Here is a 107920-nt window from a genome sequence, read left to right as displayed (position 1 = left end):
GCGTTGATGGCGGCCAGCATCTGGGCTGGCAAACGCCTGATGTAGTGGGCCTTGAATAGGTATTGCCCCTGCAAGTTTTGCACCGCTCTCGATCCTGTTACAGGTTCGTTACAAAAATGTCTTTTTTTTCATATACTTGTAAAACGAGAATAAAAATATCTTTTATAATCAATGTTTTGAAATTGTGCCTATTTATTGTGCAACGCCGTGAAAACACAAGGATTCAAGGAAAAATCACGGTGCAGGGAAAGTTGTCCGCACAGTTATCCACAAGAATCGTGGATTTGTTTTCTCTTGATCTGAGGCGCGCAAGATTGCAGCCATGGTCAGAGAATCGTATCTGTCTCTCATGACCGCCGACAGCGCCCCTCAATCCCAGCCTCAGCCGACCGGCTATGCCTGCATCCAGAAATACGTGAAGACGCTGGACAGTTCGCCGGGCGTCTATCGGATGCTGGATGCGGACAGCCGGGTTCTGTATGTCGGCAAGGCGCGCAACCTGCGGGCGCGGGTGTCGAACTACACCCGCCCGGGACATTCCGGCCGGATCGAGCGGATGATTGCCTCGACCGCGTCGATGATGTTCCTGACCACCCGGACCGAGACCGAGGCGCTGCTGCTGGAACAGAACCTGATCAAGCAGCTCAAGCCCAAGTACAACGTCCTGCTGCGCGACGACAAAAGCTTTCCCAACATTCTGGTGGCCAAGGATCACCCGTTTCCGCAGATCAAGAAGCATCGCGGGGCCAAGAAGGAAAAGGGCGCCTATTTCGGCCCCTTCGCCAGCGCGGGCGCGGTGAACCGCACGCTGAACCAATTGCAGAAGGCCTTTCTGCTCCGGAACTGCTCGGATTCGATGTTCGACAGTCGCACCCGGCCCTGCCTGCTCTACCAGATCAAGCGCTGCTCGGGGCCGTGCGTGGGCATGGTTTCGCAGGCCGACTATGCCGAAAGCGTGCGTGACGCCGAGCGGTTCCTGTCCGGCCGCTCGACCCGGATCCAGGAGGAACTGGCCGCGCAGATGCAGGAGGCCTCGGACGCGATGGAGTTCGAGCGCGCCGCCGCCCTGCGCGACCGGATACGCGCGCTCACGCAGGTGCAGACGGCGCAGGGCATCAACCCGCGCGGAGTGGCCGAGGCGGATGTGATCGGCCTCTATATGGACAGCGGCCAGGCCTGCGTTCAGGTGTTCTTCATCCGCGCCAACCAGAACTGGGGCAACCGCGATTTCTATCCGCGCGTCGGTCCCGACGTCTCGCCGGCCGAGGTGATGGAGGCCTTTCTGGGCCAGTTCTACGACAACAAGGAGCCGCCGCGCCAACTGATCCTGTCGGACGGGATCGAAAACGCGGACCTGATGCAGCAGGCCCTGTCCGAAAAGGCCGGCCGCAAGGTCGAGATATTGGTGCCGCAGCGGGGCGAAAAGCTGGAACTCGTCTCGGGCGCGCTGCGCAACGCGCGCGAGGCGCTGGCCCGCCGCATGTCGGAAAGCGCGACGCAGGCCAAGCTGCTGCGCGGTCTGGCCGAGGCCTTCGATCTGGACGCGCCGCCGAACCGGATCGAGGTCTACGACAACTCGCATATCCAGGGCACCAACGCGGTGGGCGCGATGATCGTGGCCGGTCCCGAGGGGTTCATGAAGAACGCCTATCGCAAATTCAACATTCGCGGCGACGACCTGACGCCGGGCGACGACTTCGGCATGATGAAAGAGGTGCTGACCCGCCGCTTCACCCGCCTGTTGAAAGAGGACCCCGACCGCGACAAGGGCCTGTGGCCCGATCTGTTGCTGATCGATGGGGGTGCAGGGCAGGTGAGTGCCGTGCACGAGATCATGCAGGCGCACGGGGTCGAGGACATCCCCATGGTCGGTGTCGCCAAGGGCGTCGATCGCGACCACGGCAAGGAAGAGTTCCACCGCATCGGCCAGCGCCCCTTTGCCCTGAAACGCAACGACCCGGTTCTGTATTTCATTCAGCGGCTACGGGACGAGGCGCACCGCTTTGCCATCGGCACCCACCGCGCCAAACGGGCCAAGGCGATAGGCGCGACGCCGCTCGATGAAATCCCGGGCGTGGGCGCGGCCCGCAAACGTGCCCTGCTGGCGCATTTCGGCAGCGCCAAGGCGGTCAGCCGCGCCAATCTGGCTGACCTGAAGGCGGTGGACGGGATCTCGGCCGGTCTGGCGCAGAAGGTCTATGATTTCTTTCACGAAAAGGGCTGAGGCCGCCGGCGCCCGCGCCACAGAATGTAAAGCCCCGAGGCCACGATCAGCGCGCTGCCCAGCCACATGGTCTGGTCCAGATGCTCGTCGAATATCAGCACGCCCAGCCCGATACCGAACAGAAGGCGGGTATAGCGAAACGGGGTCACGGCCGACACTTCGCCCGTCCGCATGGCCAGCATCAGCGAAGCATAGGCCACCGCCCCCATCACCACGGCTCCGGTCAGATGCAGGGCGGTTTGGGCGTCCACGGGCACTGCGGCGGTGCCTTCGAAAGCCCGGTACAGACCGCCGGCGACGACAATTGACAGAAAGCCGTAAAACCCAAGAACGGTGGTGCCCAGCGTGGCAGGGGCCGCGCGGCTGGCCAGATCGCGGCCGGCAAAGCCCAGCATTCCCAGCACCGCAAGAATGGACAGGGCCGAGAAACTGTCTCCGGTTGGCTGGATGATGATCACCACTCCGATCAGTCCGACCAGAATGGCGCTCCAGCGCCGCCAGCCGACGGTTTCCCCGAAGAACAGCGCGGCACCCGCCACCACGACCAGCGGCGTGGCCTGCAGGATCACGGTGGCCGAGGACAGCGGCGTCAGGGCGATGGCCAACACATAGAACAGGCGCCCGAAGACTTCGAACAGCACCCGGATCTTCATCGGCTTGGAGAGGACATCGGGGTGTAGCAACCGCCGCCCCTGTAGCAACGCGACCCCGGCGAAAATCAACGCCCCGCCCAGTCCGAACAGCACCAGAACCTGCCAGATGGGCAGCACTTTGGCCGCACTTTTCAACAGCGCGTCCTCCAGGGCGAACCCGGCCATGGCCGCGATCATCCAGGCGCTGCCGATCAGGTTTGCGCGCGCATCGGTTCTGATATGTGAGGTCAAGGGGCGGATCTTTCCTGGCTGGCGATACCCACGCAACCTGACCCGTTCTTCGCGCCGCGCCAAGGGGGAAACGGTCATCGATCCACTGCCTGCGACGGTCTGACCTGCCGTGGTCCAAACACCTGTGTTCTTGGCAGTTTTTTGTCGTGCCGTCTTTTCTGTTCCCGGCCATGGTTGTAGGGTCCAGCGCATGAAGTGGAACCTGCCGAATATTCTGACTTTGCTGCGCCTACTGGCCGCGCCCGGCCTGGCGGTGATGTTTCTGTATTTCACGCGGCCCTATGCCGATTGGTTCGCGCTGATCCTGTTCCTGTCGGCGGCCATAACCGACTGGTTCGACGGCTATCTGGCGCGCGCTTGGAAGCAGGAAACCAAGATGGGCGCGATGCTGGACCCGATTGCCGACAAGGCGATGGTGGTGATCGCACTGATGATCCTGGTCGGCTATTCGACCGAGCACTGGACGCCCTGGCTGGTGCTACCCGCCACCGTGATCCTGTTCCGCGAGGTCTTCGTCTCGGGCCTGCGCGAGTATCTGGGCGACGTGGCCGGAACGCTCAAGGTCACCAAGCTGGCCAAATGGAAGACGACCGCGCAGATGGTGGCGATCGCCGTGCTGTTTTCGCAAGGCATATTCGAGCACTATTTCGTCATGTCCACCTTCGGCATGGATGCCGCGCTGATCGACCAGATCCTGTCGGGTCAGGTCGAGGACATCTCGGGCCTGCAATGGAAGCTGGATGGCATGTTCTGGTCGGGCCGCATCGGGTTGTGGTTGCTGTGGATCGCGGCGACGCTGACGTTGATCACCGGCTACGACTACCTACGTAAAGCCATGCCCCATCTGAAGGAGGGCTGACGCATGGATGTCTTGTATTTCGCTTGGGTCCGCGAGCGGATCGGCGTGCCGAAGGAAAAGGTCGAAACCACCGCGGCCACGGTCTCCGATCTGGTGGCTGAACTCAGCGCCCGTGAAGACCGCTATGCCGCGGCCTTTGCAGACGTCTCCGCCCTGCGGGTCGCGCTGGATCAGGAACTGTCGGATTTCGACGCGCCGCTGGCCGGCGTCCGCGAAGTGGCCTTTTTCCCGCCCATGACCGGCGGGTAGGGTGATGCGGATTTCCGTCCAGCAAGAGCCGTTTGATCTGGGGGCCGAGGCCAATGCCTTTGCCGCGGGTGACACGGCCAATGGCGCTATCGTCACCTTTACCGGCGTCGTGCGCGATCTGGCCCAGACCGATCTGGCCTGCATGGAGATCGAGCATTATCCCGGCATGACCGAACGCGCCATCGCCAAGATCGCCGAGGAAGCCAAAAACCGGTGGTCGCTGGGCGATGTGCTGGTGATCCATCGCCATGGGCGGCTGGCCCCGGGTGACCGGATCATGATGGTTGCAACGGCAGCCCCGCACCGCAAGGATGCGTTCGAGGCTGCCGAATACCTGATGGACTACTTAAAATCCCGCGCCCCGTTTTGGAAAAAGGAAATCACCGCGTCCGGGGCCGATTGGGTTGCCGCCAAGGACGAGGACGAGGACGCGCTGTCGCGCTGGTAAGCCTCAATCGGCGTTGTTGATCCGGCCGCGCAATTCCTCGGCTTCCTGGCGGGCGGCGCGCAGCCCGTCCATAGCCGCGGCCAGCTCGGCCTCGGTCTGGGTTAGCTGGTTGGTCAGCTCGGCCTCACGCTGCTGCAGATAGGTGATCGCCTGATCGCGGGTTTCCTCGGCTTCGTGCAACTCCTGGCTCATGCGGTCCAGATCGGCCACGTCGGATTGGCGCACGCGCGACAGGCGGTGCACCAGCCAGTTGGCGAACCAGCCCATGCAGAAGGCGGCGAACAGGATGACGGCGGTGGCGATGATGAATTCGGTTCTGTTCAACTTACTGGTCCCCTGCATCCGTTTCGGATGCTTCTTCTTCTGTTGGCGCAGGTTCGGTTGCGCTTGTCTGGGTCTCCAACGCTTCCAGACCGGTTTCCTGATTGGCGACCGGCTCGGGCCGGATCAGGCGGAATTCGATGCGCCGGTTTTTCTCGCGCCCGTCTTCGGTGTCATTGTCTGCAATCGGCTGCGTCTCACCATATCCTGCGGCCGAGTAGCTTTTGGTCGGCACCCGACGGGCGCGCAATTCGTTCAGGATAGACTGGGCGCGTGACTGGCTCAGCTGCTGGTTCATCTCTTCACGGCCCTGGCTGTCGGTATGACCCTGGATTTCGATCCGGATCGGTCCGCATTCGCGCAGGATTTCGGCAATCTGGTTAAGACTGTCGCGGGATCCAGACGAGACCGTAGCCGACCCGGGCTCGAACGTGATTTTGCGGGTTTCCTGAACCTCGGCGATGCGACTTTCACACTGCTCGGGGTCTGGCAGCGCGTCTTCGGGTTCGGGCGGGGGCTGATAGGTGATCGACAGGTCAAAGTCTTGCGCATCGCCCAACTTGTCGGACAGCAGGCCCGCGATCTGTGCCTTGGCGTCCTCATCGTTGCTGACGCCAGTCAACTCGACCTTGTCAGGCGTTACGGTCAGCACGCCGTTGTTCAGCCAGGACAGGGATTCCAGCCCCGCCAGAACGCGCACGGGCCAGTCCTGCGGCATCTGGTCGACCACGCGGGCGGCACTGTGAACCTGATCGGATCCGAAGGCAGCCCGGGCATAGCTGTCGATCATGTCGCGCTGTAAATCATCGCCCAGACGGCCGCGCAGTTGTACCAGACCTTCCGGGCTGCGGGTGGCGGTGAATTCCACAGGTCCGGCCTGTTCGTTGTTTTCGGGTTCAGGCAGAACCGCGTGCAGGGCAAACACTTCGGGCAGGGCGTTTTCCAACTCGCCCACGACCTTGTCGAAGGTGGCCGGGCTGGTGTTCGGTTCAGCAATCAGCGTGATGTCGGCATCCGACATCGTGACCGATCCTCGCCCGATCTCGGACAGAGCCCGGATACTCAGTTCAGCGGCCTGCGCCCATCGGGGCGATGGCACACCCAGGCCGATTGTGCAGGTATAGGGCCCTGACAGCCCGGCATCCTGCGCGGCGGCAACAATGGTGTCGCGCGCCTTTTCATCCTGTGCCGAACAGGCGTCGAACTGTCCGCCATCCTCCGAAATCAGATAGCGCAGGGTGAACGGAGTGATCACCGGGCGCGGTGCCGAAATCGCCAGACCGATGCGCAAGCTGGGCGGCGCAGCGCGTGTCAGTTCCTGTTCCAGCCGTTCTTTTTCCTGCTGGCTGTCGGCGATGGCAGTGATCTTGACCAGATCGGGGCTGGCGGAAACCTTGGCTCGCGGCAGCTTGGACAGGGCAAGAATGGCATAGGAAATCGCGTCGTCCCAGCCTTTGGGTTTCTTGTAGTCTGCGGTCTCCAGCAGGTCCGACACCCGCGCCTTCGGGTCCAGCTTCTGCAGCCGGTCCATCAGTGCGTCGCGATCCACGCTGGCCGGAACCAACCCGATCACGGATATGCCGCTGTCGTTCCGGAGAATTTCAGCCGAGAATTTGGGCGGAGTCAGGTCAGCCGTCGGGGCAATGTCCATCTCGTCGATCACCCGAGAGGTGTCGACCTGTGTACCGGCCGCGGTCAGCGCATTGAATCGCGTGGCCTCGTCCGGGGCAGTACCGGTCAGTACAACGCGCAGCCCATCCGCCTGCACTTCGGCCCACTCGTGGCCCTGCATGCTCAGTGCATTTCGAACGGCAGTTTCCGAGGTTTCTTCGATCTTGGTCACCGCGAATCCGGCGGCCAACAGACAGACCCCCGCCGACACGACAAAGATCAGGGCTGATGTCAGGAAATACGGCAAGCGCATGAGCGGTTTCTTATCTCCTCGGGCCATTGGGCGGGACTCTTACAGACACCGGTACCGAGGTGCAATCAGAGGAGCAATGCGACGCAAAGGAAGATGAGCGGAATAAGGCCGGTGTCCCGGTTGGCGCGAAACAGCTGCAGCAGTTTCGCATTGTCTTCGATGTCCAGTCCGCGCAGTTGCCACGCCATGTGCCACCCCATTGCCCAAGGTCCACCGATGGCCACGACCAGCGCCAGCACGCTGGAATTGGGCAGCGCGGCCTCGACGATGGCCAGCCCCATCAGCGCCACGGTCGCGACAAGGAAATACTTCAGCCATTTCGCGGTGTCGGTCCCAAACAGACGCGCGGTGGACTTGATGCCGATCAGCTCGTCATCATCGGCGTCCTGGTGGGCATAGATCGTGTCGTAGAACAGCGTCCAGGCGATGCCCGACAGGTACAGCAGGATCGCGGGCCATTCGACCGTGCCGCGATGCGCCGCCCAGGCCAGCAGTGCGCCCCAGTTGAAGGCCAGCCCCAGAAACACCTGCGGCCACCAGGTGAAGCGCTTGGCATAGGGGTAGATCGTCACCGGCAGCAGTGACAGGACGCCCATCGCGATGGCCGCCTGGTTGAAGGTCAGCAGGATCGCCAGCGCCAGAAGGCACTGGATGCCCATCCAGATCACCGCCTGCCGCACGCTGACCTGACCTGAGGGGATGGGCCGGGAGCGCGTGCGGGCGACCTGCGCGTCGAACTTGCGGTCGGTGATGTCATTCCAGGTGCAACCAGCGCCACGCATCAGAAAGGCCCCGGCCGCGCACCCCACGGCAATCCACAGATCGCCCCACCGCGGCTGACCGTCCTGAAGGATCGCCAGCGCCAGGCCCCACCAGCACGGGATCAACAGCAGCCACGTCCCGATCGGCCGGTCCGCGCGCGACAGCCGCAGATAGGGGCGGGCAAAGGCCGGGGCGCGGGTATCGACCCAGTTGCCGGTTACGGCGTCGGCGACCTGACCGTCTGGTGTTGGGGCATTGCCTTGCATATGTAGGGTCTCATGAGTGCGAAGATCAGGCTGTATGTAGATCACCCTTTGGGTGCGGGGCAATCGGTTCCTTTGACGCGCGAGCAGGCCCATTACCTGTTCGGCGTCATGCGTCTGGCCGTGGGCGGGCAGGTGGCCCTGTTCAACGGCCGCGATGGCGAGTGGCTGGCGCAGGTGGCCGAGGCGGGCAAACGGGGCGGCGCTCTGAGCTGTCTTGAACAGACCCGGCCACTGCAACTGCCGCCGGACCTGTGGCTGCTGTTTGCCCCGATCAAGAAAGCGCGGACCGATTTCATCGTCGAAAAGGCGGCCGAGATGGGGGCCGCGAAGATCATGCCGGTGCAGACCGCCTTCACCAATTCCGAACGCATCCGCCAGGACCGGCTGCAGGCCCATGCGGTCGAGGCGGCCGAGCAATGTGGCGGCACCTTCGTGCCCGAGGTCTGCAACCTGCAACGGCTGGACAAGCTGTTGGACAACTGGCCGGACGGCCGCCAGCTGATGTTCTGCGACGAGGTCGAGGCCGGGTCGGCCCTGCGCCTGGCCGCGCAGGACAAGGGCCGACCGTGGGCCATCCTGATCGGCCCCGAGGGCGGGTTCTCCGATGCCGAGCGCCAGCGGCTGAAGGATCTGCCTTTCACGCATGTGGTCAGCCTAGGGCCGCGCATCCTGCGAGCCGATACGGCGGCGGTGGCCGCGATGACCCTGTGGCAACAGGCGCTGGGGGATTGGTCCTGATGCGGCGGCTGGCGCGGCAACAGGACATTCCGGCGATCGAACGGTTTCTTCTGGATCATGTGCAAAGCTCGATGTTCGCGCTGGCCAACCTGCGAGACTTTGGCCTGAACGCACCCGCGCCGCGCGCGATGAGCATGTGGATGCTGGGCGACCCGCTGCGCGGCGTGTTCGGCATCACCAACGAAGGCATGATCCTGCCGCAATGCCCGGATCTGCCCGAGGCCGACCTGACCGCGGCAGCTGACCTGATCCGGGGCCGCACGGTCATGGGGCTGGCGGGCGAAGCTTCGCAAGCCCGCCGGTTTCTACAACAGGCCGGATGGCAGGACCGCGCCGCGCATCTGGACCGGGACGAACCGTCCTTTGCGCTGGATCTGCGCGACCTGATCGTTCCGCCAACGGAAAACGCACGGCTGGTGCCGCTGTCGGATGGCGACCGAAGCCTGTTGATCCGCTGGCGCGAGGCCTATCATCTGGAATCTTTGGGCACCGACCCGGGCATGGCCCGCAAGGCCGCGCAGAAGGACATCGACGGATATATTCAGCGCGACTCGCACCGGCTGCTGATGGTCGACGGCCAGCCCGTCAGCATGACAGGCTTCAATGCCACGCTGCCCGAGATCGTCCAGATCGGCGGCGTGTTCACCCCGCCCGCGCTGCGCGGTCGGGGCTATGCCCGCACCGCCGTCGCCCTGCATCTGGCCGAGGCGCGGGCCGCCGGCGTTCGCAAGGCCGTTCTGTTTGCGGCTTCAAACGCCGCCGTGCGTGCTTATGTTGCTATTGGGTTTGCCCCTGCCGGGACCTTTTCACTGGTCCTGTTCAGCGATCAGATGGAGGCCGCGTCATGAGTTTCATCCGTCCCGAAGCCAAACTGGCCCTGTGGCGCTGGCGCGAGGTGCTGGCCGCCGGGTTCGTTCTGATCCTTGGCCTCAGCTGGATCGGCGGGCCGGGCGGGTTTCTGGGCTGGCTAGGCTGGGTACTTGTGGTGGTCTCGATCGCGCTGGCCGTGATCGGGGTACAGCGGGCCCGCTTTCGGCTGGGCGCGGGCGGGCCGGGCGTGGTATCTGTGGATGAAGGGCAGATCGCCTATCTGGGGCCGCTGGAAGGCGGCATCGTCGCCACCCGCGAAATCGAGAGCCTGACGCTGGACCCCACCGCCAGCCCCGCGCATTGGGTGCTGCAGCAGCCCGGCCAGCCGCCGCTTCACATTCCCGTGAATGCCGAGGGGGCCGAGGCGCTGTTCGACGTGTTCTCGGCCCTGCCGGGGCTGCGGACCGAGCGGATGCTGTCGGAACTCAAGGGCGGGGCGTCGCATCCGGTGGTGATCTGGGAACGCCACCCCTCGCGCCCGGCGCACATCCGGTTGAACTGACCGTGCATTGACACCGGGGGAGATTGCGACCACCACTGACCCCCACGACTCGACACATCAGGATCGGAGCACGGTTCATGTCCATTCCTCAGTCCGGCGGCGGGCCGATCGAACGCCACGAACAACTGGCCGAATACCTGGCCGATGGCTGCAAACCCAAAAGCGAATGGCGCATCGGGACCGAGCACGAGAAATTCGGCTACTGCAAGGACACGCTGAAACCGCTGCCCTATGAGGGCGAACGCTCGATCCTAGCGGTGCTGCAGGGGCTGCGCGACGGGCATGGCTGGACCCCCGTGGAAGAGGCGGGCAAGCTGATCGGGCTGGAAAAGGACGGAGCAAACGTCTCGCTGGAACCGGGGGGGCAGCTGGAGCTGTCGGGCGCGCCACTGGAGACCATCCACGAGACCTGCGACGAAGTGAACGCGCATCTGCGCGACGTGAAGGACATCGCCGACAAGATCGGCGTAGGCTTCATCGGGCTGGGCGCCGCACCGATCTGGAAGCATGAGGATATGCCGCTGATGCCCAAGGGCCGGTATGTCCTGATGAACGACTACATGGAAAAGGTCGGCGACATGGGCCGCGCCATGATGCGCCGGACCTGCACGGTTCAGGTCAACATCGATTTCGGGTCCGAGGCGGACATGGTGCAGAAGCTACGCGTGGCGCTGGCCCTGCAGCCGGTGGCGACCGCGCTGTTTGCCAACTCGCCCTTCTTCGAGGGCAAGCCCAACGGCCACAAAAGCTGGCGCAGCTACATCTGGCGGCATCTGGATGACGCGCGCACCGGCATGCTGCCCTTCGTGTTCGAGGACGGCTTCGGGTTCGAGCGCTACGTGGAATATGCCTTGGATGTGCCGATGTATTTCGTCTATCGCGACGGCAAATATATCGATGCGCTGGGCATGTCGTTCCGCGATTTCCTGCAGGGAAAGCTGCCCGCGCTGCCGGGCGAGACGCCGACGCTTTCGGATTGGGCCGATCACCTGACCACCGCCTTCCCCGAGGCGCGGATCAAGAAATTCATGGAAATGCGCGGGGCTGACGGCGGCCCGTGGCGCCGCCTGTGCGCGCTGCCCGCTTTCTGGGTGGGGCTGACCTATGACCAGTCCGCGCTGGATGCCGCATGGGATCTGGTCAAGGGCTGGGACGCCGAAACCCGCGAGGGGCTGCGCGTCGCCGCGGCCCAAGACGGGCTGCAGGCGCAGGTCGGCGGCATCAACATGCACGATCTGGCGCGCGAGGTGGTGGCCATCGCTGACTCCGGCCTGAAGGCCCGGGCGCGGCCGGGTGCCGGCGGGCTCGTCCCGGACGAGACCCATTTCCTGAACGCGCTGAAGGAAAGCATCCAGTCCGGCAAGGTGCCGGCCGACGAACTGCTCGAGGATTACCACGGCGACTGGCAGGGCGATCTGACGCGGATCTACCCCGAATACAGCTACTGACCGCGACCTGTTGCAATTAGGGGCCTGTTAGCCACATTCCCGGACCGCGCCTTGTTCGGCGGCGGCGTTTGCGCGATACATTCGGGTCAGGTTGTCCGGTCGTGGTGCTTTCATGGCGCGTATCAGTGAGTTGCATTATTCCAATGCCTATGCCGCGAATTTGGGCGTGTCCGAATTCCTGGAGGTGTCCCTTCGCCCGGACGAAGACCCGGCGGATTTCACCGTGTCTTTCTATCAGGCGAACGGGCAGGTCGGGATCGAGATCCCGCTGAACGATCCTTCCGTTCAGGTCACCGTGGACCCCGACAATAACGAGATCGTCTATGTCATCTCGGCCGATGATTTCCCGATCTTCCTGACCGATCCGGATGGCGGCGGGTCCAACAACTACGAAGCCTATGCGCTGACCAACAACGCCACCAGCGAAGTGGTCGACTTCTACGACATCGGTGGCGGCACGCAGAACATCGTCGCGGTCGATGGGTTGGCGGCCGGGGAAACCTCGGTCAACCTGCCGGTGCTGGTCGGGCCGAACCAGACCACGACGACCCTGCAATTCAACCAGCCCGATCCCGGCACGCTGACATATGGCCCCTTGTCGCCCGGGGATACCGGGGCCGCGTGTTTCACGGCAGGAACCTTGGTGGATACCCCCGAGGGGCCGCGCCGGATCGAGACGTTGCAGCCCGGCGACACTGTCCTGACCGTCGATGACGGCCCTTGCCGGGTGCGCTGGATCGGCGGCCGCACGGTGCGCGGCGTGGGCCGGTTTGCGCCGGTGCGCATCCGCGCGGGTGTTCTGGGCGCCACGGCAGACATTCTGGTCTCGCCCCAGCACCGCATTCTTGTCAGCGGCTGGCAAGCCCAGCTTCTGTTCGGCGAGGATGAGGTTCTCGTTCCGGCCAAGTCGCTGGTCAACGGCGACACCGTCACCGTGCAGCCCTGCGACATCGTTCGTTATGTCCATCTGTTCTTCGACCGGCACCAGCTGGTCACCACTTCGGGTCTTGTGTCCGAGAGCTTCTTTCCGGGGCAGGAGGCGCTCTCGGGGCTGGAACAGGAGGCCGCGCGCGAGCTGTTTGCGCTGTTCCCCGACCTGCGGACCCATCCGCAGGGCTATGGCCCCACGATCCGCCCGGTCCGGTGTGATCGACAGGCAGCGGTTCTGCGCGCGACCTGATCGCGCGGCCCGGCCCTCTTGCTTTCGCGCGCTGCTGTGATAGCAGGACAGCAACAGAATTCAGGGGACCGTCATGGACGATCTTAAGGCAAAATACCTGGGTCAGATCGCTGACGCAGGCGACGAAAGCACGCTGGAAGCGATCCGCGTGGCCGCGGTGGGCAAAAAGGGCGAAGTGGCGCTGAAGATGCGCGAACTGGGCAAGATGACGCCCGAGGAACGCCAGGTCGCCGGCCCCGCGCTGAACGCGCTGAAGGACGAGATCAATTCGGCGCTGGCCGCCAAGAAGGCCGCATTGGCCGATGCCGCGCTGGATGAACGTCTGCGGACCGAGTGGCTGGACGTGACCCTGCCCGCGCGCCTGCGCCGCCAGGGCTCGATCCACCCGGTCAGCCAGGCGACCGAGGAACTGACCGCGATCTTTGCCGAGCTGGGCTTTTCCGTCGCCGAAGGCCCCCGGATCGAGACCGACTGGTACAATTTCGACGCGCTGAACATCCCAGGTCACCACCCCGCGCGGGCCGAGATGGACACGTTCTACATGCACCGCGCGCCGGGCGACAATCGCCCGCCGCATGTGCTGCGCACCCATACCTCGCCGGTTCAGATCCGCTCGATGGAGAAGCAGGGCGCGCCGATCCGCGTGATCTGCCCGGGCGGCGTCTATCGCGCCGATTATGACCAGACCCACACGCCGATGTTCCACCAGGTCGAGGGCCTTGCCATCGACAAGGGTATCTCGATGGCGAACCTGAAATGGGTTCTGGAGGAATTCGTCAAAGCGTTCTTCGAGGTCGACGACGTCGAACTGCGCTTCCGCGCCTCGCATTTCCCGTTCACGGAACCCTCGGCCGAGGTCGATATCCGCTGTTCCTGGGAAGGCGGCCAGCTGAAGATCGGCGAGGGCGATGACTGGATGGAGATTCTGGGCAGCGGCATGGTCCACCCCAAGGTGATCGCCGCCGGCGGGATCGACCCCGAGGTTTATCAGGGCTTTGCCTTCGGCATCGGCATCGACCGTCTGGCGATGCTGAAATACGGCATCCCCGATCTTCGGGCGTTCTTTGATTCCGACCTGCGCTGGCTGCGGCACTACGGCTTTGCTGCACTGGATATGCCCAACCTGCATGGTGGCTTGTCACGATGAAATAGCGTGGGGCTTGCCCTGCTGCCCAAGAGAATTCGGCGGGTAAGCCCGCCTTACCGGACAGGAAAACAGAAATGAAATTCACCCTCTCCTGGCTGAAAGACCACCTGGACACCGACGCCTCGGTTGATGAGATCGTCGAGGCGCTGACCGATCTCGGGCTCGAGGTCGAAGAGGTCGCCAACCCGGCCGACAAGCTCAAGGATTTTACCTTGGGCTATGTGAAACATGCCGAGAAACACCACGATGCCGACAAGCTGCGCGTCTGCAAGGTGGACACCGACGAGGGCGAGTTGCAGATCATCTGCGGCGCCCCCAACGCGCGCGAGGGCATCACCGTCGTGGTCTGCAAGCCGGGCATGTATATCCCCGGTCTGGATCTGACGATCAGCGTCGGCAAGATCCGCGGCGTCGAAAGCTTTGGCATGATGGCGTCCGAGCGCGAGCTGGAACTGTCGGACGAGCATGACGGCATCATCGAGCTGCCCTCGGGCGAGGTGGGCCAGCGGTTCGTCGACTGGCTGGCCGAGAATGACCCCGCCAAGATCGACCCGGTGATCGAGATCGCCATCACCCCCAACCGTCCCGATGCGCTGGGCGTTGCAGGGATCGCGCGCGATCTGGCGGCGCGGGGTCTGGGCACGCTGAAGCAGCGTGACTATGCCCCGGTGCCGGGGGATTTCGAAAGCCCGATCAAGGTGACGATCGACGACGACACGCTGGATGGCTGTCCGCATTTCACCGGCCGCCTGATCCGCGGCGTCAAGAACGGCCCCAGCCCGCAATGGCTGCAGGATCAGCTGAAGGCAATCGGTCTGCGTCCGATTTCGGCCTTGGTGGACATCACCAACTACATGACCTTCGACAGCAATCGCCCGCTGCACGTCTTTGACGCCGACAAGGTCAAGGGCAACCTGCGGGTGCACCGCGCCAAAGGCGGCGAGAAGCTGGTGGCGCTGGATGAAAAGGAATACACGCTGCAGCCCGGCATGATGGTGATTTCCGACGACAACGGCCCGGAATCCATCGCCGGCATCATGGGCGGGCAAGAGACCGGCTGTACCGAGGACACGGTGAACGTGTTCCTGGAAAGCGCCTTCTGGGACCACGTTCAGATCGCGCTGGCGGGCCGCGCGCTCAAGATCAACTCGGACGCGCGGTACCGGTTCGAGCGCGGGGTCGATCCGGCATACACGCTGGAAGGGCTGGAGCACGCGACCCAGATGATCCTGGATATCTGCGGCGGCGAGGTTTCGAAGGTGGTCGAGGCCGGCAAAGCGCCGGACCATTCGCGCGCCTATCGGTTGGATGCGGCGCGGGTGCAGTCGCTGGTGGGCATGGACATCCCCGAAAGCGAGCAGCGCCAGACCCTGACCCGGCTGGGCTTCCGGCTGGAAGGCGACATGGCCCATGTGCCCAGCTGGCGCCCCGACATCCAAGGCGAGGCCGACTTGGTCGAAGAGGTCGCCCGCATCGCTTCGCTGACCAAGCTGCAGGGCAAGCCGCTGCCGCGCGTCACGGATGGTATTCCCAAGCCGGTCATGACTCCGGCCCAGCGGCGTCAGTCGATGGCGCGGCGCACCTGCGCGGCGCTGGGGTACAATGAATGCGTCAGCTATACCTTCATCGATCGGGCCTCGGCCGCGCTGTTCGGTGGCGGCGATGACGCGACGATGCTGGAAAACCCGATCTCGTCCGAGATGAGCCACATGCGCCCCGACCTGCTGCCCGGCCTGTTGCAGGCCGCGGCGCGCAACCAGGCGCGCGGCTTTGCCGATCTGGCCCTGTTCGAGGTCGGCCCGGTCTTTCATGACGGGGAACCCGGCGAGCAACGCACCCAGATCGCAGGCCTTCTGGTCGGACGGACCGGACCCAAGGATGTGCATGGCACCACCCGCGCGGTCGACGTGTTTGACGCCAAGGCCGATGCCGAGGCTGTGCTGACCGCCATCGGGGCCCCGGCCAAGGTGCAGATCCTGCGCGACGGCGATGCCTGGTGGCATCCCGGCCGTCACGGCAAGATCTGCCTGGGCCCCAAAAAGGTGCTGGGCGTGTTCGGTGAACTGCATCCGCGCGTGCTGCAGCAGTTGGACATCAAGGGCCCGGCCGTGGCCTTCACCATCTGGCCGGACGAGGTGCCGCTGCCGCGCAAATCCGGCACCACCCGCTCGGCGCTGGAGCTGCGCGACCTGCAGGCGGTCGAGCGTGACTTTGCCTTTGTCGTCGATGCCGATGTCGAGGCGCTGACGCTGGTAAATGCCGCCGCCGGGGCCGACAAGGCGCTGATCGAAGAGGTGCGTGTATTCGATGAATTCATCGGCGGCAGCCTGGGTGAGGGCAAGAAATCTCTGGCCATCACCGTGCGTCTGCAGCCGACCGACAGCACGCTGAAGGAAAAAGACATCGAGGCGGTGGCGGAAAAGATCATCGCCAAGGTCACCAAGGCCACCGGCGGCGTTCTGCGCGGCTGAGGTGGCTTGAACCCGAAGTGGCACGCGCGCCCATGGCGCGCGTGTTTCATTTTGCGAAGAAATCCGCCAGCAGGTCAAAGACCAGCCGGATGCGGCGGCTGGTATGCAGCTCGCGATGGGTGGTCAGCCAGATCGGGAACCGCAGCGGCTCCATGTCGGGAAGGACGCGCTCCATACCGGGTGTGGCATCGCCCACCGGCTCGGACATGGGCGCGATGCCAAAGCCCTGCCGCGCAAACTCCCACGCGACGATGCCGCTTTGTGACCCCAACCGGAAGTTTTCTTCGGTCAGATGCAGGCCGATCGGTTCGAAATAGGCGATCATCTGCGCGGTGTCGCCGAAACTGATGAACTCGTGCCGGGGCAGGTCCGACAGGGACTTGGGGCGTCCAGCGCGGTTCAGGTAGGCGGTGGCGGCATAGAAATGCCCCTCAGCCTCCTGCACCAGTTTTGCGATCAGGTCGGGCTGATCGGGGCGGACATGGCGGATGGCGATATCCGCCTCGCGCCGCATCAGATCGCGAATGTCGTTCGCGGCGATCACATCGATCCGCAGTTTCGGAGCCTGCGCGCGGATCTCGCGCAGCAGTTCCGGCAGGATATAGGCCGACATCACGTCGCTTGCGGTGATCCGCACCTGCCCCTCGATCGATTGCGCCTGACCGGACGCGGCCAACGCAATGCGATCTGCAGCTGCGCCCATCTCTCTCGTGTGCTCCAACAACTCGATTCCGGCGGTGGTGATCTGAAGCGATCGGCCGACCCGTTCGAACAGCATCACGCCCAGGTCGGATTCAAGCGCGGCGATCTGGCGGCTGAGGGTCGGTTGCGTCTGGTCCAATCGCCGCGCCGCCGCCGAAAGTGAGCCGGTCTCGGCTGTCGCCAGAAAGGCGCGGATATGGTTCCAGTCGAATTTGCGCGGATCATCCATGCATGAATGTATAAGGATTCTGCGAATTTCGGCAATTCACCTTTGAAACGCGTATCACTACCTTGCGCTCAAAGGAGAGCCGACATGACTGCCACAGCCAAATTCTGGGACGGAATCGCCGAGAAATACGCGAAATCCCCGATCCGCGACATGGAGTCCTACGAGCACACGTTGCAACGCACGGTGTCCTATTTGAAGCCGACCGATCAGGTGCTGGAACTGGGCTGCGGAACCGGGCGCACCGCGCTGCGGCTGTCCGGCCATGCGGATACGATCACGGCGAGCGATGTCTCTCCGGGCATGTTGGGCGTGGGCCGCAGGTTGGCGCAAGAGGAGCAGATCGAAAACGTTGTCTTTGTTGAGGCCGACGCGACCCGCCCCCCGAATTGGGCCTATGATGTGGTGATGGCGTTCAATCTGCTGCACCTGATCCGGGATCTGGAGGCGACGCTGTCCGGGGTTCATGATGTGTTGAAACCCGGCGGTCTGTTCATTTCAAAAACGCCCTGTCTTGCCCAGGGTGGATTGGGGTTCAAGTTCGGCTTGCTGAAGCTGCTCTTGCCGGTCATGCAGCTTTTGGGCAAAGCGCCATTCGTCAGCCAGTTCGACATCAAGACGCTGGAAACCACCATTGAAAAGGCCGGATTCGAGATCATCGAAAGCGGGAATTTTCCGGCAAAACCGCCCTCGCGCTATCTGGTGGCTCGCAAGCTGTAACGCCAGCGCTGCATCAACAGGCAACTTCCGCATTGGGCTTTGCGGGTTTGGACAGTAAACAGGGCCGGAAGCAAAATGCGGAGGTTGCAATGGGATTGAATGTCTACCTGTCGGGCGAGATCCACACGGATTGGCGCGAGCAGATCATCGAAGGTGCGCAAGGGCTGGACGTCACTTTCAACAGCCCAGTGACCGATCATGCGGCCAGCGACGATTGCGGTGTCGCCATTCTGGGGGCCGAGCCGAACAAGTACTGGCACGACCACAAAGGCGCGATGGTCAACGCCATTCGCACCCGCAAGGGGATCGCCGATGCCGATGTCGTCGTGGTGCGGTTCGGGGACAAGTACAAGCAGTGGAACGCGGCCTTTGACGCGGGCTATGCTGCGGCCCTGGGCAAGTCGATCATCGTGGTGCACGGCCCCGAGCATCAACATGCGCTTAAAGAGGTCGATGCCGCCGCGCTGGCGGTGGCCGAGGAGCCCCGTCAGGTGGTCGAGATTCTACGCTATGTACTGACCGGGAAACTGCCCGGTTGATGGCACGGAATGCCGACGCCGCTTGCAAGGCGGCGACGGCGTGATCCCTTACCCGCGCGGAGGCGTGACCAGACCCTTTTGAACCGCGGGTCGGTCCAGGAACCGGTTCAGATAGGCGATGGTGTTGCGATGATCGTCCCAGCCGACCAACTCTTTGGCGCCGTAGAAATCAAGGCCGCGCAGCCACGGGGCCAAAGCGATATCGGCAATTGAGTACTCACCGGCGATCCAGTCCTGCCCGTGCAACTGGGTCTCGACGACATTCAGCAGCCGTTTGGCCTCGTTGATATACCGCTCGCGCGGGCGCGGGTCTTCGATCGCGCTGCCGGCGAACTTGTGGAAGTAACCCAATTGCCCGAACATCGGGCCCACGCCGCCCATCTGAAACATCAGCCATTGCGTGATCCGATACTTGTCGGCCGTGTTCTGGCCGAGGAACTTGCCGGTTTTCTCGGCCAGGTACAGCAGGATCGCACCACTTTCGAACAGCGCCAAGGTCTGTCCGTCCGGGCCGTCAGGATCGATGATCGCCGGAATCTTGTTGTTTGGGTTCAGCGACAGAAACTCGGGGCTTTTGACGTCGGCGTCTGACAGGGTGACCCTGTGCGCCTCGTAAGGCAGGCCTGTTTCTTCGAGCATGATGGACACCTTCACGCCGTTCGGAGTCGGGAAGGAATAGAGTTGGATCCGCTCCGGCGAATGCGGGGGCCATTTGGTCATGATCGGGAAGGTGGCGGTGTCCAGCATGGCAAGCTCCTTGTTCGGGTACTATTGCAAGTTAGGCATTCGGGGGCGGATTGTTAGATGGCGGTCTGTGCAACCCCGGGCAGCGACTGTTTGCTGAAGCACAGCGGGGAAATCCGGGACATTTCAAACCTAGACCTGTGCGGTTTTATCGCCCAATGTTGCGGAAACCCCGCGCAAAAGTCGCGGGTTTGTTGCTGTTGGAAAGGAGACGCCCGTGGATGAGGTCGTGACGCAGGTTGGGGCATTTGCCCCATTGATCATGAGCGCGGTCAAAGCCCTGATCGTTCTTGTTGTCGGCTGGATAGCCGCTGGCATGATCGCAGGGATCGTTCGCCGCCGAATTAATTCGACCCCGCAAATCGATCCGACTTTGGGGAATTTCGTTGCCAGCACCGTCAAATGGGTGATCCTGGCCATTGTCCTGGTTGCTGTGCTTGGCATCTTCGGGATCGAAGCGACGAGTATCGTTGCCATTCTGGGTGCCGCTTCGCTGGCCATCGGCCTTGCGCTGCAGGGCACGCTCAGCGATCTAGCTGCAGGTGTGATGCTCGTGGTCTTCCGGCCATACAAGCTGGGTCAATTCGTGGATATCGGTGGGACAGCTGGCACGGTGAAGGACCTGAACCTGTTCACGACCGAACTGGTCACGCCCGACAATGTGCAGATCATCGTTCCCAACGGTCAGGCCTGGGGGTCGATCATCACCAACTACTCGGCCCACGACACCCGGCGTGTCGATCTGGTGTTCGGGATCGACTATGGCGACAGTGCGGATGCGGCCATGAAGATTATTCTGGATGTGGCCAAGGCGGACAAGCGCATACACTCGGACCCCGAGCCCTGGGTGCGTGTGACCAACTTGGGAGACAGCTCGGTAGACCTGACCGCGCGGTTGTGGTGCGCGGCCGCCGACTATTGGGACGTCAAGTTTGATCTGACCAAGGCCGTCAAGGAGGCCTTTGACACCAAGGGCATTTCGATCCCCTACCCGCACTCGGTGGAAATCCACAAAGAGGGCTGAATGCTCCCGCCCGTCCGTCGGGCATTGGAAATGCCCTTCTCCGGTTGGGCCAAGCGCCGCGCAGATGCGCGGCGCTGTTGCATTTCGATCAGGCCTTGACGACCATTGCGGGCGAAACTACGTCGATCCCCAGTGCCTTGCCTACGGCATAGTAGGTCAACTGGCCGGCGTGCACGTTGAGGCCCGCCAGAAGGTGGGGATCGTCCTGACACGCCTGCTTCCAGCCCTTGTCGGCCAGCGCCAGCATGAAAGGCATCGTTGCGTTCCCCAGCGCGATGGTCGAGGTCCGTGCCACCGCGCCCGGCATATTGGCCACGCAGTAGTGCATGATGCCATCGACCTCATAGATCGGATCGGCGTGCGTCGTTGCCTTGGAGGTTTCGAAACAGCCGCCCTGGTCGATGGCTACGTCGACAAGCACAGCGCCCGGCTTCATGGTCGACAATTGCTCGCGGGTGATCAGTTTCGGGGCGGCCGCGCCCGGGATCAGAACGGCCCCGATCACCATATCAGCCGACTGGATCAGCTCAGCCGTAGCACCGGCGGTCGAGTACTGGTTCTTGAACCGGCCACCGAAGACGTCGTCCAGATAGCGAAGGCGCGGCAGCGAACGGTCCAGAACGGTCACATCAGCGCCCATGCCAGCCGCCACCTGAGCCGCATGCGTGCCAACGACGCCGCCACCGATCACGACAACCTTTGCCGGGCCCACACCAGGGACGCCGCCCATCAGAACGCCGCGCCCGCCATTGGCCTTTTGCAGGGTCCACGAACCGACTTGCGGGGCCAGACGCCCCGCGACTTCGGACATCGGGGCAAGCAGCGGCAGACCACCGTTGGAATCCGTCACCGTTTCATAGGCGATCGCCGTGCAGCCCGAGGCCAGCAGATCGTGGGTTTGCTCCGGGTCGGGCGCCAGGTGCAGGTAGGTGAACAGCAGCTGGCCTTCACGCAGCATCTTGCGCTCGACCGCTTGCGGTTCCTTGACCTTGACGATCATGTCGGCGGTCGCGAACACCTCTTCCGCGGTGTCCACAATGCGCGCGCCTGCGGCGACATAGGCGTCGTTGTCAAAGCCTGAACCCAACCCGGCGCCGGTTTCGATGATGACCTCGTGACCACGGGCAACCGCTTCCTGCGCGGCGTTCGGGGTCATGCCGACGCGGAATTCCTGCGGTTTGATTTCCTTTGGGCATCCGATTTTCATGGGGCTCTCCATTCATAAACTGCACAAATTATGTGCAGAAAGCCGCGCAATTTCTGTGAAACTCGGTGCGCAACTGCGCTAATATGTGGGAAATTTTTCGATAAAATGAGAAAATCTTGCAACGGATGTGCGTGAATGTCACTTGATGCGACTGACCGAAAGATTCTGGCGGCCCTTCAGCGCAAGGGGCGTATGTCGAACGCGGAACTGTCCGAACAGGTCAACCTGTCGCCGTCGGCCTGCCATCGCCGGGTACAGCGGCTTGAGGCGGAAGGCTATATCCGGGACTATGTCGCGCTGTTGAATGCGCGCAAACTGGGGGTGCCGACAACCGTATTCGTCGAGATCACCTTGCAGGGTCAGGCCGAAGAGGTGCTGGAGGCATTCGAGCGGGCGGTCCGGCGTATTCCGGACGTTCTGGAATGCCACCTGATGGCCGGGTCGGCCGATTATGTCCTGAAGGTGGTTGCCGAAAACACCGAGGATTTTGCGCGCATCCACCGCCAGTATCTGTCGCGCCTGCCCGGAGTTGCGCAAATGCAAAGCTCGTTCGCCCTGCGGACCGTTTTCAAGACGACCGCACTGCCGGTCTGATCCTGGTGCGGCAGTCTTGCCGATGCGGTTGTATCTGCCGTTGAGCCGGTTCAATATTGGCCTTCGGGGCGGGAAACAGGTCGTCATGACATTGGCCGGTACACGTACCCGATATGGTCCGAGACTGTTGAGAGATAAGGAGCAGGCCCTTGGCTGAAGAATATGAGAACACAGTCGACGATTGGCTGGAAGCCGAGTTGCAGGACACACTGGACGAGGATTTTGAGATTGAGTTCAGTGAACCCATGCTGTCGATGGAGGTCCGCAAGATCTATCGCGAACAGCATCCTGAAATGCTGGATCGCAAGGTCTATTTCCGCAACCTGTTGCGCCTGCAGGCCGAGCTGATCAAGGTTCAGGACTGGGTGCAGCATACCGGCGCCAAGGTTTGCATCCTGTTCGAAGGGCGCGACAGCGCTGGAAAGGGCGGGGTAATCAAGCGGATCACCCAGCGGCTGGACCCGCGGGTTGCACGCGTCGTCGCTTTGCCTGCCCCCAGCCGGCGCGAGCAGAGCCAGTGGTATTTTCAACGCTATGTGCCGCATTTGCCGGCGGCGGGTGAGATCGTTCTGTTCGACCGGTCGTGGTACAACCGGGCGGGCGTCGAACGGGTGATGGGCTTCGCCACCGAGGCCCAGGTCGAGCAGTTCTTTCAGGACGTTCCCGAATTCGAGCGCATGTTGGTTCGGTCGGGAATCATTTTGCTGAAATACTGGTTCTCGATCACGGACGAAGAACAACAGCTGCGCTTTCTGATGCGAATCCATGATCCGATGAAGCAGTGGAAACTGTCACCGATGGACCTGGAATCGCGCATCCGCTGGGAAGACTATACCAAGGCCAAGGAAGACATGCTGTTCCGAACCAACATTCCCGAGGCCCCCTGGTACATTGTCGAAGGCAACGACAAAAAGCGGGAAAGGTTGAACTGCATGGAGCACATTCTGACCAAGATTCCGTACGAAGAGGTGCCCCACGAAAAGGTCACTTTGCCGGATCGGAAATACAATCCCGAGTATGAACGGCGGGTTCTGCCGGACGAATTGTACGTGCCCAAGATCTACTGAAACGACAAACCCCCGGGCGATGCCACGGGGGTCGTCAAATAGTGTCATCCAAAGCTGGACGAGGAAGATCTTAGAGCAGACCTTCGCGCTGGGCTTTCTTGCGTGCCAGTTTACGGGCACGGCGGATCGCTTCAGCTTTCTCGCGCGCTTTTTTCTCGGACGGTTTCTCGAAATGTTGCTTCAGCTTCATTTCACGGAACACGCCTTCGCGCTGCAGCTTTTTCTTCAGGGCACGAAGCGCCTGATCGACATTGTTGTCGCGAACACTAACCTGCATGTGGTTGTCACCACCTTTCTAGATAGAGTTGCAAGGAAATTGCAGGAGTTGGCCGTATAGCAAAGCGGACCTAACTTGTCTAGTACTGGGCCCAACAGTCGGAGGACCGCCATGACCGTGACCTATGAAGATGCAAAACAGCAATTGCTGGACGCAATTCTGACCCATGTTCCTTTTGACGGTTGGTCCGAAGAAAGCTTTCGCGCGGCCATTGCAGACTGCGATCTGGACGAAGGTCTGGCCCGGGTCATCTGCCCGCGGGGCCCTGTGGATCTGGCGCTCGCGTTTCACGCCCGCGGGGACGCCGAGATGCTTGAACGGCTGAAGTCCGAGGACCTGAGCGATCTGAAGTTCCGCGACAGGATTGCCGCCGCAGTGCGCTTCCGCCTGCAGGCTGTCCCCGACAGGGAGGCGGTGCGCCGAGGCGTGACTTTGTTTTCATTGCCGTCATATGCAGCAGATGGGGCCAAGGCGGTCTGGGGCACCTGTGACCTGATCTGGGATGCGCTGGGCGACACTTCGGATGATGTCAACTGGTACACCAAACGCGCGACACTGTCGGGTGTGTATTCCTCGACCCTGTTGTTCTGGTTGGGCGATGACAGCCCGGACCACCAGCGGACATGGGAATTCCTGGATCGCCGCATTGCGGATGTGATGCAGTTCGAGAAGCTCAAGGCGCAGGTGAACAACAATCCGCTGTTCAAACCGTTCCTTGCGGTTCCCAACTGGCTGGCAAGTCAGGTCCGGGCGCCAGTCAAGATGCGGGCCGATCTGCCGGGTCTTCTGAACCCGCGCAAGTAACCGCCTCTTGTTGCTGGGCCTTTCCCGATTCGCCTGATACCCATTGCGCAAAGGAGTTTTGCCAATGCCCCAGATGATGCGCGCGATTGAGATCACCACGCCCGGAGGTCCGGACGTTCTCAAGTTGACGGAACGCCCCATGCCCGAGCCGGGTCACGGTCAGGTTGTCTTGAAAGTGGCCTATGCCGGCGTTAACCGCCCGGACGCTCTGCAGCGGGCTGGGGCCTATGATCCGCCGCCGGGGGCCAGCGACCTGCCGGGACTCGAGGCTTCGGGCGAGGTGGTGGCCATCGGGTCCGGCGTCTCGGGGGTGGCACTGGGGGATCAGGTCTGTGCGTTGTTGCCTGGCGGCGGGTATGCCGAATACGTGGCGACACCGGCGGCACACTGCCTGCCTGTGCCCTCGGGCCTGAGCCTGAAACAGGCCGCCTGCCTGCCCGAAACCTTCTTTACTGTCTGGTCCAACGTGTTCACTCGTGGTGGGCTGAAGGCTGGCGAACGGTTCCTTGTACATGGGGGATCGAGCGGGATCGGTACCACGGCCATTCAACTGGCCAACGCTTTCGGAGCCCGGGTCTTCGTGACGGCCGGTTCGGATGAGAAATGCCAGGCCTGTCTGGACCTGGGGGCCGAGAGGGCGATCAACTACAAGACCGAGGATTTTGTTGCTGCCATGCGGGCCGAAGGTGGGGCGGATCTGATTCTCGACATGGTCGGCGGCGACTACATCCCCCGCAACGTCAAGGCGCTGGCCGAGGACGGCAGGCTGGTTCAGATCGCGTTTCTGCAAGGACCCGTCGTCGAGTTGAACTTTGCGCTGATGATGGTCAAACGCCTGACCCTGACCGGCAGCACGCTGCGGCCACAGAGCGATCTGGCCAAAGCACGCATTGCGCAGGATCTGCATGAGGCGGTCTGGCCGCTGCTCGAGGCTGGAAAAGTCGCCCCGGTCATGGATAGCGAATTTGATCTGGCCGATGCCGCCGCTGCACATGCCCGCATGGAAAGTTCCGGCCACATTGGCAAGATCGTCTTGAAAGTATCAGGCTAGGCACGTCGGCGCGGGGGTTGCCCCGCGCTTTGCTCAGGCGATGGCGCGTCTATACAGGTGCCATGTCGCGTGCCCCAAGACAGGCATCACCACGATCAGGCCCAAAAGCAGCGGGATCGCGCCAAGAACCAGCAGCGCGGCGACGATGAGGCCCCAGGTCAGGATCACGGTCGGATTGTGCCGCAGGACCCGGACCGAGGTGACCACGGCCACAGGCAGGCCGACCTTGCGGTCAAGAAGCAACGGGAAGCTGACAACGCTGACGGCCAAGGCCACCAGAGCAAACAGGAATCCAACCGCCGATCCGACGATGATCATGGTCCAGCCGGGGCCGGTGGTCAGAGCCTGTGTCAGAAATTGGCCCAGCGTCTCTGGCGGCTGCGGACCCAGTGTTTCGACATAGATGCCGTGTGCCACCATCAGCCAGACCAGCAACAGCATGACAAGGTAAAAGGCCAGTGCCAGTATGGCGCCGAACGAGGGCGATCGGAAAACACCCAACGCGTCCAGCCAGTGAACCTCGTGCCCCTGTTCCCGCCTGCGGCTGATCTCATACAAGCCCAAAGCAGCCACCGGACCGATCAGCGCAAACCCGGCCACCAGAGGAGCCAGAAGCGGCACCATGTTGGCTTGCATGGCGAATCCGAACATCAAAAGCCCCGCGATCGGGTAGATCAGAACGATGAAAATGGCATCGGCCCGTATCGCCAGAAAGTCTTGGTATCCGGCGCGCAGGCACTCTCGCAAGTCTTGCAGCGTCAGCGTTTTTACCGTCGGCAGATGCTGGGTGTCAGCGCTGCCGATACCCGTTACGTTTTCAGCGATGTGATCGCTGGTCGCGCCGAGTTGTTGCGCGGTCCAACTGATCGGGTTTCCGATTGTCTTTGCCATTGTCATCCCTTTCCTTGGCACAGGTGCGCCGCAGGATGCATCCGGCGAAAAGTTGCCCGTGGCCGGATGACCCGGCAACGCCTGACCCTAGTGTACCACAGTTTTTTCCAATCCTGGTTCACCCTTGTGAGATCGCCCGATTGCCCTGCGGCGCCGAAGTGATAGCTTGGATCCAGGCAAAAGGAGGTCAGCATGCAGAAAACGGCGCGTACCGTTGTCATTCACGAAACCGGCGGCCCCGAGGTGCTGAAGATCGAGGATAGACCGTTGGGTGACCCGGGACCGGGCGAAGTTCGGATCCGCCATCACGCCTGCGGTCTGAATTTTATTGATGTCTACCAGCGGACCGGTCTGTATCCGATGGAACTGCCGCACGCGCTGGGAATGGAAGCTGCTGGGGTGATCGAGGCAGTCGGTGAGGGCGTGACCCATCTGAAACCGGGCCAGCGGGCGGCCTATGCCGCGGTGCCGGCCGGTGCTTATTGCGAAGCGCGGGTGATGCCCGCGTCACAGGTGTGCCCTTTGCCTGGCGGCATCTCATTCGAGACCGCGGCGGCCATGATGCTCAAGGGCTTGACGGTTGAATACTTGTTTCACCGCACCACGCCGCTGAAACGTGGTGATACGGTTCTGTTCCATGCCGCCGCCGGGGGTGTCGGCCTGATCGCGTGCCAGTGGGCCAAATCCGAAGGCATCAAGCTGATCGGTACGGCCGGGACCGATGACAAGTGCCGTCTGGCCCAGTTCAACGGCGCCACACACTGCATCAACTACCGGACCGAGGATTTTGCGTCCCGCGTGGCCGAGATTACCGGCGGCAAAGGGGTCGATGCGGTCATGGACTCTGTCGGTGCCGATACGTTCGAAGGGTCGCTGGACTGCCTCAAGCCATTGGGGATGATGATTTCCTTCGGCAACGCGTCTGGACCCGTGCCACCATTCAACATAGGCATTCTTGGGCAGAAAGGGTCGTTGAAAATCACCCGGCCGACGCTGTTCACCCATATTGCGGACCATTCCGTATGTCAGGCCATGGCCCGGCGGTTGTTCGGCAAGGTGGCCGGCGCCGAGGTCAAGATTCACATCGATCAACGCTTTGAACTGGATCAGGTCGCTGAGGCGCACCGCGCACTGGAGGCGCGGCAGACAACCGGAAGCACAATCCTGGTGCCATGAAAAAGGCCCGGCACGCCGTGCCGGGCCCGTTCGATTCTGCGCGAGGGATCAGAAGCGGTATGCCGCCCGGATCTGGAACGTGGTTGCATCCACGTCGACACCGGTCGAGTTGAAATTGTCGAACTCGTGGTACAGCAGCTCGCCCGCGATGCTGACGTTCGGCGCGACGATCTGTTCATAGCCGGCGCCGATGAACCAACCATCGTCGCTGCCCAGCGTGTCGGTTCCCGCATCCGCGTAACCAGCGACACCATACAGCAGCCCCTGCGGGTTGACCTTGTAGCCGGCGCGGGCTTTCAGCCGCCAGACGTCTTCGACCGTTGCGGCACCCGAAAGGTCGACGTCAGACCAGTCATAGTCAAAGCCGCCGCCTACAACCCAGTCGCCCAGATCATAGTCGTAACCAAGGATGAGACCGCCGATGGCGCCGTCTCCGTCCACACCGGACAGGCTGGTGCCGATATCCGCGTAGCCGACCTGCGCACCTGCATAGAATCCGGTCCAATCGCCCGAGGACTGCGCCATGGCGGTGCCGGCTGCAAAAGTTGCAACGGTGGTCAAAAGTGCCAGTTTGCTCGTCATCTTGCTATCCTTTCGTTGGAAGTTATCTGCCTCGGCCTTTCGTTGGCCTGAAGGTTTGTATTGATCATTACGTTCCGGTCGGTGGACCGAATCATTGGTTTTTCGCTGTTATTCCGACCCCGATTTCCGCAAGGTCTGCGGCTTGCCGCCCTTTTGGAGTGTTGTTCTGATCAGATAGGTTCGGGGTCGTGGGGCTTCAAATCACGATCGGCGGCAGAGGCATTCTGCCGCCGATCCTTGCCGCCAGTTCAGCAGATTATTGCTGCAGTTCGGCCGGATCCTTGTCGGCGATCGTTTCCCAGTTGACGCTGGCTTTTTCGATGAAGCCGGGGATGTCGCCTTCCCAACGCTGCTGGATGTCTTCCGACAGGTTGAGGTACAATTTGTTGTCCACGATTTTCCAGTAGGTCGGATCGCCGTCAAACTTGAACCCCATGGCCGCTCCGAAGGCACAGTAGCCGCCGTAGGCGGGCAGGTAGGCCTCGGGATTGGCTTCGAACGCGGCCTTGTTCTCTTCGGTGGCAAAACGGTACAGCGCATCGTTGTGCAACGCCGTGATCTTGTAGCTGCCTTTGGTCGGCTCGCCTTCGGTGAAATAGGCCACAGGGTCGTAACCCTGCATCGCCAGGCCGGTCGACGAGGCGTTGATTTCCACGCCGGCCGCCAGGGCCGAGCTTGCGATTGCCACGGACAGCGCCACGCCGCCCAACAGGGATTTGATCTTGTTCATGGTTCCACCTTTCGTGATCGGGGCTGCCCGGCATGTCCAAGCGCGGGCGTTCCAGCACCGAAATTGCGTTTCGTGCACCCGGTAATTGAGCGTCACGGAAACTGAGGTGGGAAAGGCCGCGATCACGTTCAAAGCAATCAAACGTGAATGTGCGGAAATGCCAAGCGGTCTGTTCGCCTGCGCAGGTCGGTCCGCGGTTCAGCTGTCGGGTACCAGGGCAAGAACAAAGCGTACGACCTTGGCGGCAGGCATCTCGCAGGGGCGCAGCAAAGCGCCGCTCTGATCCGTCAGGTACAGGTTCATACTGATGTAGTCTCCGCCACCCCGTTCATGGGCGACCAGCTTGTGCGATTTGCCGTCCGCCATCGCCAGCCGCGTGACCGAGTAGCTTCGACCGTTTGCGGTTCCGGTGAAGGAACCCGCCGGCAAGGCAAAGAATGCGTCCAAAAAGTCGGTCGGCGCGGTCACGATTTCCCGATCTTGGGCTCTGTTCCCGCCTTGATGCGGGCCAGATTCTCGCGGTGGCGCCAGTAGATTAGCAGCGTCAGAACGACGCCCAACAAAAAGGTCGACCCGTCCGTCAGGATCATCACCCATGTTGTCGACAGGGCTGCCGCGGCCAGCGCGCCGAGGGATGAGATCCGCCAGATCGCAGCAGCGACCAGCCATGTCAGACAGCATGCAACGCCCACCCGCCAGTCCAGCGCCAGCCACAGGCCCAGGAAAGTTGCCACGCCCTTGCCGCCCTTGAAGCTCAGCCAGACCGGGTAGCAATGGCCGACAAAAGCCGCCAGCGCCGCGACCTGGGCGGCATCGTCGCCGGCCAGTGCCCGGGCCAGCAGGACCGCGACCGCGCCTTTGCCGGCGTCGAACAGAAGGGTCAGCGCCGCCGCCGCCTTGCTGCCGGTGCGCAACACGTTGGTGGCACCGATATTGCCGGATCCGATCTGGCGCAGGTTGCCCAGCCCCATCACCCGCGCAACGATCATGCCATAGGGCACCGACCCCATCAGGTATCCGATCGCGGCCCAGATAATCAGTTGGGTCGTCGTGCTGTCGAAAACGGGCATCAGGGTCTCCGGAAAATTTCTTTGCCTGCAACGTAGGTTGCGGTGACCTTACCCTGCATCCGCTGTCCGTCAAACGGGGTGTTCTGCGATTTCGATTTCAGCGTGAACCGGTCCAGCACGAAGGGCACATTTGGGTCGAACAGCACCAGATCGGCGGGGGCACCCGCGCTCAGGCGGCCGCAGTCCAGCCCCAGTCGTTTCGCCGGATTCAGTGTCATGGCCCGGAACAGGGTCGGCAGGTCCAGTTGATCGGCATGATACAGGCGCAGTGCGGCCGGCAGCAGGGTTTCCAATGCCACCGCGCCCGAGGCCGCCTCTTCGAACGGGAGGCGTTTGCTTTCCTCGTCCTGCGGCGTGTGCATCGAGCTGATCGTGTCGATCAGGCCGGAGCGCACGGCCTCGATCACCGCCTGCCGGTCGTCCTCGGAGCGCAGCGGCGGCTTGACCTTGAAGAAGGTGCGATAGTCGGCCACGTCCAACTCGTTCAGCGTCAGGTGATGGATCGAGGTGCCGGCGGTGATGTCCAGCCCGTTGCGCTTGGCCCGTTCCAGTGCGGGCAGGGCGCGGGCCGTGGTGATCTGGTCGGCGTGATAGGTCGCGCCGGTCATTTCCAGCAAGGCGATGTCGCGGTCCAGCCCCATACGCTCGGCCATGGGCGAAACGGCGGGCAGACCGCGCAGGGCGGCGAACTTGCCGCTTGTGGCGGCAGCACCGTGGCTCAGGCCCGGGTCCTGCGGGTGGGCGATGACAAGCGCGCCGCAGGCCCGGGCATAGGTCAACGCGCGAGAGAACACCTTGGTGTCCGTCACCACATGGTCGCAGTCGGTGAAAGCCACCGCGCCCGCATCCATCAGAAACCCGATCTCGGTCATCTCGCGCCCGTCGCGGCCCTTGGTCAGTGCGGCCATGGTCAGCACGTTGACGGGCGTGTCGGCCTGGGCGCGTCGGGTGACGAACTCGAGCGTTTCCGGCGTGTCGATCGCAGGCAGGGTGTCGGGCCGGGTGACTATTGTGGTCACGCCCCCGGCGGCGGCGGCAAGGCCCGCGGATTTGTAGCTTTCCTTGTGCCGCTCGCCCGGCTCGCAGACCTTGACGCCGATATCGACGATGCCGGGGGCCAGACACTGACCGCCGCAATCAATCACCTGCGCTTCCTTTTGGGGCACCGAACCGTTGCCCTTGGCCACGATGCGCCCGTCGGCCACATGCAGCCAGCCCGGCGCGTCGGTTCCGGCTTCGGGGTCGATCAGGCGGGCGTTGGTGAAGATCAGCTTGGTCATGCCATTGCCCTTTCAATCGCGGCTTTGGTGGTGGCCGGGTCGGCCTGGTACTTGATCAGGTGCTTGTCGCCGCCTTTGGTGACGATCTGCACGAAGCTGCCCATGATATTCACGGCCGCGATCTGGTTCAGCGGCACGCTGCGTCCGCCGGGTCCGGTCAGGGTGGTGTCGGTCATCTGCCAGTTGGCCACCAGTTCCTCCGAGGCAAGGTACCACGCTCGGACGCCCACCGCCGCCAGACCGGCCGGGGCGCCGGTCCAGACATAGGGATTTCCGATCAGCCACAGCACGAGCATCGCCCCCGCCATCGCGCCCGCGGCCAGCCACGCGTTGGTGCGGACATAGGCGCCCTTGTCCGGCGCAAAGGTCACAGGATCAGCCACAGAGCACCTCCGATGACCAGCAGGATGATCAAGGCAAGCAAGGCCGATCCCGTCCGGCGGGGCTGTCCGCTCGAAACTGGATTTTGCGCGGCCGAGTACGGCCGCGCGCTTTCGGTCTCGATGGTGCCGCCGCTCCAATTCGTGGCCTCTTCGGTGTAAAGGCCGATCAGGCGCAGACGCGGGTCGGGGCTCAGCGTGGCCGCGCGCCCGCCCAGGGCCGCGCTGCGCAGCACCAGAACCCAGCCATCGACCGACTCCAGCTTGGCCCGGTCCAACTGGTCCTCGGACACGCCGCAGCCCTCGCTGAGATAGCCGTAGAGGCCCAGATCCTCGAGGTCGGACACTGGAAACACGTCGATCTGCTCGGGGTCCAACCCCGAGACCCCAAGGACCTGATCCGCCGCGCCGGGATCGCGCAGGAACTTCGCCTCTTCGGGGCGCATGTCCAGCGCGAACAGGCGGATCACGCCGCGCTCGCCAGCGGATAGGGTCAGATCGCTCATGCCGCCTCCTTCAGGTTGCGGGCCAGCAACTCCATCGCGGCCATGCGCACGGCGACGCCCATCTCGACCTGTTCCTGGATGACCGAGCGGTTGATGTCGTCGGCCAGCGTGCCGTCGATCTCAACGCCGCGGTTCATCGGGCCGGGATGCATCACGATGGCGTCCGGCTTGGCCAGCGCCAGCTTGGCGGCGTCCAGGCCATAGCGGTGATAGTATTCCCGTTCCGACGGGATGAACCCGCCGTCCATCCGCTCTTTCTGAAGGCGCAGCATCATCACAACGTCCACGTCGCGCAGGCCTTCAGTCATGTCGTCATAGATCTCGGCCCCGAATTCGGCGAATTGCGCGGGCACCAGCGTCGGTGGGCCGATCAGGCGGATGCGGTTTTCCATCTTGCCCAGCAGGATCAGGTTCGACCGCGCCACGCGGGAATGCGCGACATCCCCGCAGATCGCCACGTTCAGCCGGTGCAGCCGCCCCTTGGCCCGGCGGATGGTCAGCGCATCCAGCAGCGCCTGCGTTGGGTGCTCGTGCCGCCCGTCACCGGCGTTCAGCACCGCGCAGTTGACCTTCTGCGCCAGCAGGTCGACCGCGCCCGAATGCGGATGCCGCACCACCAGAAGGTCGGGATGCATGGCATTCAGCGTCATCGCCGTGTCGATCAGCGTCTCGCCCTTTTTGATCGAGCTGGCCTGCATCGCCATGTTCATCACATCTGCGCCCAGACGCTTGCCCGCCAGTTCGAAACTGGCCTGCGTGCGGGTCGAATTCTCGAAGAACATGTTGATCTGGGTCAGCCCCGCCAAAACGTCCGAGTGCTTGGCCGATTGCCGGTTCAGATCGACGTATTTTTCGGCCAGGTCCAAAATGGCGGTGATGTCGGATTGGGACAGATGCTCGATGCCAAGAAGGTGACGATGGGCGAAACGCATGGGCCGGGCTCCTTTCTGACAGTCGCGCCGCTTATAGAAAGCGCAGCGCCTCGGGGCAACTGGAGTCAGTCCCCGTCGGGCAGTTTCTCGCATCCGCCTTCGGGCAGGCAACGCTCGCCGGGTCGGCACCACTTGCCGTAACCGCAATCGACGGCCTTTCTGGGCACGCAGCCCTGGTTGGCCGAGCATTTGAACCCGGTGCGGCATTGCGATCCGGTCTCTTCGCACAGATACCAGCCGGGGCGCGTACAGCCGCCGCCCGGCAGGCAGGTCGAACCGGCTGCGCAGGTCCGCCCGTCGTCGCAGGGCGTTGCCGGTTGCGGAGAGGGGTCGAAGTCGGGCGAACTGCGCTCGCATTCGCCGCGCGCGTTGCAGAAGGAGCCGCTGGGGCAATCCAGCCGCGAGGCGCATTTGTTCGCGCCCGCGGGCGCGCATCTGGTGCCTCCGGCCACGCATTTCTCGAACGGCCCGCAGGACCGCCCGCCGCCGCAATAGGTGCCCCCGGCCTGAATGCAGAACCCGTCATAGCTGCAGCGTTGGCCGACCGAGCAGCATTTCAGACCGCACTGAAACTGGCCCCCGCGGCATTGTCCTTGATTGTTGAGAAACGACTGTGCCTCCGACCCGCCGGGCAGCAGGGCGAACAGAGTGATCAGCAGAAGGCCCAGGGTTCGCGTCATGACGGGGACCATCGTCGGCCCGGCAACGCGCCAAGGCAAGGCCAATTTGCTTTCCCTTCCCGCAAAGCTGAGTAGATTGAACATTATGGAATCGGCCCTTGACCCCTACACCGCGCGTGCCCTGCTGGAATGGCAGGTTGAGCTGGGCGTAACCGAAGCGATCGTCGACGCACCGGTTGACCGCTATGCGTTGCCGGATACCGCGCCAAAGGTCAAAAAATCCGCCGCAGCGCAACCCGCGATGCAGAAGCCCGCCAAGGCGGATCCGGTGATCGAGGCAAAAAAGGCTGCGTCTGCGGCATCGTCTCTGGATCAGCTGCGCGCCGCTATGGAGGCGTTCGAACACTGCGATCTGAAGCGCGGCGCGCGACAGTTGGTCTTTGCTGATGGGACACCCGGTGCGCCGGTCATGATCGTCGGCGAGGCCCCGGGCCGTGAAGAAGACCGCGCTGGAAAGCCGTTCGTTGGCCGCGCCGGGCAGTTGCTGGATCGGATGCTGGCCGCGATAGATTTGGACCGCGCCAAGAACGTCTACATCACCAATGTCCTGCCCTGGCGCCCGCCGCAGAACAGGGACCCGCGGCCGGACGAGATCGCGATGATGCAGCCGTTTTTGGAACGGCACGTGGCCCTGGCCAAGCCGAAGGTTCTGGTGGTTATGGGCAACATCAGCTGCCAGGCGGTTCTGGACAAGCGCGGCATCACGCGTCTGCGTGGGCAGTGGGATCAGGCGCTGAATCTGCCGGTTCTGCCCATGCTGCACCCCGCCTATCTGCTGCGCCAGCCCCATGCCAAGCGCCAGGCCTGGGCCGATCTGTTGGATCTGCGCGCATATCTGGAGAACAAGGGATGAAGGTTCTGGCTTTTTCCGACCTGCACATGGCCCGCAATCGGGCTGCGGAACTGGTGGCAGCCAGCGTCGAAGCTGACCTGGTGATCGGCGCGGGTGATTACTGCAACATGCGTCAGGGGCTGGACGAGGCGATGGATATGCTTTCCGGCATATCCGCGCCGATGGTTCTGGTTCCCGGCAACGCCGAAAGCGCCGAGGAACTGGCGGCGGCCGTGCCGGACGGCGTGCATGTGCTGCACGGAACAGGCATGACCGTGGACGGGCTGCGCCTGTTCGGACTTGGCTATGGCGTACCGGTCACGCCATTTGGTGACTGGTCCTGCGACCTGACCGAAGCCGAGGCCGCCGAGCTGCTCAATCGCTGCGCGTCGGCGGACGTCCTGATCACGCATGCCCCGCCCAAGGGCAAAGGCGATCGGACTTCGCAGGGGCAATCGATCGGATCGAGCGCGGTGCGCGACGCGGTGGAACGGATTCAACCTGACTTTGCTCTGTGCGGTCATATCCACGACAGCTGGGGCTATCGCGGCGAGATCGGTCGCACCCGGATCGCAAATCTGGGGCCCAAGGTGAATTGGTTCGAGGTCGATCCATGATCGAATACGCAACACTGTTGACCTTCATCCCAGCCGCCATCGCGCTGAACATGACGCCGGGGGCTGACATGATGTTCTGCTTCGGGCTTGGGCTGCGGTCCGGTGCCCGATCTGCCATCGTGGCCAGCGCCGGCGTTTCGACGGGACTGATGGTTCATGTTCTGCTGGCCGGGCTGGGACTTGGCGCGGCGGTCGCGGCTATGCCCTGGCTGTTCGACGTCATTCGCTGGCTGGGTGTGACCTACCTGCTGTATCTGGCCTGGGGCACCATCCGGAACGGTGCGGTCCGGACTGACGCTCCAATGAAGCCGTCGGGCCATGCCTTTCGCGAGGGGATGCTGGTCAACATGACGAATCCCAAGATCATTCTGTTTGTTCTGGCCTTCATCCCGCAATTCGTCTCGCCGGCCAACGGATCGGTTCTGGCCCAGTTTCTGCTGCTGGGCGCGATCATCGCTCTGGGCGGGTTCGTCGTGAATGCCCTGGTAGGGTCATTTGCCGGCGGCGCCGGGCGAGCGCTGATTTCAAGCCCGCGGGCTTCGCGAATTCTCGGCTGGGTCAGTGGCGGCGTGTTCGTCGCGCTGGCGGCCCGGTTGGCCATCATGGAAAGAGCCTGACACGACATGTCCCGAATTGATGAGACTATGGAATTCATTCCCATCCGCATCGCTGTGCTGACCGTATCGGATACGCGGTCACTGGCCGAAGATCGTTCGGGGCAAACGTTGGTCGACCGGATTGAGCGTGCGGGGCACACCGTGGCCGACCGCAAGATCATTCAGGACGAGCGCGCCCAGATCGCCGAGCAGTTGCGGGCGTGGGTCGCCGACCCCGAGATTGACGTGGTGATCTCGACCGGCGGCACCGGCTTGACCGGGCGCGATGTCACGGTCGAGGCGCATCGCGATGTCTACGAAAAGGAAATCGAGGCTTTTGGCACCGTCTTCACCCTGATTTCGATGGAGAAGATCGGAACCTCGGCAGTACAGTCGCGGGCCACAGGTGGCGTCGCCGGCGGAACCTATCTGTTTGCCCTGCCGGGCAGCCCTGGGGCCTGCAAGGATGCCTGGGACGGCATTTTGGAAAAACAGCTGGATTATCGCCACCGGCCCTGCAATTTCGTGGAAATCATGCCCAGATTGGACGAACATCTGCGACGGAAGTAGACTGGTCGTACGTTTAACGGCTCATAACCGCCTTGTGGGTTGGTATTTTTTCCGGCCCGGCTACCTATTAATAGACTGCGTCCCGTTGCAACCGGAGTGAAAGATACATGCGATTTCTGCGGCAGAGCCTCATCGGTGTCTTTCTGGCATCCCTGATGCTTGCGCTGTTGATTGTCGCGGCGCAGATGATCACCGGCGCAGTTCAAGAGGTCATGACCCGCGACAACAAACCCCCGCAGGCGCGCGAACGCGTGTTCGCGGTCACGGTTCAGAAGGCCGAGCCACAAACCGCCACCCCCTATCTGGAGGCATTCGGCGAAGTTCAAAGCCGCAGGCGTCTGGAATTGCGGGCAGCGCTGGGCGGCCGTGTCATCGGGCTGGCGGAAAATTTCGAGGATGGCGGGGTTGTGCGCACAGGCGAAGTTCTGGTCGAGCTGGACCCGGCCGATGCGCAGGCGGCGCTGGACCGTGCGCGGTCGGACCTGCTGGATGCCCAGTTTGAAGAACGCGATGCCGAACGCACGCTGCTTTTGGCGCAGGATGAATTGAAGGCCGCCGAATCCCAATCGGATCTGCGGGAACGGGCCCTGCAGCGCCAGAAGGATTTGCTGGACCGTGGTGTGGGCGCGACCGCCAGCGTTGAAGAGGCCGAATTGGCCGCGGCCTCGGCCCGGCAAACCGTGTTGTCGCGCCGTATCGCTTTGGCGCAGGCCGAGTCCCGCGTCGATCAGGCGACGACGTTGCTGGCGCGGGCACGTATCGCTTTGGAATCGGCCGAACGCGATCTGGAGGACATGACCATCCGCGCCCGGTTCGACGGGACGCTGACTGGTGTCACGCTGGTTGAAGGGCGCCTGGTCACGGCCAATGAAAAGCTGGCCGAACTGGTCGACCCGTTTGCGCTGGAGGTCGCGTTCCGCGTTTCGACCGCGCAATACGTGCGGTTGCTGGACGATCAGGGCAAGCTGATCCCGGCACCGGTGACCATCTCGCTTGAGGTGACGGGCACGGACCTGAGCGCCACCGGTCGGATCAGCCGCGACAGCGGGTCGGCCGGTGAGGGCCAGACCGGCCGGTTGATCTATGCCCGGCTTGATGCCGCGCCGGGGTTCAAGCCCGGCGATTTCGTGACCGTTTCGGTCGAGGAACAGCCGCTGGATAATGTCGTGCGTCTCCCGTCTTCGGTTCTGGATGCGCAAGGCACCGTGCTGGTGCTGGGCGACGACGACCGGCTGGAAACGCTCCCGGTCGAGCTGGTGCGCCGGCAAGGGGACGAAGTGCTGCTGCGAGGCGCCGGGCTGGAAGGGCGCGAAGTCGTGGTCGGTCGGACCCCGCTGCTGGGGTCGGGGGTCCGCGTGCGCCCGGTTCGCATCGAAGACAGCGCCGCGGTCGAGCCGGACATGGTCGAGCTGACGGACGAGCACCGCGCGCGGTTGGTGGCGCAGGTCGAGGCCAGCGACCGCATGTCCCAGGACGCCAAGACCCGTGTTCTTGCTCAGTTGAGCGAGGCGAAGGTGCCGTCGTCTCTGTTGCGGCGGCTTGAAAACCGGGCCGGGGGATAGGCGCCATGATGCGCGAGATCCCGGGCGCGGCCAGCGGCATCCTCAGCTATTTCACGCGTCACCGGACCATTGCCAACCTTCTGCTGGTGGTCATGCTGGTCCTTGGCGCGGCTTCGGCGCCGAACATGCGGGCGCAGTTCTTTCCGGACGTGATCCTGGAACGGGTCAATGTCAACGTCGAATGGGATGGTGCGGGGCCCGAGGATGTGGACAACGGGATTGTCCAGATCCTTGAACCTGCATTGCTGGCGGTCGAAGGCGTTGCCAGCACCGAGTCGACCTCCCGCGAAGGATCGGCCCGCATCGCGCTGGAATTTGAACCCAACTGGGACATGAGCCGCGCCGTCGAAGAAGTGCGCACCGCCGTCGACAGCGTGACCAACCTGCCGGAGGACGCCGAAGAACCGTCCATCCGGCGTGCCGCTTGGCGAGACCGGGTAACGGATGTTGTCCTCACCGGCCCGATCGAGACCGGGCAGCTGGCCAAATTCACAGATGAGTTGATCAATCGGCTGTTCGCTGCCGGTGTGACGCGGACCACGATCCGCGGCCTTGCGGCCCCACGCATCGTGGTCGAGGTTCCCACCGCGCAGTTGATCGCCAACGACATCACCCTGTCCGAGATCGCCTCGGCGGTTGCGGCCGAGGTCACGGCCAATCCGGCCGGGGACGTGACCGGCGCAAACGCCCGGATCCGCACCGGTGTCGAAAAGCGCACCCCGGAAGAGATCGAGCGCATCGCTTTGCGCACCTATCCGGACGGGTCCAAGCTGGTGGTCGGCGATGTCGCGCAGATCCGGGTCGAGGGCGTTACCCGCAATCGCAGCTATTTCGTGGGCGAAAATCCGGCCATGTCCGTCCGGGTGGACCGGTCGAACCTGGGTGATGCGATCGACATTCAGCACACGGTCGAGGATGTGGTGGCCGAGATGCAGGCGAGCCTGCCGGATGGTATCTCGGTCGAGCTGATCCGTACCCGGGCGCAGGCCATTACCGACCGGTTGGACATTCTGATCGACAACGGGCTGGTCGGGCTGGGCTTGGTGGTGTGCCTGCTGTTCCTGTTCTTGAATGCGCGCATCGCTTTCTGGGTGGCGGCCGGTATCCCGGTTGCGATGTCGGCGGCCATCGCCTTCATGTATATCGGCGGGCTGTCGATCAACATGGTCTCGTTGTTCGGCCTTATCATCACGCTGGGTATCGTAGTGGATGATGCGATCGTGGTGGGGGAACACGCCGATTTCCGGGCCCGCCGTCTGGGCGAGCCACCGGTCGTTGCCGCCGAGCGCGCCGCCCGGCGTATGGCGATGCCGGTTTTTGCGGCCACGGTCACGACCGTGATCGCCTTTTTCGGTCTGACCGCCATTGGCGGACGGTTCGGAGAGCTGATCCGGGACATTCCCTTTACGGTGATCGCTGTACTGATCGCATCGTTGATCGAGTGTTTTCTGATCCTGCCGAACCACATGGCGCATGCTATCGCACATTCGGCCAAGGAACACTGGTATGACTGGCCCAACCGGGTTGTGAACCGGGGTTTTCGCTGGGTGCGCGACACTCTTTTCCGACCTTTGGTGGCGTGGGCAATCTGGGCGCGATACGTGGTCGTGGCCCTGATGATCGCCATTCTGGCCAGCCAGATAGCGCTGTTCATTAAGGGCGACGTCAATTGGCGGTTTTTCAACGCGCCCGAGCGGGGCTCGGTCACCGGCAATTTCATCATGGCCGAAGGCGCTACCCGCGCCGACACGATCGAAATGATGCACATTCTGCAGCGCGCCACGGAAGAGCTGGGTCAGATCTACGAAGAACGCCACGGTCGCAACCCGATCGACTATGTTCTGGCCGAGATCGGAGGGAGCGCCGGTTATGGTCTGTCCGCCGCCGATGGCAAGGATGGCGATTTGCTGGGCGGTATCTCGATCGAGCTGATCGATGCCGACCTGCGACCTTATTCCAGCTTTGAATTCGTGGGCGAGCTGCAGGAATTCGTGCCGCGCCATCCCAAGGTCGAATTGCTGACGTTCCGCGGCTGGCGCTCGGGTCCGGGTGGTGATGCCATCGACGTGCAGCTTTTCGGCGCGGACGTGAACACGCTGAAAACCGCGTCCGAGGCCCTGCAGGCGGAACTGTCGAAATACCCCGAGGTTTCAGCGCTGGAAGACAATCTGGCCTATGACAAGGAAGAGTACATTCTGGATCTGACGGCACAGGGCGAGGCGCTGGGCTTCCGCATCGAGACATTGGGCCGGGTTCTGCGTCACCGGCTGAACGGGATCGAGGCGGCGACATTCCCCGACGGTCCTCGCAGCGCCGAGATCCGGGTCGAACTGCCCGAAAGCGAGCTGACCGCCGATTTCCTCGAACACACGCTGATGCGTTCACCGGACGGGGTCTATGTCCCGCTGGCTGACATCGTCTCGGTCAAGCGCGAGTCGGGGTTCTCGACGGTGCGCCGGGAAAATGGCCTGCGGGTGATCGCAGTGAACGGGGACATTTCCGAGGATGACCCGGCCCAGGCGGCGGAAATCACCCGCGCCATGCGCGAGGAAATCCTGCCTGATATCGCCGCCGAGTATCAGGTCGAGTGGCGCATGGCCGGTCTGAGCGAACAGGAGGACGAGTTCCTGACCGAGGCGCGTACCGGTCTGATCCTGTGTCTGACCGGAATCTACCTTGTTCTGGCGTGGATCTTCGCCAGTTGGACAAGGCCGCTGGTGGTGATGGCGATCATTCCCTTTGGTCTGGTCGGCACCATCTGGGGGCATTACATCTGGGGCGTTCCCCTTAGCATGTTCACGGTCGTTGGCTTGTTGGGCATGACCGGGATCATCATCAATGACTCGATCGTTTTGATAACGACCATCGATGGCTATCAGCAGGATCGCGGGCTGGTGCACTCGATTATAGAAGGCACCGCTGACCGGTTGCGGCCGGTGATGCTGACCACGCTGACGACGGTGATGGGGCTGGCCCCGTTGCTGTACGAAGGGTCGCAGCAGGCGCAATTCCTCAAACCCACGGTGATCACGCTGGTCTACGGGCTCGGGTTCGGCATGGTGCTGGTGCTGCTCCTGGTCCCTGCGTTGCTGGCGATCCTGAGTGATATTTCTCGCCCGATGACGGCGATGCGCCGCGCCTTGCGGGCGCCGGACAAGGTGGTCCGGGTCGCGGCCGCGGGGACGGGCGGGGCGATGATGCTCTGGCTGCTGGTCACCATGGTCTGGCCGGTTCTGGCCGGCGCGCCGCTGGGTGTGCTGTCCGGGCTGTACGGCGGCGAGGACGGTCTGGCGTTGCTGAGAATGGGGCTGGGAGCGTTCGCGGGCGGTGCGGTTGCCATTCTGGCCGTCAGCCTGATCGTGTCCGCGGCGCTTTATGTCAGGCTTTCATCCCGGGCCAGTGCCTGAGACAGAAAGTCGGGCACCCGGGCGCTCATCGCAAGGTCGCGGTCCAGCACCTGCCGGATTGGGAACCAACGCGCGTCCTGCGCATCGTCCGCTGCGATCGGAGTGCCGGATCCGAAGCGGCAGGATACGCCGACCAGCAAGTAGTGGGCGGTGATCTGTCCGGCCGAATCCCGGACCAGCAGATCAAGGTTGCCCAGATATGCCTGCGGGGTTGCTTCGATACCGGTTTCTTCCATCAACTCGCGCGCGGCGGCCTGCAAGACGGTTTCGCCCCACTCCACATGGCCGCCCGGAAATCCCCAGAGACCGGCATCGGGGGCTTTGCTGCGTTGCACCAGCAGGACATGGCCCTGATCTACGACAACCGCCAGTGCGCCGATCCGGGGAACCCGCTGCATCCGGTCAGCCCGCGCTGCAGCCCAGAATGTCGACCGCGTGTTTGGTCCCCAGAACCGTGATCCGCACGGCGGACCGGTCCAGCGCAAAGGGCTGACCGTCGGGGCTGATCACCTCGGAAGTAGCGGTCAGCCGGTTGCCTTGCCGCCTGGTTTCAGTCTGCGATGCCCACAGGTCCGGGTTCCCCGGCTCGATCACCGCAAGTTCGGCACCACCGGCCGAGGGCATGTCGATCTGGACCTGAACCTGCAAACCGTCCGCGGTCGGGCTCAGGCGACAGGCCGCGCCAGTAACGCCAGCCTCGCGTGCAGAGAAGGGCCGTTGCGCCAGCGCAGCCGCAATCGCTGGATTCCTTGCTGCGCCCGCATCCAGTTCGTGGTCGAATTTCAACGATGCGGGAATACAGACATCCTTGCACACCCCCAGATCGACCTCGCCGCGCAACCGGACCGGTTTGGATGCGTCCTTGGGCGTAATCCGAACCGGCAACACCAGTTGGGTGTCGTAGCCGATGGACTTCAGGCCGTTTTGGTCAAAGACATGCGGCGTGGGCCAGGTGATCGCAACCGCACCGACATTGCCGGACCGGCGCCAGTCGAATTCAGGCGGAATGCCGGCGTCACCGGGGGCCCGCCAATAGGTCTTCCATCCGGGTTCCAGATCCAGCCGGATCGCGGTGAGATAGGTTCCATCCTCGGATTGGCCGCCATCGATCACGTCCAGCCTGACGATCGAGTCGATCGATTGCCCCTGCGCAGGTGCGGACAGGGCCAGGCAAGCCGAAACAACGGTCAGAACGGGTTTGAACAGCGATCTCATGATCCATACATGCGACTTGCGGGCAGGTTTGCCAAGTCACGTTCTGGTCACCGGCAGAAATCGCGGGATTTCCGGCGTGATCCCTTGCCAATCCGGGTTCCGCAAGGTCATTGTAAGGGAATAAGCCTCACGAGTTTTTTTGATGGATCTGACTGGAAAACTGTTGATTGCGATGCCCGGCATGGGCGATCCGCGCTTTGATCATTCAGTGGTGTACCTGTGTAGCCACGGCGATGACGGCGCGATGGGTCTGATCGTGAACAAACCGTCGGATTTGCGGATCAAGACACTGCTTGAACAGTTGAACATCGCGTGCCGCATCCCGGTTGTCGGAGAACGCCTTGTGCATTTTGGTGGTCCCGTCGAATTGTCCCGGGGGTTTGTCCTGCACAGCGCGGACTACGACGCAAATCTGCATTCGCTGCACGTGGCCGGCGATTTCAGCATGACGGCGACGCTGGACGTGCTCGAAGATATCGCCTCTGGCAAGGGGCCGCTGAACTCGATGCTGATGCTGGGCTATTCGGGATGGGGGCCGGGGCAGTTGGAAGATGAGATCGCGGCCAATGGCTGGTTGACGACCGATGCCACATCGAAACTGGTCTTTGACGTTGCCGACGACGAAAAGTGGGAGGCCGCCTTGGCCACGCTGGGTGTCGATCCGCTGACGCTGTCGGCCAGCGCCGGTCGGGCCTGATCAGGAATTGCGTGGCGCCGCGGCCCGGCGCAGGCGGTCGTTGATGGCCGCCCCGACGCCCTCGGAAGGGATCGGGCTGACGGCAATTGGCCGTCCCGTACCGTCCAGTTCGTGCAGATACGCAAACAGGTTTGCCGCCGCCTCGATCAGGTCACCCCTGGCAGATAGGTTGCGGTCGCAATCGACACTGCCAAATCCCAGCAGCAACTCGTCCCCGCGACGCTCGGTGGCGTTCAGCCGCACCGGTGCGTCCGGAGCATAATGTGACAGCAACTGCCCCGGAGCGGTCAGCAGATCTCCGGGCTTGTGGCGGGTCAGGCGCGTGCCCAGAACTGTTTCGATCTGCTCCAGAGCGACACCGCCGGGCCGCAACAAAGCGGGGGTGCCGGCCAAGCCCACGATGGCGGACTCCAACCCGACCGAACAGGGTCCGTCATCCAGTACGGCGGCGATCCGACCGTCCAGACCGGCGCGCACATGCGCCGCAGTGGTTGGGCTGATCCGACCGGAGGGGTTTGCCGAAGGGGCAGCGACGGGTCCGTCAACTGCGCTCAGCAATGCGCGCGCGGTGGGGTGGGCCGGCACCCGAACGGCCAGCGTATCCAGCCCCGCCGTCACCAGCGACGACACCCCATGCCCCGCCCGCAGCGGCAGCACCAGCGTCAGCGGACCGGGCCAGAACGCAGCCGCCAGCTGTTCGGCATTGTCCGACCACTCAACGTGGCGCCGTGCCGCCTCGACCGAGGCGACATGCGCGATCAGCGGGTTGAAACTGGGCCGGCCCTTGGCGGCATAGATCGCCGCGACCGCCTCGCCGTTGCGGGCATCCGCGCCCAGCCCATAGACCGTCTCGGTCGGAAAGGCGACCAGCAGGCCCTGGCGCAGCAGATCGGCCGCGGCTGCAATCCCGGCGGGATCAGCATCCAGATATTGCGTGTTGTTGGGGATCATGGGTGGTGACGCGGCGTTTTGGTTGCTTGCAACAGGGGGACGGATAGGTAATCGAACAAGCTTAGATGAATACCGGCGCGGGCCATGGATTCCAAGCCCGCCATTGCGACCGACACACGATTTTCGGGGGAAACCATGCCATATCGCGCTCCTGTCACTGATTACGAGTTCCTCATGGACAAGGTGGTGGGGTTCAAGGACGTCGCCGCAACCGAGAAATTCGCCGAGGCCACCCCGGACGTGGTCAGCGCCATTCTGTCCGAGGCCGGCAAGATGTGCGAAGAGGTGATGGCCCCCCTGCAGCGCCCCGGCGATCTGCACCCCGCGCGGCTGGAGAACGGGATTTTGCGGACCTCTCCCGGCTATGCCGATGGCTGGAAAGCGATCGCCGAGGGCGGCTGGATCGGCATGAGCGGCGACCCGGAATATGGAGGCATGGGCCTGCCTATGACCGTGACCACCGCCGTGAACGAGATGATGAGCGCCGCCTGCCTGTCGCTGCAGCTGGCCCCGCTGATGAGCCAGGGTCAGATCGAGGCGCTGGAACACCACGCCAGCGAGGAGCTCAAGGCGCTGTACCTGCCCAAGCTGATGTCGGGCGAATGGTCGGGCACGATGAACCTGACCGAACCGCAGGCCGGGTCTGACGTTGGCGCGCTGACGTCCAAGGCCGAACCCAACGGCGATGGCACCTATTCGGTGACCGGGCAGAAGATCTACATCTCGTGGGGCGACAATGACTTCTGCGAGAATGTCTGCCATCTGGTTCTGGCCCGACTGCCCGATGGCGCGCCGGGGACCAAGGGGATCTCGTTGTTTCTGGTACCCAAGTACATCCCCGATGAAAACGGCAATCCGGGCGTGGCGAATGACCTGAAGGTGGTGTCGCTGGAACACAAGATGGGCCTGCACGGTTCGCCCACCTGCGTGATGCAGTATGACGGCGCCAAGGGCTGGCTGGTTGGCCAGGAGCACAAAGGCATGGCCGCCATGTTCACCATGATGAACAACGCGCGCCTCGGTGTCGGCGGGCAGGGCGTGGGTGCGGCCGAGGGCGCCTATCAGCAAGCGCTGGCCTATGCTCTGGAGCGCAAGCAGGGCAAGACGCCCTCGGGCACGATCATCGATCATGCGGATGTGCGCCGGATGCTGATGGACATGCGGGCCGACCTGTTCGCCGCCCGTGCGATCATGCTGGCCAATGCCGCGGCCATCGACATGGCCAAGGCCACCGGCAACGCTGACTGGGCCGCGCGGGCGGCCCTGCTGACGCCGATCTGCAAGGCCTTCGGCACCCAGACCGGCATGCGCGTGTCCGAGACCGGCCTGCAGGTGCATGGCGGCATGGGATATATCGAGGAAACCGGCGCCGCGCAGTATTACCGCGATGTCCGCGTGACCGCGATCTACGAGGGGACCAACGGCATTCAGGCCATGGACCTTGTCGGCCGCAAGATGATGGACGGGGGCGAAGCCGCCGCCCGCCTGCTGGACGAGATCGAAGATCACGCCGAGCGCGCCCGCGCCACCGTGCCCGAGCTGGCCGGCCCGGTATGGGAGGCGACCGAAACCCTGCGCGAGGCGACTGAGTGGCTGGCGGCGCAAGAGGACATGAACAACCGCTTTGCCGGGGCCGTGGCCTATCTGAACGCCTTTGCCCGCGTGCTGGGTGCGCATTACCACCTGATTGCCGCTTTGGCCGATCCGGATGGTCCGCGCGCCAAGCTGGCGCGGTACTACATCACCGCGCGCCTGCCGGAATACGCGGGCCTGCTGGATCAAGCACAGATCGGGGCCAAAGACCTGTTCGCGCTCAGCGCCGACGAACTGGCAGCGTGATGGACGGCGCGCGGCCTCCGGCGTTTCGCCATCCCTGGCCCGAGCCGCCCGCGCCCGGACAGGCCACCGAGATCGCCGAGGGCGTGCTGTGGATGCGCCTGCCGCTGCCGATGGCGCTGGACCACGTCAACGTCTACGCGCTGGATGACGGAGATGGCTGGACGGTGATCGACACCGGAATTTCATCGAAAAAGACGCGCGGCCTGTGGTCCGACCTAATGGCCGGGCCGCTTGCGGGCAAGCCGGTGACCCGGGTGGTGGTTTCGCATCACCACCCCGACCACGTCGGCAATGCCGGGTGGTTCCAGTCGGAGCACGGCGCCGATCTGGTCTCGAGCCGCACCGCATGGTTGTTTGCGCGAATGCTGACGCTGGACGTGCAGGAGAGCTGGCCGGAAGAGACGCTGGAGTTCTACCGCTGCGCAGGCATGGCCCCCGAGATCCTGGCCAAGCGCATGTCCGAGCGGCCCTTCAATTTTGCCGACACGGTCTATCCGATGCCTCTGGGCTTTGTCCGCATCAAGCAGGGCGACGTGATCCGCATGGGCGGGCGGGACTGGGAGGTGCATATGGGCAACGGCCATGCCCCCGAACACGCCACGTTCTGGAGCCGCGACGACAACCTGGTGATCTCGGGCGACCAGATCCTCAGCTCTATCAGCCCGAACCTGGGCGTCTATGCCACCGAGCCGATGGCCGACCCGGTGTCCGACTGGCTGGAGGCCTGCGAGCGCCTGCAAGCGTTGGCACGGCCCGATCAGGTGGTGTTGCCGGGTCACAAGCTGCCCTTCGTCGGTCTGCCGATCCGCATGAAACAACTGATCGAGAACCATCATGGCGCTCTTGCACGCCTGCTGGACGATCTGGACGCGCCCAAGGCGGCCTCGGATTGTTTCGTGACCCTGTTCAAACGTCCCATCCGCGACGGCGAATACGGTCTTGCGCTGGTCGAGGCGGTTGCGCATCTGAACCATCTTTATCACACTGGAGCCGTGACCCGGGTGCGCCGTGAGGACGGCGCCTGGGTGTATCAGCGCAAAGGTTGAAACGATGCAGGACAAGATCGAAACCTCGGCCGAGGCCGCCGAAGCGGCGGCTCTGCCCCGGTGCTATGAGGTGCATGCCGACCCGGACAGCACGTCGGGCACCAAGGATCTGCCCGAACCCCTGCGCCAGCCGGTCGACAGCAAAAGCCCCGCCCAATGGGCGTATGAGCGGCTGATCCTGTACATCCAGAACTTTGAACAGACCCTTGATGCCGATCACGAGGTCGCCATGGGCTTTACCGGCGGTGACGCCGGGGTGATGCGGATCGAGGGGATGGGATATTTCGACCCCGACGTGATCACTTTCTACGGCTCGGACGGTTCAGGCGCACGCACCCAGCTGGTGCAGCATGTCAGCCAGTTGAACGTCATGCTGCGCGCCCTGCCCAAAACGGTCGAGGACAAGCCCGCCAACCGCATCGGCTTCCGCCTCGCGGCTAAGCTTGAGGAAAGCTGAGCGTCACGCTTGCAATTCACATCTGCGCGGCCTTGAATGAATTCAGCATTCAAAGGGGGCCGGCGTGTCACATTTCTCAACCGTAACAGATGCCTATCTCGGGGCCTGGGCCCGACGCCGAACCTTTGTTCCCATCTATCTGGCGGTGCGGCTGCTGCTGATCGCGCTGATCGCCCCCGGCGTGGCCTTCACCGTGAACCTGGCGGTGATGCTGTCCGACCAAACAGCGCTGACCGATCAGGACATCGCGATGTTCATCCTGTCGCCGGTTGGCTTCGTGGCGGCGGTGGTCATTCTGGGCCTGTTCCTGTTGGCCGAGGTGTTCGTCTTTTCGGTCATGGCCGGATCGCTCAGGATGGGCGAAAGCGACCCGTGGCGGGCCGGCGGGTCGGCGTTGCGGTTGATCCTGTCGCGCCTGCCGACGCTGTTTTCCTTCGCGGTGCGCTTCATTCTGCGGGTTCTCGTTCTGGCGGTGCCCTTCGTGGCGGTCGCGGGCCTGATCGCGTGGTGGACGCTGACCGAATACGACATCAACTACTATCTGACCTTCCATCCGCCCGCGTTCCAGGTGGCCGTCGCGCTGATCGGGTTCGTGGTGCTGGCCTTGGCCTGGGTGCTGATCCGCCGCCTGTCGGCCTGGGCTCTGGCCCTGCATCTGGTGCTGTTCGAGGAGATTGCGCCCTCGGACGCCTTTGCCGAAAGCGCCCGGCGAATGGAGGGCAAACGCGGCCGGTTGAAGATCGACCTGGCGCTGTGGCTGGCCGTACGACTGGCGATTGCCGCGCTGATTGCCGCCGTGGCCAGCCTGTTGTTTCACCTTGTACCTCTCGAACAGGGCACGAACCTGCGGTTTGCCCTGACGCTCAGCCTGCTGGTGGCCGGGCTGTGGTCTCTGGCCGGATTGGTGCTGGCGGCGGTGGCGTTGGGCGCGCTGGCGGTTCTGCTGGATAGGTTTTTTGAACCGCGGGCGGCAGAGCTTCCTCATCCCGAGGCCGGAAACCTACGCGCCCCGGTTCTGGTGACCGTTGCCGCGGCCGTTGTGGCCCTGCTGGCCGGGATCTGGTTCAGCCAAGACGTGCTGGACCAGATTTCCGCACCCGATCATGCTGACGTAATCGGCCACCGGGGCGCGGCGGCGCTGCGGCCGGAAAACACGATGGCTGCGGTGCTGAAAGCCATTGAGGACGGTGCCGACTGGGTCGAGATCGACGTTCAGGAAAGCGCCGACGGCGAGGTAATCGTGGCCCATGACAGCGACTTCATGAAGCTGGGCGGGGTCAATATGAAGGTCTGGGATGCCACGATGGAGGATGTGGCGCAGATCGACATCGGCAGCTGGTTCGACCCCGAATATGCCGATCAGCGCACTCCGACCCTGCGCGAGGTTCTGAAGGCCGCGAAGGGTAAATCCAAGGTCATCATCGAACTGAAATACTATGGCCATGACGTGGATCTGGAAAACCGCGTGGCCGCCATCGTCGAAGAGTTTGCGATGGAGCAGGACATCGCCACGATGTCGCTCAAATACCCGGCGGTGCAGAAGATGAAAGCGTTGCGCCCGGACTGGCGCGCCGGTGTTCTGGCCGCGACGGCGGTGGGCGATCTGACCGGGCTGGAGGGCGATTTCGTCGCGGTGAATGCCGGGATGGTCACACCCGGGTTGATCCGCTCGGTCCATGACGCGGGCAAGGATATCTATGTCTGGACGGTGAATGACCCGCTGCAGATGTCGTCGATGGCCTCGATGGGTGTCGACGGTCTGATCACCGACCGCCCCGCAATGGCGCGTGAAGTGCTACGTGTCCGCGCCGAGATGGAGCCGGGCGAGCGGCTGCTGCTGTGGTTGGCAACGACCTTCGGCCTGTCGGTCGATACCGAGGCGATGCGCGATGCAAGCCCCTAGCTTCGGTCTTTTGCTTGCCTGCCTTGCCGGGTCGGCTTCGGCGCAGGATCTGATGCGCGGCGTCGAGATGCCCGCGCATCGGGCTTTGATCGCGCAATCGGTTGGGCAACCATTGAGCGCGTTTGAAACCGATGGCTGCTCGGGCGGCATGTCGTCCAGCTGGCGGCTGGTGGCAGAGACCTTTCCCAGATTTCGCGCCGTTTACGAAAGCCACCCACCGTGGGAATCCTGCTGCGTGTCTCATGATCGCGCGTATCACACCGCCGGGGGCGCCACGTCCGCCGAAGCCAGTTTCGACGCCCGGCTGGAGGCTGACCGCGCCTTGCGCGCCTGCGTCAAGGAATTCGGGGCCGTACATGCGCAGGACTATGCCACGCAATACGACATGACGCCCGAGCAGGTGACGTCGGCCATGTCGATCACCGCCGAGGCGATGTTCATGGCCGTCCGATTCGGAGGTGGCCCTTGCACCGGCTTGCCGTGGCGGTGGGGCTTCGGGTATCCCGGCTGTTCGGTTTTTGCCACCGATGAGGCTGCGGGCGACTGAACTCGGGCACCTGCGCGCGATTGACGTCGTGACAGGCCGGAAAATATGATTTATCCAAACCGGCAAACACGCGAATTGGGAATCTTTCGAAATGGCTGAACACAAGCACGGCGAGATGGACATCACCGTCCAGACCAAAACCTTCAACGGGTTCATCAAATTCACCACCTACAGCGTCGTGGTGATCTGCTTCATTGCCCTGTTTCTTGCGATCTTTGGGGCATAAGCCGGACTGACGGGTCATGTTTCGCATCTTGATTGCCTGCCTGCTGGCAGTAACCGTCGCAGGCTGCGCCACGTCGCAGCGCCCTCAGGCCGACCAGTCCGAGATCGTTGCGCGATCCTACCGTGACCCGGGCCCCTCAACGCTGACCCTGTACACGATGATCAACACGCGTACGGGGTCTGGCGCGCATACCTCGCTGATGATCAGCGCCAGCGAGCGGGTAATTTTCGACCCCGCCGGGTCGTTCCGCGCCGACGTGGTGCCGATCAAGGATGACGTGCTGTATGGCATCACCCCCGCGGTCGAACGTGCCTATCGCAGCTCGCACGCACGCGAAACGCATTATGCGCGCATCCAGACCATCCAGGTGACCCCCCAGCAGGCCGAGATCGCCTATCAGCTGGCCAAGCAGTCGGGACCGGTTCCGGGCGCCTACTGCGCCAACTCGACTGCTCGGCTGCTGCAGCAGGTTCCCGGGTTCGAGCAGATCCAGACCACCTTCTACCCGGTCAAGTTGTCCGATCAGTTCGGGCAGATTCCGGGGGTCGTCACGACCGAATATCGTGAAAACGACAGCGCCGATCTGCAGGCGGGGCTGGCGGCCAACAACGCCGCGCTCAACCAGCTGGAAGCGGCTTCAACCAACTAGGTACAGCAGACCATACAGCGTGCCAGCCCCGGCAAAGATGGCGGCCAGCACGTTCTTGGTGATCAACCCGACGCTCAGGGCAACCACGGCCGAGGCCATGCGCGGCAGGTCCGGCTGGCCCTCGGTGGCCGTGGGCCACATGACCAGAGGGGCAATCAGGGCCGGCAGGATGGCCACCGCCGTATAGCGCAGATGCCGCAGCAACCATGGCGGCAACGGACGGTCTCCGACAAAGCCGATGAACACGAAGCGCAGGGCATAGCTGCCGATCGCCAGCCCGACGATGATCGTCCAGACCGTTGTCTGATCGGGGGTGGTCATGACGCTACCTTTCTGCGTTCCAGCATCACTTCGGCCTGCGCACCGGCCATCATGCCCGCGCAGCCCGCGATCAGCAGGCCAAGATTGTAGGGGATTGTCACGCATAGCAGCGACACGACGATGGCGACCAGAGCCGCGACCACATGGGCCGGAGTGCGCATCATCGGGCCGATCATGGCCAGAAAGGTGATTGGCAGCGCGAAGTCCAGTGCCCAGCTATCCGGGATCTGCGTTCCCAGGTAGGCCCCAATAAAGGTGGCCAGTACCCACATGGGCACCAGAGGCGAAACCGACCCCATGAAATAGGTCATACGCTGCGGAACCGACATGTCCGGTTCCTTTTCGAACTGGACGATCGAGCAGGCATAGGATTGGTCGACCGTAAGATAGGCGGCAAAGGCCCGTTGCCACAGGGGCGCCGCGCCCAGATAAGGCGTCAACGACGCCGAATACATGGCCATCCGCAGGTTCACGGCCAGTGCCGAAACCAGAATGATGGCCGTGGGTGTGCCGTCCTGCAGCAGTTGCAGCGATGCAAACTGCGCGGCCCCCGCAAAGACGGCTGCGGTGAACACCATGGTCTGCAGAATGCTCAGGCCCGCCTCGGTCGCGAAGACGCCGAACAGGGTGCCGAAGGGCACCGCCACGAAGATGAACGGGGTCCCGTCGCGAAAACCCCGCCAATAGTATGACTTGGATGTGGAGGTTGCCATGGCTAGATCCTATGGTGGTCTGCGCAGCAGTAGCGGGTCAGAGAGAGGGTTGCAATTGGCCACCGAAGTCGATCTGTCGGAATACATCATCGCCCCCGATCCCGGCGCGGCGCGGTTGACCCGCGCGGTCGAGGGGGTGGACCAGAGCGGCGAGGTCAACCGCATCTCGGTGGTCGAGGAGCGCCCGCTGACGATCTTTCTCAATTCTCAAGAGATCGTGACGGCCATGACCATCGGCGATTACCCCGAATATCTGGCTCTGGGATTTTTGCGAAACCAGGGCATGTTGCGCCCCGATGACGAGATCACGCGCGTCGATTATGATGACGATCTGGAAACCGTGGTGGTGCGCACGGCGCGCGAGACCTCGTACGAGGACAAGCTGAAGAAAAAGACCCGCACCAGCGGCTGCGCGGTGGGCACGGTTTTCGGCGACATGATGGAGGGGCTGGAGGGCGTGCGCCTGCCACAGGTTCAGGTGCGCACCTCGTGGCTGTATAATCTGGCGGCCAAGATCAACCGCACGCCGTCGCTGTACCTGCAGGCCGGGGCGATCCACGGCACGGTTCTGTGCCGCGAGAGTCGCCCGCTGGTCTATATGGAGGACGTGGGCCGCCACAACGCGGTGGACAAGATCGCCGGCTGGATGCTGTCCGAAGGGGAGACGGCCGGCGACAAGATCCTGTACACCACCGGGCGGCTGACCTCGGAAATGGTGATCAAGACGGCGATGATGGGCATCCCTGTTCTGGCTTCGCGATCGGGTTTTACCGCGTGGGGCGTCGAAATCGCGCGCGAGGTCGGCCTGACCCTGATCGGCCGGATGCGCGGCCAGCGCTTTGTGTGCCTGTCGGGCGAAGACCGGCTGCTGCGCGACGTGGACCCGGCCACCGTGCCGGTCGAGGACAGGAAGCATCGAAGGAAAAGCGCCGATGGGAGTTGAAGCATCACGACCCCTCGGCGTCATACTGGCCGGAGGTCTGGCCGCGCGGATGGGCGGCGGCGACAAGGGGTTGCTGCACCTGGGCGGGCAAAGCCTGCTGGCGCATGTGATCGACCGGCTGGCGCCGCAGGTGGCCGGGCTGGCGCTGAACGCCAACGGCGATCCGGCGCGGTTTGCCGATCTTGGCCTGCCGGTCCTGCCGGACACTATTGCGGGTTACGCCGGGCCGTTGGCGGGCGTTCTGGCCGGGTTGGATTGGGCGGCGGGGCAGGGTGCTGATTGCATCGTCACCGCTGCTGCCGACACGCCGTTCTTCCCGCGCGATCTGGTCGATCGGCTGCTGCAGGCGGCGCAGGAGCAGGCTCATCCGCTGGTTCTGGCCACCACGCCGCGCACCGGTGAAGAGGCGCTGAAATCGGGCGGTGGCCGCCGGGTCAACCGGCACCCGACCTTTGGCCTGTGGCCCGTGGCGCTGCGCGATGACCTGCGGGCGGCGCTGAACGACGGGCTGCGCAAGGTGGTCCTGTGGACCGACCGCCATGGCGGGCGCGAGGCGCTGTTTCCGGCCGACCCGTTCGATCCGTTCTTCAACGTCAACACGCCCGAAGATCTGATCCGGGCGCAGCACCTGTTGGAGCAGGCATGAAGGTCTACGGCGTTACCGGCTGGAAGAATGCGGGCAAGACCGGGTTGGTCGAACGGCTGGTGGCCGAGATCACCGGGCGCGGGTTCCGTGTCTCGACCGTCAAACACGCCCACCACGCGGTTGACGTGGATCAGCCGGGCACCGACAGCCACCGCCACCGAACCGCCGGGGCGTCCGAGGTCCTGCTGGCATCCAGCCGCCGCATCGCGTTGATGCAAGAGCTGCGCGGCGCGCCCGAGCCGCCGTTGGACGACCTTCTGGCGCGCCTGTCCCCGGTTGATCTGGTGCTGGTCGAGGGGTACAAGCGCGCGCCGCACCCCAAGGTCGAGGCCGTTCGCGCCCAGCCCGGAAACCCGCTGATTGCCGTTGACGATCCGACGATCCGCGCGGTGGCCAGCGACACGCCGCTGGATCTGGACCGTCCGGTCTTTGATCTGAACGACACGCCTGCCATTGCCGATTTCATCCTGACCGAGGTCGGCCTGGGGCCGCGGCCCAGCCCCTGACCATGCCCGAGGACCTGACCATGCCGAAGATTGCTCCTCCACCGCTGAAAAACGACTGTTTCGCCCTGCCGCCGGGGGTCGAATGGACTCCGGTCGCCGACGCGCTGGCCCTGTTGCGCGACCGGTTGCACCCGGTGGCCGGTGTCGAGACCCTGCCCGTTGGTCAATCCTGCGGGCGTGTTCTGGCGCAGGACGTGATCGCGCAACGGTCGAATCCGCCGCTGCCCAACACGGCGGTGGACGGGTACGGCTTCGCCGGTGGTCGACCCGAGGGCCCGCAAATCCTGCCGCTGGCCGAGGGGCGCGCGGCGGCGGGTGTACCCTTTGCGGGGGCCGTGCCGGAGGGGCAGGCGCTGCGCGTTCTGACCGGCGCGCCGCTGCCCGAGGGCGTGGATACCGTCATTCTGGAAGAGGACGTGACCGTGCAAGACGGCCACATCGCCTTCAACGGGCCTTTGAAGGCCGGCGCCAATACGCGCAAGGCGGGCGAAGACGTGCAGGCCGGCGCCTTGGCTCTGCCTGCCGGGCGACGCCTGACACCCGCCGATCTGGCGCTGCTGTCGGCGGTGGGCGTGGCCGCGGTCCCGGTCCGCAGCCCCTTGCGTGTGGGGGTTCTGTCCACCGGCGATGAATTGCGTGATCCGGGTCAGGCCGCGGGGCCGGGTCAGATCTATGATGCAAACCGCCCGATGCTGCTGGCGATGCTGCAACGGATGGGCTTTGTGCCGGTCGATCTGGGCCGCGTGGGCGACGACCGGGCCGCGCTGCGGGACCGGCTGGACCAGGCCGCGCAACAGACCGACGCGATCCTGACCAGCGGCGGCGCTTCGGCGGGGGACGAGGATCATGTCTCGGCCCTGCTTCGCGCGACGGGGGCCTTGCAGGAATGGCGCATCGCGCTGAAACCGGGCCGCCCGCTGGCGCTGGGCCTGTGGCAGGGCACGCCTGTGTTCGGCCTGCCGGGCAATCCGGTGGCGGCGATGGTCTGCACTCTGATCTTTGCCCGGCCCGCGCTGGGGTTGATGGCGGGCGAGGGGTGGCAGCAGCCGCAGGGCTATGACCTGCCCGCCGGGTTCGCCAAGCGCAAGAAACCGGGCCGCCGTGAATACCTGCGCGCCCGGGTCCGCGACGGCCGGGTCGAGGTGTTCCACTCGGAAGGGTCGGGTCGCATCAGCGGGCTCAGCTGGGCCGAAGGGCTGGTCGAACTGCCGGACGGCCCGCTGGACATCCAGCCCGGAGACCCGGTTCGCTTCATACCCTATGGCAGTTTCGGCCTGTGACGGTTTCGGTCTCGCGCGGGTTTTCCCCCGATGAGCGCGCGCGGGCAGCAGAGCTGTTCTGGCAGGCGTTCTCGGGCAAACTATCGCGCGTGATGGGTCCGGACGCGCGCGGGCTGGCCTTTTTCGAACGGGTGCTGAACCCAGAATTCGCCCTGGTGGCTCGGGATGCGGATGGGCGGATGCTGGGGCTGGCCGGGTACAAGACCCGCGACGGTGGGCTGACGCAGGGCGGGCTGGCGGATCTGGCCCGGGTCTATGGCTGGTTCGGCGCCCTGTGGCGGGGCCTGATCGTGAGCGTTCTGGAGCGCGACCTGAAGCCGGGCGTGTTCCAGATGGATGGCATATGCGTGGCAGCCGAGGCGCGCGGGCAGGGTGTCGGGACCCTGTTGCTGGGGGCGATCAAGGAGGAAGCGCAGAGGCTGGGCATGCACGAGGTGCAACTGGACGTGATCAACACCAACCCGCGCGCGCGGACCCTGTACGAGCGCGAAGGGTTTCAGGCGATTGGGCAGGATTATACCGGCCCGTTCAAGCATCTGTTCGGATTTAGTTCGGCCACGAAAATGCGCTGGGTCGTGCCGGACGGTGGCTAGTCGAAGGTCCCGGCCACCCGGCCCAGCAGCATGAAGGCGCGCGCCGTGCGCGTGTCGCCCAAGGCGGTCAGGTCGGCGTCGCTGGCCAAAGGTTCGAACTCGACGATCATGGTGTCGAAGCGGCGCAGGAAGTGATGCACCGCATCGCGAAAGATCGGGTCTTGCTTCATCCGCGCCGAGGTCAGCGCCAGACACGACCGGTCGCGGATGCCGCCCAAAGCAGCGACCGCACGCCCGCGTTCGCCCTTGGCGAACTGGCGCCAGACCTCGGGGCGGGCCATGTCCGGGCGCAGGTCGTCCATGTAGATGCCTTCCTGGCTGAGCAGGGTCAGCACGTCCTCGGCGGCCTGTACCAGTTGCGCGGTCTTGCGGTCCTTCATCGCGCGGCGCAGGGCGTTGAAGCCTTCGGTATCCTCGGCGGTTTCGGGAAAGTTCAGCGCGCGGATGAAAATGTCGGTGGGCAGAGGAGTCGGTATCTCCTCGGGCGGAGTGCCCAGTTCCAACGAGGTCTGGCCCGAGGGTGTCGCAGGTCTTGCCAGCGGCGCAAGATCCCGCCGCTTGCTGGAGAACGTGGCCAGCGTGCTTTGGGTGTGCCGGGCAGCTGCGGCGATTTCATCCAGTTTCCGGGCCACCGCGGGTTCGTAGGTGCTGGCCGACCGCTGTTGCTGCGATACATAGGCTTGGCGGATCGCGTCGATTGCGGTCTGCAGCCGGGCGCTCTCTTCGCGCATGATGCGACTGGCGCGCATGGCCAACGCCGCGACCCAGATCATCGCCACCGGCATGAAAACCGCAAGCAGCATCACGATGAAACCGCCGGCCTGCGTCTGCTCGGGCAGCACCAGAAAGACCACGGCCACCACCAGCCAGATCAGGCTGAGGGCCGCGGCCGCAATCTCGATCCCGGTGACGCTGGGTCGGCCCGGACGGTCATAGATGCCCAGCCAGGTGGGGCGTTTGCTGTCCGGATCAGGGTCTTGGCCCGACATGACGCGCTCCGATCAGGCGTAGTGGATGCTCAGCACTTCGTACGAGCGCACGCCGCCGGGGGTGCGCACTTCGACGCTGTCGCCTTCTTCCTTGCCGATCAGGGCGCGGGCGATGGGCGATTTGATGTTCAGCAGGCCCTTTTCGATATTGGCCTCATGCTCGCCCACGATCTGCCAAGTCTTTTCCTCGTCGGTGTCCTCGTCGACCAGGGTGACCTTGGCGCCGAACTTGATCGCGCCCGACAGTTTGGTCGGGTCAATCACCTCGGCCAGCGAGAGCACGCCTTCCAGTTCCTTGATGCGGCCTTCGATGAAGCCCTGTTTTTCGCGGGCCGAGTGGTATTCGGCGTTTTCCTTCAGGTCGCCCAGTTCGCGCGCCGAGGCGATGGCCTCGATGATGGCGGGGCGTTCAACGGACTTGAGTTGCTTGAGCTCTGCCTCGAGCGCGGCAAAGCCCGCGGGCGTCATGGGGATCTTTTCCATATCTTCTTTTTTCCACGCACAAATTGAGTCGCCCCGCCGCATGAGACCAGCGTCGGGGCGAAAGATGGGTTGGCAATTACCTGACCCAAATATGGCGTGAAATGCAAGAGGCCAAGGGGTTTGGCCCCTGCAATCCGCAACTTAACGCCGTCGGGGCGGTGGGGGTTTCCGATTGTGCCGATGCCCCAGCAGATCACCGCGTTTCCAGCGATGCGCCTCGGCGCCGAACCAGAGCATCTCAATCATATTGAACCACCTCGAATTCGATGCCGTTGTCATCGTCGAAATAGAACCGGCGGCCGGGTTCATAGTCGGCGTGGTTGTGCGGCTCGAACCCGACGGCGCGAACCTTGGCTTCGGTCGCGTCGATGTCCTCGACCAGCACGCCCACATGGTTCAGCCCGCCGACGATGTCATAGCTGCTTTCGCCCGACGGTTTCGGGTCGGCCGGGGCATAAAGCGCCAGATAGGTATGTGCGCTGCCCACGTGCACGGTATAGCCGCCCGCGATGGCGGGGCCTTCCCAGCGGGTTTTCCATCCGAATACGTCCTGCATCCAGGCGGCGGTCGCCTGCGGGTTGCGGACGGTGAAGTTCGTGTGTTCCAGCGTCGCCATCATGGGGTCTCCTTTTCATGTTCAGGCTTGTTTCGACTCACCGTAATTCCTAAACCTAACTTTAGCTCAAGAGATTTTTTCGGGAGGAGATCATGCCCGCATCCGAAGGCCTTTCCATCGGCGCGCTGGCGCGCCGCACGGGGTTGGCGGTATCCGCCATCCGCTATTACGAGGCGCAGGGGTTGATTTCCCCCTGGCGCAATCCGGGCGGTCAGCGGCGGTATCAGCGCGCCGACATCCGTCGGCTGAGTTTCGTGATGATCGCCCAGCAGTTCGGCCTGACCCTGCCCGAAATCCGCGAGGTTCTGGCCGGGCTGCCCGACAACCGCACGCCCACGCCGGCGGATTGGAAAAAGATCAGCCAGGGCCTGCGCGCGCATCTGGACCAGCGAATCGACACTCTGCTGCGCCTGCGCGACAATCTGGACGGCTGCATCGGCTGTGGCTGCCTGAGCCTGCCGAAATGCGCGCTCTACAACCCAGACGACCGGGCCAAGGCGCATGGTAGCGGTCCCAGGTACCTGATGGGTGACGCGCCCGAGGGCTGATCTGCCGCATTGCAGCAATGTTACGCCGTGTTTTGATTGACCAAGGTCTTTTCCAGCAGGTAATCAGCCGGGAAACAAAATTTCGCCGAGCCCGCGCCCCAGGCGCCAATTCGGATAGTTAGCGGAGGAGCCCACGATGGCCGAAATTGAACGCGAAGCGATGGAATACGACGTGGTGATCGTGGGCGCAGGCCCGGCGGGCCTGTCGGCGGCCATTCGTCTGAAACAGCTGGACGTCGACCTGAACGTGGTCGTGCTGGAAAAGGGCTCGGAAGTGGGTGCGCATATCCTGTCGGGCGCGGTGTTGGATCCGTGCGGTCTGGATGCGCTGATCCCCGACTGGAAGGAAAAGGGCGCGCCGCTGAACGTGCCCGTGCGCGAAGACAATTTCTATATGCTGGGAGAGGCCGGCAAGTTGCGCATCCCGAACTGGCCGATGCCGCCGCTGATGAACAACCACGGCAACTACATCGTCTCGATGGGCAATGTCTGCCGCTGGATGGCCGAACAGGCCGAGGAACTGGGCGTCGAGATCTTCCCCGGCATGGCTTGCTCGGAGCTGGTCTATGGTGACAATGGCGAGGTCAAGGGTGTCGTGGCCGGTGTCTTCGGGCTGGAGCCCGACGGATCCTATGGCCCCAACACCGAGCCGGGTATGGAACTGCACGGCAAATACGTCTTCCTGTCGGAAGGGGTGCGCGGGTCGCTGTCCAAGGAAGTGATCGCGAAATACGATCTGTCAGGCGGGAAAGAGCCGCAGAAATACGGCATCGGTATGAAGGAAATCTGGGAGATCGACCCCGCCAAGCACAAGGAAGGCAGCGTCACCCACACGATGGGCTGGCCGCTGGGCGGCAATGCCGGGGGCGGGTCGTTCATCTATCACCTGGAAAACAACCAGGTCTATGTGGGCTTCGTGGTACACCTGAACTACAAGAACCCGCACCTGTTCCCTTACATGGAATTCCAGCGGTTCAAGCATCACCCGGTGGTGGCCGACCTGCTGAAGGGCGGCAAGCGCGTGGCCTATGGCGCCCGGGCGATCACCGAGGGCGGGTACCAGTCGATGCCAAAGCTGGTGGCACCGGGTGTCGCGCTGCTGGGCTGCTCGGCGGGCATGGTCAACGTGCCGCGCATCAAGGGCAACCACAACGCGATGCTGTCGGGCAAGGCCGCGGCCGAGGCCGCGTTCGAGGCCATCAAGGCCGACCGGTCGGGCGACGAACTGTCCGCCTATGAAGACGAGGTGCGCAACGGTGCGATCGGCCGCGACCTCAAGAAGGTTCGCAACGTCAAGCCGCTGTGGTCGAAATACGGCCTGACCGCTTCGCTGGTGCTGGGCGGTATGGACATGTGGACCAACACGCTGGGCTTCTCGCTGCTGGGGACGCTGGGCCATGGCAAGAACGACGCCGAGGCGACCGAGGATGCCAACAAGCACACCCCCATCGACTATCCGAAGCCCGATGGCACGCTGTCTTTCGATCGTCTGACCAACGTGGCGTTCTCGTTCACCAACCATGAAGAAAGCCAGCCCTGTCACCTGAAGCTGACCGACCCCGAGATTCCGGTGAAGGTCAACCTGCCCAAGTTTGATGAACCGGCGCAGCGGTATTGCCCGGCGGGCGTGTACGAAGTGGTGAAGGACGAGGCCGAGCCTCGATTCGTGATCAACTTCCAGAACTGCGTCCACTGCAAGACCTGTGACATCAAGGATCCCAGCCAGAACATCACGTGGACCACGCCGCAGGGTGGGGACGGACCGAACTACCCCAACATGTAGGCAAAAACCCGGGCAATGGCGGGGCCGTGAACGCTCGGCCATTGCCTCTGGCGGGCCAAGGCCCTAGCTTATCCTGCAATCGTAGGCAGACAAGGCAGGTATTAGGTGGTTTCACTGGTTCGTCGCACGGCGCTGGCCGTGTTTCTTGCGACAGCAGCTGTCGTTCCGGTTCACGCGGATTCCGGCGCGGGATCCTATCTGGCTGGTCGCCAAGCCATCTATGAAAGCGACTACAAGGCTGCCGAGGAGTACTACTCGAAGGCCCTGATTTTCGATCCGGGCAACACCAAGCTCAAGGAAAGCGTGCTACTGGCGCGCGTGGCTCTTGGCGATGTGGAACGCGCACTGCCCATCGCCGAGGACATGGAGGCAAACGAGCAACCCAACCAGGCCGCGCGCATGGTTGTTTCCGCCAAACTGGTATCTGACGGAAAGTTCGACGAATTGCTGGCCCGTGACCCGGAAAACCAGGGCGTTGGCCCGCTGGTCGATGGGTTGATGACGGCCTGGGCGCATCTGGGCAAGGGCGAAATGACCAAGGCGATGGCGCAGTTCGATGAGGTCGCCCAGCAGGACGGTCTGCGGGAATTCGCGCTGTATCACAAGGCGCTGGCGCTGGCGTCGGTTGGCGATTTCGAAGGGGCCGAGGCGATCTTTGCGGCCGACGACAGTATCGTTGCGCGATTCTCGCGACGTGCAGCGCTGGCGCGGGTCGAAGTGTTGTCGCAGCTCAACCGCAACGACGAAGCTCTGCAATTCCTTGAAAACGTGTTTGCGGCGGGCAGCGATCCGTCGATCGAGACCTACGTGGACACGCTCAGCGCCGGTGGCACCTTGCCTTTCACCCATGTCGGATCGGCCACCGAAGGCGTGGCCGAGGTCTTTTTCTCGGTCGGGGCGGCGTTGAACACCGAGGCCGCACATGACTATGTGCTGCTCTACGCGCGGATCGCGACTTACCTCCGGCCCGATCACATCGATGCGATCCTGCTGAGCGCGGAACTGCTTGAGCAGTTGAGCCAGTACGACCTGGCCGCCGAAGCCTATCGAAAGGTTCCCACGGATAGCAGCGATTTCCACGCAGCCGAACTGGGGCGTGCCGAAATCCTGGCTCAGTCGGGGAAACCGGATGCGGCGATCGAAGTGCTGGAAAATCTGGCGGCCCGGCAGCCCAACCTGCCCAGTGTCCATGTCGCCTTGGCCGACCTGCAGCGGCGTCAGGAAAACTACGCCGCAGCTGTAACCTCGTATGACCGAGCCATCGAGCTGACCGAAACCGGTTCAGGTGGCAACTGGTTCCTGCACTACGCCCGCGGCATCTGCCACGAACGGCTCAAGGCGTGGGACAAGGCCGAGGCGGATTTCAGGCGTGCCTTGGAGTTGAACCCGGATCAGCCGCAGGTTTTGAACTATCTCGGGTACTCGCTGGTCGAGCGGCAGGAAAAACTGGACGAGGCGCTGGACATGATCGAGCGCGCCGTCGCGATCCAGCCTGACAGCGGCTATATCGTCGACAGCTTGGGCTGGGTCCTGTTTCGCTTGGGCCGGTACGACGAGGCGGTCGAGCATATGGAGCGCGCCGTCGAACTGATGGCCGTGGACCCGGTGGTCAACGACCACTTGGGCGACGTCTACTGGGCCGTCGGGCGCACCCGTGAGGCCGATTTCCAATGGCGGCGCGCGTTGTCCTTCATCGATCCCGAAGATACCGATGGCGAGGCCGACCCCGATCGGATCCGTCGCAAACTCGAGGTCGGGCTGGACGCGGTGCTGGCCGAGGAAGGCGCGGCCCCCCTGAAGGTCGCCAATGGCGACTGAGGCCTTTGCGCCCGCGAAGATCAACCTTTCCCTGCATGTGACCGGTCGGCGGGCCGACGGATACCATCTGCTGGACTCGCTGGTCGCCTTTGCCGATGTGGGAGACACGTTGATTCTGTCACCCGGGCCCGAGATTCGCCTGACCGTGACCGGGCCCCATTCTGCCGGGGTGCCGACCGACGACCGCAACCTCGTCTGGCGGGCCGCTCAGGCGATGGGATGGAGCGGGCAAATCCAGTTGGACAAGGTTCTGCCGCATGGCGGGGGAATCGGCGGCGGCTCATCGGATGCGGCTGCGACTTTGCGGGCCATCGCCGGGCAAGACGCGGAGGTCCCGCTGGAAACGGCTTTGGCACTGGGCGCGGATGTTCCTGTTTGTGTACTGGGCAGAGCCGCACGGATGCGGGGCATTGGTGACCGTGTCGCCCCGGTTGCATTGCCCGCTTTGCCCGCATTGCTGGTCAATCCGGGTGTTCCGGTTCCGACGGGGCCGGTGTTCAATGCGCTGGCTTCGCGCGACAATCCGGGGATGCCGGATGAGATCCCGGCATTCGAAACGCCAGAGGCCTGCGCTGACTGGCTGGCCGGGCAACGCAATGATTTGCAGGAAGCGGCAATTGGCTTGGCGCCCCAAATTTCAGACTTGTTGCAGGCGCTGGGTGAAACGCGGGACGTTCTGCTGGTGCGCATGTCGGGGTCGGGTTCGACCTGCTTTGCGCTGTACCCGTCCATGAAGGCCGCACATTTTGCAGCCTACGAGATTGGTGTTTCCCAGCCGGACTGGTGGTGTCGCGCCAGCGTACTCAGCTGAGGCGGGACACGACGTAATCGGCCAGATCGCCGAGCAGGTCGCGCAATTCGTGATCGGGCAGCGCGGTCAAAGCGGTTTTGGCCTTGGCTGCCCAGGCCAGAGCGTCTGTCCGGGTCTCCTCCAAGGTGCCGTATTTGCGCATGAGGTTCAGGGCTAGGCCCAGGTCTCCATCCTGTTGCCGACCCTTCTCGATCGTGCGCTCCCAGAACGCACGCTCGTCGGGTGTGGCCTGGGCCACGGCCTTGATCACTGGGAGGGTCAGTTTGCGCTCGCGGAAGTCGTCGCCCACGTTCTTTCCGGTTGTCTTGCTGTCGCCCTGGTAGTCCAGCAGGTCGTCGGCGATCTGGAAGGCGATGCCCAACGCGTCGCCATAGGCGAACAGCGCTCGGACCTGCTCCTCGGACGCACCGGCGATCACGCCGCCCACCTCGGTTGCCGCGGAGAACAGCGCGGCGGTCTTGCCGCGCACCACCTGCAGGTAGACGGCCTCATCCGTGCGCAGGTCGGTGGCTGCGGTCATCTGCAGCACCTCGCCCTCGGCAATGGTGGCCGAGGCATTGGCCAGAATGTCCAGAACCCGCAAAGACCCGGTTTCCACCATCAACTGGAAGCTGCGCGAAAACAGATAGTCACCGACCAGCACGCTGGACTTGTTGTCCCACAGCAGGTTGGCGGTGGGCCGGCCGCGCCGCTGGGCGCTTTCGTCCACGACGTCGTCGTGCAACAGCGTGGCGGTGTGGATGAACTCGACCGTGGCGGCCAGTCGGATGTGATGGTCACCGCCATAGCCGAACAGCCGCGCGGCGGCCAGTGTAAGCATCGGGCGCAGGCGTTTGCCGCCGGCTTCGACCAGATGCGCGGTGACTTCGGGGATGCGGGGCGCGTGTTCCGAGGCCATGCGGGTGCGGATCAGAGTGTTTACCGCCTCCATTTCCCCGGCCAAAATCTCGGCCAGTCGCTCATGCGGTTTCGAGATCGTGCTGATCGTCATCACACTCCTGATACAAGGCTCGACTTTCGTCCTGCCTTGCCCTTACATCCATCCCCATGAAAGAACTTCTGCGCAGCACCGATCCGACCATCATTGCCTTTGCATCCGCTCTTCTTGAGGGCGAGGATATAGACTGCTTTGAGATGGACGTAAATATGAGCGTCCTCGAGGGAGGCATCGGAATCTTTCCGCGCCGCCTCATGGTTCGGACCGATGACCTCGAGCGGGCAGAGCGGGTGATGCGTGACAATGACATTCCGCTGGGAAGATGACCGGGTTTCCTGACAGCGCGCTGACTTGCAACGACTTTCTGGGTGGCCGCCTAAAGCTGTGGCAGCCGCGAGACGGTTATCGCGCCGGTGTCGATCCGGTGCTGCTTGCTGCCGCAGTTCCGGCCAAAGCCGGGCAGTCGGTGCTGGAGCTGGGCTGCGGGGCGGGTGCTGCGGTTCTTTGTCTCGCGACCCGCGTACCTGGTCTGCGCTCGACCGGGATCGAGCTTCAGGCCGACTATGGCGATCTGGCCGCAAGAAACGCGCAATGCAACGAGATTGATCTGTCCGTTCACGTGGCCGACCTGTCCAATATGCCGACTGATCTGCGTCAGCAGCACTTCGACCACGTGATCGCAAACCCGCCCTATTATCGGCCCGGTGCACATAGCGCGGCCGTCGATGCTGGTCGGCGAACGGCGCTGAGCGAGCAGACGCCGCTGTCCGACTGGTTTGATGCGGCAGCGCGCAGGCTGGCACCGCGCGGGTACTTGCACATGATCCAGCGCGCGGAACGCTTGCCCGACATGCTGACGGCCTGCGTGGGTCGGTTGGGCTCGGTAGAGGTTCTGCCCATCGCGCCGCGCATGGGGCGCAGGGCCGAGTTGCTGATCCTGCGGGCGCGCAAGGGCGCGCGCGCGGATTTTCGATTGCATGCGCCGCTGATTCTCCACAGCGGTGACCGCCATGAAAGGGACGGCGAGAGCTATACCGACATGGTATCTGGCATCCTGCGCGAGGGCCGACCAGTGCCCTGGCCGGACGCCCGATAGGCAATGACCAGCCGAAATTGTCGGATTTGAACAAGAATCCGAGCGTCTGCAGCGTGACAGGCTGGAAATGATGTGATCAACTTCCCATGTGATATTCAGAAACTGAGAAGGAGGATCGCCATGAGCGTAAGCGCACATCTGACGGAACTGAAGAAGAAGCACGAAATCCTCAGTCTCGAAGTGGAACAAGCCCAGCGCTCGCCCGGTATCGACGATCTCCACATCGCTCAACTCAAAAAGAAGAAGCTGAAGCTGAAGGAAGAGATTGAACGCCTGTCGGCTTAATGTCGCAGGCTGGCGCGTGCCGCGATTGCAGCGCCGCCGGTAACAAGTAATGCCGCGATCGCCAGCGTCCAGGATGGCGTGGCGATCCCGGCGACCACAAGCACCAAAGTTGACAACAGGGGTGCCGCGTACGAGCTGGTGCCCAGCATCTGGATGTCACCGTGCTTGACCCCGATATCCCAGACATAGAACGCCAGCCCAACAGGCCCCAACCCCAGGGCAACAGTCGACATCCAGGCCAGTGCATCGGGCGGCCAGACCGTCTGCTCAAGGCTGAAATGCAGGATCCACGAGGCGATGGCGGTCAGCACGCAGAACACTGCTACCGAGCTGGTCGGCGTTTGACCCAGCCTGCGCGACAATACGGAATACCCCGACCACGTAAGGGCGCACAAAAGCGCCAGCGCATAGCCCGGCAGATGTTCGGCCTGAAACCCTGCGGTTCCGCCGCCAGTGATGATCAGCGCGGCCCCGGAGAAGCCCAGACAAGCCCCGAGCAGATGGCCGAGACGCAGGGTTTCACCAGGAAGCAACCCTGAAAAAAGAACGATCAGCAAGGGCCAGAGGTAGGCGATCAATCCGGCCTCGGCCGCAGGTGCCATGCGCAGGGCCGAAAAATACAGGGCGTGGTATCCGAACAAGCCAACCGTGCCGAAGGCGAATACCTTCCAACTGACCCGTTTCAGTTGCGCAAGCCCACCGCTGCGCCACGTCCAGATCAAGCCAAGGGTTCCGCCGATCGTAAAGCAGATGGCGTTCAGCAAAAGCGGCGGGGTCGGCGCCGAGCCAACCGTGAACAGCGCCAGCAGTGCCCACAAAAGGACGGCGACAAAACCGATGGCGGTGGCGCGGTTCTTTGTCATGCGGGGGGGATATCCTCGACGGGTATGATTTCCAGACCGTCGGATATGTGCGCGGTTTTTTCGATCTCTGCAAGGAACCAATCCCGGAAGGCGGCAATCTGAGGGCGCGTCTCTTCGCCCGAACGGCACAGGAACCGGAACCGGGCCTTGGTTTCGACGGCGGTTTTGAAGGGCATCACCAGTCGGCCTTCGATCACATCCTTGATGATCATCGGGCGCCGTCCCAACGCGACACCGACACCCGCCACCGCGGCATCAATGGCGTGATCCGCGTTCGAGAAATGTGCGCCATGAGTCGGCGTGAAGTCCACCCCGACCGCGCGAAACCAGGCGGGCCAGTCACAGGGTGGATTCAGGAAATTGATCGAGTCATCGTGGATCAGGGGCGCTTTGGTCAGATCCTGCGGCGTCGGAAACCGGGCCGCAAGCTCGGGCGTCATGACCGGTGTCAGCCATTCTTGCCGCACGGGAACTGAATACAGCCCGTCATCCTGCCCGTACCCGAACCGGATCGCGACATCCACGTCGTCGCGCTCGAAATCGAGATTGCGCAGCGTGGCTGAGAATCTCAGGTCGATCTCGGGATGGGCGCGGGCGAACTCGTACAGGCGGGGGGCCAGCCATTTGGCTGTCAGGGCCGGCCCAGCGGTCACGGTCAATGTCGTGTTGTCCTGCAGGCGGCGGGTGGCCGACCAAGCCGCCTGCAGCGCAGCAAACCCTTTTTCCGTGCCCGGGGCCAGGGTTCGTCCGGCCTCGGTCAACTCGACCGCACGGTTCAATCGGCGGAACAACGGCTGGCCCAAATGCTCTTCCAGAGACTTGATCTGAAACGACAGCGCGGCCGGTGTCACGTTCAACTCGTCCGCGGCCTTGGCGAAGGACATATGGCGGGCGGCGGCATCAAAGGCCCTGAGGGCGGTGAGTGGGGGAAGTCGGTCGCTCATCTTCACATAAGATTTTCTAAACTGAAGGCGGAAAAACTCTCGTTTGTACCTATTGAAAACAACAGGCATGTTGAGTGCAAGTCAAGTTCACCTTTAGTAGAAGGGAAAAGCCATGATCGAGATGACGACCAATCCTGCCGCACAAAAGGCAATTCTGCGCGCTCATCAAGAGCGCGGCAAAGCGATCCGGAGTTTCTGGAAGTGGGTTCTGGGTTCCCGCTGAACGCTGCGCGCGCGTTCTTACGGGATCAAAGAAGGGCCGACCCGTTGGGTCGGCCCGTTTTCATTTGAGCCGCGATCAGACGAAAAACTGCGCGCCGTTGGCCGAAATCGTCGACCCGTTGATGAACTGCGAATCTTCCGAGGCCAGGAATGCGACGCAGCGGGCAATTTCCTCGGGTTCGCCCAAGCGGCCTGCAGGGATCTGACCGATGATGGCTTCACGCACCTTTTCCGGAACGGCCATGACCATCTCGGTCGCGATGTATCCGGGGCAGATGGCGTTTGCGGTGATGCCGGCGCGCGCGCCTTCCTGAGCCAAGGATTTGACGATGCCCAGATCACCGGCTTTGGTGGCGGCATAGTTCACCTGAGCGAACTGGCCCTTTTGCCCGTTGATCGAGCTGATTACGATCACCCGACCGAACTTGCGCTCGCGCATGCCGGGCCAGACAGGGTGTACGGTGTTGAACACCCCGGTCAGGTTGGTGTCGACCACCTGGTGCCACTGTTCCGGTGTCATCTTGTGGAACGGCGCGTCGCGGGTGATGCCTGCATTGGCGACAACGATGTCGATCGGGCCGAGCTCGGCTTCGACCTTTTCGATGCCCGCCTTGGATTCGTCATAGTCGGCCACGTTCCATTTGTAGGTCGCAATGCCGGTTTCCTCGGTGAACTTGGCCGCGGCTTCGTCATTCCCCGCATACGAGGCGGCTACATTGTATCCTTCAGCCTTGAGCGCTTTGGAAATTGCTGCGCCGATGCCGCGGGTGCCGCCGGTTACGAGTGCTGTACGTGCCATTTAGGACTCCTCCAAATTTAATCGTGTTGGTAATTCTGTTACTCTGAGAGATTGTGTAGCGCAATATCGTTTCGCCGCGAGCTGTCTCTTTCCGTTTGGTGATATTGTCGCATCCTGGGGATATTCCTCGAGTGTAACAAAAAAGGGCGCCCATTGGACGCCCTTATTCGTGACTTGTCAAAGCACTTATACGCGCTCCACGCACAGGGCGACGCCCATGCCGCCTCCGATGCAGAGGGTTGCCAGACCCTTTTTCGCGTTCCGGCGCTTCATTTCGAACAGCAGCGTGTTTAGAACCCGGCAGCCGGATGCTCCGATCGGGTGGCCGATGGCGATGGCGCCGCCGTTCACGTTCACGATCGAGGGATCCCAACCCATGTCCTTGTTCACGGCGCAGGCCTGTGCTGCGAAGGCTTCGTTGGCTTCGACCAGATCCAGATCGTCAACCGACCAGCCGGCCTTTTCCAGCGCCTTGCGCGAGGCATAGATCGGTCCGACACCCATGATCGACGGGTCCAGCCCGGCGGTCGCATAAGACGCGATGCGGGCCAGCGGTTCGATCCCGCGCTTTTCGGCGTTGTCGGCAGACATCAGCAGGGTTGCCGCCGCGCCGTCATTCAGACCCGAGGCGTTGGCCGCAGTCACCGAGCCGTCCTTGGTGAAGGCCGGACGCAGCTTGGCCATCGCCTCCATGGTTGCGCCGTGACGGATGTACTCGTCACTATCCATCACGATGTCGCCCTTGCGGGTCTTGATGGTGAAGGGGACGATCTCGTCCTTGAACTTGCCGGCCTTCTGCGCGGCCTCAGCCTTGTTCTGGCTGGCCACCGCAAACTCATCCTGCATATCGCGGCTGATCTGCCACTTCTCGGCCACGTTCTCGGCGGTCTGGCCCATGTGGTAGCCGTTGAACGCATCCCAGAGGCCATCGCGGATCATGGTGTCGATGTATTTCATGTCGCCCATCTTGTGGCCCGCGCGAAGCGATGCGGCGTGGGGGGACAGGGTCATGTTCTCCTGCCCACCAGCGCACACGATCTCTGCATCTCCCAACTGGATGTGCTGAGCGCCCAGTGCGACGGCACGCAGGCCTGAACCACAGACCTGGTTGATGCCCCAGGCCGCGCTTTCCTGCGGCAGGCCGGCGTTGATGTGCGCCTGGCGTGCGGGGTTCTGGCCTTGGGCGGCCGTCAGAACCTGACCCATGATGGTTTCGCTCACCTCGGACTTGTCGATCCCGGCGCGTTCCACGACGGCTTCGAGGACGGCAGCGCCCAGATCATGTGCGGGGGTGTTCGCAAAGGAACCGCCAAAGCTGCCGACTCCTGTGCGTGCGGCGGATGCGATTACTACGTTGGTCATACAGTCAATCCTTTACCGTCAAGGTCCTGTGGGAAATCTGACGGCGCAGGTCGCACAGAGCCTCTCTGGCGATGCAAGAGCGCCTCGTGATCCCCCGCTCCAGCACTGTCTGCCATAGCGCAATGCTGCACGTGCAGCAACGGACAGCTTGTCTCATGGGAAAGCCTCGGCCGAATTGCGCCCAAGGGAATTAGGTTCAACTTCCTGTTTTGGCTTCTTTTTCCGGCTGCCACGGGGCTTTCACCGTCGGAGCGCCGAATAGATAGCCCTGCAGGCAGTCCACACCGCTGGCTACCAGAAACTCGGCATCTTCACGAGTTTCGACCGATTCGGCGATGACCAGAATCTCAAACTCACGGGCGACGGCGATCAGCGCGCGCACCAGCGCCTGATTGTCCGGGTTGGTGCTGACACCCCGTACGAACTGCCCGTCGATCTTCGCCGCGTCAAAGAAGAACTCGCGAAAATACCTGAAGCTGAAGTTGCTGGCGCCGAAGTCGTCCAGCGCAAAAGCGATCCCGCGATCCTGAAGCCGGTCCATGAAATCGACCACCAGTTCGGGAACCTGCATTGCCGAGCTTTCGGAGATTTCGAGGATAAGCCGCTCGCCCAGCGTTTTTTCCCGTTTGAGAAACCGGTCCAATATCCGTGACCAGCGCGCGTATCCGATCGAGCGTGCGGACATGTTGATAGAAAGCCGGATTTCCGGATTTCTCGACAGGGCGCGCAACCCTTTTTCCAATGCTATGCAATCCAGTTCCCGGCCGATTGGTGTGTTTTCCACCTGCGGCATGAACTCCCGCGCGGGGATCACGCGGCCGGTTTCGTCCAGCACGCGGATGAATGCCTCGTAGAATGCGACGCCGTGCGGGTCGCGTGCTTGCATGACGGGCTGGAACGCGAGGCGGCATTGCTGATGCTTGACGGCCTCGGTCGCCATTTGAACGGTCGAAGTGTCCCGCGCGGCGACGGCCGAATTCAACGGGCTGTCCCCACCTTCTGGCAGATCTGCAAAGTCCTTTTTCCGCATCGATGCCGAATCCCCGTACGTTTCCGAAACCGGTCAGCACGTAGTTTCGGGTCGTACCGGTGAATTTGCGGTTAATGCGCGTCGGGAATCAGTGGGTGGGATCAGCGGGTCGTCTGGGCTGCGTGGCGCAATTCGACCACGGCGCCAATCACGGCACCCAGGAAGCCTGTGCCCACCATAGCCACTCCAAGCATCATTACCGCCGGGGCAGGCTGCTGCCCAAGGGCGCTGAGCATCGCGATTACCAGGCCCAACAGACCGGTCGCGGTGAAGATGGCAGTAACGCGGGACATGGTGGAACTCCGACCGAACAAACTTGTCACTTGTCCGGATATGGAGCACGCGCGCCGGAATTCAAGCGCCCGCCCGGCAGACGCCGCCAGTCTCAGGCCTGTTTTGCCTGTTGGTTGGGCAGGTTTTCGTCGAATTGCTCGAAACCGGGCGTTCCGAGATCTTCGGGGTGGCTCGCCAGGTGCTTGGCCTTGATCTGCTCGGAGCTGTCGCGGCTGCCGTCATGGCTGTAGCCCGGCGGGGCAAAGCAATAGGCCAGCCGCTGTTTCAGGGTCAGGCCCGGCTGGGTCGCGTCCCGCCAAATGGCCACCCATTCGTGAAAGGCCACCCGCAGCGGGTTGAAGGTGCCGATATTGTGCACCAGGCCATAATCGACCTGGTCGTCCTCCTGCTCGGGGACGAAGGTGCCGAAGAGCTTGTCCCAGATGATGAACACCCCGGCATAGTTGCAATCCAGATAGCGCGCGTTGCGGCCGTGGTGGGCGCGGTGGTGGCTGGGCGTGTTCATGACCGCCTCGAACCAGCGCGGCATCTTGCTGATGGCCTCGGTGTGAATCCAGAACTGGTAGATCAGGTTCAGGCCGCCGCAGAACAGCACCATCGCCGGGTGGAACCCCAGCAGGATCAGCGGTGCGCGCACGACCATCATGAAGGTGAAAGTATAGGTCCAGGTCTGCCGCAGGGCGGTGGTCAGGTTGTAGTGCTGCGAGCTGTGGTGGTTCACATGGCTGGCCCAGACCCAGCGGATGCGATGCCCGAACCGGTGCACCCAGTAATAGCGCAGGTCATCCAGCACAAAGCACAGGATGATCACCGGGATCGACGTGCCCAGATCCAGCGGCGTGATCTTCCACAGCCACATGAAGAACCCGTAGGCGATAAAGCCCAGCAGGAACCCGGACGCGATGTTGCCCGCTCCCATGATCAGTGAGGTCACGGCGTCGCGGGTCTCATACCGACCGCCACGGCCCTTCACGGCAATCCACAGGAATTCGGCCAGGATGGCGGCGATGAAGAACGGCACGGCCCATTGGACGACATCGGGAAAGCTGATCTGGTCGGTCATGCGGGCTCCAGCAGGTGGCGCCAGTGGCGGCGCTCGGTTTCGTCAAGGCGGACGGTGACGCCGGGGGTGGCGAAGTCGTGGAATTGGACCTCGATGCCCTCGGGGTGGTCGATCCAGTCGAAATCGCGCAGGTGGCGGGCCACCGTGTCGGCGCCAAAGGACCACAACAGGCCCGGCCCGGTCTCGGTGCGCAGCAATGCGGCATGTCCGTCATGGGTCAGGGTGACGTCGATGATGGTGTCGTCGGGGAAGTGGCGCACCCATTCGGCGCGCGCGGTATCGGCGCTCAGCACGCGCTGACGCGATTTTCCCGTCAGATGCAGCAGTATGGTGATGCCGGCAATGCCACCGACCACCAGAACCAGCAGGATTTCCAGCGGCATGATGTCCTCCCGCGGACAGAGTGCAAGCGGGGTCAGGCCCTGTCAAAGGTGGCGTTGCGTCAGGGGGCGTCGTGTGGCTCCAGCAACTCGTGCCGGACAACGCGCTCGACGAAGGGCACCAACCCCTCGGGCCCCGAGGCGCGATCCTTTAGGTGAATGCAGATATCCGGCCGCCGCGCCGCGATGATGCCCACCAGTTCGCCGCGCACCTTGTCATCTAGGCCCGCGCCCATGATCGCGCAGGCGATGCGCGGTTCGGCGTCCAGTTGCCGCCGCACCTCGTCGGGATCATGCGCACCCAGCCACCGGATCGGAAGGTGGTCCAATTGCCGCGCCACGTCGCCGACCACGTTGGGCAGCCGGCCGATCAGCAAAACCACCGGTTTCATCTCAGCCTCCTGTCTGTTGCCAATGAAAAACCGGCCCTGTTCAGGCCGGTTCCAGTCTAGCACAAAAGGCCCGTCAGGAGGTCAGCTTTCGGGGTTCAGCAGGGCCGCGATGATCGCCTTGGCACTGTCCGAGTTCCATTCGGCATCGCCGATCAAACGTGCGATTTCTTGGCCTTCGGGGTCGATGATTATGGTGATCGGCAGACCGACGATACCCATCTCGCGGGCGACGGCCTGTTTCGGGTCTTGATGGCGGGGCAGGTTGGTGATGCCGTTTTCATCAAAGAACTTCTTGATCCCCGCGGGCGAGTTGCGCCCGGTGGCCAGCGTCAGAACCTCGAACTGGTCTCCGCCGAATTCCTCCTGCAACTCGGCGATCTGGGGCATCTCCTTGCGGCAGGGTGCGCACCAGGTGGCCCAGAAGTTCAGCAGAACGTATTTGCCGCGATAATCCGCCAGCGTGGCGGTGCCGCCGTCATCTTCCAGCTGGAATTCCGCGTCCGAGACCGGTTTCGGCTCGGAATGCAGGATCAGGCGTTTCAGGCTGCCGTCGCGCAAGTCGGCCAGGGCCTGTGTGTCGGCGGCCAAAGCGGCATTTGCACCCAGCGCAAGGGCCATATAAAGGGGGATCAGACGAAACAGGCGCATATCAACTCCGGGTTTTCCAGCATGACCGAACAATCCTCGAACCAGATGTGGGGCGGCCGCTTTGCCGCCGGACCAGACGCGATCATGGAGGCGATCAATGCCTCGATCGGGTTCGACCGACGGATGGCGGCCCAGGACATCGCGGGCTCGCGTGCCCATGCCGCCATGCTGGCCGCCACGGGCGTCATAAGTGATAGTGATGCCGAGGCCATTCGGGAAGGGCTGCTCACCGTTTTGTCAGAGATCGAACGCGGTGAGTTCCAGTTCTCGACCGCGCTGGAAGACATCCACATGAATGTCGAGGCGCGCCTGAAAGAGATCATCGGCGAGCCCGCAGGCCGTTTGCACACGGGCCGCAGCCGCAATGACCAGGTGGCGACCGATTTCAAACTGTGGGTCCGCGATCAGCTGGACGCCGCCGAATCCGGCCTGCTGGCCCTGATCCGCGCGCTTTTGGCGCAGGCCGAGGCCGGGGCCGATTGGGTCATGCCCGGTTTCACCCACCTGCAGACCGCGCAGCCGGTGACCTGGGGCCACCACATGATGGCCTATGTCGAGATGTTCGGCCGCGACCTGTCTCGCGTGCGCGATGCGCGGGCGCGGATGAACGAATGCCCGTTGGGCGCGGCGGCGCTGGCCGGCACGTCCTTCCCGATCGACCGGCACATGACGGCGCAGGCGCTGGGCTTTGACCGGCCTGCCGCCAACTCGCTGGATGCGGTCAGCGACCGCGACTTCGCGCTGGAATTCCTGTCGGTGGCCTCGATATGCGCGGTGCACCTGTCGCGCTTTGCCGAGGAACTGGTGATCTGGTCTTCGGCCCAGTTCCGCTTTGTCACCCTGTCAGACCGGTTCTCGACCGGCTCGTCGATCATGCCGCAGAAAAAGAACCCCGACGCCGCCGAGCTGATCCGCGCCAAGGTGGGCCGGATCTTTGGTGCCAACACGGCGCTGATGATGGTGATGAAAGGGCTGCCGCTGGCCTATTCCAAGGACATGCAGGAAGACAAGGAGCAGGTCTTTGATGCCGCCGACAACTGGATGCTGGCGCTGGCGGCGATGGAGGGCATGGTCAAGGACATGACCGCCAACCGCGACAGCCTGGCCGCCGCCGCCGGCTCGGGCTTTTCCACCGCGACCGATCTGGCCGACTGGCTAGTGCGGGTGCTGGGCCTGCCATTCCGTGATGCGCACCACGTCACAGGATCGCTGGTCGCCATGGCCGAGAAGAAGGGCTGCGACCTGCCCGATCTGACGCTCGAGGACATGCAGTCGATCCATGCGGGCATTACGCAGGATGTCTATTCTGTCCTTGGCGTGGATAATTCGGTAAACTCGCGCCAGTCCTATGGCGGTACGGCCCCGGACCAGGTCCGGGCGCAGATCGCCCGCTGGAAGGAGATGCTGGAATGACAACCTTGCGTGTGATTGCCCTGATCGGGTCCGCCTTTGCTTTGGCGGCCTGCGGCGCCGACGGAGAGCCCGTCCAGCCGACCCTGAACGCCAATGTGGGCGTTTCGACCAGTGGCACATATGTAAGCGGGGGCGTCGGCCTGCACCGAGGCCCCCTCAGCGTGTTTCTGGGGATCTGAACGCTCTGTGGTTGAAAGCGACGTGCCAGTCGCCATTTAGCAAGTGATCCAACTAATGAAGGCAGCGAAATGAAACCACTCGGCCTTATCCTGTCGCTTGCCGTGCTGGCGGCCTGCGAAACCACGAATCCGCCGCGCTCTCAGCCAGTAGAAGAGCCCACGCGCTCGGGGGCTGGAGTGTCCGTATCCGGATACGCGCGGGCTGGGGTGTCGACGAATTTCTGAATGAGCGCTTGATGCGCTCAGCCGGCCACAGGGTGCCCGCGCTGCCGCAGACACTCGATCAGAATGTCACGCCGGGTGTTGCGCATCTCGGCGGCTCCGGCGACGGCACCTGCCGCTGATCCCACCGCTGCGCCGGCTATGGCGCCTTCTGTGTTTCCAACCGTGTCGTCCGAAATACCTGCCAATGCGCCGACCCCGGCGCCTATCAAGGCCTGTGTCCGGGTTTCCGGGTTCCACAGGTCCTGAGACTTGGCCAATGCGCGGCACTGGTCCAGATCAGCGGCGTAAGCCGGGCCCGGCTCGGCAGACAGGACGGGTTGGTGTTGGGCACCGGTGCCGCTGCATGCGGCTGTGACCAGGGCCAGCGGCAAGACGGTCAATGTGAAACGTTCCTTGAACAGCATGAGTTGTCTTTCTTTGTAGGTATTACGGCGGGACCCGGCGCCACCTCCTGTTGCTGTGGCTTCGGGCCGTACACGAGTGCGCGCCGGGCAGGTTCAGAGGTGGCCCAGGCCACGATGAGCCAATGCCAGGATGTAGAAAGCCAGGATGAAATCCAGAATCTCGACCAGTCCCAGCATCAGCGGAATCGGGTCGGGTGATGTGGGGAAGACATGACCCAGGTCCAGCAGGACCACGAAGATGTACCCCCAGGCCGCCACGATGGCGCCCCAGCTTGCCGTTGCCGAGCCGCGCAGCATAGCCACCGCCGACCCCACGGCCAGCAGGGCAAGCGCGATCAGAAAGGCGTTGAAACCCCAGAACACCGTTCCACCCAGCCCGGAAAAGTCCCGGGTCTCGATCGGTCCGCCGGGGACGAGCGTGACAAAGCTGGCGACGAGGACAAGCATCAGTTTGGCGGCTGTTGCCGTGGGTTGGGAGGCCATAGGACGCGTTGGGCCGGCGTTGACTTGTGACGAATGCGCCATGACAGAATCCTTTTAATGACTGGCGGGTCATAAATGGAGGTGGTGTTACTGACCGTCAAGTCATTAAAAGATTGAATTTGCGTGACGCTGCGTCCAATCTGCGTCAAGAAAGGCGCGCCGGAAGAAAATCGAGGGGCAAGATGCCGAAGATCGTCGATCGCGAAGAGATGCAGGGGCGGATATTGGATGCCGCCATGGCCTGCTTTCTGGATCAGGGCTATCACGCTACCAAGATGCAGGACGTGGCCCATCAGGCCGGGATGGCCAAGGGCACGTTGTATCTGTATTTCCAAAGCAAGGAGGCTTTGCTTCTGGCGTTGCTGCAGCGGTATTTCGAGGATATCCGCGCCCGCATCAGCGACATCCCGGCCCCGCAGACGCTGGACCAGTTCATGACCGGGCTGCGTCTGTCCATGCCCGCCGACCGTCTAGCTGCAACGCAGCTGTTCTTTGACGTGCTGGGCCCCGGATTTCAGGACCCGCGCGCGGCCGAGATCATTGGCGGATTCTTCGCCTGGCTTGCCGATCATTATGCGGCTCAGTTCGCTCCCTTTATCCGCGCGGGTGAAATCCGCGGCGATCTCAGTGCGCAGGCCGCAGCGCAGGCGGTGACGGCGATGCTGGATGGGCTGGTGATCCATCTGGCGATCTTCGGGGGCGATGAAAGCGACTTTGAAGCGCGGCGCGACGCGACCCTTTCGTTGCTTGAGGCCGGCCTGCGCGGATAAGCCGTTGCGCCCGACTTCTGTGCGGTTCGCACCGGATTGCGTGCCCGCGATGCAAATCCCGTTGATCCACAGGCCTGTTTTGGTCTAAGCGCGCAGATATGGATCACTTTCTTTACCGCGATGGCGTGTTGTGCGCCGAGGACGTCCCGGTCGCCGAGATCGCTGCTGCGGTTGGCACGCCGTTCTATGTCTATTCCACGGCGACGCTGCTGCGGCATTACAACCTGTTCGACGAGGCGTTGGCAGGTACCGACCACGTGGTCTGTTATGCGATGAAGGCCGCCAGCAACCAGGCCATTCTGAAAACGCTGGCGCAGGCGGGCGCGGGGATGGACGTGGTTTCGGGCGGCGAGTACCTGCGGGCCAAGGCAGCGGGCGTGCCGGGCGAAAAGATCGTGTTCTCGGGCGTCGGCAAAACGGCTGAGGAAATCCGCATCGCGCTGACCGGCGGGATTCGCCAGTTCAACGTCGAATCCGAGCCCGAGATGGAGGTGATCAACGCCGTCGCGCAGGAACTGGGCATGATCGCGCCGATCACTGTTCGGGTGAACCCGGACGTCGACGCCAAGACTCACGCCAAAATCGCCACAGGAAAATCCGAAAACAAATTCGGCATCCCGATCGCCCGCGCACCCGAGGTCTATGCCCATGCGGCCAGCCTGCCCGGCCTGAAGGTGGTGGGCATTGACGTGCATATCGGCTCGCAACTGACCGATCTTGAGCCGTTCCGCCTGGCCTACTCCAAAGTCGCCGAGCTGACCGAACAGCTGCGCGCACAGGGTCACGACATTCACCGTCTGGACTTGGGTGGCGGGCTGGGCATTCCCTATGCCCGTTCGAACGAAGCACCGCCGCTGCCGTTGGAATACGGTGCGATGATCAAGGAAACACTGGGCCATCTGGGCTGCGAGATTGAGATTGAGCCGGGCCGTCTGATCGCGGGCAACGCGGGGCTGATGGTGTCGAAGGTGATCTATGTGAAGTCGGGCGAAGGGCGCGATTTCCTGATCCTCGACGGGGCAATGAACGATCTGATCCGTCCGGCCATGTACGACGCCTATCACGACATCGTTCCCGTCATTGAGCCCGCGCCGGGGGTCGAACAACGCCCCTATGACATCGTCGGGCCGGTCTGCGAGACCGGGGATACCTTTGCGAAACAAAGGGCGATGCCACCGCTGAACCCGGGGGATCTGGTCGCATTTCGCAGTGCCGGCGCCTATGGCGCGGTGATGTCCAGTGAATACAACACCCGGCCCCTGATCCCCGAAGTTCTGGTTCATGGCGATCAATTCGCGGTTATTCGTGAACGGCCAACCTTTGACGAAATCATAAACCGCGATACCATACCTGAGTGGCTGTGACGCGATAACCGCGCGGGCCCGACCCGGAGGCCTGACGTGACCGACACTCGCAACCTGCCGATCCCCAGACTGTCCCTGTTGCTGACGCGCACGGGGATGCTGGCCGAGCAGGTGATGCGCGCCTTTTGGCCGTTCCTGTCGATTGCGGCCCTGATCATGGCGGCCTTGCTGCTGGGTCTCCACGACCTCGTCGGCGTTGAAACCGTCTGGATCATCGGAGCCGCATCCATTCTGGCGTTGACGGTTGCATTGGTCTGGGGCGCGCGGAGGTTTCGGTTCCCCACCCGCACGCAGGCGCTTGTCCGACTGGACGAGACACTGCCGGGCCGTCCCATCCAGGCATTGCTGGACGATCAGGCCATCGGGGCGATGGACGAAGATTCGCGCGCTTTGTGGCAGGCCCATCAGGCGCGCATGGCCGCCCGCGCCGCGCAGGCAGGACCGGTCAAGCCTGACCTGAACCTTGCCGCTCGTGACCCCTACGCGCTGCGCTATGCGGCGCTTTTGGCGCTGGTGGTCGGATTGCTGTTCGGATCGTTCTGGAAAGTTGGATCGGTCGCCCAGATGACACCCGGCACGGCCGTAGCCGGCCAGGGCCCCAGCTGGGAAGGCTGGGTCGAGCCGCCTCGCTATACCGGCCTGCCGACGCTGTATCTGGCCGATCAATCCGGTCCGACGCTGACAGTGCCACAAGGCAGCCGCGTCACTTTGCGCTTTTATGGCGAGGTCGGCGCGCACAGCTTGACCGAAACCAGTTCCTTAGCTTCCACCACGACAGCAACCGATCCGGATCAGGAGTTTGTCGTCGAGCGTTCGGGCCGATTGTCGATCGAGGGCCCTGCAGGGCGTGACTGGGGTGTCGAGGTCATTGCGGACGCGCCGCCGGTAATCGCCGTAGCTGAACCCGCCACGGCCGAGGCTGGTGGCCAGATGAAACTGCCGTTCTCGGCGCGTGACGATTATGGCATCCTGTCAGGCACCGCGTTGATCGAACTGGACCTGGCCGCGGTCGATCGTCGCCATGGTCTGGCCGTTGCACCCGAACCACGCGATGCGGTCACCGTCGACCTGCCTATGCCGATCGCTGGTGACCGGAGCGATTTCACGGAAGACCTGATCGAGGACTTTTCGGAACACCCTTGGGCGCACCTGCCGGTCAAGATTACCCTTTCGGCCGTCGATGCCGCTGATCAGGTGTCGGAGTCGGATGTCTACCGAACCGACCTTCCCGCCCGCCGGTTCTTTGATCCGCTGGCTGCGGCGGTGATCGAGCAGCGTCGAGATCTGCTGTGGTCGCGCGACAATGCCAAAAGGGTGGCTCAGCTGTTGCGGGCGGTTTCGCACCGGCCCGAAGATGTCTTCCGTTCGGAAACCGCATATCTGCGACTGCGCTACATTCTGCGCCGGTTGGAAACCTTTACGGAATTCGGCCTGGACCCCGAACAGCAGACCGAGATCGCGCAAGCCCTGTGGGATTTGGCCATCCTGATCGAAGAAGGCACGCTCGCCGACGCGCTGGAGCGGATGCGCCGCGCTCAGGAGCGTCTGACCGAAGCGATGCAGAACGGTGCCAGTGACGAGGAAATCGCCGAGTTGATGCAGGAACTGCGTGAAGCGACCGACGAGTATCTTCGTCAGCTGCAGCGACTGGCGCAGGAAAACCCGGACGGCCAGCAGGGCCAGCAGAACCAATCCGGTGAATCCATGCAGATGACGCAGGATGACCTTCAGCGGATGATGGACCGGATCCAGGAACTGATGGAGCAAGGCCGCATGGCCGAGGCCCAGCAGGCGCTGGAGGAGTTCCAGCAGATGATGGAAAACATGCGCGTGACCCAGGGCCAGGGACAGGGGCAACAATCCGAAGGCCAGCAGGCCATGGAAGGTTTGGCCGAAACCCTGCGTGAGCAGCAGGGCCTGAGCGACGAGGCCTTCCGTGACTTGCAGGAGCAATTCAATCCCGGCGCGCAGGCCGGTGAAAGCCAGGGCAATGAAGGCCGCTCGGGCGGTCAGGGGCGCGGCCAGAGCCATGAGGGTCAGGGCGGACAGGGCCAAGGATCGGATCAGGCGGGCGAAGGCCAGCAGGGACAGGGGACTCTGGCCGAACGCCAACAGGCGCTGCGCGATGAACTGAACCGCCAGCAGCAGAACCTGCCGGGCGCAGGAACACCCGAAGGTGATGCCGCACGCGAGTCGCTGGGGCGTGCAGGTCGTGCCATGGATGAGGCTGAAGATGCCCTGCGGAGCGACGACCTTGCCGAAGCGATCGACCGCCAGTCCGAAGCAATGGAGGCGTTGCGCGAAGGGATGCGTGAGCTGGGTGAGGCAATGGCCCAGAACCAGCAGAACCAGCCCGGTCAGGGTACGCAGGACGGCGACATGCAGGCCAACAACCGCGATCCGCTGGGTCGGAATCCGGGCGCTGCAGGCTCGATCTCGACCGAGGAGAACCTGCTGCAGGGGGATGATGTGTATCGCCGTGCCCGCGAGTTGCTGGATGAAATCCGTCGCCGTACCGGCGAAACCGACAGGCCCAGAATCGAACTGGAATACCTCAAAAGGTTGCTCGAGCGGTTCTGACCGGCAGAGTTACTCGGTCGCGGAGCCAGCCTGCGATTCCAGCCAGACCCGGGCCTGATCGACCATCGAGACATACGACTGCAACACGGGCTCGGCCTGGGGAACCGCCTCGCTGATCTGGCGGGCGTTGCCGTAGACCAGGAACAGGATGACCCCGATGATCAGGATCAGCGCAAAGCCGCGCAGGAACCCGCCCGATTTCCGCGGCGGGGCCTCGGCGGGCTCTGCCTCGGCGGGTGCGTCGTCGCTGCGCAACGTCGAATTGATGCTGTCCACATCCGGCAGCGCCTCTTTCTGACCGGTTCCCGCGGCGGTTTCGGTCGCCGCAGGAGGTGTCGGCTTGGGGGCCGGTTCCGGCTGCTGATCCAGACCTAGATCCGGCTGGCTTTCCAGGCCGGACCCTTCCTTGGCGCGCAGTTCGGCCTCACGCGCGGCTTCCTCCCGCAGGATTGTCGCAACGGCCGGATCGACGTTGCCGGTCGGAGCGGCTGGCCGGGCTTCGTCCTCGGGATCGGGCTGTTCGGCTTTGACCTCTTCGTCTTCTTTCTGCTCCGGTTCGGGCGCAGCAGCTTCGGCGGCTGGCGGCTCAGACGCATCCGAGGGCGCGCTTTCGGCCGGCCCGTCATCGGTTTCGGCCGCGACAGGTTCGGCCTCCGGGTGTTTAGGTTGGAACCAGGTCTGCTCGCAGCTCGAGCATTGCACGTCTCGACCTTCCTCCGGAATGACCTCATCCGGAACCTCGTACTGGGCATTACAGTTCGGGCATGTTAGTCGCATACTGCCTCCCCGGCCGCTGGCGGCCTGTCGTCGTTTTTCCAAGAATGATAATCCGTTAAGGCGAAACAGCAAAGCGCGTTTTCGGCCCGGTGGATCAAGTGTCGCCAAATGGACTCGGTGCAGGCATTGAAACCGTGGTCGTGCTCGGGCAAGAAGGGCGCAAGCAATATTGAGGGCAGGCGTGATCGAGCTTGAAAATGTCAGCTACAGCTATGGCGGCGGCGAACTGCTGAGCAATGTCTCGGTCCAGTTGCAGCCGGGGTCGTTCCATTTTCTGACCGGCCCGTCCGGAGCGGGCAAAACGACCCTGTTGAAACTCTGCTATGGCGCGTTGCTGGCCAGTTCGGGGCGGATCAGCGCCTTTGATCAGGACATTGCCCGACTGGACCGGGACCAGATGGCCCTGCTGCGCCGTCGCATCGGTGTCGTGCATCAGGACTGCCGGTTTCTGGACCACATGACTCTGGCTGAAAATGTCGCCCTGCCTCTGATGGTGTCGGGACGCTCTGTTGAGTCCGAGCAGGAAGATCTGACCGAACTCCTGTCCTGGGTCGGTCTTGGTGGCCGCCTGGACGCACTTCCGCCGGAGCTTTCGGGCGGCGAGCGGCAACGGGCTGCACTGGCGCGGGCGGTCATCCTGTCACCGGACGTGGTGTTGGCCGACGAACCCACCGGCAACGTCGACTGGGAGATGTCCCAGCGTCTGCTGCGTCTGCTGATCGAGTTGAACCACATGGGAAAGACCGTGGTGATCGCCACCCACGATCTGAGCTTGATCCGGGCGGCCAAAAGCCAGGTGCAGGCTCGGGTTCTTCGGATCTCGCAGCGGCGGCTGCAACTGGCGGGGGCGGATCTATGATTGCCGATGACATTCGCGCCCTGCTGCGCCGGGACGCCCGGGCCGACCGCGTCGTGCCGCCAACGGGATTTACGGCGCACCTGACCCTTTTCGTGTCAGGTGCGATGGCCTTTCTGACAGTTTTCGCGCTTGCGCTGTCGCTGGCCTCGGGGCGTTTGGCCGATCGCTGGGCCTCGGAGCTGGCCGGAGCGGCCACTCTGCGGATCAATGCGCCCGCTGAACAGCGTGCAGCGCAGACCGAGGCCGCACTGGAGGTTCTGAAACAGACCTCGGGCGTGGCGTCGGCGCGCGCGCTCAGCGCCGAAGAACAGGCCGCGTTGCTGGCACCCTGGTTCGGGCCCGATCTGCCGCTGGACACGCTGCCGGTGCCACAGCTGATCGAGATCATCGAGGGTGAGCCGGGGCTGGACACGATGGGCCTGCGCCTACGGCTGGCGGCCGAGGTGCCAGGCGCGGTTCTGGATGACCATTCCCGCTGGCGCGAGCCGCTGGTCGATGCCGCCACCTCGTTGCGGCGGTTGGGCTGGATCTCGATCCTGCTGATTGGTGGGGCCACGGCGGCGATGATCACGCTTGCGGCCAATGCCTCGCTCGCGGCCAACGCCCAGATCATCGAGGTGCTGCGTCAGGTCGGTGCACGCGACCGCTTCATCGCCGGTGCCTTCGTGCGTCGGTTCACCTGGCGCGCGTTTTTCGGTGCCGTGGTGGGGACGGTTCTGGGCCTGACCGGGGTGCTGCTGCTGCCCGAGGCCTCGGATGCGGGCGGTTTCCTGACCGGCCTTGGATTCCAGGGCGCCGACTGGCTGCTGCCCGCCGTAATCCCCATTCTGGGCGCGGCCGTGGCCTTTGCCGCGACATGGTCGGCGGCTCGTCGCAAATTGAAGGAGCTTTCGTGATGGCAATGGCGGTCCAATGGGTGCGCTCGCTGATCTTCATGGTCACGATCTACGCATGGATGGCGGTTCTGGGCCTGGTCTTCGCGCCCTATGCGCTGTTCTCCAAGCGCGGGGCGCTGCGCGCCTGCAAGACCTATGCGCGCACGACCATATGGCTGGCGCGCTGGATGGTGGGAATTCGCGGCGAGGTGCGCGGCAACGTGCCCACGGGCGAGGTGGTGATCGCGGCCAAGCACCAGTCATTCTTCGACATCATCCTGATCTTTGACGCGATCCCCCACGGCAAGTTCATCATGAAGCGCGAACTGTTGTGGACTCCGATCATCGGTATGTACGCACGTCGACTGGGCTGTATCGCGGTCGATCGAGGCAAACGCGGTGCGGCGGTGGCCAAGATGGTCAAGGACGTCGCCAAGGAGTTCACCGAACCCGGGCAACTGGTTATCTATCCGCAGGGCACCCGCGTGGCGCCGGGGGTATACAAACCCTACAAGGTCGGCACTGCCGTTCTTTACGAGGGGCTGGGTTTCCCTTGCGTGCCGGCTGCTACCAATGTCGGTGTCTTCTGGCCCCGGTCGGGAATTCTGCGCAAACCCGGCCATGCGATCGTCGAGTTCCTCGACCCGATCGAGCCGGGCGTCGATCGCGACTCGTTCCTGGCCCGGCTGGAAGAGGTGATCGAGACGCGCTCGAACGCGCTGATGCGCGAAGTGGGGTTTGATCCGGATGCAGTTCATCGATGACATCACCGCGCTTGAGGCGCTGTACGGCACCCCCGGCGCCGCCTCGATACGGAAGGTTGCGCGGCAACTGACGCCGCTCTACCGCAAATGGATCATGGCGTCGCGGTTGTGCGTGCTGTCCACGGTGGGGCCCGAAGGGGTGGATGGCAGCCCCCGGGGCGATGACGGCCCGGTGGTGATGGAGCTGGACCCCGGCACCCTGGCCTTGCCCGACTGGCGCGGCAACAACCGCCTGGACAGCCTGCGCAACATCGTGCGCGATCCGCGTGTGGCGCTTATGTTCATGGTGCCGGGCTCGAACAACGTGGTGCGGGTGAACGGTACCGCGCGGTTGACGGCCGATGCCGACCTGTGCGCCCGGTTCGAGAAAAAGGGCAAGCAACCGGCCACTGTGATCGTCATAGAAATCGGGGAAATCTACACGCAATGCGCCCGCGCGCTGATGCGGGCCGAAACCTGGACCGGCGGCGATCTCAGCGCCGAGTTGCCGACGGTGGGCGAGATCCTGGCCGAGGTGTCGCAGGGCGAGGAAGGCGGCGCACGCTATGATCGGGAATGGGGTGCGCGCGCCGCAAAGACGATATGGTGATCACGCTGCCGCTGCGCCCAGCCGGGTGACCCGCGTGATCCATTTCTGGACGCTGTTCTGCTTGGGGTAGCTGGCGCCGGAAAACCAGGTGAACCGCGTCGGCTTGAACCCGACGAACCCCAGAACCTGACCGCGCATCTGGTGAATCAACGCCCGGCGGTAGACCAGCCGCATGAACCAGCCCGGCGTGTCCGAGGTGATGATGACCCGCGCAGTGCGGCCGTCGAGCATCGGTGCCGGGAATCCCAGTTTGTTGGGATTGCGGGTATCGAACGTACGGCCCGGGATGAACATCCGGTCGATTAGCCCCTTGAGCTTGGCAGGCAGCCCGCCCCACCACATGGGCGTCGTCAGAACCAGGTGATCGCTCCATTCGAAATCCTGCAGAACCTGTTCCAGAACCGGCTCCAGCGGTTTGAAATCATGATAGTTGCCCTGCCCGAAATCGAAATCGAACTCCAGATCGCTGAGGTGAACGGTCTTCACGTCATGGCCCTTAGCACGGGCGGCTTGGGCATAGGTGTCGGCAAAGGTGCGCGAGAGGCTGCTTTCGGCGGGGTGACCGTCGAGGATGAGAATTTTCTTCGGTTGCATCGGGTTTCTCCCAAAATTGACCACGGTCATTTTATAGAATCAAAAAATGACCACGGTCAATATTAAATTTGACCACGGTCAAAAAATATGCGAACAAGCCTCATGCAGAAGACGATTCAGAAACGAACCCTGAAGACCCGCGCCAAGCTGCTGCAGGCGGCGGCGGACGTGGTGCAAAAGAACGGATACCAGGCGTTGCGCGTGGAAGAGGTGGTGCAGGCCGCCGGTGTGGCCAAGGGCACCTTCTTTGCCCATTTCCTCGACAAGGACGCCCTGATGGAGATCCTGATCGGCGAAAAACTGGACGCTTGTCTGGATCAGGCGCAGGCGGCGGAACCGCCGAAAACCGTGCCGCAGATCATCGAGGCACTGGCCCCGGTGCATGATTTCATGATGTCCGAACGCTATGTGTTCGACCTGCTGATCCGCTATTCCGGCGCTGCCGCGATCTCTGAAATCGGGCCGATCGCCTATTGCTTCGAGAAATACTTCCGGATCGTGATGATGTGGATGGATCAGGCAGACGTCCGGCAGGACGTGCCGACCGACCTGCTGGCCGAGGGCGTGCAGGCCTTTGCCTTCCAGGCGATGTCACTGAAATTCTGCGCCCTGCATTCGGCGACGACATTCACCGACCGGCTGGAAACCTATCTGCGGGCGTGGCTGTCTCCGGCGGCCTGACCGCCGGAGACGAACTCATCAGGCGTGGATCGGACCATCGCCGCAGGCCAGCGCGGCCTCGCGCACGGCCTCGGAATATGTCGGGTGCGCGTGGCAGGTCAAAGCCAAATCCTCGGCCGAGGCGCCGAATTCCATCGCCACGCAGACCTCGTGGATCAGGTCGCCCGCGCCAGGACCGATGATGTGGCAGCCCAGGATGCGGTCGGTTTCCTTGTCGGCCAGGATCTTGACGAACCCGTCGGCGGCAAAGTTCGCCTTGGCGCGGCCATTGCCCATAAAGCTGAACTTGCCGACCTTGTAGGCGCGGCCCTGCTCTTTGAGCGTGGCCTCGGTCTCGCCGACATTGGCAACCTCGGGCCAGGTGTAGATCACGCCCGGAATGACGCCATAGTTCACGTGCCCATGCTTGCCCGCGACCACTTCGGCGGCGGCCATGCCTTCGTCCTCGGCCTTGTGCGCCAACATGGGGCCTTCGATCACGTCACCGATGGCGTAGATGCCCGGCACGTTGGTCTGCCAGTCCTTGCCGACCTTGATCTGGCCGCGCGGGGTCAGCTCGACCCCCAGCGCATCCAAGCCCAGCCCGTCGTAAAACGGCTTGCGCCCGGTGGCCACCAGAACGGTATCGGCCTCGATCACGTGCTCGCTGTCATCCTTGCGCAGCTTGTAGGTCACCTTGGCCTTGGTCTTGGTGGCCTCGGTCTTTTGCACTGCAGCCCCCATGACGAAGTTCATGCCCTGTTTTTTCAGGATGCGCTGGAAGGTCTTCTGCACCTCGGGGTCCATGCCCGGGGTGATGACGTCGAGATATTCGATAACCGTTACCTCGGCGCCCAGACGCTGATAGACCGAGCCCAGTTCCAGCCCGATCACGCCTGCGCCGATCACCACCAACTTTTTCGGGACCTTGTTCAGCTCCAGTGCGCCGGTCGAGGTCACGACGACCTTCTCGTCGATCTCGACGCCGGGCAGCGACGCCGCCTCGGAGCCGGAGGCGATGATTATGTTCTTGGCCTCGTGCACCTCGTCACCGACCTTGACCTTGCCCGCCGCCGGGATCGAGCCCCAGCCCTTGAGCCAGTCGATCTTGTTCTTCTTGAACAGGAACTCGACGCCTTTGGTGTTGGTGTCGATCACGTCCTGCTTGTAGGCCAGCATCTGCTTCCAGTCGACCGAGGGGCTTTTGCCCTTGAGGCCCATCTTGGCAAAGTTGTGCTCGGCCTCGTGCAGCTGATGGCTGGCATGCAGCAGCGCCTTCGAGGGGATGCAGCCCACGTTCAGACAGGTGCCGCCCAGCGTCTCGCGCCCTTCGACGACGGCGGTTTTCAGGCCCAGCTGCGCGCAGCGGATGGCGCAGACATAGCCGCCGGGACCGGCGCCGATTACGATGACGTCATAGTTAGCCATTTTGTTCTCCCAAATCCGCGGAGTGTTCTTTTTGAAAAGGCGACCCACGGGGGTGGATCGCCTCGGTGCGTGTTCAGACGGGTGTCAGAACCTTCACCTGAATATGCGCGACGCCGCCACGTTCATGGTGCATGGCCAGCTCTTCCGATTCGATGAAGCTCTGGGCCCGATCCAGATCGGTAATCTCGAACAGGGCAACCGCATGATCGCGCTGTTCGGGGTCTTTCCAGACGTGCAGATCGACAATCCCGGCCGCCTTGCGCATCGGCTTGTCCTCGCGGAATACCTTCAGCCAAGCGTCGAAATCGGCCACGTCGGCCTGCCAGAGTACATGCGTCGCCATGATTACAGATCCATCAGCAGACGGCGCGGATCTTCCAGCGCCTCTTTCACGCGCACAAGGAAGGTCACCGCGCCCTTGCCGTCGACGATGCGGTGGTCATAGGACAGCGCCAGATACATCATCGGACGGATCTTGATCTCGCCATTGATGACCATCGGACGTTCCTGAATCTTGTGCATGCCCAGAATGCCCGACTGCGGGGGGTTCAGGATCGGCGAGGACATCAGCGAGCCATAGACGCCTCCATTCGAGATGGTGAAGGTACCGCCCTGCATTTCGGCCATGCTCAGCTTGCCGTCACGGGCGCGTTTGCCCTTCTCGGCGATGGCTTTCTCGATCTCGGCGAACGACATGCGGTCCGCATCGCGGATCACCGGAACCACCAGGCCCTGCGGAGTGCCGGCGGCGACGCCCATGTGGACGTAGTTCTTGTACACGATGTCATTACCGTCGATCTCGGCATTGACCTCGGGCACCTCTTTCAGCGCGTGGCAGCAGGCCTTGGTGAAGAAGGACATAAAGCCCAGGCGCACGCCATGCTTCTTCTCGAACTGGTCCTTGTACTGGTTGCGGAGGGCCATCACCTCGGTCATGTCCACCTCGTTGTAGGTGGTCAGGATCGCGGCAGTGTTCTGCGCGTCCTTCAGACGCTTGGCGATGGTCTGGCGCAGGCGCGTCATGCGCACGCGTTCCTCGCGGGCGGCGTCCTCGGCGGCTACGGGAGCCCGCGGGGCTGCTGCCGGTGTCGGGGCGGCCGCGGCAGGGGCAGCGGCGGTTGCGACGGCGCGGGCCACGTCTTCCTTCATGATGCGACCATCGCGGCCGGTGCCGGTGACCTGATCGGCCGACAGGCCGGCCTCGGCCATGGCCTTTTCGGCCGATGGCGCATTGGCCACGTCCTTGCCGGTGGCGGCTGCTGCGGGGGCAGAGGCTGCCGCGGCCGGCGCAGCCGGTTCGGCGCCTGCTTCAGCGCCCGAAATCACGGCAAGCTTGGCGGTCGCGTCGACCGTCGCGCCCTCGGGGGCCACGATCTCCGCGAGTACACCCGCAGCCGGAGCCGGGACCTCAACCGAAACCTTGTCGGTCTCCAGTTCGCACAGCATTTCGTCCTGTGTGACGGTATCGCCGACCTTCTTGAACCAGGTCGATACGGTCGCCTCGGTGACGGACTCACCGAGTGTCGGAACCATCACGTCAACGCTGCCGCCCGAAGCGGCAGGGGCCGCTGTTGGCGCGGCTTCAGCTTTTGGCGCGGGGGCCGCACCTTCGCCGGCCTGGATCGTTGCCAACAGAGCATCAACGCCGACCGTCTCACCTTCGGCGGCTACGATCTCGCCCATCACGCCGGCTGCGGGCGACGGAACCTCGACGGTGACCTTGTCCGTCTCAAGCTCGCACAGCATCTCATCCACGGCGACGGCATCGCCGGGTTTCTTGAACCAGGTTGCGACCGTGGCTTCGGTGACGGACTCGCCCAGCGTGGGAACACGAACTTCAATCGTCATCGTTAATTATCCTTCAATAGTCAGCGCTTCGTTCACCAGCGCTTCTTGTTGGGCTTTGTGTTGGCTGGCCAGACCCGTTGCGGGCGAGGCCGAAGTGGCGCGGCCGGCATAGATCGGCCGGGTATGCTTGGCACCGATGCGGGACAGGACCCATTCGATGTTGGGTTCGATGAATCCCCAGGCGCCCTGGTTCTTGGGCTCTTCCTGACACCAGACCATCTCGGCCTGTTTGAACCGCTCAAGCTCGTTGATCAGCGAATGGGCCGGGAACGGATAGTATTGCTCGATCCGCAGCAGGTAGACGTCGTCGATCCCGCGCGCGTCGCGCTCCTCAAGCAGGTCGTAGTACACCTTGCCCGAACACATCACTACGCGCTTGATCTTGTCGTCGGGCACCAGCTGGGTGTCCGAGTTGCCTTTTTGCGCGTCGTCCCACAGCACCCGGTGGAAACTGGACCCGGTGGTGAAGTCCTCGGCGTTGCTGATCGCCAGCTTGTGGCGCAGCAACGATTTGGGCGTCATCAGGATCAGCGGCTTGCGGAAGGTGCGGTGCAACTGACGGCGCAAGATGTGAAAATAGTTCGCAGGCGTGGTGCAGTTGGCCACGATCCAGTTGTCCTGGCCGCACATCTGCAGGAACCGCTCCAGTCGCGCCGATGAGTGCTCGGGGCCTTGTCCCTCGAACCCGTGCGGCAGCAGGCAGACCAGACCGGACATGCGCAACCATTTGCTTTCGCCCGAGCTGATGAACTGGTCGAACATGATCTGCGCGCCGTTGGCGAAATCGCCGAACTGGGCCTCCCACAGAACCAGCGCGTTGGGCTCGGCCAGCGAGTAGCCGTATTCGAAGCCCAGCACCGCGTATTCCGACAGCATCGAGTCGATCACTTCGTACTGCGACTGTCCGGCGCGGATGTGGTTCAGCGGATAATAGCGCTCTTCGGTTTCTTGGTTGATGAAGCCCGAATGGCGCTGGCTGAAAGTACCGCGGGTGGCGTCCTGCCCCGACAGGCGTACCGGATAGCCCTCGGTCAGCAGCGACCCGAAGGCCAGCGCCTCGCCGGTGGCCCAGTCAAAGCCCTGACCGGTTTCGAACATCTGTTTCTTGTGTTCAAGAAGGCGACCTACAGTCTTGTGCAGGGCAAAGCCTTCGGGCACCGTCACCAGCGCCTTGCCGACCTCGGCCAGAGTGTCCGGCGTGATTGCGGTGTCGCCGCGGACATATTCTTCCTTGTTCTTGTCCAGATGCGACCACCGGCCATCCAGCCAGTCGGCCTTGTTGGGTTTGTAGTCCTTGCCGGCCTCGAACTCGTCGTTCAGATGCGCCTGAAAGGCGGCCTTCATGTCCTCGATCTCGCCCTCAGGGATCAGACCGTCCTTGACCAGCCGCTCGGTGTACAGCGACAGCGTGGTTTTGTGGGTTTTGATCTTCTTGTACATGATCGGGTTGGTGAACATGGGCTCGTCGCCCTCGTTGTGACCGAACCGGCGATAGCAGAAGATGTCGATGACCACGTCCTTGTGGAACTTCTGGCGGAATTCGGTCGCGACCTTGGCCGCGTGCACCACCGCCTCGGGGTCGTCGCCGTTCACGTGGAAGATTGGCGCCTCGACCATCAGCGCGATATCGGTCGGATACGGGCTGGAGCGCGAGAAATGCGGCGCGGTGGTAAAGCCGATCTGGTTGTTCACGACGATATGCATGGTGCCGCCGGTCTTGTGACCGCGCAGACCGGACAGGCCAAAGCCTTCGGCCACGACACCCTGGCCGGCAAAGGCGGCGTCGCCGTGGAGAAGAATGCCCATGACCTTGCTGCGGTCGGTGTCACCAAGCTGGTCCTGCTTGGCCCGAACCTTGCCAAGAACGACCGGGTTCACGGCTTCGAGGTGGGACGGGTTCGCCGTCAGCGACAGGTGCACGGTGTTGCCGTCAAACTCACGGTCGCTGGACGCACCGAGGTGATACTTCACGTCGCCCGACCCATCCACATCCTCGGGCTTGAAGCTGCCGCCCTGGAACTCGTTGAAAATGGCGCGGTAGGGTTTGCCCATCACGTTGGCCAGGATGTTCAGACGTCCGCGGTGCGGCATGCCGATCACGATATCACTCAGGCCCAGGGCGCCGCCACGCTTGATGATCTGTTCCATCGCCGGGATCAGCGCCTCGCCTCCGTCCAGACCGAAGCGCTTGGTGCCCATGTATTTCACATGCAGGAACTTCTCAAAGCCCTCGGCCTCGACCATCTTGTTCAGGATCGCCTTGCGGCCTTCCCGCGTGAACGAGATTTCCTTGCCATAACCTTCGATCCGTTCTTTCAGCCAAGCGGCCTCCTCGGGGTTCGAGATGTGCATGTACTGCAGCGCGAAAGTGCCGCAATAGGTGCGTTTCACGATCTCGACGATCTGGCGCATGCTGGCCATCTGCAGACCCAGCACGTTGTCGATGAAGATCGGCCGGTCCATGTCGGCATCGGTAAAGCCATAGGTCTTGGGGTCCAACTCGGGATGGTTGGTCGCGGCGCGCATGCCCAGCGGGTCCAGATCAGCGGCCAGGTGACCCCGGATTCGATAGGCCCGGATCAGCATCAGCGCGCGGATCGAATCCAGCACGGCGCGCTTGATCTGTTCGTCGCTGACATCAACCCCCGCCTTGGCAGCCTTTTCCTTGATCTTGTTGCCTGCAGCTTTGGCGTCGACCTCGATCCACTCGCCGGTCAGCGCGCCGGTCAGGTCATCATTCGGCATCGGTGGCCAGTCGGTGCGCGCCCACGAAGGCCCTTCGGCCTCTTTCTGGACGTCCGGTGCCGCGTCTCCCATCTGCCGGAAAAACTCGGCCCAAGCCGCATCGATTGCGCCGGGGTCCTTGGTGTACTGGGCGTATAGCTGCTCCAGGTACTCGGCATTGTGCCCCTGCATGAAGCTCGAGGCATGGAAGGCAGAATTGGGCGAGTGTTCGGTCATTGGGTTACCTCATATGGGTTGGGACCGTATTTGTTGGTGCCTGGCTGACTAGGGCGGGACAGCCACCACAGAACCAGGAGGGGCGACACGAGAAGAACAAGCAGTGTCGGAATGACGATCAGCAGCGTGGCGCGCGTGAACAGGATGTCGAGGCTACCGCCGTGCTGGAAGCTTGAGGCGAGGCCGATGCCGAAGACCAGAACGGCAAAAGCCCCAAGGATCAAAAGGATCGGCAGCAGCGCGTAGAGACCGTTGCGCCCGGTGTCATGCATGCGCCGCCACGCCACGGCCAGATGCGGAAAGAACACGATCAGCGACACGATGCTCTGCACCGGCTGGCTGGACGTGGCGGCCACCTCGACCGAGCCTTCGGATTGCACGGTCGTGACCTGTCCGAAGAAATGCCAGTCGATGACCGTGGCGATTGCGCTCCAGACCAGAATGAACAGGAAAAAATACCAATACTCGGGGCGAGAGGCCCGCCCCGAGAATGTGAAGTATTTGGAGAAACACGTTTTGACGGCTTCATTGAAGGTCATGTGTTTCGCTCCGCTGAGGCCAGCCCACGCAAGGGGCCGGCGGTTTACTTGCCGATTGCTTCCAGCACAGCCTCGCCCAGCTGCGCCGGGCTTTCGGCCACGACGATGCCGGCGCTGCGCATGGCTTCGATCTTGTCCTCGGCACCGCCCTTGCCGCCGGCGACGATCGCGCCCGCATGGCCCATGCGGCGGCCCGGAGGCGCCGTGCGGCCGGCGATGAAACCGGCAACGGGCTTCTTGCGGCCTTTCTTGGCCTCATCCGCCAGGAACTGCGCGGCTTCTTCCTCGGCCGAGCCGCCGATCTCGCCAATCATGATGATCGACTCGGTCTCGTCATCGGCCAGGAACCATTCCAGCACGTCGATATGCTCGGTGCCTTTGATCGGGTCGCCGCCGATGCCCACGCAGGTGGACTGGCCCAGACCCACATCGGTGGTCTGCTTGACGGCCTCATAGGTCAGGGTGCCGGAACGCGACACGACGCCGACCGAACCACGCTTGTGGATGTGGCCGGGCATGATGCCGATCTTGCAGGCATCCGGCGTGATGACACCGGGGCAGTTTGGGCCGATAAGACGCGACTTGCTGCCTTCCAGCGCGCGCTTCACCTTCATCATGTCCAGAACCGGGATGCCTTCGGTGATGCAGACGATCACTTCCATCTCGGCATCGATCGCTTCGAGGATCGAATCCGCGGCAAACGGCGGCGGCACGTAGATCACGGTGGCGTTGGCCTCGGTGACGTGCTTGGCTTCGTGGACCGAGTTGAACACGGGCAGACCCAGATGCTCCATCCCGCCTTTGCCGGGGGTCACGCCGCCGACCATCTTGGTGCCATAGGCGATGGCCTGTTCAGAGTGGAATGTGCCCTGCGAGCCGGTAAAGCCCTGACAGATCACTTTGGTATTTTCGTCGATGAGGACTGCCATTTGGCGTTCTCCTGTTTTCGGCGGGATCTGACCCGCCAGTATTCGTCGGAATGGCGGGCCGCGACCCGCCCTGAGTTATCGGGTTCAGCCTTTGACTGCCTTCACGATCTTCTCGGCACCGTCTTTCAGGTTGTCCGCCGCGATCACGTCCAGGCCGGAGGTGTTGATGATCTCCTTGCCCTTCTCGACATTGGTGCCTTCCAGGCGCACGACCAGTGGGACCTGCAGGCCGACCTCTTTCACCGCGGCGACAACGCCCTCGGCGATGACGTCACAGCGCATGATGCCCCCGAAGATGTTGACCAGGATGCCTTTGACGTTCGGGTCGCTGGTAATGATCTTGAACGCCTCGGTCACTTTCTCTTTGGTGGCGCCACCACCCACGTCGAGGAAGTTGGCAGGCTCGGCACCGTACAGCTTGATGATGTCCATCGTCGCCATCGCCAGGCCCGCGCCGTTGACCATGCAGCCGATCTCGCCGTCCAGCGCGATGTAGTTCAGGTCGTATTTGCTGGCTTCCAGCTCCTTGGGGTCTTCCTCGGTGGTGTCGCGCAGTTCGGCGATGTCGGGGTGGCGGTAGACCGCGTTGCCGTCAAAGCTCAGCTTGGCGTCCAGCACCTTGAGGTCGCCGCCTTCGGCCACGATCAGCGGGTTGATCTCCAGCATCTCCATGTCCTTCTCGACGAAGGCCTTGTACAGGATGCCCATCAGACGCACGCATTGCTTGACCTGCGCGCCTTCCAGACCCAGCGAGAAGGCGATGCGCCGGCCGTGATACGGCTGGTACCCAGTGGCCGGGTCAACCGAGAAGGACAGGATTTTCTCGGGTGTCGCTGCGGCTACTTCTTCGATGTCCATACCGCCTTCGGTCGAGCACACGAACGAGATGCGGCTGGTCTGGCGGTCCACCAGCAGGGCCAGGTACAGCTCGCGCTCGATGCCCGAACCGGCCTCGATGTAAACGCGGTTGACCTGCTTGCCTACGGGGCCGGTCTGGTGGGTGACCAGCGTGCGGCCCAGCATCTTCTTGGCTTCTTCGGCGGCTTCTTCCACCGATTTGGTCAGACGCACGCCGCCCTTTTCACCGGCATCGGCCTCTTTGAAGTGACCTTTGCCGCGGCCGCCCGCGTGAATCTGTGCCTTGACCACCCAAAGGGGGCCGTCCAGTTCACCGGCGGCTGTTTTGGCTTCCTCGGCGCGCAGAACTGCACGTCCGTCGGAGACCGGAGCGCCATAGCTGCGAAGAAGAGCCTTGGCCTGATATTCGTGAATGTTCATCGAAACTGTCCCGTCTGACTGCGATTAGATCGTTATAGGGGTGTCTAGCGGTAAAAATTAAAGGGTTTTCTGCTGCGATCGCGTTATTTGCCGAAGATTTTCGGCATTTGTGATCACACATTTTCGGGGTGTGATCACAAACAAACCGGTGCCAAAAAATGATTCGAGCGAGTCAGAATAGGCTTTGAAAACATATTCGAAGACCGTGTTCGCACCCCGTTTGCGCCAACATTTCCGGTAGCGTTCGAAGCAGCGGGACCGGACCTGCCAGGCCTTCGGGACTTGGCGCATTCTCGCAGGCTGGCTAATCTGACCGGGCCTGTGTGGGTCCGGTTGGGTCGGGCAGGTCAAACATGAACAAGCTCCGAGCGGATAATAGTGCCGAACCCAAATTTCCCCGATGTCATGACCTGGATCTTCGATGGATCCGGCAAAGCCGTGTCACTGGACCCCGATGAATTTGCCAGCTGGATACCGGCCGGACCGGAGGGGCAGTTCGCTTGGCAACACCTGAGGCTGGAAGCGCCAAGCACGGTTCCGCTTCTGCGCGCCGGCGGGCTTGATGAGTTCGTGATCGACGCTCTGACGGCGGACGAGACCCGGCCCCGCTGTACCGTCCATGGCGATGGCGTAATCCTGAACCTGCGCGGAGTGAACCTGCAAGAAGGGCAACCGCCCGAAGACATGATCTCGGTCAGGCTGTGGTTGACGGAGAACAAGATCATCGGTGTCTGGCGCCGCCCCTTGGATGCGGTTGCGGACATGCTGGCGGCCATCGACCGCGGGCAGGTACCGAAATCGCCGGGTGACTTCGTCGCGCGGTTGGCCTTGCGGCTGGCAGATAGGGCCGAACCTGCGATCACCGATCTGAACGAACGTGTGGATGACCTCGAGGAGGCGCTTCTTGAGGCGAATGCAGAGATTTCTCGGTCCGAGCTGGCGGCGATCCGCAGGTCCTCCATCGTTCTGCGCCGGTATCTGGTACCCCAGCGCGACGCGTTGACGACGCTCGAGATCGAAGACGTGCCGTGGCTACAGGCTCACGACCGGTCGCGGTTGCGCGAAGCCTCGGAGCGCATCTACCGGATCGGCGAAGATCTGGCGGCCGTGCGGGAACGGGTTCAGATCATACACGATCAGCTGATGGATGAACGGGCCGAACGTATGAACAGCCGTATGCTCGTGCTGTCAGTGGTCAGCGCTGTCTTTCTGCCGCTGGGCCTGGTGGCGGGAGTGCTGGGGATCAATGTCGGCGGCATTCCCGGCGCCGAAAGTCCGCATGCGTTCTGGGTCGTTTGCGCCTTGCTGGTCGCACTTGGCGGGATGCTTCTGGGAGTTGCCAGGTGGCTTGGGATGTTCCGATAGAACTCGAGGGACCAAAAGAAATGCCCCGCCGGTTGGAGACAGCGGGGCAGGGTGTCATGCGTTTGGCCGGATCTTTGGTGGGGACCAAAAATCCGATCAATGTATCAGGCCAATGAGCTGTCGATGCCCTTGCAGGCCTCGATCAGACCTTTCACCGCGTTCACCGAATTGTCGAAACCGACCTGCTCTTCTTCGTTGAGCTGGATGTTGACGACCTTTTCGATGCCGCCGGCGCCGATCACGGTCGGGACGCCCACATACATGCCCTTCACGCCCAACTCGCCATCGCAATAGGCGGCGCAGGGCAGAACGCGCTTCTGGTCTTTCAGATAGGCTTCGGCCATCTCGATCGCCGAGGTTGCAGGCGCGTAGTAGGCCGAGCCGGTCTTCAGCAGGCCGACGATCTCGGCGCCGCCGTCACGGGTGCGCTGCACGATGGCGTCCAGCTTCTCCTGCGTGGTCCAGCCCATCTTGACCAGATCGGGCAGCGGGATGCCGGCAACGGTCGAATAGCGCACCGAAGGCACCATCGTGTCGCCATGGCCGCCCAGAACAAAGGCGGTGACGTCCTTCATCGACACGTCGAATTCTTCGGCCAGGAAGTGGCGGAAACGGGCCGAGTCCAGCACGCCGGCCATGCCGCAGACCTTGTTGTGGGGCAGGCCCGAGAATTCGCGCAGCGCCCAGACCATCGCGTCCAGCGGGTTGGTGATGCAGATGACGAAAGCGTCGGGTGCATTGGCGGCGATGCCTTCGCCGACCGACTTCATAACCTTCAGGTTGATGCCCAGCAGGTCATCGCGGCTCATGCCTGGCTTGCGCGGCACACCGGCGGTCACGATGCAGACATCGGCACCGGCGATGTCCTCGTAGGACTGGGTGCCCTTCAGCTTGGCGTCAAAGCCCTCGGACGGGCCGGATTCGGCGATGTCCAGCGCCTTGCCTTCCGGGATGCCCTCGGCGATGTCGAACAGAACGACATCCCCCAGTTCCTTCATTGCTGCGAGGTGGGCAAGCGTGCCCCCGATCTGACCTGCGCCGATCAGCGCGATCTTGGGTCTGGCCATTTGGAATATCTCCGGTCGGTTTTGAAATCGACGGTTTGCTAGTCGTTAAAACGCCGTTGCGCAAGGGTTCTGCAGCGCGGCATGCGACCGCATACCGTTTGCCTGCCCCCCGCCGGTTGCGCTAAACCACCCGCAGGACAAGCCGTTTCGGGGCCGCCGCATGGTCGAATTGAACCTGATGTTTTTTGCCGTGGCGATCCCGGCCGTGATCTTTGCGGGCATCTCCAAGGGTGGCTTCGGCTCGGGCGTGGCCTTTGCGTCCTCGTCGATTCTGGCGCTGATCCTTGACCCGGGGCAGGCGCTGGCGCTGATGTTGCCGATCCTGATGGTGATCGATCTGGCAACGCTGCGCCCCTACTGGAAACGCTGGAGCTGGCCCGACGCCCGCTTGCTGATGCTGGGCGCGGTGCCGGGCGTGGTGCTGGGCGCGCTGCTGTACCGGGCGACCGACGAAGACCTGCTGCGCCTGCTGATCGGGGGCATTTCGGTGGGCTTCGTGATCTGGCACGTCGCCCAAACCCGCGGCTGGGTGCGTGGCTTCGCCAACCGCCTGCCGCCCCCGGCCGGGCTGTTCGCGGGGCTGGTCGCCGGCTTCACCAGCTTCGTCAGCCATGCCGGCGGCCCGCCCGCCGCCGTCTACCTGCTGTCGCAACGCCTGACGAAAACCGAGTTCCAGGCCACCACCGTGCTGGTCTTTTGGGTCATCAACATCGCCAAGTTTGTCCCCTATGCCTATCTGGGCATGTTCACCCTACAGACCGCCTGGGCCGATCTGCTGCTGACCCCCTTCGCCATCCTCGGTGCCTGGCTGGGCGTGCGCGCCCACTGGATGATGTCCGAGCGCTTGTTCTTCGGCATCGCCTACGTTCTGCTGACCCTGACCGGCACGAAACTGATCTGGGACGCGTTGACCTGACCCTCAGGCATCGGGCGGCAGCGCCTCGGCCATCACCTCATAGGCCTCGCCTGCCGCGATCAGGCAGGTCATGCCATCCGGCAAGGTCACGGTGATGGTCCATGTGCCGGTTTCGTCCGAGGCAAAGACTTCCATCACCGCCCCCTGCCGCGCCATGCCGATGCCGCGCCGGGTCTCGCCATAGGTCTCGGCCAACCGCTGCAGCACGTCCGGCCGGGGCGCACAGTTCGGCGACTGCGCCTGCACCTGCTGCGCCGCCAGCACCATGATGCCCAGCCCCATCGTCATCTGAAACAACCACTGATTCATCTCCGGCCCCCTTTGCCTGTTGACTGGACCAAAGCTGCCGGAACCCTCTGCAATTGCGGTAAAACCACCGCGCGTTGCGTCGCATGCTGCAATGCGGCGATTTTGGCCTTGAAGTTTCCGGCAAAAAATGCCCCATTCTGCGCAACTTTATTTCAACGAGAGGCTCCAATGGACCCCCGCCAGCGCCCCTACCGCTCTGTTCTGTATATCCCCGGCTCCAAGGAGCGGGCGCTCGACAAGGCGCGCTCGCTGCCGGTCGATGCCATTATCTTCGATCTGGAAGACGCGGTTGCCGCTGATGAAAAGGACAATGCGCGCGAAACGCTCAAGGCCGCGCTGACGACGGGCGGATACGGCCCGCGCGTCAAGATCGTTCGAATCAACGGCCTCGACACCCCGTGGGGCCGCGCCGATGCCGAGGCCGTACGCGAGATGGATGCCGACGTGGTGCTGCTGCCCAAGGTGAATTCGGCCGCCGACGTGGATGCGCTGGCCGCGATCACCGGTGACCTGCCGATCTGGGCGATGATGGAAACCCCGCGCGGCATGCTGAACGCGGCCGCGATCGCGGCCCATCCGCTGATGGCGGGCTTTGTCATGGGCACCAACGATCTGGCGAAAGAACTGCAGACCCGCTTCCGCCCCGACCGCCTGCCGCTGATGACCTCGCTGGGCCTGTGCCTGCTGGCCGCCAAGGCCGAGGGGCTGGTGATCGTCGATGGCGTCTACAACGCCTTCAAGGATACCGAGGGGCTGGCCGCCGAATGCGCGCAGGGCCGCGACATGGGCTTTGACGGCAAGACGCTGATCCACCCCGCGCAGGTCGAGACCGCCAATACCGCCTTCGCCCCCTCCGAGGCCGAGATCGACCTGGCCCGCCGCCAGATCGTCGCTTTCGAAGAGGTCGAGGCCAAAGGACAGGGCGTTGCCGTGGTCGACGGCAAGATCGTGGAAAACCTGCACGTTGTAACTGCCCGTGAAATTCTGGCAAAAGCAGAGGCGATATCAGCTTTGCAAGCGGGGTAAGCCAGCATGGGCTTCGTTCTTCTCATTCTCGGCGTGGCGCTTTGGTGGGCCGCACATCTGTTCAAACGTCTGATGCCCGCCCGCCGCGCGGCCATGGGCGATACTGGCAAGGGCGCCGTCGCGGGTGCGCTGGTCGTGTCGATCCTGCTGATGATCTTCGGCTATCGCATGACCGATTTCATCCATGTCTGGGCGCCGCCTAGCTTCATGATCCATATCAACAACCTGCTGGTGCTGATCGCGATCTGGATGATGAGCCCGGCCGGAACCAAGGGCCGACTGCTGAACCGGGTGCGTCATCCGATGCTGGGCGGGTTCAAGCTCTGGGCCTTTGCGCATCTGCTGGTCAATGGTGATCTGGCGTCGATCATCCTGTTCGGCGGCCTGTTGGCCTGGGCCGTGGTCGAAGTGATCGTCATCAACAAGTCCGAGCCCAACTGGACCCCGGGCGAGCCGGGAACGCTGGGCAAGGATGCGATGTTCTTCGTGGCCTCGATCGTGCTGCTGGGCATCATCGGTTACATCCACGGGCTGGTCGGCCCGTCTCCGTTCCCGGGTTAGGCAGGTGACGTGATGGCGAAACTTTATCGACTGCTGACTGAAGAGGACACCTCGGACTTCTGCCACAAGGTGTCCGAGGCGCTGGCCAAAGGGTGGGAGCTGCACGGCTCTCCGGCCTATGCGTTCGATCCGTCCACCAGCAAGATGCGCTGTGCGCAGGCCGTGACCAAGGATGTCGCGGCCGACTATTCCCCCGACATGAAACTGGGACAGCAATAATGGCAAAGACCAATCCGGGCCGCTTTTTCGAGGACTACTTCATCGGGCAGGTGCTGCACCACGCGGTGCCCCGCACCGTGACGGTGGGCGAGCGCGCGCTCTATCATGCGCTATATCCCGCGCGCCACGCGCTCTATTCCTCGGACGAGTTCGCCCGGAGCTGCGGCCTGCCGCAAAGCCCGCTCGACGATCTGGCGGCGTTCCATGTGGTGTTCGGCAAGACGGTGCCGGATGTGTCGCTGAACGCGGTCGCGAACCTGGGCTATGCCGAGGGGCGCTGGCTGCAGCCGGTCTATCCCGGTGACACCTTGCGGTCGGAATCCGAGGTGATCGGCCTCAAGCAGAACTCGAACGGCAAGACCGGCGTAGTCTGGGTGCGCACGCGCGGACTGAACCAGCGCGACGAAGTGGTGATCGAATACGTGCGCTGGGTGATGGTGCGGAAATCGAACCTCGACGCGCCTGCCCCGGAAACCGTGGTGCCGGACCTGAAAAAGGCGCTGGAGCCCGGCGACCTCGTGGTGCCGAACGGGCTGGATTTCAGCAAATACGACTTTGCTCTGGCCGGAGAACCGCACCGCTGGGGAGACTACCAGATCGGGGAAACCATCGACCATGTCGACGGCGTGACCGTCGAAGAGGCCGAGCACATGCTGGCCACCCGCCTGTGGCAGAACACCGCCAAGGTGCATTTCGACCTGACTTTCCGCCCCGACGGTCGGCTGATCTATGGCGGCCATGTGATTTCGATGGCGCGGGCCCTGTCCTTCAACGGACTGGCCAATGCGCAGATGATCGTAGGTCTGAACGCCGGCGCCCACGCCAACCCCTGTTTCGCGGGCGACACCATCAAGGCGTGGTCCGAAGTGCTGGACAAGGCCGAAACCGAGGTTCCCGGCGTGGGTGCGATCCGGTTGCGACTAGTGGCGACCAAGGGTGGCGAGCCCCTTGCCCTGCGCGGCCCGGATGGAAAATACAGCCCCGACGTCCTGCTGGATCTGGACTATTGGGCGCTGATGCCGATCTGAACGGGCTGACCCCCACAGTCTTGTGATCCCGACCCGGCCGAACCGTGCTAGGTTCGGCTCATGTCTTATCTGCGTATCCTTGCTGCTGCGCTCTGCCTTGCCCGCCCGGCGTCGGCCTGCGATCTGGCGCTGGCTTTAGCCGTGGATGTGTCCGGATCGGTCGACAGTTCGGAATACCGCATCCAGATGGATGGCCTGGCGGCCGGACTGCGCGACCCGGTCGTGTCCGAGGCGCTGGTGCGCGGCCAGGCCCGTTTGATGCTGGTGCAATGGACCGGGACCTCGCGGCAGCGGATCACAATCCCCTGGACCAAAATTGACGGGTTCGACGCACTGGATACGTTTGCCGCAAAAGTGTCTGCCGATCCGCGTGTCTGGCGGAACTTTTCGACCGCGATCGGTGAGGCGCTGGAAATGACCGTGAACAGCTTTCTCGAGGTGCCCGAGTGCAAGCGTCATCTAATCGACATCTCGGGGGACGGCGTCTCGAACGAAGGGGTCGAGCCGACCGAGATCCGAGACCTTTTGCGCCGTCAGGGGATCACGGTGAACGCAATTGCGATCGAGGAGAGCGAACCAGACCTGACGGCCTATTTCTTTGAAAACGTCATAGTCGGTGAAGGAGCCTTCGTCGTATCGGCTGCCGGTTTCAAGGACTATCCCGAACGGATCCGGAAAAAACTTCTGCGTGAAGTCACGCGGCAGACTGCAGATCGGCGCTGAGCGCGGAAAGATTCGTGATCACATTGCTTGACCCTTGAAAACGCTAACATTGGGGCGTTGGAATGCGTTTTGTGATCACGAGAATATTTTGTGTGATCACGTTTCCGAATTATCGGCGAAATTGCGGGTGATTTGATCTTTTTTGCGCGCGCAGCGCGTGACAGGGTCGCAAAATGGAGTAAAAACTTCGGTAGCCAACCTCAAAAGGAGCCGCCATGGCCGATGTCAATCGGGGGAACCGCCCGCTATCGCCGCATCTGTCGATCTATCGTCCGCAGTTGACCTCTGTCACTTCCATCCTGACCCGGATCACCGGCAACGCAATGTTGTTGGCCGCGCTGTTGATCGTCTGGTGGTTCTTGGCCGCAGCCACGTCGCCCGAAGCCTTTGATCGCGCCAACGGTGTGATCACGTCGCTCCTCGGGGATTTGGTCATGGCTCTGTCGCTTTGGGGACTTTGGTACCACACGCTGGCCGGCATCCGGCACCTGATCTGGGACAACGCGATCGGACTGGATATCCCGACAGCCTACAAGCTGGGCTGGGCGGTTGTGATCGGCTCTTTCGTGCTGACTTTGCTGACACTGTTGATCGTTGCCTGAGGGAGGCTGACATGCGTTATCTTACCGACCGCAAACGCGCCGTAGGCTTGGGATCGGCCAAGTCGGGCACCGAACATTTTTGGGCGATGAAGGTCAGCTCGGTTGCGCTGCTGATCCTTGTCCCGCTTTTTGTCTTCACATTCGGCCCCACGCTGGGACAGCCTTTTGACGTGGTGCTGGACTATTACTCGCGGCCATTCCCGGCGATCGTCGCGGCCCTGACGCTGGCCGTCGGGTTCAAGCATTTCGCTGATGGTGCCCAGGTGATGATCGAGGACTATGTGCACGGCACAATGGAAAAGGTTCTGATCATTCTCGTGAAGTGTCTCTCATATGGCGCCGCGGCCGCAGGTATCTTCGCCGTCGCCCGCATTGCCCTCTAACACCCCGGAGCTGAATGAAATGGCTGCTTACGAATACGAAACGCACGAATATGATGTGGTCGTGGTCGGCGCCGGTGGGGCCGGTCTGCGTGCCACGCTGGGCATGGCCGAACAAGGTCTGCGCACCGCTTGCGTAACCAAGGTTTTTCCGACCCGCTCGCACACTGTTGCGGCGCAGGGTGGCATTGCGGCGTCGCTGTCGAACATGGGCCCCGACCATTGGCAGTGGCACATGTATGACACCGTCAAGGGCTCGGACTGGCTGGGTGACACCGACGCGATGGAGTACCTTGCGCGCGAAGCACCCAAGGCCGTCTATGAGCTGGAGCATTACGGTGTGCCGTTTTCGCGTACCGAAGAAGGCAAGATCTACCAACGTCCCTTTGGTGGCCACACGACCGAATTCGGTGAGGGCCCCGCAGTTCAGCGCACCTGTGCCGCTGCCGACCGGACCGGTCACGCGATCCTGCACACGTTGTACGGGCAGTCACTGAAGAACAACGCGGAATTTTACATCGAATATTTCGCCATCGACCTGATCATGTCCGAAGACGGGCAGTGCCAAGGCGTTGTCTGCTGGAAGCTGGACGACGGCACCATGCACGTCTTCAACGCCAAGATGGTGGTGTTGGCCACTGGTGGTTACGGCCGCGCCTATTTCAGCGCGACCTCGGCCCACACCTGCACCGGCGACGGCGGCGGCATGGTGGCCCGTGCCGGCCTGGCCTTGCAGGACATGGAGTTCGTGCAGTTTCACCCGACCGGCATCTACGGCTCGGGCTGCCTGATCACCGAAGGTGCCCGCGGCGAAGGCGGATATCTGACCAACTCGGAAGGTGAACGGTTCATGGAGCGCTACGCGCCCCAATACAAGGACCTCGCACCGCGCGACTATGTCTCGCGTTCGATGACCATGGAAATCCGCGAAGGGCGCGGCGTCGGTCCCGAAGGCGACCATATTCACCTGAACCTGAGCCATCTTCCGGCCGAAGCCCTGCACGAGCGTTTGCCGGGCATCTCGGAAAGCGCAAAGATCTTCGCCGGCGTGGATGTCACCAAGGAACCGATCCCGGTTCTTCCGACGGTGCACTACAACATGGGCGGTATTCCGACCAACTATTGGGGCGAGGTGTTGAACCCGACCGCCGACGATCCGAACGCTGTCGTGCCCGGCCTGATGGCCGTGGGCGAAGCTGGTTGCGCGTCGGTTCACGGAGCGAACCGGTTGGGGTCGAACTCGTTGATCGACCTCGTGGTCTTTGGCCGCGCCGCGGCGATCCGGGCGGGCAAGGTCGTCGACCCCGAAACGCCCAACCCGGTCCTGAACCAGGCCTCGGTCGACAAGGCGTTCGATCGGTTCGATGCGGTGCGCAATGCCAGCGGTGCAATCCCGACGGCCGATCTGCGGCTTGAGATGCAGAAAACCATGCAGGCGGATGCCGCGGTGTTCCGGACAGCCAAGACCCTGGCCGAAGGGGTCGAGAAGATGACCGCAATCGCGGCCAAGATGGAGGATATCAAGGTCACGGATCGCAGCCTGATCTGGAACAGCGACCTGATGGAGACGCTGGAACTGACCAACCTGATGCCCAACGCGCTTGCCACAATCGTCGGCGCCGAAGCGCGGAAGGAATCCCGCGGCGCTCATGCACACGAAGACTTCACCGAGCGCGATGACGAAAACTGGCGTGTTCACACCGTGTCCCGGGTTGACGGGAACAAGGTCGAACTCAGCTATCGCCCGGTCATCGTCGATCCGCTGAGCACCGAGGCTGAAGGCGGTATCAGCCTTGAAAAGATCGCGCCCAAGGCGCGGACATTCTGAGGAGAGGAACACATGGTCCAACTGACCCTCCCTACGAATTCCCGGATTACGACGGGCAAGACCTGGCCCAAGCCCGAAGGGGCGAGCAACGTGCGCAAGTTCCAGATCTATCGCTGGAACCCGGACGATGGCCAGAACCCGCGGGTCGACACCTATTTCGTCGACATGGACGATTGCGGCCCGATGGTCCTGGATGCGCTGATCTACATCAAGAACAAGATCGACCCGACGCTGACCTTCCGCCGGTCCTGCCGCGAGGGGATCTGCGGCTCCTGCGCGATGAACATCGACGGGATCAACACGCTGGCCTGCATCTACGGCATGGACGAGATCAAGGGCGACGTGAAGATCTATCCGCTGCCGCACATGCCGGTGGTCAAGGACCTGATCCCCGATCTGACGCATTTCTATGCGCAGCACGCTTCGATCATGCCGTGGCTGGAAACCAAGACCAACCGCCCTGCAAAGGAATGGAAGCAGTCGATCGAAGACCGGAAAAAACTGGATGGTCTGTACGAATGCGTTATGTGCGCCAGCTGCTCGACCTCGTGCCCGAGCTATTGGTGGAATGGCGACCGGTACCTTGGCCCCGCCGCGTTGCTGCATGCCTATCGCTGGATCATCGACAGCCGCGACGAGGCCACCGGCGAGCGTCTGGATCAGCTTGAGGATCCGTTCAAGCTGTATCGGTGCCATACGATCATGAACTGTGCAAAGACCTGCCCCAAGGGGCTAAACCCGGCCAAGGCGATTGCCGAGATCAAGAAGATGATGGTCGAACGCGCAGTTTGACCGATGACGACCAACGCGCTTGCCGCGTTGCGGCAAGTGCATGGCCCACATGCGAAATCATTGGATGTGGGCCGCCCCGGCCAAGACTATGTTCGGTATCGGGGAGGAGTGACGGATTGGAAACAGGATCACTCCGATGAAGAACGAATCCAAAAAAACAATCGCAGCCAAAGCCTTGGAATATCTTGAGCAAGCCTGGGCCTACTACGAGCCTGAGCCGGTCAAGCCTGCAAAGGATGCAGAGCCGGAGCTGTTTGAATACGCCAACGCGGCCTGAGTTTACCAAGCCAAGTCTTGAGTCCCGGCGCATATTGCGCGAAGCAGGGGAATGCCTGTTCTTCTGCTTCTGCTCGGCGCCGGCGTGTTCGCCTATTTCGTCTGGCGGTCACGCACGTCTTCTTTGACCCGCGACTGCCGGTGGCGGCAGCACAGGCATGCCGGCACGTGGAGTTGCGCGTATTGCGGGGCGGTTTCCGTCTCCGAGACGCAGCCCACGCGATGTGAACGGAAATAAGCCTTCTTGCCTGAGGGAAACGGGGTTTTCCCAAAGGTCATTCTGGGTCAATCTGCGCAAAACAGCGGAAAGATGCAGAATGCCAAATCCTCCTTCGGATGCCGCCGCCCGCCGCGGGATCGCTCCGGTCATTTGCTACCCAAATGACACCCTGCCCAGCGTTGACCTTGACCTGCTGCTGGACGCCCGAAAGAGCGCGCGAAAGACAGCCGAAGTTCTGGTGCCGCCACGTGATGCCCGCTGCTTTGAGGTGCCGGCCGGGCACTTCTTTCGGATCACCTCGGTCGAAGGCCCGCAGGTCGGCGACCTGAACCTGTGGAACCTGCACGACCTGAACGAACGTTTCTATTCGGGCAAGACGCGTGCATTGCATGGCACCCATGTCACGACCGGCGAGCGGCTATGGTCCAGCTTTCCCTTTCTGCGCCCGATGGCCACGATCGTTGCGGACACCTTGGATTGGTACGGAATCGATCAATACGGCGGGTCGGTGCATGACGTGATCGGAACGCGTTGCGATCCCTATACTGGAAACCTGCTGTCGGGCACTCAATACCACCATTGCTGCCACTCCAACCTGACCCGGGCGCTGGCTGATCATACTGGTCTGGAAATACCAGTAGCCGAGCGTTTGGTGCACGACGTGTTGAACGTATTCATGTGTACCGGCTTTACCCGCGATACGGGGCAGTATTTTATGAAGGCTTCACCGGTTCGACCGGGTGACTATTTGGAGTTTTTCGCGGAAATCGACCTTCTGGGTGACCTCAGCGCCTGTCCGGGTGGGGATTGCTCGTCCGAACACTCGTCGGATACGGCCGCCTGTCACCCGCTGTTGGTCGAGGTTTTTGCACCTGCCGAAGGCACGCTGAGCGGTTGGCAAAGTCCGGCGCCCAATGGCTATGACCGTACGCATGGGCGCTGAGGCCCGGGGGTGACCCGGACCGGTTTGTGTCAGGCGTTCGGGAACGCCGCCTGCAGCGCGATTTCCACCATGTCGCCAAAGCTGCTCTGGCGCTCGGATGAGGGCAAGGCCTCGCCGGTCAGGAGGTGATCGGACACGGTCAGAACCGCCAGAGCCCGGCATTTGTGCCTCGCGGCCAGGATATACAGCTCGGCTGCCTCCATTTCGACACCCAGGATTCCGTGGCGCACCATCTGTTCGTTCAGGTCGGGGCGTTCGTCATAGAACACGTCAGACGAATAGATGCCGCCGATATGGGTTGCAGTGTCCTTGGCCTCGGCTGCCTTGGCGGCCGCCTGCAGCAGGCCCCAATCTGCACAAGGCGCAAAGTTGAGCTCTTTCATGATGCCCCGGGACGGGGTGCTGAGCGTCGTTGACGTCATGGCCAGGATTACATCCCGGACCTTCACGTTTTCCTGCATACTGCCGCAAGACCCGATGCGGATCAGGGTTTCCGCACCGTAGTCCCGGATCAATTCATTTACGTAAATGGACAGCGACGGCATTCCCATTCCGCTGCCCTGAATGGTGACCGGATTTCCTTTCCACTCGCCGGTGAAACCCAGCATCCCGCGGACATCGTTGACTTGCCGCACATTGCTCAGAAAAGTTTCGGCAGCCCATTTCGCACGATACGGATCACCCGGCAAAAGCACGGTTTCGGCGATTTCACCTTTTTCGGCGCCTATGTGAATTGTCATTTTGATACTTTTCCCGTTCAGATTTCCAGATCGGAAATATCTGCACCGGCTTTCAGCGCTTCGTGGACCCATTTTGGTTTACGCCCACGCCCCGTCCAGGTTTGCGTCGGATCGGCCGGATTGCGATATTTTGCTTTGGCTTTCGATCCCTTGCCGGACCGCGTGGGCTGAGATGCCAAGTCGGACAAGGAAAACCCATAAGCGGCAGCTGCTTTTTCAGCGGCCATCAATGCTTCCTGACGCTCTCTGGCCTCAGCGTTTTCCAGCGCCTTATCGACCTGATCGCGCAATTCAAGCAATTCCTTACGCGACAGCTTGTCCAGATTTATGCCCATTGTCGTTCTCCGTACCCACCTGATTCATTTATTACTCATCAGGCAACGTTACGGAGAATCCCAATCAATGGCCATTCTTTAAACGAAATGGGCAATGGAATTAATTCTGGGCGATTA

At 62.9% G+C, this 107920-nt stretch carries 123 protein-coding genes (2 of these 123 cut by a window edge); 70 read left to right on the top strand and 53 right to left on the bottom strand.

The window, feature by feature from the left end; genetic code table 11:
* Both AC2FNL_RS02105 and uvrC read left to right on the top strand, forming a co-directional pair.
* Positions 1–59, top strand: partial view of an SDR family oxidoreductase gene (locus tag AC2FNL_RS02105; protein ID WP_496832063.1) — the 3' end only. It extends 721 nt beyond the left edge of the window; the window shows 59 of its 780 coding nt (coding positions 722–780); its start codon lies off the left edge, out of view; it ends in the stop codon at positions 57–59.
* 290 nt (positions 60–349) lie between these two features.
* A complete protein-coding gene (gene uvrC, locus AC2FNL_RS02100) occupies positions 350–2224 on the top strand; it encodes an excinuclease ABC subunit UvrC (protein ID WP_496832061.1) in 1875 nt (624 codons plus the stop codon).
* On the opposite strand, the gene AC2FNL_RS02095 is transcribed toward uvrC, so the two are convergent.
* Positions 2209–3108: a DMT family transporter gene (locus tag AC2FNL_RS02095; RefSeq protein WP_496832259.1), complete on the bottom strand. Its 900-nt coding sequence runs from the start codon at positions 3106–3108 to the stop codon at positions 2209–2211. The two genes, uvrC and AC2FNL_RS02095, sit on opposite strands and share 16 nt — an antisense overlap.
* Before the next feature lie 190 nt (positions 3109–3298).
* Between AC2FNL_RS02095 and pgsA the strand changes: the two genes are divergently transcribed.
* Genes pgsA through AC2FNL_RS02080 form a run of 3 tightly spaced genes read left to right on the top strand, consistent with a single transcriptional unit; the run spans position 3299 to position 4664 of the window.
* Positions 3299–3967: a CDP-diacylglycerol--glycerol-3-phosphate 3-phosphatidyltransferase gene (pgsA, locus tag AC2FNL_RS02090; protein WP_170342342.1), complete on the top strand. Its 669-nt coding sequence runs from the start codon at positions 3299–3301 to the stop codon at positions 3965–3967.
* Positions 3968–3970: 3 nt separating this feature from the next.
* The gene (gene moaD / locus AC2FNL_RS02085) at positions 3971–4216 is read left to right on the top strand and encodes a molybdopterin converting factor subunit 1 (RefSeq protein WP_093963573.1); all 246 of its coding nucleotides are present in this window, start codon (positions 3971–3973) and stop codon (positions 4214–4216) included.
* Between the two features lie 4 nt (positions 4217–4220).
* Positions 4221–4664, top strand: a complete 444-nt coding sequence (locus tag AC2FNL_RS02080; protein WP_170342340.1) for a molybdenum cofactor biosynthesis protein MoaE — start codon at positions 4221–4223, stop codon at positions 4662–4664.
* A gap of 3 nt (positions 4665–4667) precedes the next feature.
* On the opposite strand, the gene AC2FNL_RS02075 is transcribed toward AC2FNL_RS02080, so the two are convergent.
* The 3 genes from AC2FNL_RS02075 to ubiA form a co-directional block, all read right to left on the bottom strand.
* Positions 4668–4988: a hypothetical protein gene (locus tag AC2FNL_RS02075; protein WP_093963571.1), complete on the bottom strand. Its 321-nt coding sequence runs from the start codon at positions 4986–4988 to the stop codon at positions 4668–4670.
* Between the two features lies 1 nt (position 4989).
* Positions 4990–6909, bottom strand: a complete 1920-nt coding sequence (locus tag AC2FNL_RS02070; RefSeq protein WP_093963570.1) for an OmpA family protein — start codon at positions 6907–6909, stop codon at positions 4990–4992.
* Positions 6910–6974: 65 nt separating this feature from the next.
* Positions 6975–7937: a 4-hydroxybenzoate octaprenyltransferase gene (ubiA, locus tag AC2FNL_RS02065; protein WP_496832058.1), complete on the bottom strand. Its 963-nt coding sequence runs from the start codon at positions 7935–7937 to the stop codon at positions 6975–6977.
* 12 nt (positions 7938–7949) lie between these two features.
* Between ubiA and AC2FNL_RS02060 the strand changes: the two genes are divergently transcribed.
* From AC2FNL_RS02060 to pheT, 7 genes are all read left to right on the top strand, one after another.
* The gene (locus tag AC2FNL_RS02060) at positions 7950–8675 is read left to right on the top strand and encodes a 16S rRNA (uracil(1498)-N(3))-methyltransferase (RefSeq protein WP_496832056.1); all 726 of its coding nucleotides are present in this window, start codon (positions 7950–7952) and stop codon (positions 8673–8675) included.
* Positions 8675–9523 (top strand): GNAT family N-acetyltransferase, encoded by an 849-nt coding sequence (locus AC2FNL_RS02055; RefSeq protein ID WP_496832054.1) that lies wholly within the window; start codon positions 8675–8677, stop codon positions 9521–9523. The genes AC2FNL_RS02060 and AC2FNL_RS02055 overlap by 1 nt, the downstream gene beginning before the upstream one ends.
* Positions 9520–10047, top strand: a complete 528-nt coding sequence (locus AC2FNL_RS02050; protein ID WP_496832052.1) for a hypothetical protein — start codon at positions 9520–9522, stop codon at positions 10045–10047. Before AC2FNL_RS02055 ends, AC2FNL_RS02050 begins: the two co-directional genes overlap by 4 nt.
* Positions 10048–10124: 77 nt before the next feature.
* A complete protein-coding gene (locus AC2FNL_RS02045; RefSeq protein ID WP_496832050.1) occupies positions 10125–11495 on the top strand; it encodes a glutamate--cysteine ligase in 1371 nt (456 codons plus the stop codon).
* 112 nt (positions 11496–11607) lie between these two features.
* On the top strand, positions 11608–12675 hold the full coding sequence (locus AC2FNL_RS02040) for a Hint domain-containing protein (protein WP_496832048.1): 1068 nt from the start codon (positions 11608–11610) through the stop codon (positions 12673–12675).
* Between the two features lie 73 nt (positions 12676–12748).
* Positions 12749–13822, top strand: coding sequence for a phenylalanine--tRNA ligase subunit alpha (pheS, locus tag AC2FNL_RS02035; RefSeq protein WP_496832046.1), 1074 nt, complete (start codon positions 12749–12751; stop codon positions 13820–13822).
* Between the two features lie 74 nt (positions 13823–13896).
* Positions 13897–16293 (top strand): phenylalanine--tRNA ligase subunit beta, encoded by a 2397-nt coding sequence (pheT, locus tag AC2FNL_RS02030; protein ID WP_496832044.1) that lies wholly within the window; start codon positions 13897–13899, stop codon positions 16291–16293.
* Between the two features lie 46 nt (positions 16294–16339).
* On the opposite strand, the gene AC2FNL_RS02025 is transcribed toward pheT, so the two are convergent.
* On the bottom strand, positions 16340–17224 hold the full coding sequence (locus tag AC2FNL_RS02025) for a LysR family transcriptional regulator (RefSeq protein WP_496832042.1): 885 nt from the start codon (positions 17222–17224) through the stop codon (positions 16340–16342).
* An 84-nt stretch (positions 17225–17308) separates the two neighbouring features.
* Here AC2FNL_RS02025 and AC2FNL_RS02020 point away from each other — a divergent pair, with 84 nt between their 5' ends.
* Complete coding sequence (locus tag AC2FNL_RS02020; protein ID WP_496832040.1) at positions 17309–17941, top strand: class I SAM-dependent methyltransferase; 633 nt, start codon at positions 17309–17311, stop codon at positions 17939–17941.
* 89 nt (positions 17942–18030) lie between these two features.
* The gene (locus AC2FNL_RS02015) at positions 18031–18480 is read left to right on the top strand and encodes a YtoQ family protein (RefSeq protein ID WP_496832038.1); all 450 of its coding nucleotides are present in this window, start codon (positions 18031–18033) and stop codon (positions 18478–18480) included.
* A 48-nt stretch (positions 18481–18528) separates the two neighbouring features.
* Here AC2FNL_RS02015 and AC2FNL_RS02010 read toward each other — a convergent pair whose 3' ends face one another.
* Positions 18529–19227: a glutathione S-transferase family protein gene (locus AC2FNL_RS02010; RefSeq protein ID WP_496832036.1), complete on the bottom strand. Its 699-nt coding sequence runs from the start codon at positions 19225–19227 to the stop codon at positions 18529–18531.
* 214 nt (positions 19228–19441) lie between these two features.
* Between AC2FNL_RS02010 and AC2FNL_RS02005 the strand changes: the two genes are divergently transcribed.
* Positions 19442–20248 carry a mechanosensitive ion channel family protein gene (locus tag AC2FNL_RS02005; RefSeq protein WP_496832034.1) on the top strand — a complete coding sequence of 269 codons (807 nt, stop codon included), beginning with the start codon at positions 19442–19444 and terminating at the stop codon, positions 20246–20248.
* A gap of 88 nt (positions 20249–20336) precedes the next feature.
* Here AC2FNL_RS02005 and ald read toward each other — a convergent pair whose 3' ends face one another.
* The gene (ald, locus tag AC2FNL_RS02000; RefSeq protein WP_170342313.1) at positions 20337–21455 is read right to left on the bottom strand and encodes an alanine dehydrogenase; all 1119 of its coding nucleotides are present in this window, start codon (positions 21453–21455) and stop codon (positions 20337–20339) included.
* Positions 21456–21590: 135 nt separating this feature from the next.
* Here ald and AC2FNL_RS01995 point away from each other — a divergent pair, with 135 nt between their 5' ends.
* A complete protein-coding gene (locus AC2FNL_RS01995; protein ID WP_093963556.1) occupies positions 21591–22049 on the top strand; it encodes an Lrp/AsnC family transcriptional regulator in 459 nt (152 codons plus the stop codon).
* Positions 22050–22198: 149 nt separating this feature from the next.
* On the top strand, positions 22199–23116 hold the full coding sequence (gene ppk2 / locus AC2FNL_RS01990) for a polyphosphate kinase 2 (RefSeq protein ID WP_093963555.1): 918 nt from the start codon (positions 22199–22201) through the stop codon (positions 23114–23116).
* A 70-nt stretch (positions 23117–23186) separates the two neighbouring features.
* On the opposite strand, the gene rpsU is transcribed toward ppk2, so the two are convergent.
* Complete coding sequence (gene rpsU / locus AC2FNL_RS01985; protein WP_005614280.1) at positions 23187–23393, bottom strand: 30S ribosomal protein S21; 207 nt, start codon at positions 23391–23393, stop codon at positions 23187–23189.
* Between the two features lie 111 nt (positions 23394–23504).
* Between rpsU and AC2FNL_RS01980 the strand changes: the two genes are divergently transcribed.
* Both AC2FNL_RS01980 and AC2FNL_RS01975 read left to right on the top strand, forming a co-directional pair.
* Positions 23505–24197 (top strand): COQ9 family protein, encoded by a 693-nt coding sequence (locus AC2FNL_RS01980; RefSeq protein WP_496832031.1) that lies wholly within the window; start codon positions 23505–23507, stop codon positions 24195–24197.
* Between the two features lie 64 nt (positions 24198–24261).
* The gene (locus tag AC2FNL_RS01975; protein WP_496832028.1) at positions 24262–25248 is read left to right on the top strand and encodes an NAD(P)H-quinone oxidoreductase; all 987 of its coding nucleotides are present in this window, start codon (positions 24262–24264) and stop codon (positions 25246–25248) included.
* Between the two features lie 33 nt (positions 25249–25281).
* Here AC2FNL_RS01975 and AC2FNL_RS01970 read toward each other — a convergent pair whose 3' ends face one another.
* A complete protein-coding gene (locus tag AC2FNL_RS01970; protein WP_496832027.1) occupies positions 25282–26139 on the bottom strand; it encodes a DUF2189 domain-containing protein in 858 nt (285 codons plus the stop codon).
* Positions 26140–26331: 192 nt separating this feature from the next.
* Between AC2FNL_RS01970 and AC2FNL_RS01965 the strand changes: the two genes are divergently transcribed.
* A complete protein-coding gene (locus AC2FNL_RS01965; protein ID WP_093963552.1) occupies positions 26332–27315 on the top strand; it encodes a quinone oxidoreductase family protein in 984 nt (327 codons plus the stop codon).
* A gap of 48 nt (positions 27316–27363) precedes the next feature.
* Here the strand turns inward: AC2FNL_RS01965 and AC2FNL_RS01960 are convergent, their stop codons facing one another.
* The 9 genes from AC2FNL_RS01960 to AC2FNL_RS01920 form a co-directional block, all read right to left on the bottom strand.
* The gene (locus AC2FNL_RS01960; protein ID WP_093963551.1) at positions 27364–27897 is read right to left on the bottom strand and encodes an outer membrane protein; all 534 of its coding nucleotides are present in this window, start codon (positions 27895–27897) and stop codon (positions 27364–27366) included.
* Positions 27898–28153: 256 nt separating this feature from the next.
* Complete coding sequence (locus AC2FNL_RS01955; RefSeq protein WP_093963550.1) at positions 28154–28627, bottom strand: YHS domain-containing (seleno)protein; 474 nt, start codon at positions 28625–28627, stop codon at positions 28154–28156.
* Positions 28628–28825: 198 nt separating this feature from the next.
* A complete protein-coding gene (locus AC2FNL_RS01950; RefSeq protein WP_222457978.1) occupies positions 28826–29095 on the bottom strand; it encodes a hypothetical protein in 270 nt (89 codons plus the stop codon).
* Positions 29092–29697 (bottom strand): glycerol-3-phosphate 1-O-acyltransferase PlsY, encoded by a 606-nt coding sequence (plsY, locus tag AC2FNL_RS01945; RefSeq protein ID WP_093963548.1) that lies wholly within the window; start codon positions 29695–29697, stop codon positions 29092–29094. Before plsY ends, AC2FNL_RS01950 begins: the two co-directional genes overlap by 4 nt.
* The gene (gene pyrC, locus AC2FNL_RS01940) at positions 29697–30977 is read right to left on the bottom strand and encodes a dihydroorotase (RefSeq protein ID WP_496832023.1); all 1281 of its coding nucleotides are present in this window, start codon (positions 30975–30977) and stop codon (positions 29697–29699) included. Before pyrC ends, plsY begins: the two co-directional genes overlap by 1 nt.
* Positions 30974–31360 carry a hypothetical protein gene (locus AC2FNL_RS01935; RefSeq protein WP_254920177.1) on the bottom strand — a complete coding sequence of 129 codons (387 nt, stop codon included), beginning with the start codon at positions 31358–31360 and terminating at the stop codon, positions 30974–30976. Before AC2FNL_RS01935 ends, pyrC begins: the two co-directional genes overlap by 4 nt.
* Positions 31345–31863, bottom strand: coding sequence for a hypothetical protein (locus tag AC2FNL_RS01930; protein ID WP_496832021.1), 519 nt, complete (start codon positions 31861–31863; stop codon positions 31345–31347). The genes AC2FNL_RS01935 and AC2FNL_RS01930 overlap by 16 nt, the downstream gene beginning before the upstream one ends.
* Entirely contained in the window at positions 31860–32795 is a 936-nt protein-coding gene (locus AC2FNL_RS01925) for an aspartate carbamoyltransferase catalytic subunit (RefSeq protein ID WP_005979082.1), read from the bottom strand. The genes AC2FNL_RS01930 and AC2FNL_RS01925 overlap by 4 nt, the downstream gene beginning before the upstream one ends.
* 65 nt (positions 32796–32860) lie before the next feature.
* A complete protein-coding gene (locus AC2FNL_RS01920) occupies positions 32861–33475 on the bottom strand; it encodes a scavenger receptor class F, member 2 (RefSeq protein WP_496832019.1) in 615 nt (204 codons plus the stop codon).
* Positions 33476–33560: 85 nt separating this feature from the next.
* Between AC2FNL_RS01920 and AC2FNL_RS01915 the strand changes: the two genes are divergently transcribed.
* The 6 genes from AC2FNL_RS01915 (at position 33561) to AC2FNL_RS01890 (ending at position 41059) form a co-directional block, all read left to right on the top strand.
* On the top strand, positions 33561–34328 hold the full coding sequence (locus AC2FNL_RS01915; RefSeq protein ID WP_496832017.1) for a uracil-DNA glycosylase: 768 nt from the start codon (positions 33561–33563) through the stop codon (positions 34326–34328).
* On the top strand, positions 34325–34924 hold the full coding sequence (locus tag AC2FNL_RS01910; RefSeq protein WP_496832015.1) for a metallophosphoesterase family protein: 600 nt from the start codon (positions 34325–34327) through the stop codon (positions 34922–34924). Before AC2FNL_RS01915 ends, AC2FNL_RS01910 begins: the two co-directional genes overlap by 4 nt.
* The gene (locus AC2FNL_RS01905) at positions 34921–35541 is read left to right on the top strand and encodes a LysE family translocator (protein WP_496832013.1); all 621 of its coding nucleotides are present in this window, start codon (positions 34921–34923) and stop codon (positions 35539–35541) included. The genes AC2FNL_RS01910 and AC2FNL_RS01905 overlap by 4 nt, the downstream gene beginning before the upstream one ends.
* 6 nt (positions 35542–35547) lie before the next feature.
* Positions 35548–36090 carry a molybdenum cofactor biosynthesis protein B gene (gene moaB / locus AC2FNL_RS01900; protein ID WP_093963541.1) on the top strand — a complete coding sequence of 181 codons (543 nt, stop codon included), beginning with the start codon at positions 35548–35550 and terminating at the stop codon, positions 36088–36090.
* 107 nt (positions 36091–36197) lie between these two features.
* Positions 36198–37652, top strand: a complete 1455-nt coding sequence (locus AC2FNL_RS01895; protein WP_496832011.1) for an efflux RND transporter periplasmic adaptor subunit — start codon at positions 36198–36200, stop codon at positions 37650–37652.
* Positions 37653–37657: 5 nt separating this feature from the next.
* The gene (locus tag AC2FNL_RS01890; RefSeq protein WP_496832009.1) at positions 37658–41059 is read left to right on the top strand and encodes an efflux RND transporter permease subunit; all 3402 of its coding nucleotides are present in this window, start codon (positions 37658–37660) and stop codon (positions 41057–41059) included.
* On the opposite strand, the gene AC2FNL_RS01885 is transcribed toward AC2FNL_RS01890, so the two are convergent.
* Positions 41026–41457, bottom strand: a complete 432-nt coding sequence (locus AC2FNL_RS01885) for an NUDIX hydrolase (protein ID WP_496832007.1) — start codon at positions 41455–41457, stop codon at positions 41026–41028. The two genes, AC2FNL_RS01890 and AC2FNL_RS01885, sit on opposite strands and share 34 nt — an antisense overlap.
* A gap of 4 nt (positions 41458–41461) precedes the next feature.
* Positions 41462–42274 carry a protein-disulfide reductase DsbD domain-containing protein gene (locus tag AC2FNL_RS01880; protein WP_093963537.1) on the bottom strand — a complete coding sequence of 271 codons (813 nt, stop codon included), beginning with the start codon at positions 42272–42274 and terminating at the stop codon, positions 41462–41464.
* A 142-nt stretch (positions 42275–42416) separates the two neighbouring features.
* Between AC2FNL_RS01880 and AC2FNL_RS01875 the strand changes: the two genes are divergently transcribed.
* Positions 42417–42971 (top strand): YqgE/AlgH family protein, encoded by a 555-nt coding sequence (locus AC2FNL_RS01875; RefSeq protein ID WP_093963536.1) that lies wholly within the window; start codon positions 42417–42419, stop codon positions 42969–42971.
* Here the strand turns inward: AC2FNL_RS01875 and AC2FNL_RS01870 are convergent, their stop codons facing one another.
* On the bottom strand, positions 42972–43922 hold the full coding sequence (locus tag AC2FNL_RS01870) for an L-threonylcarbamoyladenylate synthase (RefSeq protein ID WP_496832005.1): 951 nt from the start codon (positions 43920–43922) through the stop codon (positions 42972–42974).
* Between the two features lie 135 nt (positions 43923–44057).
* Between AC2FNL_RS01870 and AC2FNL_RS01865 the strand changes: the two genes are divergently transcribed.
* The 7 genes from AC2FNL_RS01865 to AC2FNL_RS01835 all read left to right on the top strand — a co-directional run bounded on the left by AC2FNL_RS01865 (position 44058) and on the right by AC2FNL_RS01835 (position 50589).
* Entirely contained in the window at positions 44058–45761 is a 1704-nt protein-coding gene (locus tag AC2FNL_RS01865; protein ID WP_496832003.1) for an acyl-CoA dehydrogenase, read from the top strand.
* Positions 45761–46807, top strand: a complete 1047-nt coding sequence (locus AC2FNL_RS01860; protein WP_496832001.1) for an MBL fold metallo-hydrolase — start codon at positions 45761–45763, stop codon at positions 46805–46807. Before AC2FNL_RS01865 ends, AC2FNL_RS01860 begins: the two co-directional genes overlap by 1 nt.
* Positions 46808–46811: 4 nt before the next feature.
* Entirely contained in the window at positions 46812–47264 is a 453-nt protein-coding gene (locus tag AC2FNL_RS01855) for a DUF6173 family protein (protein ID WP_170342276.1), read from the top strand.
* Between the two features lie 64 nt (positions 47265–47328).
* Positions 47329–49167: a glycerophosphodiester phosphodiesterase family protein gene (locus tag AC2FNL_RS01850; RefSeq protein WP_496831998.1), complete on the top strand. Its 1839-nt coding sequence runs from the start codon at positions 47329–47331 to the stop codon at positions 49165–49167.
* Positions 49154–49714 (top strand): hypothetical protein, encoded by a 561-nt coding sequence (locus AC2FNL_RS01845; RefSeq protein WP_496831996.1) that lies wholly within the window; start codon positions 49154–49156, stop codon positions 49712–49714. The genes AC2FNL_RS01850 and AC2FNL_RS01845 overlap by 14 nt, the downstream gene beginning before the upstream one ends.
* A gap of 91 nt (positions 49715–49805) precedes the next feature.
* Positions 49806–49940: an aa3-type cytochrome c oxidase subunit IV gene (locus AC2FNL_RS01840; protein ID WP_093963530.1), complete on the top strand. Its 135-nt coding sequence runs from the start codon at positions 49806–49808 to the stop codon at positions 49938–49940.
* Positions 49941–49956: 16 nt separating this feature from the next.
* On the top strand, positions 49957–50589 hold the full coding sequence (locus AC2FNL_RS01835) for a hypothetical protein (RefSeq protein WP_093963529.1): 633 nt from the start codon (positions 49957–49959) through the stop codon (positions 50587–50589).
* On the opposite strand, the gene AC2FNL_RS01830 is transcribed toward AC2FNL_RS01835, so the two are convergent.
* Together AC2FNL_RS01830 and AC2FNL_RS01825 are read right to left on the bottom strand one after the other, a co-directional pair.
* A complete protein-coding gene (locus tag AC2FNL_RS01830) occupies positions 50578–50910 on the bottom strand; it encodes an AzlD domain-containing protein (RefSeq protein WP_170342269.1) in 333 nt (110 codons plus the stop codon). The two genes, AC2FNL_RS01835 and AC2FNL_RS01830, sit on opposite strands and share 12 nt — an antisense overlap.
* The gene (locus AC2FNL_RS01825) at positions 50907–51623 is read right to left on the bottom strand and encodes an AzlC family ABC transporter permease (protein ID WP_496831994.1); all 717 of its coding nucleotides are present in this window, start codon (positions 51621–51623) and stop codon (positions 50907–50909) included. The genes AC2FNL_RS01830 and AC2FNL_RS01825 overlap by 4 nt, the downstream gene beginning before the upstream one ends.
* On the opposite strand from AC2FNL_RS01825, the gene AC2FNL_RS01820 reads away from it, so the two are divergent.
* The 5 genes from AC2FNL_RS01820 to AC2FNL_RS01800 are packed head-to-tail and all read left to right on the top strand — an operon-like array spanning position 51622 to position 55591.
* Positions 51622–52566: a formate dehydrogenase accessory sulfurtransferase FdhD gene (locus AC2FNL_RS01820; protein WP_496831992.1), complete on the top strand. Its 945-nt coding sequence runs from the start codon at positions 51622–51624 to the stop codon at positions 52564–52566. The two genes, AC2FNL_RS01825 and AC2FNL_RS01820, sit on opposite strands and share 2 nt — an antisense overlap.
* Positions 52556–53212 (top strand): molybdenum cofactor guanylyltransferase MobA, encoded by a 657-nt coding sequence (mobA, locus tag AC2FNL_RS01815; protein WP_496831990.1) that lies wholly within the window; start codon positions 52556–52558, stop codon positions 53210–53212. Before AC2FNL_RS01820 ends, mobA begins: the two co-directional genes overlap by 11 nt.
* Entirely contained in the window at positions 53209–53718 is a 510-nt protein-coding gene (gene mobB, locus AC2FNL_RS01810) for a molybdopterin-guanine dinucleotide biosynthesis protein B (RefSeq protein ID WP_496831988.1), read from the top strand. The genes mobA and mobB overlap by 4 nt, the downstream gene beginning before the upstream one ends.
* Before the next feature lie 20 nt (positions 53719–53738).
* Positions 53739–54998, top strand: a complete 1260-nt coding sequence (locus AC2FNL_RS01805; protein ID WP_496831986.1) for a molybdopterin-binding protein — start codon at positions 53739–53741, stop codon at positions 54996–54998.
* Positions 54995–55591 (top strand): GNAT family N-acetyltransferase, encoded by a 597-nt coding sequence (locus AC2FNL_RS01800; RefSeq protein WP_496831984.1) that lies wholly within the window; start codon positions 54995–54997, stop codon positions 55589–55591. The genes AC2FNL_RS01805 and AC2FNL_RS01800 overlap by 4 nt, the downstream gene beginning before the upstream one ends.
* On the opposite strand, the gene AC2FNL_RS01795 is transcribed toward AC2FNL_RS01800, so the two are convergent.
* The 3 genes from AC2FNL_RS01795 to AC2FNL_RS01785 all read right to left on the bottom strand — a co-directional run bounded on the left by AC2FNL_RS01795 (position 55588) and on the right by AC2FNL_RS01785 (position 57682).
* A complete protein-coding gene (locus AC2FNL_RS01795; protein ID WP_496831983.1) occupies positions 55588–56580 on the bottom strand; it encodes a hypothetical protein in 993 nt (330 codons plus the stop codon). The genes AC2FNL_RS01800 and AC2FNL_RS01795 overlap by 4 nt on opposite strands.
* A gap of 12 nt (positions 56581–56592) precedes the next feature.
* On the bottom strand, positions 56593–57063 hold the full coding sequence (gene greA / locus AC2FNL_RS01790; protein ID WP_005978981.1) for a transcription elongation factor GreA: 471 nt from the start codon (positions 57061–57063) through the stop codon (positions 56593–56595).
* Between the two features lie 238 nt (positions 57064–57301).
* Positions 57302–57682, bottom strand: a complete 381-nt coding sequence (locus AC2FNL_RS01785) for a VOC family protein (protein ID WP_496831980.1) — start codon at positions 57680–57682, stop codon at positions 57302–57304.
* Between the two features lie 89 nt (positions 57683–57771).
* Here AC2FNL_RS01785 and soxR point away from each other — a divergent pair, with 89 nt between their 5' ends.
* From soxR to AC2FNL_RS01765, 4 genes are all read left to right on the top strand, one after another.
* Complete coding sequence (gene soxR, locus AC2FNL_RS01780; protein ID WP_005978985.1) at positions 57772–58227, top strand: redox-sensitive transcriptional activator SoxR; 456 nt, start codon at positions 57772–57774, stop codon at positions 58225–58227.
* A gap of 136 nt (positions 58228–58363) precedes the next feature.
* Positions 58364–60010 carry an electron transfer flavoprotein-ubiquinone oxidoreductase gene (locus AC2FNL_RS01775; RefSeq protein ID WP_496831978.1) on the top strand — a complete coding sequence of 549 codons (1647 nt, stop codon included), beginning with the start codon at positions 58364–58366 and terminating at the stop codon, positions 60008–60010.
* A gap of 105 nt (positions 60011–60115) precedes the next feature.
* Positions 60116–61828: a tetratricopeptide repeat protein gene (locus AC2FNL_RS01770; RefSeq protein WP_496831976.1), complete on the top strand. Its 1713-nt coding sequence runs from the start codon at positions 60116–60118 to the stop codon at positions 61826–61828.
* Complete coding sequence (locus AC2FNL_RS01765) at positions 61818–62639, top strand: 4-(cytidine 5'-diphospho)-2-C-methyl-D-erythritol kinase (protein ID WP_496831974.1); 822 nt, start codon at positions 61818–61820, stop codon at positions 62637–62639. Before AC2FNL_RS01770 ends, AC2FNL_RS01765 begins: the two co-directional genes overlap by 11 nt.
* Here the strand turns inward: AC2FNL_RS01765 and AC2FNL_RS01760 are convergent.
* Complete coding sequence (locus AC2FNL_RS01760; protein WP_496831972.1) at positions 62632–63630, bottom strand: polyprenyl synthetase family protein; 999 nt, start codon at positions 63628–63630, stop codon at positions 62632–62634. The two genes, AC2FNL_RS01765 and AC2FNL_RS01760, sit on opposite strands and share 8 nt — an antisense overlap.
* A 56-nt stretch (positions 63631–63686) precedes the next feature.
* On the opposite strand from AC2FNL_RS01760, the gene AC2FNL_RS01755 reads away from it, so the two are divergent.
* From AC2FNL_RS01755 to AC2FNL_RS01745, 3 genes are all read left to right on the top strand, one after another.
* The gene (locus AC2FNL_RS01755) at positions 63687–63902 is read left to right on the top strand and encodes a putative signal transducing protein (protein ID WP_093963516.1); all 216 of its coding nucleotides are present in this window, start codon (positions 63687–63689) and stop codon (positions 63900–63902) included.
* The gene (locus AC2FNL_RS01750) at positions 63899–64672 is read left to right on the top strand and encodes a tRNA1(Val) (adenine(37)-N6)-methyltransferase (RefSeq protein WP_496831969.1); all 774 of its coding nucleotides are present in this window, start codon (positions 63899–63901) and stop codon (positions 64670–64672) included. The genes AC2FNL_RS01755 and AC2FNL_RS01750 overlap by 4 nt, the downstream gene beginning before the upstream one ends.
* Before the next feature lie 120 nt (positions 64673–64792).
* Positions 64793–64957 carry a YdcH family protein gene (locus AC2FNL_RS01745; RefSeq protein ID WP_170342251.1) on the top strand — a complete coding sequence of 55 codons (165 nt, stop codon included), beginning with the start codon at positions 64793–64795 and terminating at the stop codon, positions 64955–64957.
* On the opposite strand, the gene yddG is transcribed toward AC2FNL_RS01745, so the two are convergent.
* The 10 genes from yddG to AC2FNL_RS01695 all read right to left on the bottom strand — a co-directional run bounded on the left by yddG (position 64954) and on the right by AC2FNL_RS01695 (position 72954).
* Positions 64954–65820: an aromatic amino acid exporter YddG gene (yddG, locus tag AC2FNL_RS01740; RefSeq protein WP_170342250.1), complete on the bottom strand. Its 867-nt coding sequence runs from the start codon at positions 65818–65820 to the stop codon at positions 64954–64956. The genes AC2FNL_RS01745 and yddG overlap by 4 nt on opposite strands.
* Positions 65817–66764 (bottom strand): transcriptional regulator GcvA, encoded by a 948-nt coding sequence (locus tag AC2FNL_RS01735; RefSeq protein ID WP_170342248.1) that lies wholly within the window; start codon positions 66762–66764, stop codon positions 65817–65819. The genes yddG and AC2FNL_RS01735 overlap by 4 nt, the downstream gene beginning before the upstream one ends.
* 298 nt (positions 66765–67062) lie before the next feature.
* Entirely contained in the window at positions 67063–67785 is a 723-nt protein-coding gene (gene phbB / locus AC2FNL_RS01730) for an acetoacetyl-CoA reductase (protein ID WP_496831966.1), read from the bottom strand.
* 186 nt (positions 67786–67971) lie between these two features.
* On the bottom strand, positions 67972–69147 hold the full coding sequence (locus AC2FNL_RS01725; protein ID WP_093963511.1) for an acetyl-CoA C-acetyltransferase: 1176 nt from the start codon (positions 69145–69147) through the stop codon (positions 67972–67974).
* Between the two features lie 196 nt (positions 69148–69343).
* Positions 69344–70177, bottom strand: coding sequence for an EAL domain-containing protein (locus AC2FNL_RS01720; RefSeq protein WP_496831964.1), 834 nt, complete (start codon positions 70175–70177; stop codon positions 69344–69346).
* A 101-nt stretch (positions 70178–70278) separates the two neighbouring features.
* Positions 70279–70470 carry a hypothetical protein gene (locus AC2FNL_RS01715; RefSeq protein ID WP_093963509.1) on the bottom strand — a complete coding sequence of 64 codons (192 nt, stop codon included), beginning with the start codon at positions 70468–70470 and terminating at the stop codon, positions 70279–70281.
* A gap of 92 nt (positions 70471–70562) precedes the next feature.
* Positions 70563–71534 (bottom strand): sterol desaturase family protein, encoded by a 972-nt coding sequence (locus AC2FNL_RS01710; RefSeq protein ID WP_496831961.1) that lies wholly within the window; start codon positions 71532–71534, stop codon positions 70563–70565.
* On the bottom strand, positions 71531–71917 hold the full coding sequence (locus AC2FNL_RS01705) for a hypothetical protein (RefSeq protein ID WP_093963507.1): 387 nt from the start codon (positions 71915–71917) through the stop codon (positions 71531–71533). Before AC2FNL_RS01705 ends, AC2FNL_RS01710 begins: the two co-directional genes overlap by 4 nt.
* Before the next feature lie 59 nt (positions 71918–71976).
* The gene (locus AC2FNL_RS01700; protein ID WP_480728375.1) at positions 71977–72306 is read right to left on the bottom strand and encodes a hypothetical protein; all 330 of its coding nucleotides are present in this window, start codon (positions 72304–72306) and stop codon (positions 71977–71979) included.
* An 81-nt stretch (positions 72307–72387) separates the two neighbouring features.
* Complete coding sequence (locus AC2FNL_RS01695; RefSeq protein ID WP_170342942.1) at positions 72388–72954, bottom strand: TlpA disulfide reductase family protein; 567 nt, start codon at positions 72952–72954, stop codon at positions 72388–72390.
* 21 nt (positions 72955–72975) lie between these two features.
* Here AC2FNL_RS01695 and argH point away from each other — a divergent pair, with 21 nt between their 5' ends.
* The 3 genes from argH (at position 72976) to AC2FNL_RS01680 (ending at position 74771) form a co-directional block, all read left to right on the top strand.
* Positions 72976–74367, top strand: coding sequence for an argininosuccinate lyase (gene argH / locus AC2FNL_RS01690; protein WP_496831958.1), 1392 nt, complete (start codon positions 72976–72978; stop codon positions 74365–74367).
* Positions 74364–74546 (top strand): hypothetical protein, encoded by a 183-nt coding sequence (locus AC2FNL_RS01685; protein ID WP_496831956.1) that lies wholly within the window; start codon positions 74364–74366, stop codon positions 74544–74546. Before argH ends, AC2FNL_RS01685 begins: the two co-directional genes overlap by 4 nt.
* 69 nt (positions 74547–74615) lie before the next feature.
* Positions 74616–74771 carry a hypothetical protein gene (locus tag AC2FNL_RS01680; protein WP_260064066.1) on the top strand — a complete coding sequence of 52 codons (156 nt, stop codon included), beginning with the start codon at positions 74616–74618 and terminating at the stop codon, positions 74769–74771.
* 17 nt (positions 74772–74788) lie between these two features.
* On the opposite strand, the gene AC2FNL_RS01675 is transcribed toward AC2FNL_RS01680, so the two are convergent.
* Both AC2FNL_RS01675 and AC2FNL_RS01670 read right to left on the bottom strand, forming a co-directional pair.
* Entirely contained in the window at positions 74789–75175 is a 387-nt protein-coding gene (locus AC2FNL_RS01675) for a glycine zipper family protein (protein WP_170526087.1), read from the bottom strand.
* A 93-nt stretch (positions 75176–75268) separates the two neighbouring features.
* A complete protein-coding gene (locus AC2FNL_RS01670) occupies positions 75269–75622 on the bottom strand; it encodes a DUF8051 family protein (protein ID WP_170342236.1) in 354 nt (117 codons plus the stop codon).
* 218 nt (positions 75623–75840) lie between these two features.
* Between AC2FNL_RS01670 and AC2FNL_RS01665 the strand changes: the two genes are divergently transcribed.
* The 3 genes from AC2FNL_RS01665 to AC2FNL_RS01655 all read left to right on the top strand — a co-directional run bounded on the left by AC2FNL_RS01665 (position 75841) and on the right by AC2FNL_RS01655 (position 80372).
* The gene (locus tag AC2FNL_RS01665) at positions 75841–76428 is read left to right on the top strand and encodes a TetR/AcrR family transcriptional regulator (protein ID WP_170342234.1); all 588 of its coding nucleotides are present in this window, start codon (positions 75841–75843) and stop codon (positions 76426–76428) included.
* A gap of 98 nt (positions 76429–76526) precedes the next feature.
* Positions 76527–77792 (top strand): diaminopimelate decarboxylase, encoded by a 1266-nt coding sequence (gene lysA, locus AC2FNL_RS01660; protein WP_093963500.1) that lies wholly within the window; start codon positions 76527–76529, stop codon positions 77790–77792.
* Positions 77793–77828: 36 nt separating this feature from the next.
* A complete protein-coding gene (locus AC2FNL_RS01655) occupies positions 77829–80372 on the top strand; it encodes a TIGR02302 family protein (protein WP_496831952.1) in 2544 nt (847 codons plus the stop codon).
* Between the two features lie 9 nt (positions 80373–80381).
* On the opposite strand, the gene AC2FNL_RS01650 is transcribed toward AC2FNL_RS01655, so the two are convergent.
* Complete coding sequence (locus AC2FNL_RS01650) at positions 80382–81149, bottom strand: zinc-ribbon domain-containing protein (RefSeq protein ID WP_496831950.1); 768 nt, start codon at positions 81147–81149, stop codon at positions 80382–80384.
* A 181-nt stretch (positions 81150–81330) separates the two neighbouring features.
* On the opposite strand from AC2FNL_RS01650, the gene AC2FNL_RS01645 reads away from it, so the two are divergent.
* Genes AC2FNL_RS01645 through AC2FNL_RS01630 form a run of 4 tightly spaced genes read left to right on the top strand, consistent with a single transcriptional unit; the run spans position 81331 to position 84236 of the window.
* Positions 81331–82008, top strand: coding sequence for a cell division ATP-binding protein FtsE (locus tag AC2FNL_RS01645; RefSeq protein ID WP_170342228.1), 678 nt, complete (start codon positions 81331–81333; stop codon positions 82006–82008).
* Positions 82005–82904 (top strand): cell division protein FtsX, encoded by a 900-nt coding sequence (locus AC2FNL_RS01640; protein ID WP_170369791.1) that lies wholly within the window; start codon positions 82005–82007, stop codon positions 82902–82904. The genes AC2FNL_RS01645 and AC2FNL_RS01640 overlap by 4 nt, the downstream gene beginning before the upstream one ends.
* Entirely contained in the window at positions 82904–83647 is a 744-nt protein-coding gene (locus AC2FNL_RS01635) for a lysophospholipid acyltransferase family protein (protein ID WP_496831948.1), read from the top strand. The genes AC2FNL_RS01640 and AC2FNL_RS01635 overlap by 1 nt, the downstream gene beginning before the upstream one ends.
* Positions 83631–84236, top strand: a complete 606-nt coding sequence (locus tag AC2FNL_RS01630; protein WP_496831946.1) for a pyridoxamine 5'-phosphate oxidase family protein — start codon at positions 83631–83633, stop codon at positions 84234–84236. Before AC2FNL_RS01635 ends, AC2FNL_RS01630 begins: the two co-directional genes overlap by 17 nt.
* Here AC2FNL_RS01630 and AC2FNL_RS01625 read toward each other — a convergent pair whose 3' ends face one another.
* Positions 84237–84830 (bottom strand): NAD(P)H-dependent oxidoreductase, encoded by a 594-nt coding sequence (locus tag AC2FNL_RS01625; RefSeq protein ID WP_496831944.1) that lies wholly within the window; start codon positions 84828–84830, stop codon positions 84237–84239.
* A 102-nt stretch (positions 84831–84932) separates the two neighbouring features.
* Between AC2FNL_RS01625 and AC2FNL_RS01620 the strand changes: the two genes are divergently transcribed.
* Positions 84933–85511 (top strand): TetR/AcrR family transcriptional regulator, encoded by a 579-nt coding sequence (locus tag AC2FNL_RS01620; RefSeq protein WP_496831942.1) that lies wholly within the window; start codon positions 84933–84935, stop codon positions 85509–85511.
* An 18-nt stretch (positions 85512–85529) separates the two neighbouring features.
* On the opposite strand, the gene lpdA is transcribed toward AC2FNL_RS01620, so the two are convergent.
* From lpdA to sucC, 7 genes are all read right to left on the bottom strand, one after another.
* The gene (gene lpdA, locus AC2FNL_RS01615; RefSeq protein ID WP_496831940.1) at positions 85530–86918 is read right to left on the bottom strand and encodes a dihydrolipoyl dehydrogenase; all 1389 of its coding nucleotides are present in this window, start codon (positions 86916–86918) and stop codon (positions 85530–85532) included.
* A 73-nt stretch (positions 86919–86991) separates the two neighbouring features.
* Positions 86992–87261 (bottom strand): hypothetical protein, encoded by a 270-nt coding sequence (locus tag AC2FNL_RS01610; RefSeq protein ID WP_170342212.1) that lies wholly within the window; start codon positions 87259–87261, stop codon positions 86992–86994.
* Between the two features lie 2 nt (positions 87262–87263).
* Entirely contained in the window at positions 87264–88766 is a 1503-nt protein-coding gene (odhB, locus tag AC2FNL_RS01605; RefSeq protein ID WP_496831938.1) for a 2-oxoglutarate dehydrogenase complex dihydrolipoyllysine-residue succinyltransferase, read from the bottom strand.
* A gap of 6 nt (positions 88767–88772) precedes the next feature.
* Complete coding sequence (locus AC2FNL_RS01600; protein ID WP_093963489.1) at positions 88773–91727, bottom strand: 2-oxoglutarate dehydrogenase E1 component; 2955 nt, start codon at positions 91725–91727, stop codon at positions 88773–88775.
* Positions 91724–92266 (bottom strand): DUF805 domain-containing protein, encoded by a 543-nt coding sequence (locus tag AC2FNL_RS01595; RefSeq protein ID WP_170391859.1) that lies wholly within the window; start codon positions 92264–92266, stop codon positions 91724–91726. The genes AC2FNL_RS01600 and AC2FNL_RS01595 overlap by 4 nt, the downstream gene beginning before the upstream one ends.
* A gap of 44 nt (positions 92267–92310) precedes the next feature.
* On the bottom strand, positions 92311–93195 hold the full coding sequence (sucD, locus tag AC2FNL_RS01590) for a succinate--CoA ligase subunit alpha (RefSeq protein ID WP_170342204.1): 885 nt from the start codon (positions 93193–93195) through the stop codon (positions 92311–92313).
* 84 nt (positions 93196–93279) lie between these two features.
* On the bottom strand, positions 93280–94473 hold the full coding sequence (gene sucC / locus AC2FNL_RS01585; RefSeq protein WP_093963486.1) for an ADP-forming succinate--CoA ligase subunit beta: 1194 nt from the start codon (positions 94471–94473) through the stop codon (positions 93280–93282).
* Positions 94474–94878: 405 nt separating this feature from the next.
* On the opposite strand from sucC, the gene AC2FNL_RS01580 reads away from it, so the two are divergent.
* Positions 94879–95838 (top strand): zinc transporter ZntB, encoded by a 960-nt coding sequence (locus tag AC2FNL_RS01580; RefSeq protein WP_254920175.1) that lies wholly within the window; start codon positions 94879–94881, stop codon positions 95836–95838.
* 104 nt (positions 95839–95942) lie between these two features.
* Here the strand turns inward: AC2FNL_RS01580 and mdh are convergent, their stop codons facing one another.
* Positions 95943–96905 carry a malate dehydrogenase gene (mdh, locus tag AC2FNL_RS01575; protein ID WP_093963484.1) on the bottom strand — a complete coding sequence of 321 codons (963 nt, stop codon included), beginning with the start codon at positions 96903–96905 and terminating at the stop codon, positions 95943–95945.
* Positions 96906–97065: 160 nt separating this feature from the next.
* On the opposite strand from mdh, the gene AC2FNL_RS01570 reads away from it, so the two are divergent.
* Complete coding sequence (locus tag AC2FNL_RS01570) at positions 97066–97821, top strand: sulfite exporter TauE/SafE family protein (protein ID WP_496831934.1); 756 nt, start codon at positions 97066–97068, stop codon at positions 97819–97821.
* Positions 97822–97824: 3 nt separating this feature from the next.
* On the opposite strand, the gene AC2FNL_RS01565 is transcribed toward AC2FNL_RS01570, so the two are convergent.
* Positions 97825–98130, bottom strand: coding sequence for a hypothetical protein (locus AC2FNL_RS01565; RefSeq protein ID WP_093963482.1), 306 nt, complete (start codon positions 98128–98130; stop codon positions 97825–97827).
* 168 nt (positions 98131–98298) lie between these two features.
* Between AC2FNL_RS01565 and AC2FNL_RS01560 the strand changes: the two genes are divergently transcribed.
* The 11 genes from AC2FNL_RS01560 to AC2FNL_RS01510 all read left to right on the top strand — a co-directional run bounded on the left by AC2FNL_RS01560 (position 98299) and on the right by AC2FNL_RS01510 (position 106728).
* Positions 98299–99156, top strand: coding sequence for an HpcH/HpaI aldolase/citrate lyase family protein (locus AC2FNL_RS01560; RefSeq protein WP_496831932.1), 858 nt, complete (start codon positions 98299–98301; stop codon positions 99154–99156).
* Between the two features lie 6 nt (positions 99157–99162).
* A complete protein-coding gene (locus AC2FNL_RS01555) occupies positions 99163–99717 on the top strand; it encodes an NnrU family protein (RefSeq protein ID WP_170589518.1) in 555 nt (184 codons plus the stop codon).
* A gap of 12 nt (positions 99718–99729) precedes the next feature.
* Positions 99730–99936 (top strand): DUF1737 domain-containing protein, encoded by a 207-nt coding sequence (locus AC2FNL_RS01550; RefSeq protein WP_093963479.1) that lies wholly within the window; start codon positions 99730–99732, stop codon positions 99934–99936.
* Complete coding sequence (locus AC2FNL_RS01545) at positions 99936–100964, top strand: MaoC family dehydratase (protein ID WP_496831929.1); 1029 nt, start codon at positions 99936–99938, stop codon at positions 100962–100964. The genes AC2FNL_RS01550 and AC2FNL_RS01545 overlap by 1 nt, the downstream gene beginning before the upstream one ends.
* Before the next feature lie 60 nt (positions 100965–101024).
* The gene (locus AC2FNL_RS01540; protein WP_093963477.1) at positions 101025–101687 is read left to right on the top strand and encodes a DUF1194 domain-containing protein; all 663 of its coding nucleotides are present in this window, start codon (positions 101025–101027) and stop codon (positions 101685–101687) included.
* A 215-nt stretch (positions 101688–101902) separates the two neighbouring features.
* Positions 101903–102289 (top strand): succinate dehydrogenase, cytochrome b556 subunit, encoded by a 387-nt coding sequence (sdhC, locus tag AC2FNL_RS01535; RefSeq protein ID WP_496831927.1) that lies wholly within the window; start codon positions 101903–101905, stop codon positions 102287–102289.
* A gap of 11 nt (positions 102290–102300) precedes the next feature.
* Positions 102301–102672: a succinate dehydrogenase, hydrophobic membrane anchor protein gene (gene sdhD, locus AC2FNL_RS01530; RefSeq protein ID WP_093963475.1), complete on the top strand. Its 372-nt coding sequence runs from the start codon at positions 102301–102303 to the stop codon at positions 102670–102672.
* A gap of 19 nt (positions 102673–102691) precedes the next feature.
* The gene (gene sdhA / locus AC2FNL_RS01525; RefSeq protein WP_093963474.1) at positions 102692–104497 is read left to right on the top strand and encodes a succinate dehydrogenase flavoprotein subunit; all 1806 of its coding nucleotides are present in this window, start codon (positions 102692–102694) and stop codon (positions 104495–104497) included.
* Between the two features lie 12 nt (positions 104498–104509).
* Positions 104510–105289 carry a succinate dehydrogenase iron-sulfur subunit gene (locus tag AC2FNL_RS01520; protein ID WP_170365374.1) on the top strand — a complete coding sequence of 260 codons (780 nt, stop codon included), beginning with the start codon at positions 104510–104512 and terminating at the stop codon, positions 105287–105289.
* Between the two features lie 136 nt (positions 105290–105425).
* Complete coding sequence (locus AC2FNL_RS01515) at positions 105426–105566, top strand: hypothetical protein (RefSeq protein WP_496831924.1); 141 nt, start codon at positions 105426–105428, stop codon at positions 105564–105566.
* 316 nt (positions 105567–105882) lie between these two features.
* A complete protein-coding gene (locus AC2FNL_RS01510; protein ID WP_093963471.1) occupies positions 105883–106728 on the top strand; it encodes an urea carboxylase-associated family protein in 846 nt (281 codons plus the stop codon).
* 29 nt (positions 106729–106757) lie between these two features.
* Here AC2FNL_RS01510 and deoD read toward each other — a convergent pair whose 3' ends face one another.
* From deoD to AC2FNL_RS01495, 3 genes are all read right to left on the bottom strand, one after another.
* Positions 106758–107468: a purine-nucleoside phosphorylase gene (gene deoD / locus AC2FNL_RS01505; protein ID WP_093963470.1), complete on the bottom strand. Its 711-nt coding sequence runs from the start codon at positions 107466–107468 to the stop codon at positions 106758–106760.
* A 17-nt stretch (positions 107469–107485) separates the two neighbouring features.
* A complete protein-coding gene (locus AC2FNL_RS01500) occupies positions 107486–107803 on the bottom strand; it encodes an H-NS histone family protein (RefSeq protein WP_093963469.1) in 318 nt (105 codons plus the stop codon).
* A gap of 114 nt (positions 107804–107917) precedes the next feature.
* Positions 107918–107920: the 3' end of a protein meaA gene (locus AC2FNL_RS01495; protein WP_496831921.1), read on the bottom strand. The gene runs 1965 nt beyond the window's last position; the window shows 3 of its 1968 coding nt (coding positions 1966–1968); its start codon lies beyond the right edge, outside the window; its stop codon occupies positions 107918–107920.

The organism is Ruegeria sp. CRTD044 (assembly GCF_059613485.1).
Note: the sequence above shows the minus strand (reverse complement) of the source record. Positions and strands in the feature narration are given on the sequence as shown.

Excerpts from the sequence above, each read along its gene's own strand:
- yddG (WP_170342250.1), bottom strand. The coding sequence starts at position 65,820 with ATGACAAAGAACCGCGCCACCGCCATCGGTTTTGTCGCCGTCCTTTTG.
- AC2FNL_RS01640 (WP_170369791.1), top strand. The coding sequence starts at position 82,005 with ATGATTGCCGATGACATTCGCGCCCTGCTGCGCCGGGACGCCCGGGCC.
- AC2FNL_RS01785 (WP_496831980.1), bottom strand. The coding sequence starts at position 57,682 with ATGATGGCGACGCTGGAACACACGAACTTCACCGTCCGCAACCCGCAG.
- AC2FNL_RS01515 (WP_496831924.1), top strand. The coding sequence starts at position 105,426 with ATGAAGAACGAATCCAAAAAAACAATCGCAGCCAAAGCCTTGGAATAT.
- AC2FNL_RS01735 (WP_170342248.1), bottom strand. The coding sequence starts at position 66,764 with ATGAGCGACCGACTTCCCCCACTCACCGCCCTCAGGGCCTTTGATGCC.
- AC2FNL_RS01835 (WP_093963529.1), top strand. The coding sequence starts at position 49,957 with ATGTTTCGCATCTTGATTGCCTGCCTGCTGGCAGTAACCGTCGCAGGC.
- AC2FNL_RS01830 (WP_170342269.1), bottom strand. The coding sequence starts at position 50,910 with ATGACCACCCCCGATCAGACAACGGTCTGGACGATCATCGTCGGGCTG.
- AC2FNL_RS01705 (WP_093963507.1), bottom strand. The coding sequence starts at position 71,917 with ATGCCGCTGGAAATCCTGCTGGTTCTGGTGGTCGGTGGCATTGCCGGC.
- lpdA (WP_496831940.1), bottom strand. The coding sequence starts at position 86,918 with ATGGCTAACTATGACGTCATCGTAATCGGCGCCGGTCCCGGCGGCTAT.
- AC2FNL_RS01635 (WP_496831948.1), top strand. The coding sequence starts at position 82,904 with ATGGCAATGGCGGTCCAATGGGTGCGCTCGCTGATCTTCATGGTCACG.
- AC2FNL_RS01520 (WP_170365374.1), top strand. The coding sequence starts at position 104,510 with ATGGTCCAACTGACCCTCCCTACGAATTCCCGGATTACGACGGGCAAG.
- AC2FNL_RS01745 (WP_170342251.1), top strand. The coding sequence starts at position 64,793 with ATGAGCGTAAGCGCACATCTGACGGAACTGAAGAAGAAGCACGAAATC.
- AC2FNL_RS01805 (WP_496831986.1), top strand. The coding sequence starts at position 53,739 with ATGCCGAAGATTGCTCCTCCACCGCTGAAAAACGACTGTTTCGCCCTG.
- AC2FNL_RS01930 (WP_496832021.1), bottom strand. The coding sequence starts at position 31,863 with ATGAGCGATCTGACCCTATCCGCTGGCGAGCGCGGCGTGATCCGCCTG.
- AC2FNL_RS01995 (WP_093963556.1), top strand. The coding sequence starts at position 21,591 with ATGTCACTTGATGCGACTGACCGAAAGATTCTGGCGGCCCTTCAGCGC.
- AC2FNL_RS01765 (WP_496831974.1), top strand. The coding sequence starts at position 61,818 with ATGGCGACTGAGGCCTTTGCGCCCGCGAAGATCAACCTTTCCCTGCAT.
- lysA (WP_093963500.1), top strand. The coding sequence starts at position 76,527 with ATGGATCACTTTCTTTACCGCGATGGCGTGTTGTGCGCCGAGGACGTC.
- AC2FNL_RS01955 (WP_093963550.1), bottom strand. The coding sequence starts at position 28,627 with ATGAACAAGATCAAATCCCTGTTGGGCGGCGTGGCGCTGTCCGTGGCA.
- pheS (WP_496832046.1), top strand. The coding sequence starts at position 12,749 with ATGGACGATCTTAAGGCAAAATACCTGGGTCAGATCGCTGACGCAGGC.
- AC2FNL_RS01675 (WP_170526087.1), bottom strand. The coding sequence starts at position 75,175 with ATGCTGTTCAAGGAACGTTTCACATTGACCGTCTTGCCGCTGGCCCTG.
- soxR (WP_005978985.1), top strand. The coding sequence starts at position 57,772 with ATGCCCGCATCCGAAGGCCTTTCCATCGGCGCGCTGGCGCGCCGCACG.
- AC2FNL_RS02025 (WP_496832042.1), bottom strand. The coding sequence starts at position 17,224 with ATGGATGATCCGCGCAAATTCGACTGGAACCATATCCGCGCCTTTCTG.
- AC2FNL_RS01545 (WP_496831929.1), top strand. The coding sequence starts at position 99,936 with ATGGCAAAGACCAATCCGGGCCGCTTTTTCGAGGACTACTTCATCGGG.
- AC2FNL_RS02040 (WP_496832048.1), top strand. The coding sequence starts at position 11,608 with ATGGCGCGTATCAGTGAGTTGCATTATTCCAATGCCTATGCCGCGAAT.
- pgsA (WP_170342342.1), top strand. The coding sequence starts at position 3,299 with ATGAAGTGGAACCTGCCGAATATTCTGACTTTGCTGCGCCTACTGGCC.
- deoD (WP_093963470.1), bottom strand. The coding sequence starts at position 107,468 with ATGACAATTCACATAGGCGCCGAAAAAGGTGAAATCGCCGAAACCGTG.
- AC2FNL_RS01665 (WP_170342234.1), top strand. The coding sequence starts at position 75,841 with ATGCCGAAGATCGTCGATCGCGAAGAGATGCAGGGGCGGATATTGGAT.
- AC2FNL_RS02050 (WP_496832052.1), top strand. The coding sequence starts at position 9,520 with ATGAGTTTCATCCGTCCCGAAGCCAAACTGGCCCTGTGGCGCTGGCGC.
- AC2FNL_RS01895 (WP_496832011.1), top strand. The coding sequence starts at position 36,198 with ATGCGATTTCTGCGGCAGAGCCTCATCGGTGTCTTTCTGGCATCCCTG.
- AC2FNL_RS01980 (WP_496832031.1), top strand. The coding sequence starts at position 23,505 with ATGACCGTGACCTATGAAGATGCAAAACAGCAATTGCTGGACGCAATT.
- AC2FNL_RS01650 (WP_496831950.1), bottom strand. The coding sequence starts at position 81,149 with ATGCGACTAACATGCCCGAACTGTAATGCCCAGTACGAGGTTCCGGAT.
- phbB (WP_496831966.1), bottom strand. The coding sequence starts at position 67,785 with ATGGCACGTACAGCACTCGTAACCGGCGGCACCCGCGGCATCGGCGCA.
- AC2FNL_RS01510 (WP_093963471.1), top strand. The coding sequence starts at position 105,883 with ATGCCAAATCCTCCTTCGGATGCCGCCGCCCGCCGCGGGATCGCTCCG.
- AC2FNL_RS01855 (WP_170342276.1), top strand. The coding sequence starts at position 46,812 with ATGCAGGACAAGATCGAAACCTCGGCCGAGGCCGCCGAAGCGGCGGCT.
- moaD (WP_093963573.1), top strand. The coding sequence starts at position 3,971 with ATGGATGTCTTGTATTTCGCTTGGGTCCGCGAGCGGATCGGCGTGCCG.
- AC2FNL_RS01885 (WP_496832007.1), bottom strand. The coding sequence starts at position 41,457 with ATGCAGCGGGTTCCCCGGATCGGCGCACTGGCGGTTGTCGTAGATCAG.
- AC2FNL_RS01890 (WP_496832009.1), top strand. The coding sequence starts at position 37,658 with ATGATGCGCGAGATCCCGGGCGCGGCCAGCGGCATCCTCAGCTATTTC.
- greA (WP_005978981.1), bottom strand. The coding sequence starts at position 57,063 with ATGGAAAAGATCCCCATGACGCCCGCGGGCTTTGCCGCGCTCGAGGCA.
- AC2FNL_RS01560 (WP_496831932.1), top strand. The coding sequence starts at position 98,299 with ATGGACCCCCGCCAGCGCCCCTACCGCTCTGTTCTGTATATCCCCGGC.
- AC2FNL_RS01755 (WP_093963516.1), top strand. The coding sequence starts at position 63,687 with ATGAAAGAACTTCTGCGCAGCACCGATCCGACCATCATTGCCTTTGCA.
- AC2FNL_RS01960 (WP_093963551.1), bottom strand. The coding sequence starts at position 27,897 with ATGACGAGCAAACTGGCACTTTTGACCACCGTTGCAACTTTTGCAGCC.
- AC2FNL_RS01685 (WP_496831956.1), top strand. The coding sequence starts at position 74,364 with ATGACAACCTTGCGTGTGATTGCCCTGATCGGGTCCGCCTTTGCTTTG.
- sdhC (WP_496831927.1), top strand. The coding sequence starts at position 101,903 with ATGGCCGATGTCAATCGGGGGAACCGCCCGCTATCGCCGCATCTGTCG.
- AC2FNL_RS01580 (WP_254920175.1), top strand. The coding sequence starts at position 94,879 with ATGACCTGGATCTTCGATGGATCCGGCAAAGCCGTGTCACTGGACCCC.
- AC2FNL_RS01795 (WP_496831983.1), bottom strand. The coding sequence starts at position 56,580 with ATGTCGGGCCAAGACCCTGATCCGGACAGCAAACGCCCCACCTGGCTG.
- AC2FNL_RS02070 (WP_093963570.1), bottom strand. The coding sequence starts at position 6,909 with ATGCGCTTGCCGTATTTCCTGACATCAGCCCTGATCTTTGTCGTGTCG.
- moaB (WP_093963541.1), top strand. The coding sequence starts at position 35,548 with ATGTCCCGAATTGATGAGACTATGGAATTCATTCCCATCCGCATCGCT.
- AC2FNL_RS01965 (WP_093963552.1), top strand. The coding sequence starts at position 26,332 with ATGCAGAAAACGGCGCGTACCGTTGTCATTCACGAAACCGGCGGCCCC.
- rpsU (WP_005614280.1), bottom strand. The coding sequence starts at position 23,393 with ATGCAGGTTAGTGTTCGCGACAACAATGTCGATCAGGCGCTTCGTGCC.
- AC2FNL_RS01970 (WP_496832027.1), bottom strand. The coding sequence starts at position 26,139 with ATGGCAAAGACAATCGGAAACCCGATCAGTTGGACCGCGCAACAACTC.
- pheT (WP_496832044.1), top strand. The coding sequence starts at position 13,897 with ATGAAATTCACCCTCTCCTGGCTGAAAGACCACCTGGACACCGACGCC.
- AC2FNL_RS01710 (WP_496831961.1), bottom strand. The coding sequence starts at position 71,534 with ATGACCGACCAGATCAGCTTTCCCGATGTCGTCCAATGGGCCGTGCCG.
- uvrC (WP_496832061.1), top strand. The coding sequence starts at position 350 with ATGACCGCCGACAGCGCCCCTCAATCCCAGCCTCAGCCGACCGGCTAT.
- sucC (WP_093963486.1), bottom strand. The coding sequence starts at position 94,473 with ATGAACATTCACGAATATCAGGCCAAGGCTCTTCTTCGCAGCTATGGC.
- AC2FNL_RS02010 (WP_496832036.1), bottom strand. The coding sequence starts at position 19,227 with ATGCTGGACACCGCCACCTTCCCGATCATGACCAAATGGCCCCCGCAT.
- argH (WP_496831958.1), top strand. The coding sequence starts at position 72,976 with ATGACCGAACAATCCTCGAACCAGATGTGGGGCGGCCGCTTTGCCGCC.
- AC2FNL_RS01680 (WP_260064066.1), top strand. The coding sequence starts at position 74,616 with ATGAAACCACTCGGCCTTATCCTGTCGCTTGCCGTGCTGGCGGCCTGC.
- AC2FNL_RS01915 (WP_496832017.1), top strand. The coding sequence starts at position 33,561 with ATGGAATCGGCCCTTGACCCCTACACCGCGCGTGCCCTGCTGGAATGG.
- ubiA (WP_496832058.1), bottom strand. The coding sequence starts at position 7,937 with ATGCAAGGCAATGCCCCAACACCAGACGGTCAGGTCGCCGACGCCGTA.
- sdhA (WP_093963474.1), top strand. The coding sequence starts at position 102,692 with ATGGCTGCTTACGAATACGAAACGCACGAATATGATGTGGTCGTGGTC.
- sucD (WP_170342204.1), bottom strand. The coding sequence starts at position 93,195 with ATGGCAGTCCTCATCGACGAAAATACCAAAGTGATCTGTCAGGGCTTT.
- AC2FNL_RS01880 (WP_093963537.1), bottom strand. The coding sequence starts at position 42,274 with ATGAGATCGCTGTTCAAACCCGTTCTGACCGTTGTTTCGGCTTGCCTG.
- AC2FNL_RS01715 (WP_093963509.1), bottom strand. The coding sequence starts at position 70,470 with ATGTCCCGCGTTACTGCCATCTTCACCGCGACCGGTCTGTTGGGCCTG.
- sdhD (WP_093963475.1), top strand. The coding sequence starts at position 102,301 with ATGCGTTATCTTACCGACCGCAAACGCGCCGTAGGCTTGGGATCGGCC.
- AC2FNL_RS01760 (WP_496831972.1), bottom strand. The coding sequence starts at position 63,630 with ATGACGATCAGCACGATCTCGAAACCGCATGAGCGACTGGCCGAGATT.
- AC2FNL_RS01610 (WP_170342212.1), bottom strand. The coding sequence starts at position 87,261 with ATGGCGACGCATGTACTCTGGCAGGCCGACGTGGCCGATTTCGACGCT.
- AC2FNL_RS01825 (WP_496831994.1), bottom strand. The coding sequence starts at position 51,623 with ATGGCAACCTCCACATCCAAGTCATACTATTGGCGGGGTTTTCGCGAC.
- mobB (WP_496831988.1), top strand. The coding sequence starts at position 53,209 with ATGAAGGTCTACGGCGTTACCGGCTGGAAGAATGCGGGCAAGACCGGG.
- ald (WP_170342313.1), bottom strand. The coding sequence starts at position 21,455 with ATGAAAATCGGATGCCCAAAGGAAATCAAACCGCAGGAATTCCGCGTC.
- AC2FNL_RS02080 (WP_170342340.1), top strand. The coding sequence starts at position 4,221 with ATGCGGATTTCCGTCCAGCAAGAGCCGTTTGATCTGGGGGCCGAGGCC.
- AC2FNL_RS01725 (WP_093963511.1), bottom strand. The coding sequence starts at position 69,147 with ATGACCAACGTAGTAATCGCATCCGCCGCACGCACAGGAGTCGGCAGC.
- AC2FNL_RS01875 (WP_093963536.1), top strand. The coding sequence starts at position 42,417 with ATGGATCTGACTGGAAAACTGTTGATTGCGATGCCCGGCATGGGCGAT.
- AC2FNL_RS01630 (WP_496831946.1), top strand. The coding sequence starts at position 83,631 with ATGCAGTTCATCGATGACATCACCGCGCTTGAGGCGCTGTACGGCACC.
- AC2FNL_RS01620 (WP_496831942.1), top strand. The coding sequence starts at position 84,933 with ATGCAGAAGACGATTCAGAAACGAACCCTGAAGACCCGCGCCAAGCTG.
- AC2FNL_RS01820 (WP_496831992.1), top strand. The coding sequence starts at position 51,622 with ATGGCTAGATCCTATGGTGGTCTGCGCAGCAGTAGCGGGTCAGAGAGA.
- plsY (WP_093963548.1), bottom strand. The coding sequence starts at position 29,697 with ATGCCCGTTTTCGACAGCACGACGACCCAACTGATTATCTGGGCCGCG.
- pyrC (WP_496832023.1), bottom strand. The coding sequence starts at position 30,977 with ATGACCAAGCTGATCTTCACCAACGCCCGCCTGATCGACCCCGAAGCC.
- AC2FNL_RS01670 (WP_170342236.1), bottom strand. The coding sequence starts at position 75,622 with ATGCTTGTCCTCGTCGCCAGCTTTGTCACGCTCGTCCCCGGCGGACCG.
- AC2FNL_RS01720 (WP_496831964.1), bottom strand. The coding sequence starts at position 70,177 with ATGCGGAAAAAGGACTTTGCAGATCTGCCAGAAGGTGGGGACAGCCCG.
- AC2FNL_RS01595 (WP_170391859.1), bottom strand. The coding sequence starts at position 92,266 with ATGACCTTCAATGAAGCCGTCAAAACGTGTTTCTCCAAATACTTCACA.
- AC2FNL_RS01540 (WP_093963477.1), top strand. The coding sequence starts at position 101,025 with ATGTCTTATCTGCGTATCCTTGCTGCTGCGCTCTGCCTTGCCCGCCCG.
- AC2FNL_RS01700 (WP_480728375.1), bottom strand. The coding sequence starts at position 72,306 with ATGAAACCGGTGGTTTTGCTGATCGGCCGGCTGCCCAACGTGGTCGGC.
- AC2FNL_RS02055 (WP_496832054.1), top strand. The coding sequence starts at position 8,675 with ATGCGGCGGCTGGCGCGGCAACAGGACATTCCGGCGATCGAACGGTTT.
- AC2FNL_RS02020 (WP_496832040.1), top strand. The coding sequence starts at position 17,309 with ATGACTGCCACAGCCAAATTCTGGGACGGAATCGCCGAGAAATACGCG.
- AC2FNL_RS01975 (WP_496832028.1), top strand. The coding sequence starts at position 24,262 with ATGCCCCAGATGATGCGCGCGATTGAGATCACCACGCCCGGAGGTCCG.
- AC2FNL_RS01570 (WP_496831934.1), top strand. The coding sequence starts at position 97,066 with ATGGTCGAATTGAACCTGATGTTTTTTGCCGTGGCGATCCCGGCCGTG.
- AC2FNL_RS01905 (WP_496832013.1), top strand. The coding sequence starts at position 34,921 with ATGATCGAATACGCAACACTGTTGACCTTCATCCCAGCCGCCATCGCG.
- AC2FNL_RS01565 (WP_093963482.1), bottom strand. The coding sequence starts at position 98,130 with ATGAATCAGTGGTTGTTTCAGATGACGATGGGGCTGGGCATCATGGTG.
- AC2FNL_RS01925 (WP_005979082.1), bottom strand. The coding sequence starts at position 32,795 with ATGCGTTTCGCCCATCGTCACCTTCTTGGCATCGAGCATCTGTCCCAA.
- AC2FNL_RS01625 (WP_496831944.1), bottom strand. The coding sequence starts at position 84,830 with ATGCAACCGAAGAAAATTCTCATCCTCGACGGTCACCCCGCCGAAAGC.
- AC2FNL_RS01750 (WP_496831969.1), top strand. The coding sequence starts at position 63,899 with ATGACCGGGTTTCCTGACAGCGCGCTGACTTGCAACGACTTTCTGGGT.
- AC2FNL_RS01600 (WP_093963489.1), bottom strand. The coding sequence starts at position 91,727 with ATGACCGAACACTCGCCCAATTCTGCCTTCCATGCCTCGAGCTTCATG.
- mdh (WP_093963484.1), bottom strand. The coding sequence starts at position 96,905 with ATGGCCAGACCCAAGATCGCGCTGATCGGCGCAGGTCAGATCGGGGGC.
- AC2FNL_RS01870 (WP_496832005.1), bottom strand. The coding sequence starts at position 43,922 with ATGATCCCCAACAACACGCAATATCTGGATGCTGATCCCGCCGGGATT.
- AC2FNL_RS01865 (WP_496832003.1), top strand. The coding sequence starts at position 44,058 with ATGCCATATCGCGCTCCTGTCACTGATTACGAGTTCCTCATGGACAAG.
- AC2FNL_RS01555 (WP_170589518.1), top strand. The coding sequence starts at position 99,163 with ATGGGCTTCGTTCTTCTCATTCTCGGCGTGGCGCTTTGGTGGGCCGCA.
- AC2FNL_RS01910 (WP_496832015.1), top strand. The coding sequence starts at position 34,325 with ATGAAGGTTCTGGCTTTTTCCGACCTGCACATGGCCCGCAATCGGGCT.
- AC2FNL_RS01920 (WP_496832019.1), bottom strand. The coding sequence starts at position 33,475 with ATGACGCGAACCCTGGGCCTTCTGCTGATCACTCTGTTCGCCCTGCTG.
- mobA (WP_496831990.1), top strand. The coding sequence starts at position 52,556 with ATGGGAGTTGAAGCATCACGACCCCTCGGCGTCATACTGGCCGGAGGT.
- AC2FNL_RS01500 (WP_093963469.1), bottom strand. The coding sequence starts at position 107,803 with ATGGGCATAAATCTGGACAAGCTGTCGCGTAAGGAATTGCTTGAATTG.
- AC2FNL_RS02015 (WP_496832038.1), top strand. The coding sequence starts at position 18,031 with ATGGGATTGAATGTCTACCTGTCGGGCGAGATCCACACGGATTGGCGC.
- AC2FNL_RS01550 (WP_093963479.1), top strand. The coding sequence starts at position 99,730 with ATGGCGAAACTTTATCGACTGCTGACTGAAGAGGACACCTCGGACTTC.
- odhB (WP_496831938.1), bottom strand. The coding sequence starts at position 88,766 with ATGACGATTGAAGTTCGTGTTCCCACGCTGGGCGAGTCCGTCACCGAA.
- AC2FNL_RS01775 (WP_496831978.1), top strand. The coding sequence starts at position 58,364 with ATGGCCGAAATTGAACGCGAAGCGATGGAATACGACGTGGTGATCGTG.
- AC2FNL_RS02060 (WP_496832056.1), top strand. The coding sequence starts at position 7,950 with ATGAGTGCGAAGATCAGGCTGTATGTAGATCACCCTTTGGGTGCGGGG.
- AC2FNL_RS01845 (WP_496831996.1), top strand. The coding sequence starts at position 49,154 with ATGCAAGCCCCTAGCTTCGGTCTTTTGCTTGCCTGCCTTGCCGGGTCG.
- AC2FNL_RS01840 (WP_093963530.1), top strand. The coding sequence starts at position 49,806 with ATGGCTGAACACAAGCACGGCGAGATGGACATCACCGTCCAGACCAAA.
- AC2FNL_RS02045 (WP_496832050.1), top strand. The coding sequence starts at position 10,125 with ATGTCCATTCCTCAGTCCGGCGGCGGGCCGATCGAACGCCACGAACAA.
- AC2FNL_RS01860 (WP_496832001.1), top strand. The coding sequence starts at position 45,761 with ATGGACGGCGCGCGGCCTCCGGCGTTTCGCCATCCCTGGCCCGAGCCG.
- AC2FNL_RS01695 (WP_170342942.1), bottom strand. The coding sequence starts at position 72,954 with ATGCGCCTGTTTCGTCTGATCCCCCTTTATATGGCCCTTGCGCTGGGT.